Here is a 111,022-nt window from a genome sequence, read left to right as displayed (position 1 = left end):
CGGGGTGATGTACACCGAGCTGGCAGGGAAGCTGCGCTTCCACAGGCCCACAATCAGGGCATCGGGGCAGTGACGTCGCACCGCACCGATATGTTCCGGGCTTTCCAGCCGCACCCCGCGGGCACCATTGCGGAGACTGGCCTCCGCCATGGCCGCGATCACATCGGGGTGGCGCATGGGGGAACCCTCCGGAGCCTGAACCGAAACAATCAGGCCGCTCGGATTGGGCCTAACTTCTGCCACCACTTGGCCTCCCTGGGGAAGATCTACCGCACTAGCCAACCTGACAGCCCCAAGCCTGACAGCCCCCAGCCTGACAGCGCACTGGAAGCACGGGCAGGAATGGGATAACTAGGAGAGCTTGCGATCGAGCAGGGGCCGAATCAACAGAAACAGCCCTGCAGCCAACACTGCCAGAGCCCCCAGACAGGTTGCAGTGGTCACGGTGCCAAAGGGCGCTTCCAACACCACCGCTGAAAGGGAGAGCTCCCCGGCGTAGGCGGCGCGGATCGGTTCGATCGCATAGGTCAGGGGATTGAGTGCCGCCAGCCAGCCGAGCCAGGTGGGCATGAACGACAGCGGAGCCAGGGCAGTGCTCGCAAACAGCAGTGGGAGGTTGGCCACAAAGATCACCGCTATCAGCTCGATGTGCCCAGGCAGGGCAAAGGCCAGGCCCAGGCTCAGGGCAGTGACGGCAAACACGAGCAGCAGCAGGGTAACCAGCACCAGCAGCAGGCCCCCTGCCCCTGGCCAGCCGTAGCCCAGCAGGGCTGCGGTGCCCATGATCGCCAGGCTCTGCACCAGGCTGAGGGATGTGATGTAGAGCACCGAAGCAAACACGATCGAACTGCGGGAGCGCAAGGGCGCCACCAGTAGCCGGTTGAGGAAGCCAAACTCCCGATCAAACATCACCGGCAGGCCGGCATTGAGGGCCGCGCTGAAGGCGGTGAAAACAATCACGCCAGCCCCGAGGAAGCGTCCGTAACTGATGTCGCCGGGCAGTAGACCCGCCGGGGCCTTGGCAAACAGGGCTCCAAACAGCACCAGCCAGATCAGCGGCTGCAACACCCCGGCCACCAGGGTGGAGGGTCGACGTTGCAACTGCACAAACAGGCGGCCGGTGAGGGCGAGGGTTTCCTGGCTGATCTCGGCCGGGGCTGAGGGGGAAGAAGAGGAGGTGACTGGAGAGGAGGAAGGGGAGATCGTCATCACATGCTCGCTTTGCGTTCTGCCTTGGGATCTCGGCTACCAGCTACGGCCAGCTCCGCATCCATCATGGTGCGGCCGGTGGCCTGGAGATAGACATCGTCGAGGCTGGGGCGACTCTGGGCCAGGGCAAACACCGGCAGGTCGGCTGCCGAGAGCTGGCGGCGCAGCTGCTCCACCACACCTTCGTGCTCGATCACCAGGTTGAGGGAATAGCCCTGGGACTGGTTGACCACCACCTGGCGCACGCCGGCACAGGCGCGCAGCAGGGCACGTACCCGCTCGGCCTCTTCGGCATCACTGAACTCCCGCACCCTCAGGGTCACCCGATCCCCACCCAGGGCAGCCTTCAACTCGGCGGGGGCGCCGTGGGCGATCACCCGGCCGGCTTCGATGATGGCCAGCTGATCCGCCAGGGCATCTACTTCTTCGAGGTAGTGGCTGCTGAGCAGCACCGTGGTGCCGCCGTCACGCAGCTGGCGCAGCACCGCCCAGATCACGGCCCGACTCTCAATGTCGAGACCCACGGTGGGCTCATCGAGCACCAGTACCTGGGGCCGATGCAGCAGCCCGGCCGCCAGATCGAGGCGGCGCCGCATACCGCCGGAATAGCTGCCGCAACGGCGGTCGATCCAGTCGGCCATGCCGAGCAACTCGATCAACTCCTCAATTCGCTGGCTGCTTAGCCGCCAAGGCAGGTGGTATAAGTTTCCCTGCAGCCGCATCAGCTCGCGGCCGGTGAGGATCTTGTCGATCGCCACCTCCTGGGCCACGTAGCCCAGCAGACGCCGCACGGCCCGGGGGTCGCTCAGGGCATCCAAGCCTCCCACCCGCACCAGGCCGCTGTCGGGAGCTAGCAGGGTGCAGAGGATGCGCAGGGCGGTGGTCTTGCCGGCGCCATTGGGACCAAGCAAGCCGTAGAGGCAGCCGGCTGGCACCTCCAGGGAGAGCTGATCGAGGGCTACCACCCCCTGACCCCGCCTTCCGCCGCCGTAACGCTTGCAGAGCTGCTGCAGTTCGATCACCGAGCCAGGACGCCCCAATCAGCCAACCAATGTAGGCAGCATGGCCCGCTGGACGTTGAGGAGCTCCGGACCCAGCAGGGCTGCCTGGGGCAGTCGGGCGAGCAGCAGCAGCAGGCAGATGCCAAAGAGGTAGAAAATTGACCAGCGGAACATGGCCTTTGCCCGCTGGGGGTTTTCCGAATCCCGGCGCAGCTGGGAGCTGAGCTGCAACAGGCGGGCGTTGAAGGGCAGCACCATCAGGCCATAGAGCAGACCACCACTGGGCAAGGCCAGCACCCCGAGCAGGCTGAAGGCAACCGTCGCCCAGGCGTAGTGACTGATGGCCCTGGTGGTGACGAGCACCCCCTTCACCACCGGCAGCATCGGAATGCCGACGGAGCGGTAGTCATCCTTGAGCAGCAGGGCTAGGGCCCAGAAGTGGGCTGGCGTCCACAGCATCACCAGACAAAACAGCCACCAGGAGGACCAACCCAGGGCGCCGGTGGCGGCGGCAGCTCCCACCAGGGGAGGGATTGCCCCGGCGACGCCGCCAATCACAATGTTTTGGCTGGTGCGGGGCTTGAGCAGGGCGGTGTACAGCAGCACGTAACTGCAGAGCCCCAGCAGGGAGAGGCTTGCAGCCAGGGGGTTGACGCCGAACACCAGCACCACCACCGAGAGCAGCGTCAGCCCGATGGCCAGGGCGAAGGCCTGGCGCTGGGCCAGGCGGCCAGAGGGCAGGGCGCGACGACTGGTGCGCTGCATGCGGCCGTCCAGGTCTTGCTCCCAGAGGCAGTTGAGAACGCCGGCCGCTGCTGAGGCCAGGCTGCCTCCCACCAGGGTGCAGGCGATGGTGCGGGCTGAAAGGGAGCCGCCGCCACTGAGGGCCATCCCCCCCAGGGTGGTGGCGAGCAGCAGGGGAATCAAGCGGGGCTTGGCCACCTCCAGCCAGGCGGGAAGCTGCACAGAAGGGCGGATCGGGGCCGGCCCTGGGGCAACAACGGTTGCACTAACCATGGATCACCTCCGGCGCCAGCCGGGCAGAGGACAGCGCTTTGCCAGGGCTGCCGAGGCAACGGGCCAGCACGGCTGCCAGCAGGCCCACCAGCAGGGCGGCAGTGAGCTGGTGGCCAATTGTTACCAGTGGTGCCTGGAGCTGGAGCTTCAAGGTCCAGAACCCCAGGGCCACCTGCAACCCCACCAGGCCAGCGGCAGCTAGGGCCAGGGCGGGCAATTGGCCAAGACCAGGCGGCAGCAGTGGGGTCGTAGCTGCAAGGGCCAGCACCGCCAGGGCGGCCGGCATGGCCAGTTGGCGATGGGCCAGTAGCCAGGAGCAGCCATTGCCCTGACTGAGGCATTGGTCAGCTGCCCACTGGCTGGCCATGGAGCCGCCCAGGAGGCATTGGGCCAGCACCAGCCCCATGGCGATTGCCGCCAGAACCAGCCACCACAGGGGGGGGGCAGCCAGATCCCGACCCACAATGGCGAGCCTCTGGTAGAGACCACTGCAGAGAGCCACCAGCAATAGGGCAGTGGCCAGGTGGGCCGTCACCAGGGGCGAGGCCAGCAATTGGCTGACGGTCAGGGCCCCGAGGGCCCCTTGGACAGCTACCAGGAGCAGGGACCCAGCGGCGGCCCAGGGCAGCCAGCCAGGTAGGCGGCGGCGCAACACGTAGCTGGCCGCGGTGAGCACCAGCAGGGCAACGCCAACCACGAAGGCATCGAGCCGATGGAACCACTCCAGAAATACCTGGACGTTCATGTGGCGGCCGGGCAGAAACTGGCCATAGCAAAGGGGCCAATCTGGACAGGCCAGGCCCGCCTCCATCACCCGGGTGGCACCGCCAATGCCCACCAGGGCCACCAGGGCCACTACCAGGTGGGAAGCCAGCAGGCAGAGGCGCTGGAGGAGGACCGGATCTGACCCAGGCCCCAAATCGGATTGAGGATTCGCTGCCATGGCAACGACCGGCCCTTTAGTGGCCACAAGTTAGCCAGGTCGATCAGAGCAAGGGATCAGCAATCCCGCACATCTCGAGAAGCGGGCCCATTGGTTTGGCAACCAATGCAACTTCACCTGCGCAGCCACCGCTTCGGAACCATAGGCTGGAGAAAAGCTTTGCGCCAAGCGTGCAGATCCGCACCACCCTGACTGTGCTGACGGCCGCCACAGCCCTTGTGCTCACAGGGCTTTGTGTAGGCAACAACATCAACATGTTGCCCATCGACGCCAGCAGCAACGCAGCCACCTACGACTCACTCTTTAAGGTTTTATTCAGCATTGGCACCATGCTGTTTGTCGGCATCGTGATCCTGCTGGTTTACAGCCTGTTCAAATTCCGTCGTCGCAGCGGTGATCTGAGCGACGGACTGGCAATCGAAGGAAACCTGCCCCTCGAGATTGTCTGGACAGCAATCCCCGCAGTGGTTGTGCTGTTTGTAGGTATCTACAGCTACGACATCTACGAGCGCATGGGCGGCATGGTGGCCCTCAATGACCACTCGGCCATGGATCATGCGGCCATGGCCCAGCCAGCCATGCAGGCCTCGACATCGTCCAGGGTTTGGGGGGGGATCGGGGCAGCTGGAATGGATGCTCCAAGTATGGGCAAGGTGTTGCCGGTGGAAGTTACCGCCATGCAATTTGCCTTCATCTTTCACTACCCGGATGCCAACATCACCAGTGGTGAATTACATGTGCCGGCCGGCCAATCGGTGGAACTACACATGGAGGCCAAAGATGTGATCCACGCGTTCTGGGTGCCCCAGTTCCGGCTCAAGCAGGACATCATCCCCGGCCAGCCGACCGTGCTCTCCTTCACGGCCACCAGGGCGGGCAGTTACCCAATAGTGTGCGCCGAACTCTGTGGTCCCTACCACGGTGGCATGCGCTCCAATGTCGTGGTGCATGAGCCTGAGGCCTACAGCGCCTGGCTGCAGCAGAACAGCCCGATCAGCACCACCACTACCTGAATAGCCATGACCCTTGCCAATCCAAGTGATTTCAATGGCAGCCTGCAGCCCCAGGGCTGGCTCAAGTATTTCAGTTTCAGCCTCGACCACAAGGTGATTGGTCTGCAATATCTGGTTTGCGGCTTCATCTTCTACCTGATCGGCGGGGCCCTGGCCGGTGTGATCCGCACCGAACTGGCCAGCCCTATCTCCGATTTCGTCAGCCGCGAAACCTACAACGAAGTTCTCACCCTGCACGGCACGGTGATGATTTTCCTCTGGATCGTGCCGGTGGTTAACGGGGCCTTCGGTAACTACCTGATCCCCTTCTACGTGGGCGCCCGGGACATGGCCTTCCCCCGGCTCAATGCGGTGGCTTTCTGGCTGATTCCCCCCGCCGGGATTCTGTTGATCAGTAGTTACTTCATTGCCGGGGCAGCAGCCCAGTCTGGCTGGACCGCCTATCCACCCCTGAGCCTCACCACCCCGGCGGCGGGTCAGGTGGTGTGGATCCTGAGTGTGCTGCTGCTTGGCGGCAGTTCCATATTTGGCGGCATCAACTTCATCGCTACCGTGCTCAAGTTGCGTAGGCCAGGTCTGAAACTGATGCAGCTGCCCATGTACTGCTGGGCCATGCTTGGCACCAGCATCCTGGTGGTGCTCTCAACGCCAGTGCTTGCCGGCACATTGATCCTGCTGAGCTTTGACATCATTGCCCACACAGGCTTCTTCAACCCGGCCCTAGGCGGCAACGTGGTGGTTTATCAGCACCTGTTCTGGTTCTACTCCCACCCGGCGGTCTACATCATGGTGCTGCCAGCCTTCGGCTTGGTGAGTGAGATCTTGCCGGTGCATGCCCGCAAACCGCTATTTGGTTACACCACGATGGTGTATTCGATCATGGCGATTGTCTTCCTGGGCTTGATCGTTTGGGCCCACCACATGTTCACCAGCGGCACTCCCCCCTGGATGCGCCTTTTCTTCACGATCGCCACCTCCTTCATTGCCGTGCCGACCGGCATCAAATTCTTCAACTGGCTTGCCACCCTTTGGGGGGGCAAGATCGCCTTGAACTCGGCAATGCTGTTTTCCTGCGCCTTCATCGTCAATTTTGTCTTTGGTGGTATCACCGGCGTAGCCCTGGCCCAGGTGCCCTTCGACATTCACGTGCATGACACTTACTTCGTGGTGGGCCATTTCCACTACATCGTCTATGGCGGCACCGTGTTCGTCATCTTCGGGTCCCTCTACCACTGGTATCCCAAATTCACCGGCCGCATGCTCAACGAAGATCTGGGCCGGCTCCACTTCCTGCTCACCTTTATCGGTTTCAATCTCTGCTTTGCCCCCCAGCACTGGCTTGGCCTCAACGGCATGCCGCGTCGGGTGGCCGAGTACGACCCGGCCTTCACCACCCTCAACCAGATCAGCAGCGTGGGTGCCCTGTTGATGGCCATCAGCACCCTGCCCCTGCTGATCAACGTCGTGCTCACTGCGATCAACGGCAAAGTGGCAGGCGATAACCCCTGGAACGCCCTTACCCCGGAATGGCTGACCAGCTCGCCGCCGCCGGTTGAAAACTGGCTCGGAGAGGCTCCCCTGGTAACCGAACCCTACGGCTACGGCCAAAAGCAAGAGGTCACCCCATGACCAGCACCGCCCCCCTTCAGGACACCAGCACCAGCCTCCATGGCGACACCCCGGTCGTAGCTGGGGGCCACGGCGATTTCCGCCTGTTTGGCCTGGCCACCTTCCTAGTGGCCGACGGCATGACCTTCGCCGGCTTCTTCGCCGCCTATCTCACTTTCCGGGCCGTGAATCCCCTGCCGGAAGGGGGCAATTACGAACTCGAGCTGCTGCTCCCCACGATCAATACCGTGGTGCTGATCATCAGCAGCTTCACCTTCCACCGGGCCGGCAAGGAATGTAGGGGCGGCAACCTAGGCGCAAGCCGGCTTTGGCTGGCCATCACCGCAGCTCTGGGTGCGGCATTTCTCGCCGGCCAGATGGTGGAGTATTTCAGCCTGCCCTTCAGCCTCACCGACAACCTATTTGCCAGCACCTTCTACGCCCTGACCGGCTTCCACGGCCTTCACGTGACCCTCGGTGTGATCTGTATCACCATCGTGGCCCTGCAGACCAGGGCAGGGGGACGGATCAGCGCCAGTGACCATTTCGGCCTGGAAGCGGCCGAACTTTATTGGCACTTCGTCGATGGGATCTGGGTGGTCCTCTACGGGATTCTGTATCTGCTTTAACAGGATTGCCTGAGCCGATGGTCTTAACACCCTGGCATTAATGGCCATATCCGGCTTAAGTAGACAGAATCATCCCTAGAAACAACCCAGGGCGAGAGTTATCCATGGTGTCAAGGCCAGGAGACAGTCCATTGGAAATGCTGGCGGGCCAGGCCCTGCTGGATCGGGCCCGGGCCCTTAGCAACCAGCCGGAAGATCAGATCGCCCGGGCCTGCGGCTACGTGGGGCCCAGTGGTCGGGTGATGAAAAAGAGCTTTTACCGAGCCCTAGTGGCCGCCAAGGGCTACCAGCTACCCGATGCCCCCAGCGGCGGCGGCCGTGGCACGGGCCAGGGCAAGGGCCGCCAGGCCGAATTCCGAACCCGGGTGCATGGCAACGGCAACCTGCTGATCGGTCATGCCTATACCCGCCGGCTGGGGCTGGAGCCCGGCAAGGAATTCCGGATCGAAATTCACCCGGAAAACGGCTCAATTTCCCTCTCACCCCTGGAGGAATGAGCCTCCAGGGGGGCCTTCAGTCGTCTCTGTGGAAACTGGCGCTGAAGGCCAGCAGGTCAAAGCCACTGAACAGGAAACTGATTCCCACCAGCACCCCGAGCACCCAGAGCAATCCCCAGCCCTGCATGCTGACAATCAGCACGCCGAGCACCAGGGTGACGATGCCGTTGAGCAGGCCCCAGCCCCAGCCCATCACCTCCATATGGCCGAGGGAGACCAGCATCGACACGATCCCCTCCAGGATGAAAACGATGCCGATGGCGAAGGCCAGGCTGGCCACCACCACCCCACCCTCAAGTGGGCCGCCACGAAACTGCTGAATCATCCAGGCCCCGATCACCACAAAGAGGGTGGAGATCACCAGCCGGGAGAAGCAATACCAGCGGCCCAGCTGGCGGGAGCGGGCCAGATTGCTGATCCAGCCAACGATCCCTCCCACCAGAAAGCCAATCGCCACGATTACGGCGATCCAGGCCGAGGCCAGCACCGGGAAGATCAGGGCCAGCACCCCCAGCACCAGCATCAGTACCCCTTCAAACAGGGTGAAGGCCTTGAGGCCAGCACCATTGGGAGAAAGCAAACTTGAGCCCATAGCGCTTTGAGCGTCCACTGCCCAACCGTAGACAGGGCATTCAGATCCAGCCGTGATCTGCCAGCCAGGACGCATTTAACGAACTGTCCATCCCCTGGTGGGCGGGGTCGCTGGATGGCCCCCGAGCCATAAGCAGCCGCTCGGTGTATTTGGCAAGCAGATCGGCCTCCAGATTGACCCCATCGCCCACCGCCAGCTGGCCCAGGGTGGTGGTGAGCCAGGTATGGGGGATGACAGCGATCCAGAAACCAACCCCATCGCTATCGCAGCCAGCCACCGTGAGACTCACCCCGTCCACCGCCACGCTGGCTTTATTGCAGATGTAGCGGCCGTAGGCGGGGTCGCTCCAGGCCAACTCCAGGCGCCAGGAGGCCGGCTGCTGCTCGAGGGCCCGCACTACCCCAAGCCCGTCCACATGGCCGCTCACCAGGTGGCCGCCGAGGCGATCGGCCAGTCGCAGGGCTGGCTCCAGGTTCACCGCCCCACCCCGATCGGCCTTGGCGGCCAGGGTGGTGCGGCCGAGGGTCTCTTCGCTGACATCGGCGCGGAAGCCATCGACAAGCCGCTGGGCCACCGTGAGGCACACCCCATCGACAGCCACACTGTCCCCCAGAGCAAGGCTGTCCCCGAGAGGGAGGCTGTCTCCAAAGGCTGGGCTCTCCGCCTGCCGCCAGTGCACCTCTACCCCCCGCGGGCAGCGGTGAATCACGCCCAAGGCCTGCACCAGTCCGGTGAACATGGGTGATCCAGCCCGGGAGGAACCAATCTGGTCATAATCGTTCAGCGGGTTCTGGGGGGGAAATGATCGAAATGCACGTTGCTGGAATCGGCCTGGATGCGGCCAGCCGCAGCCCGATCGTGCTGCTACGGGATTCCTCCGGCCGGCGCCAGGTGCCGATCTGGATCGACCAGGCCCAGGCCCAGAACATCCTGGCCGGACTCCGTGACGAAGCCCCCTCCCGACCCCTCAGCCACGACCTGATGGTTTCCCTGCTGGAGGCAGGCGGGCTGAGGCTTGACCGGGTGATCATCCACACGATCGAAGCCAGCACCTTTCGGGCCGTGCTCAAACTCAGCCAAGCGGCGGGCGATGGGCCTGCCGAAGCCAGCGCTGGGGAGGCTGGGGCCGGCGAGGCCAAAGCAGCGGCCAAACCAACGGCCAAAGGAGCGACCAGGCTGGAACTGGATGCCCGTCCCAGCGACGCCATCGCCCTGGCCCTGCGCACCGGCAGCAGCATCTGGATGCTGGAGGAGGTGGTGGCCGACGCCTCAATTCCGGTGGATGCCGAAGCCGACGCCGAAGACCAGGACAACTTCCGCCGCTTCCTCGACAGCACCAGCCCCGCCGACCTGGTGCGCCACCTCAAACAATCCCACCCGGAGGGCGAGCAAGGCGGGGAGGAACCAGGCAGTGAGGAACCAGGCAGCGACACTCCGGCCCCATGAGGCTGGAGAGCGCAGCGGGAGCTTGTATGGATGGAAAACCTGCCTGAAAACTCTGGCCTGCGCCCCTTCGGCCCCGCACCGGCAACGGCGGTGTCGCCATTCACCCTGGGCACCATGCGGGCCCTGGACAGCCCCTCCCAGATGGAGTCGGTGCTGCGCTCAGCCATGGCCGCGGGCATCAACCACCTCGATACGGCCCCCGGCTACGGCCCAGCCGAAATCTTCCTGGGCCTGGCCCTGGCGGCCCTGCAGCGGGACAGCCTGGCGCCCCCAGGCGGCTGGCGAATCACCAGCAAGGTGCTGCCCGGCTGCGATCTCGCCCACGGCCAGGAGCAACTGCGGGCGATCCTCGAGCGCCTGGGCGTTGCCCAGCTCACCAACCTGGCGGTGCATGGCCTCAACCTTGCTGAGCACCTGGAATGGGCGCTGCACGGGCCTGGCGCCGAGTTGCTGGAGTGGGCCCTCGGCGAAGGGTTGGTGACCCAGGTGGGCTTCAGCAGCCATGGCAAACCCGAGCTGATCGAGGCCGCCCTGGCCAGCGGTCGCTTCCGTTTCTGCAGCCTGCACCTGCATCTGTTTGACCAGACCCGCTTGCCCCTGGCCCGCGCCGCCCTCGCGGGCGGACTGGGCGTGCAGGCCATCTCACCGGCCGACAAGGGCGGCCGCCTCTATGACCCTCCGGCCGAACTGGTGGCCGACTGCGCCCCGTTCCACCCCCTGGAGCTGGCCTACCGCTTCCTGCTCGATCAGGGGATCTCCACCCTGAGCCTGGGGGCCGAACAGCCCGGCGATCTGGCCTGGGCCGCCGCCCTTGCCGGGCCCTCGGCGCCCAGGGGGGGATCGGGCCAATCCAGCCCGGACGAAGGCTGGCTCAACCCCGAGCAGCGCGCCGCCCTACTGCGCCTGGAGGCCGCCGGCCGGGAGCGCCTGGGGACGGAGCGCTGCGGCCAGTGCCGCGCCTGCCTGCCCTGCCCCAATGGCGTGCCGATCCCCGAACTGCTGCGCCTGCGCAACCTGGCCGTGGGCCACGGCATGGAGACCTTTGCCCAGGAGCGCTACAACCTGATCGGCCGCGCCGGCCACTGGTGGGAGGATCTCAACGCCGAGGCCTGCCAAGCCTGCGGCGCCTGCCTGCCCCGCTGTCCGCTGGAGCTGCCGATCCCCGCGCTGCTGGCCGACACCCACCGGCGCCTGAGCGCTGCCCCCCGCCGCCGGCTCTGGGGCTAGAGCTTGGTGGGGGGGCTTGGTGGGTGGGGCTTGATGGGGCATTGTCTTGCCGGAGAGCGCTGGCTGGGGATCGATCGCTGCGATGGGTTCCTTGTTCAGTACAGACTGTTCGGAAAGCTGACAGTTTCCCGGGCGAACAGTTGCCCGCGACGACAGGGCCCCACAGCCGAATGCCTGGGCTCAGGGCCGGGGGGCGGCGGCATCCCAGAGGTTCTGCTGGGCCAGTTGTTCGGGCAGGCTCAGCGGCGGCAGGCTCCAGCAGCGGCCCAGGAGGGCATCTCCCGGCAGCAGCAAGGCCGCCATCGACGCGGGGAAACGCCGGGCCACTGGCTCCAGCACCGCCTGGGGTAGAGGAGGCACCCAGCCCGTCGCCAGCAGGGGTTCCAGCAGCGGTGGCTCCAGGACCGCCCCGAGCCACTCCAGCGGAGGTGGAGTCGGCTCAAAGTCCTGGGGTGCGGCCGGTCGCAGCAGCAGTTGCCAGCTGAGGGGAGCGCCGCTGTCGGGCCAGATCACCGCTAGGCGCTGGTCACGGCGCAGCAGGGGGATGAGCCGCTGCAACGGCAGCACTGCAACCTCGGCGTTGCCGCTGAGCAACAGGTTGAGGCCGTCGCGGTCGTCGTAGGCCAGGGCCTGGGCCCGCAGCCGCTCCAGCTGGCCAAAGTCGCCCTTGACGATCTCCAAGCTGATGCGGGGGGCCGAGGGCAGCACCAGCCGGCCCCGCAGGCTGGGGTCGAGCAGCAGCGACCAGCCCTGCAGGCGCCGCGCCACCAGATCTGGCCGGCTGCGCAGGGCGATCACCCAGGGGCTGTAGGCCCAGGGGAAGGCCAGCTCACCGGAGCCGGCCGGGCCGAACAGCCCGGAAACGCCGGCGCTGAAGGGGGCCAGACGGGCCCAGAGCCGGGGCGCCCCAAAGGACTGCAGCCGCTCCCGGCCCAAACCACTGGCCCAGCCGTCGCTGAGGGAGACCAAACCAGGCCCCGGCCGGCCCGCCGCAAATCCGGCCCGTTGCACCGCCGCGGGATTCGCCAGGGCCCGGGCACGCCAGGGGCCAGGCAGCTGCTTCAGCCAGGCAGCCGGCAGCTCGCCCTCCACCTGCAACAGCTCGGGACCATCAGCGGGGCGGCAGGCGGCCAAAAGGCCGGCCGCCGCCCCCAATTGCAGCAGCTGGCGGCGGGAGAGCGATCCGAAGACAGGAGCCATGGCAGCGACCCTAGACACCGAGCTCGATCCGGCAAGCCCGGTCGCAGGCGGCCGCCAGGGCCGCCGGATCCCGACCGGCCAATTGCCACAGCAGGGCCAAGCCGCCAGCGCCTACGCCCTCCTTCACATAGCCGCGCTCGTAGTCGCGCAGGGCAGGGCTGGTGCAGCCGTGGAAGCGCAGGGCGGCCACCGCCAGCCGCGGCCGCACCTGCCAGAGCGCGCCAATGCGCTCCAGCAACAGGGCCAGATCACTGCCGGGCTCCTCGGCCACCCAGGCCGTGGTGGCCACCACCAGCCGCTGCGCCAGGGCCGGCCGGGCCGCCGCCGGCGCCAGGGCCAGGGCGAGGGCCAGCACCGCCGCCATCTGGCTGCCGCCGGCCAGCAGCACCGGCGCACCGCTCGCCGCAGCGGCGCCCACCAACCCAGCCGCCAGCGCCTGCATCGGATCGCCCACCGCCGCCAGGACCGCCAGGGGATCGGCACCAGCACCAGCCAGGCCGGCAGCGGCCAGCCCCCGCCGCACCAGGGCCGCCTTGAGGTCGTGGGCGGGCTGGCGCAAGCTGCCACTGACCAGGCCCCCAGCCCCAACTCCCAGGCCCTCCAGCACCGCCAGGGCCGTGCTGGTCCCGCCCGGCACACACTCGGCCAGCAACAGCGGCTCGGCCGGGTTCCAGTCCCGGCCCCAGTCGCGGCCGCGCTGCAGCAGGGCCGCCACCCGATTTGGATCCAGGGCCTGGCCGCTGCTGAGGCAGCGGGCGGGGCCGGCGCTTTCCAACGCGGGGAGGCGCAGGTGGGGCACGGCCGCAGCTATCGGGCAGCCCAGATCCACCACCCGGGTGCGCTCCAGCAAGCCCAGCTCCCGCAACACCACATGGCTGATCAGGGCTGGGCTCACCCCGGCCGGCAGCTGGGGCAGGGCGTGGCTCCGGCCGCTGCCAGGCCCCTGCAGCAGCAGCTCGGCATCGGCCGCCGCCGTGCCGAGTCTGGCCTCGGGGGTGGCGCCGGCGGCCGAGATCCCTGGCACCGCGGCCGTGTCGGTGGCGGCCAGCAGCACCAGGGTGCGGGTGGCCCGCCAGCACTCACGCCAGCGCTGCCGCCAGGCCCCGGTCCATGGGTCGGCGGCCACGGGCCCGCTCAGAGGGGATCGAGGGCCACCAGGGCCCGCAGGGATTCCGGCGGCTCGCTGATCGGCGCCTGCAGGCGCGCAAAGATCCAGTAGGCCACCACGTGCAGGACCAGCACCACAATCAGGTTTTGCACCCACACCAGGGCCAGCGCCCCCAGCTGCACCTGGGCCAGTTCAAGGCCAGTGGCCAGGCCCAGAGCCCCGGCAACCTTCTCCAACAGACCGGCGGCCGCGCTGGTGATCACCACCCAGAGGTTTTCACCGACCATCACCGACAACACCAGCACCCGCACCAGGAAGCCAGCCAAACCGATCAGGCTGCCGACGCTCCAGCTCAGCCACCAGCTGGCGCGCCGCCTCCAACACCAGCCCAGCCAGAGGGCCAGGGAGCCATAGGGAAAAATCACCAGGGGGCCCCGGATCGGGCCCATCAGGGCCACCAGCAGCAGGGCTGTCACCACCAGCCCCTCAACGGCACAGCGCCAGCCATGGCGCAATTGCAGCAGGGCCAGGGGCAGGGGCAGGGCCAGGCGAAACAGGGGGCTGCCAACCGGCAGGTAGTAGAGCGCCACCCAGAGCAGGGCAGTGGCGGCGGCCAGATAGGCGGTGTCCATCAACTGGCGCGCCTGGCGCCTGTTCAGCTGGCGGGAGGGATCCCCCATCAGCGCGGCGCCGGTGCGGGGCTGACCGTGGGCGCGGCGGCGGGAGCGGCGGGGGAACCGATCCGCTCGATCATCTCCACCTCAAAACGCAGTCCGGCCGCCCGCAGGGCTTCTGTCACCGCCTCGGCGGGGGCCGCCGGATCGGCCGCAGGCAGCTGGATCGTGATCCGGTAGGGGGCGGGCTTGCTGGGGGCGGGGTTGGTGGGAGAGGTGTTACTTGGAGAGGTGTTGCTGGGGGAGGGGGCCTGGGGCGCGGCTGGCCTGGCTTTGGGGTCTGGGCCTTTGCTGGCTGGAGTTTTCGTGGCCGTTGCCGGGGGAGGGGGCTTGGGGCTGGAGGGCGCAGGAGTGGGGGCTGGAGCTGGCGGCGCCGAAAAGCTGCCGGCCAACTGGTCCCCAAACGGCGTGCCGCTGCAGCCCGCCAGCAGCAGGAAGCCGGCCACCAGCACCAAGCTTCGGCGGCCGGCTGCTGCCATCAGCGATCGGCCGCCTTGATCACCCGCACGGCACTGGCCCGCAGCCGGCCGGTCTTGGTGGTGGTGGGGGCCTTCTTGGCGGCGGGTGTAGCGGCGGCAGGTTTCTTGGCCGCTGGCTTGCGGCCCTTGGGCTTGCCAGTAGCAGTTTTGCCAGAGGCAGCCTTACCAGAGGCAGCCTTACCAGAGGCAGCCTTGGCGGCCAGCAGCTCCACCGCCTGCTCCAGGCTGATGGTGTCAGCGGTGGTGCCCTCCGGCAGCGAAGCATTCAGCTTGCCCTGCTTCACATAGAGCCCGTAGGGGCCATCGAACAGCTGGATCGCCTCCTCGCCGCCCTCGGGGGTGCCGAGATCCTTGAGGGCCGTGCGGCCACCCCGGCCCTTTTTGGGCATGGCGAGCAGCTCGATGGCGCGGCTGAGGCCTACCAGCAGCACATCATCCTCAGCCTTGAGGGAGCGGTAGTCCTTCTCACCCTTGCCCTTGTGGTGCACCACGAAGGGCCCGAAGCGACCCAGCCCAGCCTCCAGCTTGCCCCCATCGGGGTGCTCCCCGAGGAGGCGCGGCAACCTCAGCAGGGCGATGGCGTCCTCCAGGCTGAGCTCCTCGGGCTTGGCCCCCTTGGGCAGGGAGGCCCGCTTCGGCTTGGGGTTGGCGTCACTCACCTGGCCCCGTTGCACGTAGGGGCCGTACTGGCCAAAGAGCAGATACACCTGCTCCCCGGTTTCCGGATCCTCGCCCAGGGTCTCGGGGCCATCGGCCTTCTGCTTGAGAATCAGCTCCGCCTTGTCGGCATCGAGATCGGCCGGGGTGATCTCCTGGGGCAGGGTGGCCTTGAGCAGCTCCTCGCTGCCGTCCTCTGCTACCCGCTTGGCTTCCAGGTAGGCGCCGAAGCGACCGATGCGCACCACGCAGGGGAGACCCTCGAGCTCCACCGTGCGTGACGCCCCCGGATCAATGTCGCCCTCCCGTTGGGCGACCTGGGTTTCCAGGCCATTTTCGCCCTTGTAGAAGCTCTCCAGGTAGGGCAGCCACTCCACCTTGCCGTGGGAGATCTCATCGAGGCTGTTCTCCATCCGGGCCGTGAAGCTGGTGTCCACCAGGTCCGGAAAATGCTCCTCCAGCAGGGCCGTGACGGCAAAGGCCGTGAAGCTGGGCATCAGGGCATTGTTCTGGAGGGTGGCGTAGCCGCGATCGACGATTGTGCCGATGATCGAGGCATAGGTGGAGGGCCTGCCGATGCCCTCCTTCTCGAGCATCTTCACCAGGGCCGCCTCGCTATAGCGGGCCGGCGGCTGGGTCTGGTGGCCCAGGGCTTCCACCTCCTTGCAGGCGGGGCTATCCCCCACCTTGAGGCTGGGCAGCAGCACCTCCTGGCCTTCGAGGGCAGCGTCGGGATCATCGGAACCCTCCACGTAGGCGCGAAAGAAACCGGCGAAATCAATCCGCTTGCCGGAGGCTCGGAAGCTGGCCAACCCCAGGGCGCCGCAATCCACCTGAAGCTCCACCGCCAGCATGGTGAGCCGGGCTTCGGCCATCTGGCTGGCCACGGTGCGCTTCCAGATCAGCTCATAGAGGGCCAGATCACGGCCATCGAGGCCGGTGGCAGCAGGATCTCGGAAGCTGTCGCCGGCGGGGCGGATCGCTTCGTGGGCCTCCTGGGCATTGCGGGCCTTGGTGGTGAACTGGCGCGCCGCCGGGCTCAGGTATTCCTTGCCGTATTTGGCAGCCACGCAGCTGCGGGCGGCATCGATGGCCTGGTCGCTGAGGTGCACCGAATCGGTGCGCATGTAGGTGATGAAGCCACGCTCGTAGAGCCCCTGGGCGGCTCGCATCGTTTCCCGGGCCGAGAGGCGCAGCTTGCGATTTGCCTCCTGCTGCAGGGTGCTGGTGGTGAAGGGGGCAACCGGTTTGCGCACGCTGGGCTTGGCCTCCACCTCGGCCACCCGCCAGGGGGCTTGCTGCACCGCCTGCTGGAGTTGGCGGGCCTCGGCCTCGGCCAGCAACCGCACCTTGCTGCCGGCCTTGAGGCCACCGGTGGTCTCATCGAAATCGCTACCACCGGCGATCTTGACGCCGCCCAGCTGGCTGAGCTTGGCCTCAAAGCCGCCGCCGGGCTGCTCCAGCCGGGCCTTGAGGTCCCAGTAGCTGCCGCTGCGGAAGGCCCGGCGGGCCCGCTCGCGCTGCACGAGCAGGCGCACCGCCACCGACTGAACCCGGCCGGCGCTCAACCCCCACGCCACCTTTTTCCAGAGCAGGGGCGAGAGGGTGTAGCCCACCAGCCGATCCAGGATCCGCCTGGTTTCCTGGGCGTGCACGAGCTCCATGTCGAGCTCGCGGGTTTGATTCAAAGCCCGGCCAATCGCCTCCTGGGTGATCTCGTGGAAAACCATCCGCTTCACCGGCACCTTGGGGCTGAGCAGCTGCAGCAGGTGCCAACTGATCGATTCTCCCTCCCGGTCTTCGTCCGTGGCCAGCAGCAGCCGGTCGGCACCCTTGAGGGCGTCCTTGAGCTCCTTGACCACCTTTTTTTTGTCCTTCGGCACCACGTAGAGGGGCTCGAAATTTCTGGCGGTGTTCACGCCCAGGTTTGCCCACTTCTCGCCCTTATGGGCCGCCGGAATCTCGCTGGCGTTATTGGGCAGGTCGCGGACATGGCCCATGGAGGCCTCCACCTTGAAGTCCTTCGGAAGGAAGCCGCGAATGGTGCGGGCCTTCGTTGGGCTTTCGACAATCACCAGGGTGTGACCCACAGACCAGCGCACAACCGCATACCTCTTTATCGCATCCACCGACCAGGTCCACCGCCCAGCACGGCTACAGTCCTGTTCGTCAAGGCTTCCAGCTCACCGCCAACACCCTGATGTCTCTGCTCGGCGCCCTCTCCACCGTGGCCGATGCGATCGGCAGTGGTGCCAGCACGGGGGGCTTGAATCTGCAGCTGAATGCCGGCGCCATCGCCCCCGAAGCGGCGGTGTTGATCGCCCTGCTCAGCTGCCTGCTGGTGGATCTGGCCGGCGAAAAGGCCGCCAGCCGCTGGGTGCCCCCGATCTGTTATGCGGGCCTGGGCAGCGCTCTGCTGCTGCTGGCCCTGCAGTGGAACAACCCAAACCTGCAGCCCGCCTTCGTGGGTTCCTTCCTGGCCGACAACCTGGCCATCGCCTTCCGGGCCGTGGTGGCTGCCTCGACCCTGATCTCCCTGCTGCTGAGCTGGCGCTACGTAGAGCGCAGCGGCACGCCGGTGGGGGAATACGCCGGGATCCTGCTGGCCGCCACCCTGGGGGCAATGTTCCTGTGCGGCGCCACCGACCTGGTGAGCATCTTCATATCGCTGGAAACCCTCTCGGTATCTAGCTACCTGCTGGCGGGCTACATGAAGCGCGATGCCCGCAGCTCCGAGGCCGCCCTCAAATACCTGCTGGTGGGCTCCGCCGCTGCGGCCGTTTTCCTCTACGGCGCCTCCCTGCTCTACGGCATCACCGGCGGCGGCACCGGCCTCGATGAGGTGGCCGTGGCCCTGCGCACCAGTGCCTCACCGGTAACGGCCCTGGCCCTGGTGTTTGTGCTGGCCACCGTCGCCTTCAAGATCGCCGCGGTGCCCTTCCACCAGTGGACTCCAGACGTGTATGAGGGCTCGCCTACCCCAGTGGTGGCATTCCTTTCGGTGGGCTCCAAGGCTGCCGGTTTTGCCCTGGCCCTGCGCATCCTGGTGGGCTGCTTTGAGAGTTTCGATGCCCAGTGGAAGCTGCTGTTCACCGTGCTGGCGGTGCTGAGCATGGTGCTGGGCAACGTGGTGGCCCTCGCCCAGACCTCGATGAAGCGGATGCTGGCCTACAGCTCGATCGGCCAGGCCGGCTTCGTGATGATCGGCCTGGTGTGCGGCACCGAAGACGGCTACGCCGCCATGGTGCTCTACATGGCGGCCTACCTGTTCATGAACCTGGGCGCCTTTGCCTGCATCATCCTCTTCTCCCTGCGCACCGGCTCCGACCGCATCGCTGACTACGCGGGTCTCTATCAAAAGGATCCCCTGATCACCCTGGGGCTGAGCCTCTGCCTGCTTTCCCTCGGCGGCATCCCGCCGATGCTGGGCTTCTTCGGCAAGATTTATTTATTTTTCGCCGGTTGGGCCGATCACCAATACCTGCTGGTGGTGGTGGGTCTGGTCACCTCGGTGGTGTCGATCTACTACTACATCTCGGTGATCAAGATGATGGTGGTCAAGGAGCCCCAGGAAGCCTCCGACGTGGTGAAGGCCTACCCGACCATCTCCTGGAGCGTAGCCGGCCTACCGGCCCTACGCACCGCCCTGGTGGGATGTGTGATTGTCACCGCGGTGGGCGGCATTCTCTCCAACCCCCTGTTCACCTGGGCCAGCCAGGCCGTCACCGGCACGCCCATGCTGGTGCAGGCGATCGGTTGAGCCCCATGAGCGCCCCCGTGGCACAGCTCGAGGCCGTAGACAAGGTTTACGGCACTGGCGACACGGCCGTCCACGCCCTCGACAAACTCGATCTCACCGTCAACCGGGGGGACTACCTGGCGGTGATGGGGGCCTCTGGCTCGGGCAAGAGCACCGCCATGAACATTCTGGGCTGCCTGGATCGGCCCAGTAGCGGCAGCTACCTGCTCAATGGCACCCCGGTGGAAGGGCTTAGCGATGACCAGCTGGCCGACCTGCGCAACCGGGATCTGGGCTTCGTGTTTCAGCAGTTCCACCTGCTGCCCCAGCTGAGCGCGCTCGAGAACGTGATGCTGCCGATGGTGTATGCCGGGGTGCCGGCCGCCGCGCGACGGGAGAGGGCCCAGGCGGCCCTGGAGCGGGTGGGGCTGGGCCAGCGGCTTTACAACAAGCCCAACCAGCTCTCCGGAGGCCAGCAGCAACGGGTGGCCATCGCCCGGGCGATCATCAACCAGCCGGCCCTGCTGCTGGCCGATGAACCCACCGGCGCCCTCGATTCCCACACCACCGCCGAGGTGCTGGACATCTTTGATGCCCTGCACCAGGGAGGCATGACAGTGGTGATGGTGACCCACGAAGACGATGTCGCCGCCCGGGCCGAAAAGATCGTGCGCTTCCGCGACGGCCACATCCTGGGCTGAAGGAAATTGGCGACCGACTGGTGCTCTGAGCTCAAAAACAGCGATCTGGCCCGCTGGGGACTGCTCGATCAGGTGGCCCGAGAGCGCTGCATCGATCGACTGCTGAGCAACCGGCCGCTGCCGGCCCCTGAGCTACTGCTGCAGATGCGCCAGGAACTTGAGCAGAAGCTGGGGCTGCTGGATCCGGAGCGGCGCAGCCAATGGCTTCAACAGCACGGCCTCAGCGAAGAGGCGCTGGACCGCATGGCAGCCCGCTCCTGGCAGTGGTTGGGGTGGTGCCGGGAGCGCTGGGGCAGCGGGCTGGAGACAATTTTTCTACGCCGCAAGGCCGAATTCGACCGGGTGAGCTACTCAATGCTGCGTCTACGAGATGCCGAATTGGCCGCCGAGCTCTACCAGCAGATCAAGGAGGGCGAGGCCCTGTTTTCCGACCTGGCGAGCACCTTCTCCGAGGGACCGGAAAAACACAGCGGCGGCCTGCTGGGGCCGGTGCCCCTCAGCCAGCCCCATCCGGCCCTGGCAAAGCTCCTGCAGGTGAGCAAGCCGGGGCAGCTCTGGCCGCCGAAAAGACATGAAGGCTGGTGGGTAATCGTGCGCTTGGAGAAGCTGCTGCCCGCCAGCCTGGATGCGGCCCTGCAGGAAACCCTGCTGCTGGAGGAGGGGGAGCGGGCCCTGCAGCGCCAGCTGCAACAGCTGGCGGCCCTGCAGAAATAATCAGCAATTGCTCAGGCTGAACCGCCCAAATCGGGGCGTTGCAGCCAAAATCCGCGTAAATGATCAACGTCTCCTCAAAGCCGCTAACTTTTCCCAAGGATGAGGGGCTTTGGATTTAGCAATTGCCCTGCGGGTTCTGGCCGGCTGGACGCCCTTCAACCAGCTGCAGCCAAAAGAGCAGGCCCGTCTGGCCGAAACCCTCCAGCCGCTGCAGTTGCGTCCTGGCCAGAAACTTTTTGAGCATGGCAGCCTGCCGCCGGGGGTTGCCTACGTGGTGAAGGGCCAGCTGCGGCTGCTGGCCCAGGACGAAAACGGCGAACCCTTCACGCTCAAGCGCATCGATCCGGGCTCCATGGTGGGCGAACGCAGCCTGCTGCGTGGCACGACTGCCCTGGCACTGCAGGCCGCCCTGCCCACCCAGCTGTGGTTACTGCCGGCAGACGCCTTTTTGGCGGCCATCGAAGAGCTGCCCAAGCCCTGCCCGCCGCTGGCCACCCCCAGCCTGGAGGAGCTCTACGCCGCGCTGGCCGCCAGCCCCCGGCCCAACCTGCCCCCCCCGCCAGGCCCTGCGGGACTGGGCCTCCAACCAACTGCAGGAGCACTTCGGCGACCAGCAGGTGCTGCTGCTGCCCCCAGGTAGCCACAGCCTCCAGGCCGGCGGTGGGGCCTGGCTGGTCAGCTCGGCCAACTTCGAGGGCCTGGAACCGGGCGCCGAGGTAACAGGCCCTGCGGAGCTGTTTGTGCGCGGCAAGCTGCCCGGCCGGCTGGTGGCCCAACCGCCGGGCTGGCCGCCCGATCGCCTACCGGCGGCCATGGTGGTGGACGGGGATCTGGCTCCCGATGCCGAGGTGCTGGAGCCGGAATGGGTGGAGAGCCCCGGCGCGATCGTGGCGGTGGAGCGGCAAACCGATTCGCTCGAGGATTGGTATGGCCGCCTCAGCGACGACGGCAGCTTCCCCCAGGCCCGCGGCGAGGGGCCGATCGATGAACCGATGGCCTGCCTGCGCATGCTGGCGCGGCACTTCGACCTGCCCTTCCGCAAGGACGTGTTGCGCCGGATCCTGGTGGCCCAACACCAGCATCAAGGCGATGCGGGCATCGCTTTGACCCAGCTAGCGGCCGTGTGCGACCTGATGGGCCTGCGGGCCTCGCTGCTGGAGGTGTCGGCGGCCCAGCTGCCGCGGCTGCCGCTGCCGGTGTTGGTGCTGCAGGAGGGCCACCCCCAGCTGCTCTGGGAGATCGGCGCCGGCGATGCCCTGGTGGGCGATCCCCGTGGCAAGCAGGAGTGGCGCGGCCTGGAGGCGTTCACCAGTTCCAACGGGGATGGAACGGTGGCGGTGTTGGCGGTGGAGCGCAGTGCCAGCTCGCCCACGGCCCGTTTTGGCCTGAGCTGGTTTTTGCCGGCGCTCCAACAGCACCGCAGGATTTTGATCCAGGTGCTGATCGCCAGCTTCTTTGTGCAGCTGTTTGGGCTGTTCAATCCGCTGCTGATCCAGCAGATCATCGATGCGGTGATCAGCCAGGGCAACCTCAGCAGCCTCAATGTGCTCGGCACCCTGCTGGTGGGCATGGCGATCGCCCAGGCGGTGCTGGGCGCCCTGCGCACCTATCTGTTCTCCGACACCACCAACCGAATCGACATCACCCTCGGCGCCACGATCATCGACCACCTGCTGCGCCTGCCCCTGGGCTATTTCGCCAGCCGGCCGGTGGGGGAGGTGAGCAGCCGCATCAACGAGCTGGAAAAGATCCGCCGCTTTCTCACCGGCACGGCGCTGACGGTGGTGCTGGACGCGGTGTTTGCCCTGATCTACATCGCCGTGATGTTGCTCTACAGCGTCAGCCTCACCTTCTGGAGCCTGGCGGTGGTGCCATTTTTCGTGGGGCTCACGGCGGCCACGGCGCCGATCATCCGCGCCCAGCTGCGCGACCAGGCCGAGGCCAATGCCCGGGTACAGAGCCACCTGGTGGAAACCCTCAGCGGCATGGAAACGGTGAAGGGCCAGGGGATGGAGCTGCACAGCCGCTGGCGCTGGCAGCAGCTCTACGGCGGCCAGATTCAGGCCGGCTTCCGCAACACCCTCACCAGCACTGCAGCCGGCTCGGCCAGCAAGTTTTTCGAGCAGCTCTCCGGCCTGCTGGTGTTGTGGGTGGGGGCTGGGTTGGTTCTCAAGGGGGAAATGACCCTGGGCCAGCTGATCGCTTTCCGCATCCTGGCCGGCTTTGTCACCAGCCCCCTGCTACGCCTGGCCACCCTCTGGCAGAACTTCCAGGAAACCGCCCTGTCGCTGGAGCGGCTCGCCGACATCATCGACCAGCCCGAGGAGATCGAAATCGCCGGCGAACAGCTGCCGCCCCTGCCGCCGCTGCAGGGGGGCATCAGCTACGAGGGCGTGAACTTCCGCTTTGGCAACCAGGGGCCCCTGCAGCTGGTGAATGTGGGCTTCGAAATCCCCGCCGGTGCCTTCATCGGCATCGTTGGCAGCAGTGGCAGCGGCAAGAGCACCCTGCTCAAGCTGCTCACCCGGCTCTACGACCCGCTTGAGGGCCGGATCCGCATCGATGGCTACGACATCAGCAAGGTGGATCTCTACTCCCTGCGGGCCCAGATCGGCGTGGTGCCCCAGGACAGCCTGCTGTTCGACGGCTCGGTGCTGGCCAACCTGTCGCTGACGCGCCCCGATGCCTCCTTTGAGGAGATCTGCCTGGCGGCCGAGGTGGCCTGTGCCCACGAGTTCATCCAGGCCATGCCAGCTGGCTACAGCAGCTCGGTGGGCGAGCGGGGGGCTGGCTTAAGTGGCGGCCAGCGCCAGCGGATCGCCATTGCCCGCATGGTGCTCAAGCAGCCGCGGTTGCTGATTCTCGATGAGGCCACCAGCGCCCTCGATGGGGAAACCGAGAAGCAGGTAACCCGCAACCTGATGGAGGCCTACCGGGGCCGCACGGTGCTGTTCATCACCCATCGGCTCGGAGCACTGCGTCACGCCGATCAGATCCTGGTGATGGATAAGGGCGCCCTGGTGGAGCAGGGCGCCCACGCTGAGCTGATGGCCCTGGGCGGCCGCTACGCCACGCTCTACAGCCAGCAGGAGGCGGCGCTTGTATGACCAACCTGGGCAAACGCAGCAAGGCCGCGCTGGTGGCCAGGCCCCTGGATTACCAGGAGGTACGTCTCAAAGCTGCACCGGTGTGGAGCCAGGCGGTGGTGTGGACGATCATCGGCACCGCCTCACTCGGGTTTATCTATGCGGTCACCGCCAAGATTGATGAGGTGGTGGTGGCCAACGGCACCATCCAGGCCTTGGGAGCAGCCCGGCCGATCATGAGCCCCGCCCCGGGGGTGGTGAGCCAGATCTTCGTCAAAGAGGGCCAGTCGGTGCGGGCTGGCGAACCGCTGCTGCGCTTTGATCCGGAAGTGAGCCAAACGCGGCGTAACACCCTGCAGCAACAGTTGCGGCTCGAGCGCCAGCGCTTCCAGGAGCAGGAGCGGGCTTTCAGGGCCCGCGAGCAGAGCCTGGGCTCACGCACCGAGAGCCTGGAGGGTTCGGTAGAAACCGAGCGGGTGATCCTCAGCCAGATCGAACCGCTGGCCCGGGAAGGTGGAATTCAGACTGTGCAGGTGCTGCAGCAGAAAAACAAGATCCAGCAACTGCGCTCGGAAATCGCCCAATCGGAAGCGAATTTGCGGGAGGTGCAGGCCGAACTGGTGAAGCTGCGCCAGGAATCGCTGCGTAATCTTTCCGACCTGGAGCGCCAGTTGGTGGAAGTGAACAAGGCCCGGGAATATGAGATGTTGCGCGCACCGCTGGCGGGGATGGTGTTCGAGCTCAAACCATCCAGCCCGGGCTATGCGGCCAGCGCCAACGAAACCCTGCTGAAGGTGGTGCCCAGCGGCACCTTGGAGGCGAAGGTGTTTCTCACCAACCGGGATGTGGGCTTTGCCCGCCCCGGCCAGGAAGCCCAGGTGCGGGTGGACGCCTTTCCCTTCACCCAATTTGGCTCCATCCCCGGCCGGCTAAAGGCGATCGGCACCGATTCGCTGCCGCCCGATCCAGAGAACCCCCTGCCACGCTTTCCGGCCTACGTGGCCCTCGATCGGCTCTACCTGGAGAACAACGGCACCCGCCACCAGGTGAGCTCCGGCCAAACCGTATCGGTGAATCTGGTGGTGCGCGAAAAACGGGTGATCACCCTGCTCACCGATGCGGTGCAGAAGGCGATCGACTCCCTGCGCCGCATCCGCTCCTAACCACCATGACCGCCACTCCCCGCCCCACTGCCGAACGCGTCTCCAGCTTTTTGCAGTGGTTTGAAAGCCTCCAGCCAGACGATCAGCACCACCTGATGGGCCTGGTTTACAGGGAGAAAAAGATCCGCGATGTGGTGCAGGCACTGGCCTCGATGGCCCAGGAGCAGCGCCAGGAGGTGTTCCAGCGGCTAGGCCTGCCCCAGGATGTGCTCTCCCGCATGCCACCTCCAGATCCAGCCGCGATCAGCGATGTAGTTGTGGAGTGGGAAGAATGGAAAGCTCCAGCCAGCTGAGCCCCGGCGGCCCAGTGCCCCGGCGAAGACGACGCAGCCCCCGCCTGCGGTGGCTGGAGAACCTGCGCGATCGCCTGCCCCAGCGCAGCAGCCTGCCCCAGTTGATGTTCGCCCCCTTTGCCGCCCAGCTGCTGCTGGCGATGGCGCTGGTGCTGGGATTGAGCTATCAGATGGCGGGGCGGATCATCACCCAGCTCACCAGTGAGCTGGGTGGCCAGATCGGCGAGCGGGTGCTGCAGGAGCTGAATGCCCAGCTCAGCGCCCCGCGCCAGGTGAACGCCATCAATGCCAGGTTGCTGGGCAGCGGCCTGATCAGCCCGGGGCGGGTGCTGGAGCTGGGGCCACTGCTGCAGACGGAGATGGAGCAGTTCCAGGGCCTGGGCTATGTGCAGCTGGCCCGCCCCGATGGCACCTACATCGCCCTGGAGCGCAACCAGCAAACCGACGAGCTGGAACTGAGCCGCCAGGGGCCGGGATCGGGCTTGCGCCCCATGATCACCGCCCGAGCAGGAGCCGATGGCCAGCCGGGAGAGGCGATCCGCAGCCAGAGCTTTGATGCCCGGCAGATGCTCTGGTATCAGAGAGCCGTGGGCAATCCGGAGGCAATCAGCGGTTTTTCCGTGCCCTTCGGTTCCACCAAAGCTCCCGCTGGCGTGGCCGGCGCCGACATCTGGCCGATCCAGATCACCCGCTTTCTGCAAAACCTCCAGATCGGCAAGGGGGCGGCGGTGCTGGTGGTGGACCAGCAGGGATTTGTGGTGGGCAGCTCCAGTGCCCAGAAGCTCTATGGGATCGAGGGTGGACGCCTGGTGCGCCAACGGGCCACCGAAGCCAGCGACCCGCTGGTTCGCGGCATGGCCCAGCTGGTGAAACCACGCTTTGGCCAGGAACTGGCGGAGCGCCGCAGCATCAATGGCAGCGCCAGCATGGTGGTGACGCGGATGTGGAACGACCCCTCCGGTATCCGCTGGCAGGTGGTGGTGGCCACGCCGGAAGATAACTACCTGGCAGCGGCGAAAAACACCCTCGCCACCAGCCTTGTGCTGGTGTTGATGAGCTTCGGGGTGGTGGTGCTGGTGAGCCGGTTCACGGCCAAGCTGGTGAGCTCACCACTGCAAAAGCTGGCCGGCGCCGCCGATGCGATGGCCAAAGGTGAGCTGGATCAACGGCTGAGCGGCAGCGCCATCGATGAGGTCAACGACCTCACCCTGTCGTTCAACGGCATGGCCGGCCAGCTGCGCCAGAGCTATGGCGATCTGGAGGCCTCCAAGAACTACCAGGAGTCGATCCTCGAAAGCATGCCCAGCGGCGTGATCACCTTCAGCGAGTCTGGGCTGGTGCGCACGGCCAACCAGGCGAGTTGCCGGATCCTCGGCTGCGAACTGGAGCAATTGGTTGACCGGCCCGCCACCGAGCTGTTTGGCGGCCCTAACGGCTGGCTGGCATTGCAACTGCAGGAGGTGCAGCACCGCGGCGAGAGCCGCCAGCTGCTGGATACGGAGCTGGCCCTCACTGAGGGCACCACATCTGTAAATATCACCCTGCAGCCGCTGCAGGACCCCCGCCTCGGCACGATCGGCGTGATCCTGATGCTCGAGGACATCAGCGAGGAGAAACGGATCAGGGGCACGATGGCCCGCTACATGGACCCCCTGATCGCCGAGCAGCTACTGCGCAGCGGCTCCGACACCCTTGGTGGTGTGGAGAGCATGGCCACGGTGTTGTTCAGCGATATCCGCAGCTTCACCAGCATCACCGAAGTGCTGGGCGCCCAGGGCACGGTGCGCTTCCTCAACGACTACTTCACCTTGATGGTGGATTGCCTGCAACGGGAAGGCGGCATGCTCGATAAGTTCATCGGCGACGCCGTGATGGCCGTGTTTGGGCTGCCGGTGGCGGGCGACAGCGACGAAGATCAGGCGATCCGCTCGGCGATCGCCATGCAGGAGGTGTTGGGGAACTTCAACAGCGAACGCCAGACGCGGGGGGAGCAGCCGATAGGGATCGGCATTGGGCTGCACACCGATGCGGTGGTGAGCGGCAATATCGGCTCCCCCAAGCGCATGAACTACACGGTGATCGGCGATGGCGTGAACCTGGCGGCGCGGCTGGAATCGGCCTGCAAGTTTTATGGCGCCAAACTGCTCGTGAGCGATGCCACCCTGCGGCGGGCCAAGGGCCGATATGTGAGCCGGGAAGCAGACCAGGTGGTGGTGAAGGGCAAGAGCGAGCCGGTGCTGGTGCATGAGCTGCTGGATTTCAGCACCGAAGCGAGCTTCCCCAACCGCGATGCGGTGTTCGCCCGCTATGGCACGGGGCTCCAGGCCTACCGCCAACAGCAGTGGGCAGAGGCGATGGGCGAGTTCCAGGCGGCACTGGCACTGCACCCGGGTGACCGGCTGAGTGCGCTCTACCTAGAGCGCTGCGAGCACCTGCAACAAAACAACCCCGGCCCGGACTGGAACGGGGTGTGGGTCATGGAGGGCAAATAGCCAGGGGCGCAAGTAGTCGGGGGTGCCAGGCTCAGGCGAAGCGCTGACCCAGGGCCAGGCTGAGCTCAAGCAGGCTGATAAGTGAGGCCTTGTCGGTATCCATGCGCTGGCGCAATTCACGCTGACGCCTCTCGAGCCGATCGCCCACGGGGTGCTGGCGCAGGTCGGTGCCGGAGGGCCGGTTGATCCAGCTGCGCAGCTCAACAAGCTGGTCGGGCCCAAGCGAGGCGAGGATGCTATCGAGGCTCTGGGGCTGCAACTCGGCCTGCATGCGGCCAAGGCTGTCGTAGATGGGCAGCTCCTGGCGGAGGTGCGGGTCGTAGAGCAGTAGGTCGTGGGTGCCTGTCTGGTTGCTGACCCGCTCCACCAGCTTGCGCAGGTGGGGCTCCAGATCGGCCTGGCTGGGGGCGGCAGCGGCACTGAGGCTCATCGGCAGGGCCTGCTCAGCCAAGATCTCAAGCTTGTCCGCATCTACCTGGGCCGCCACCAGGCAGTGCAGCCCGGCCGGGGAAAGCAGCTTGAACACCACCACGATGCGCTCGGCCGCGGCCACCTGGGGGGCGGCAGGCAGCAGCTTCCGCACCCAGCTGCTGAGCCTGCCGCCGCCAAAGCGGTTGATGGCGTAGAGGCTGGCGCCACCAAGGGCCAGGGCTTGCAGCATGCCGCGGGACAGGCCGGGTTCAATGCCGAGTGCTTGGGACACAAACGCCAGCGTCCGGGACTCGTCTGTGGTTGTGCTCCTGGTGCCGTTGCCGTTGCTGGTGGCAGCGCCTTGGCCATCGACTGGGGGGCTGATCAAGCCGGAGCTGGTGGCCCAGCTCATCAAGTCATCAAAGGCCCGCTCCGCATAGGCCAGCACCAAGGAGTTATCGGGCTTGGTAGAGCCGGATCCAGCATCCGAGCCGGAAGCGGCGCCCGAATCGGCCGGGCCTTCTGCGGCGGCTTCTGCGGCGGCTGTGGTTTCTAGGGTGACTGTTTCCCCTGGGGTGGCGACCGAAGAAGCAAAAGTTCTGTCGGTGGAGCTCACGGAGGCAACTTCGAACACACCGGCTTGGGGGGCTGGTTGATCGGGGGGCGGGGTGACGCCATCCGGGGATTCCGCAGCAACTAGGAGTGTGTCGCTCGTAGCGCCGCCGCTCACGCCATCCAGCGCAGCTCGGCACTTCTTTCTTTACCGTCTTCCTTTGAATTTCGGACGCGGTTCGCTGACTTCTGCTCAGCCGTGGGGGTCTGCCCCCCTATCCCGTTGCCATCGCCTCCTGCAGCCTCTGTTTCTTCAGGTGGCGCCACAGCTTGTTGAGGTTGTGGGTTGTTCCCCAGAGCATCCATTCCCCATTCACCTTGGCCAGCCCGCGCAGCAGGAAGCGCCGCAGCCCTCGCACTTCTTTGGTTTGACCAAACACCGGCTCCACGATCGTTTTGCGCTTGGCGTAGATCTCTCGGCCTTCTTTCTTGCGTAGCTTGCGGGCCATCTTGCCTTTGGCATCCAGCCCCTTGGGGATCGGGCCATAGATCGGTGGTAATGGCTGACCGTGCGGCAGCCTGCCCGTCGCGATGTGGGGGTCGGTGCCTCGCTTTTCGCAGGCAGAAACGTTGTCCTCACTCCAGTAGCCCGCATCAGCAATGAACGTCCTGGGCACCTGGGTGGTGTTGGCCATGGTGCGCTCCAGCATGGGCACCAGGTGCTCTGGATCCGGCGGTTGGTTGCTGACGCCCATCGCCACGATCACCTGGTGATCGCCATCGACGGCCGCTTGGCAGTTGTAGCCCTGCAGCAGGTTGCCGTCGCTTTTCATGATGTGGCTGTCTGGATCCGTGTAGTTCCGCTGCGCAGCGGCTGTGGGGCTGCCATCGGCCCGATGGGCCAGGCCGCGATAAGGCATGGCGTCAGCCGGCTGAGGATCCAATCCTTCCGGCTCAAGGCCTGCCTCCTGGGCCTTCTCGATCGCTAGCTCCTTGGCGGCCTCTGCTTTCTCCTGCGCCTTGGCTGCTTTGCCAGCCAGCTTCTGCTGTTCGCTGGCATCCGCTACTGCGGCATCGGCAGCAGCAGCAGCATCCGCCACCGCAGCTTCTGCCTCTGCTGCCTGCTTGGCGCGATCACGGGCAGCGGCGGCCGCTGCTTCTGCCTCCAACGCTTGTCGGGCATGGCGGATCTTCTTCAGCCGGTCCTCGCGCCGCCGCAGCTCCTTGGGCAGATCACTGCCCAGCTTGCCTTTGCCGTACTTGCCGTCTTCCTGCGCATCAAGGATCTCGGCCCGGCGCATCAGCTCCTTGATCTCCTTCTCGAGCTGCGCCTCGGCTTTGAGCATCCGCTCGTGGCTCATCGCTTTGTGTTTGGAGGCATTGGCCTGCACCTTGGTGCCGTCCAGCGCCACATGGCCCAGGCTGACCATGCCGGCCGCCTGACAGAGGCGCAGGATCTGAACGAACAGCTCGCTCAGGGCCTCAAGGTTGCGGCGCCGGAACTCACTGATCCGGCTGTGGTCCGGCTGCTGGTTGCCGGTAAGCACCCGGAAGGCCAGATCCTCGTAGCAGGCCCGCTCAATCTTCCGGGAGGAGACCGTGCCCACGCAGTAGGCGTAAAGCAGCAATAGCGTCATCATCCTGGGGTCGAAACCCTTCTCGCCACGGGGATCTTTGCTCTGGGCAGGGATCACGATCGCCGACAGATCCAGCTCATCGACCAGATCGAGCAGGAAATACACCTGATGGTCAGCGGTCAGCCAGTCACTCGGTGAGGCCGGCAGCAAGGAGGTCTGCTCCGGCTGCCAGGGACGAAAGGTCTTGCGCTTCTGCATGCCCCATTTTATCGCCCAGATCCACTGCTGTCACTGGGATCAGGGCAGATTTGGATACGTCTGTGGAGTGTCGCTGGGTGATCTACGCGCAACAGCCTCCTAGGGCATACATAATGCCGGGGTCAATGAGCTCGTCAAGATCTAAATCAACGTCGCCAAATGCATTATCAGTCAAAGATATAATGAGGGTCAGATTGCCGTCCACAACAGCGAACCGAGCTCCATCCCCAGAGTAGACTCTCGCGCCATTTTCGTCTTCTACCGATTGTTGCATGAATGGATACCAGCCTCCCGTCGTAATTGACTCGCCATCGAGGCCCAGCAGACTTCCATAATTGAACATGTATTCATCAATAGCAGCCTGAGTGTAGTACTTAGCATAGACGAGTTCGTCAAGCGGTATGCCTTCAAGCCCTTCCTGATTAGACAAGTCAACGCTGATAACCACCTGGGTACCAGGCCGTTGGTCAGCGTCAGCTGTAATTTCTACAGCGAACAGAAATGGATCCCCGAGCAATACAAGACCATCTGAAGGATCAATCCCTAATTCCTCCACGGCAGGAACCGTAATCACAACCGGCGCGTCACCAACTATCAATATAAATCCGCTAATAGCGCCTTCCGCATCTACAACGGGCTCCGCCTGGATGACGTCCTGTATCACACCGCCAGACATGGTGAAGTCGTCTTCGTTAATGTCGACTTCGACCACTGTCACCGGCTGAGTGTTGTCGGGGATGACGGCGGCGGTAGCAATGACGATGTAAAAGGAGTCGCTAACAGAAGCGCTGCCGTCGGTAGCGGTGACAAGGACGCTGATCGTGCCGACATCGCCGATGGTGGGAGTGCCGCTGAAGGTGTATGTCTCAGCGTTGAAGCTCAGCCAGCTCGGCAGAGCTGCACCACCGGCGAGGGTGGCGCTGAGGCTGAGCGTGACGCCGGCATCAGCATCAGCGAAGGTGTCGGCCGGAACGGTGAAGAAGAAGGGTGAATTTTCTGTGGCGCTCTGATTGACCAGGGGGGAAGCAACCGTCGGCGCGTCATTGACGGCGGCGACGGAAGGATCAACCGCAACGGGTGTGCCGTTGATGCTGCCGTCATTGGGTGTGAGCGTGAAGGGAGGCAGCTCAGTGCCGGCATTGACCAGGGCCAGACCGGCGGCGGTGAGTAGAACCTTGCCGGCATTTTCGCCGGTGCCAAGGATGTAATTGGTGGTATCGGAAAGGGTGACGGTGACAGGGTTGCCTTCTGCATCGGCGGTGGAGAAGGTGGCAACAACCGATCCCTCCGCATTGCCGGCGGCATCTTCTGTGAAGGCGGTGGTGCTGATCAGCGTCAGCGTCGGCGCGTCATTGACGGCGGCGACGGAAGGATCAACCGCAACGGGTGTGCCGTTGATGCTGCCGTCATTGGGTGTGAGCGTGAAGGGAGGCAGCTCAGTGCCGGCATTGACCAGGGCCAGACCGGCGGCGGTGAGTAGAACCTTGCCGGCATTTTCGCCGGTGCCAAGGATGTAATTGGTGGTATCGGAAAGGCTGACGGTGACAGGGTTGCCTTCTGCATCGGCGGTGGAGAAGGTGGCAACAACCGATCCCTCCGCATTGCCGGCGGCGTCTTCTGTGACGTCGCCGGTGCTGGTGCCGCTGATGAAAGCAGAGTCGCCGGCGCCTGTGATCGTGACGGTGATGGTTTCGCTGGCGCTGAGATCAACGGATTGGACGGTGAGGCTGTCTGTGACCGTTTCTCCAGCCGTGAGCTCCTGAACAGGAGCGCTTGCGTTATCGAGGCGATAGGTCCAAGCACCGGATTCGAAGGTGAAGGATCCGTAGGTGCCAATGAGAGCTGCGGGATCTACCGGTGCAAAGCCCGATTCACCGCTGTCGTCATCGCTGACGGAAAGGCTGCCGCTGGTGAACTCGCCCTCGCCGCCGTCTTCTGTGACGTCGCCGGTGCTGGTGCCGCTGATGACGGCGGGATAGTTTTCAGCGTTATATTGGAGTCTCGTCACCAGCACGGTGTCGAGATACGGCACATCCCATGGTGATTGAAAGAAGAGGGAAGGAAATGTAGTATTACCTAAGAGATGGGTTTCGATGCTCAGGGTCATGACCACCGGTTCATTTGACCCATTCACAAGTAACGGCTTCCACTGAGGTGTCGTGCCTGTCGGGTCCCACCATGACGGCTCTGCTTCAACCTCGTCCTCGCCAGTCAATCGAATCCGCAATCGAAATTTTGCTATCGTGTCAGCGTCTGGAAACATTGTGCGGGAGGCAGTATATATATCTGGGTCATTAATCTTCTGCCAACCTGGGTCGACATTCAAATTTGCCTCCGCGTTTGAACGCACCCGCATCCCGATCCGTGCAGGTTCGGGAGGCTCCGTCTCCGTATCGGGCACGTCGGTAAAATTAAGATACATGTTCAATGTGGCTTTCTCAGCGCCTTCCGAGGGATCGGCCCGGAAGCTCCAATAGACGATGATTTCTTCCTCCGTGACATCAAGCGGCTCAGCGAAAAAGTATTTAGCCTCAGACCACCCTTCGCCGGGTTCAGCGGAAATACCAAAGCCCGTTTCGTCGCTGCCCACACGTTGCATCCGATCAAGCAGGAACCGTGACCCATTACTAAACGACTCGGCGAAGACCGGACGCTCGAGAATATTGATTTCAAACTCCTCACGCGCCTCGGGATCTACAGGGTGACTGTTATGATTAGCGGCAACTTGGCCAGCAGAAGTGGCGACAGATTCAAGGTGTCCTCCGCCATCGGTGTAGGAGACAAGTAATCTTAGCTCCTTACCTTGATCGCCCGGGAGAATGGTGTAGGAGGGACTATCGGTGCCGACGTTGTACCAGGTGTTGCCATCGATGTGGGTGTCGGATAAGGCCTGCCAGGTGTAGGAGAAGGGGCCATTGCCATCAGGGTCATCTGTTGCAACAGCGGCGGTAAGGGTCTGACCTACAGCGAGGGTGCCGCTGATGGAGAAAACCGCATCACCGTTATCAGCAGGTGCAAAGTAGCTCTCTAATATCCGGCCAAGAATCTGTTTCCCGTAATCATTAGTATGCACCCAGTCGCGCATCCAGTAGCTGTAAGGGTCACCAGCCGTGCTTGTTGTTGCTCCAATGCCTGCTTCAGTGGCGGGCCCGAAAATAAATTCTGCGACAATGCCAGTCATGTCGAGATATTCAACATCGTTGTCTGCAGCGAAGTTCAGCAGGGCAACGCGGAAATCATCTGTCGAGAGATCGTGGTTGCCGAGGTCATCTAACTGGTCCAGCTCCCTCATGTCTTGCCGCAGAAAGAAGTAGGGGGGGGGGGGGTAAAAAATACCGCTTGGACTCCATGCGCGCGTCTGTAGAATAATTTCTGTAGTGTGACCATTTTCTAAGTCATGGGCGCGGACTTTATCGATGAGGCTTTGGTAAGCATCAAGGTTATCTCCGTTACTGATTCCACCAATCATCAACAGATCAGGGCTATATCTGGTTACATATTCCTCCACGTGATCTTGGTAAAAGCTAACTCCAGTCCCGCCTCGCGTGGACCCAATTAATTCCACTTGGCTGTTGGGGTAGGCGCGCTGGAGAAAGGCTTCAAATGGAGAATTGGCCGTGTCCTGCTGAACACTGTCGCCAAGCATCACAATTCTTAGTGGTTCCCCGTTTTGAAGCTTATTGATCGTCTCAGGAATTCGATCCCACCGACTGTTGTTGGGGTCGTAATCCAACTTGGCAGGCATGTGATCATAAAATGTATCTGCCCATTGGGCTACCTCATCGAGGGTTGTTTCCCGTAGAACCACATCATCGATGTAAAATGGTTGCGACCCAATTGGCACAAATCGAATCTGCATGCTGACGGGCAAAAATGTCCCTTCGGCGCCGATCCTGTGCTTGGCCCGAATGCGTACATTATTGCTAGACCAGTCATCAGATTGGAAGACACTTGAATATATGTCGTCAATCAGATTGCCGTTACTGTCGAAGAAAATGGCAGCCCAGTAGCCGTAGCCGCTGCTGCCGATATTGTTGACGACTTAGGGAGCTTTTGTTTTGAAGGAGAGATTATACCACTGGTTCAACGTTGTCTCTATCAGTGGCGATGCCCAGTAATTGTCCTCGACACGCAGTGAATAAATTCCCGCCGCTGCATCTGAGCTCGTCCACGACGCACCCTCGCCTTCGGTCGTCCATCCCAAATTAAATGGGTTGCTTTCAAAATCTGAGCTAATAATGATTCTGTCTGGGGCTACTTCAGACGTTTGAACAGCCACCTGAACGCCATCCAGCGCCATGATTTGATGATCAGCATCTACACTGATCCGCACAAGTTGGCCTTCGCTCAACGATTGACCCAGCAGCAGAGCTGCAAACAATTCGCCCTCATCACCCGGGCTGTCCAGCTCGGCATTGAGGCGCTGATCAATGGCATGGCCGGTTTCCTCCAGCAACACCTGGCTGATTTCGGCGGCGCCAGGACCGGAGGCCAGCCAATCGGCATTCACGTAGATGCGTTCAGTGCCGGTGTGGCCTTGGGCCGCGTAGGCCGCCGCCGCGCCATTGAGTTCCTCAGCGCTGCGCAATTCCACCGTGATCTGCAGGCCGCTGCTGTTGAGCGTTTCGGCCAGCGTGGCCTCGTTGCCCCTAAATGCAGTGGGATCGGTGCCGGCATTGCCGAAGGCTTCCTGCAGCACGTCGCCGTAGTCGCCCCGCTCAGGTAGATCGCTGAGAATCTGGTTGACGTCGCTAAGGGCCTGCTGCCATGTGTTCAGGGCCGCAGCATCGCTAAGGCGCTCTTCGCAAAGGGCGGTGAGGTGCTGTGTTGGGTGGGGGTGGTGACCGCAACCACCGCGTCTTCCTGAGCCAGCTCCGCACTGCCAACCTGCTCCTCAGAGCTGAACTCTGAGCCAATCTCCAATGCTATTTCTGCCGTGGCTTCGGCGGGCGCCTCAGCACCAGGTTCGGCAATCTGTTCAGCAACGGGCTCCGCACTGCTGGCGGCCTCCTGCTCCTCCTCCATTGCCGGTGCATCCAGCACCATGCCCAGCTCATCAATGCTCTGCTCCAGCCAGGCCAGGCTGGTTTCGACCAATCCGGTCTGCTCCTCCAGCAGCAGGTTGCCGCCCTGCTCGGTGGCACCGGTGCGGTCGCGGCTGGCGGCCACGTTCGTGCCGGTGAGGCTGGCCAGTTCCTGCACGAAGCTCACGCCCGCAGCGCTGGCGGCCACATTCGAGCCGAACAGCAGCAGGTCGGCGCCGCTGGTCAGACTGTCGGCCCAGGTGCGCAGCTGATCGCCGTAACTGCTGAGGTTGGCGGCTTCCAGTGTGCCGTTGCCCAGCTGCAGCAGGCCGTCAGCCCCCTCACTCACTATCTCCAGGCTGCTGTAGCTGCCCTGGCCGTCGAGTCGCTGCTGCAGCAGATAGTCGGAAATCTGTGCCACGCCATCGCTGGCCTGATCGAGCACCAGCAGCTCGGCATCCGCCGGGGCGCTCACCGCCAGCTCACGCCAGTCGTCCAGCGACTGATCCAGCACCACCAGGCTGAGCGCCAGGGGGGGAGGAGCTACCTCCGAAAGCAGCGGATCATCGCTGGCGCCGCCCAGGTCGCCATAGCTGTCACCCTGCACCAGGGCATCCACCGCGCCCCCCTCCAGGCCCTGCTCCTGCAGCAGCTCATTGAGGGCCACCGCCTCCTGGCTGCGCTGCAGGTCGCCGTCTAAGCCACTCTGTTGGGGGTTGGTCCAGTCGCAGCCGCCGGGCTCGCTTGAGTTGGAACCGATATCGCCGCCGCTATTCAGCCCCGTGCTGCTGGCGTCGAGATCACTCTTGAAGAGCTCTTCCAAGGCGGGGCAGATCAGCAGCTGATTTCAGCTTCGCTGGTGCCAGCTCCTGCACCCATGACTCCTGGGCCCAGCCCGCGTTTTTGGAGCCTTTGATCGCGCTTTTGACCCTTCGATGGTCGGGCGCGGCTGACAGGCAGGCAGATTTCCTTAAACTTACTTCTTGTCTCTGGTGCAGACGTGGCGGGAGCTGCCCCAGCCAAGCCCCTATCCCGCGCCGAACTCAGCCAGCGTCTGGGCGCCGAACTGGAGTTTGAACATCAGGCACCCGACCACCCCCGCCTGGGGCCGGTGCCTGCCTTGCGGGCCCGCTTGCTCAGCGAAGCCGATTTGCTGCTCAGCGAGGAGTTCTACCTGCGCCGTCAGGGGCTGCGGCAGCGTTTCAGCGAAGCCCGCTCCTGGTTGCTGCTGGTGCTGCGGGGGCGGCTGGCGCTCGATCTGGGCGATCGCAGCAATCCCCTGCTGCTCTGAGCCAATGGGACCAACCTCTGCCTTACCCGCACCACCCTGCAGGAATTCACCCTGCTGTCGGCACCGGTGCAGCTGGTGCGGCTCGCGCTGCCGCCGGGCTTGGGGTGGGCGCCGGCCGAATGGCATGGCTGCCAGCCCCTGCCCTTGCTGCAGCCGATGCTGCAACTCCTCGAGCAAGCCCAGCTCGAGCACGGCGACGAGGCCACCCGCACCCGCCTGGTCCAGGCCCTGCAGGGCTACTGCACTAGCACGCTCGAGGCCCAGAGCATCCGACTGGCCGCCAACAGTGATGACCCGCTGCAAACCCTGATCGACTGGCTCAAACCCCGCCTCGATCAACAGCTCAGCGCCGCCGATCTGGCGGCGGCCGCCTGCCTCAGCAGCCGCCGCCTGCAGGAGCTCTGCCAGCAGCGCCTGACACTCACACCGATGGAGCTGCTGCGCCAGCTGCGCCTGGAAGCCCTGCACCGCGAGCTGCTGGATCCCTGCCATCACCACCTGGGCATCAGGGCGCTCTACAAGCGCTGGCAACTGAGCGACAGCCCCAGCACCGGCCGGGCGTTCAAGGTTCGCTACGGCACAACCCCCGCCGCCTTGCGCAAGCAGCTCAGCCCCTGACGCCTGGTGTTCCTGCAGGCGGCCGCTCGAGCCTCTGCAACAGCTGCCCCATCAACAGGGCGATGGCATCGCTGCCGGCAGCTCCCTTGCCGGGATCAAGATCGCCGGGATCCACCGCCACCCAGCCACCCTCGCCGGGCAGGCGCAGCTCGAAATGGAGGTGGGGCCCGGTGCTCAGGCCCGTGCTGCCCACCCGGCCGATCACCTCGCCCTGGCGCACCCGGTCGCCCTCCTTCACATACAGCTCGCTGAGGTGGCCGTAGAGGGTGCGGCGCCGGGGACGGTCGTGCTCCACCTCAATCGCCAGGCCGTAGCCCCCCGCCAGGCCACTGCTCACCACCCGGCCGCCCAGGGCCGCCACCACCGGCGTGCCCTCCGGCGCCGCCAGATCGCGGCCGGCATGCATCAGCCAGCTGCCCAGCAGAGGATGGAGCCGGTAGCCGAAATTGCTGCTGGTTACGGCCGAGCCGATCAGGGGGAACAGCAGCTGGCGATTGCCGTTGCCGCCGATCGGCGCCGGCCGGGGCGTCACGCCAAACACATCGGCGAGCCGAAACGTGCCCCCAGCCCCCGCCAGCAGGGCTGAAACCGGCACGGTCAGGGGGGGCAGGGGGCTGGCAAAGCCGCCCGGCACCTCGCCGGCGACCAGGCCGCTGCCTCCGTTGAGGCGACCTCGCCAGCGCACCACCACGCCGCTGCTGCATTCCTGCTGGGAGAGGGCACCGCTGCGGCAGGCCTGCTGGTGGGCCGGCACATTGAAGGGGGTCATGCCGGAGCCGCTGCGAATCCGGGCCCGCTCCGCCGGGGACACCACCCCATCGCGCACAAGCGAATCGAGGGAGGCATCAAAGCGGGTGGGGGGGCGGCTCGGCAGCACCGCCGGATCGGGCCGCAGCGGTGCCGCCCTGGGGGGAAGCGCTTGCTGCTGGGCTGGCTCCTCAACTGGCTGCTCAGCTATGGGCGGCTCAACTGGAGGTGGCGGAAGCTGGGCCATGGCCCGGCCAACCATCGCCGCCACTGCTAGTGCGATCGCCACAGCTGGCAAACGCTGGACCATCTCAGGCAAGCAAAAAACTCGGCTCCCAAGGGTAGGCACCGGCACCGCCAAAGCTGGCCGGCGGGCTGGAGATGCTCAGAAATGGCGCTGCAGGGCCACCTGGCGGTTGCCCAGAGCCAGGCGCAGGCGACCGCTGCCATCCAAACCCACCACCTGCCAGCTATCACCCCCGTGGGGCCAGCCAGCCACCGGCCGCCACAGCCTGGCCTCGGCGGCGCTGCGCACCAGCTCGGGCTCGTTGGCGTGGGCGGAGGCCCAGTCGCAGGCGGCTAGGAGCCTGATCAGCAACCTCTGGGGACGGGCCTGGGGATGGCAGCGCCGGGCACCCAGGGCCTGGGCAAGGGAGATCGCGGCGGCGGGCACCCGGTTGCAACCGTTCAAGCCCAGGCCTACCTGGGCCCAGCGGATAGAGCCACCCCGCAGCCGTAGCCGCGGCAGCAGGCCCGCCAGCTTGCGGTTGTGCACCAGCAGGTCGTTGGGCCACTTCAACTGCACCGGCACCCCCAGCTGCTCCAACTGCTGGGCCAGCCCCACCGCCACCGCCAGCCCCAGGGCCGCCGAGCTAGGCAAAGCCCCGGCCCAGGGGAAGGCCGCACTGAGCCAGAGTCCACCGGCCGGTGACTGCCAGGGGCGTCCCTGCTGGCCGTGGCCGAAGCGCTGGCGCCCAGCCTGCACAGCAAGCTTGGCCAGCGGCAAGCCAAGGCCCTGGCGCTGGGCCAGCCAGCGATCCAGCTCCAGTTCCGTGCTGGCACACACCGGCAAACGGCGCAGCTGCCAGCTCAAAGACCAGCCAGCCAGACGCCGATGCGGGCGGCAGCGGCCTCCAGCTCTGCCAGCGGCTGCACCAGGGCCAGCCGCAGCCAGCCCTCCCCACCGGGGCCGAAGCCATTGCCGGGCGTCAGCGCCACGCCCGTGGCCTCGAGCAGGGCGGCGCAAAAGGCCTCCGAGCCCATGCCGGCGGCCTGGGGCGGCACCTGAAGCCAGAGGTAGAGCGCCATCGATGGCAGCTGCACCGGCCAGCCCACGGCCTCCAGGGCGGCCGCCATCCCATCGCGGCGCTGAAGGTAGGTCGTGCGCAGCTGCTCGGGGCAGTGGGGCGCCTGCTGCAGGGCAGCGATCGCCCCGGCCTGCAGGGCCAGCGACTGGTTGAAATCCACCACCCCCTTGAGTTGGCGCAGGGCGGTGATCAACCACTCAGCCCCAATCGCAAAGGCAAGGCGATAACCACCCAGGCACCAGCCCTTCGAGAGGGAGAAAAATTCGATCCCGCAGCCACGCCAGTGGGGGGAGCGCAGCAGCGCCGGCGCCTCGCCATCGAGGGCCAGGTCTACGTAGGGGTTGTCATGGGCGAACACAACGCCGTGGCGCAGGGCCAGCTCGGCGGCCCGATCAACCCAGGCCTGCTCGCCGGTGGTAGCGGTGGGGTTGTGGGGAAAACCGAGCACCATCAACTTCAGGACATCCCACTCGGTGGCGCCAAGAGCGTCGAAATCGGGCCGCCACCCCGCCGCCCCATCCAGCCGCAGCAACACCGGCTCGGCCGATGCCAAATGCAGACCGCCCATGTGGGAGGGGTAGTAGGGATCGAGCAGCAGGGCCCGATCGCCCGGATTCAGCACCGCCAGCGGCAGGTGGGCCGTGCCCTCCTGGGATCCCACCAGCAGCAGCACCTCCGTTTCCGGATCCACCGCCACCCCAAAACGCTGCTGGGCCCAGGCGGCCACGGCCAGGCGGAAGGGGAGAGTGGCCCCATGGAGGCAGTAGGCTGAGCTTGCCGGCGCTGCCAACTGGGCAGCCATCGCCTCGATCGCCACGGCAGGGGGTTGCAGGTCGGTGGAGCCGAGCGAGAGATCCACCAGCTCTGGCATCCCTAGCTCCAAAGCCCTGGCCACGTAGGCGGACTTGCGCTGGTCGTTGCGGGCAAAGACGCCGCTGCCCAGCCGAGAGAGCCGCTCAGAGATGGGCATCCACAAATGCCTGGAGCTGGGGCTTGGCCATGGCACCCTCGTGGCGAGCCAGCTCTTGGCCGCCCTTGAACAGAATCAGGGTCGGCAGACCCTGGATCTGCAGGGAATCGCGGATGGTGGGGTTGCCATCGGCCTCCAGCTTGCCCACCGCAAGGCGGCCGGTGTATTCGGCGTCCAGCCAATTCATCATCGGCGCCATCAGCCTGCAGGGACCACACCACTGGGCCCAAACATCAACCAGCACTGGGCCAGCAGCATCCAGCACCTCGGTTTGAAAATTGGCGTCGGTGAGCTGAACAACGGACACGGCAAGGCCCCGCAAACAACTGGTAGAACCCCGATTGTATGGAGAGGGAAGCCCCAGTTGGATGGCCAGGGGCCTCAGAGCTTGTCGATCGAGCGCTTCAGCTGCTCGAGCTCGGGATCGAGCTCACTCACCTTGACGGGCTCCAGCTGGGGGGCCGCCACTCCGCCGGCCAGGCGGTTCTTCAGCGCCGCAAGTTCATCGTCCACCTCGGGCGCCCCCTCCAGGGCCGCAAACTGGCTTTCCAGATCTGCACCGGCCAGCTCGGCGGCCGCTTGGCTGCGAGCCTCCAGCGTCTGCACCTTTTCCTCCATCCGCTCGAAGGCCGCCATTGAGCTGTTGGTGCCAAGGCTGCCGACGGCGCTCTGCAGCTGCTCCTGGGCCTGGGCCGCCTGGGCGCGGGCCTTGAGCATGTCCTTTTTGGTCTTGGCCTCGGCGATCCTGCTCTCGAGGGTGATCAAGCTCTTTTTGAGCTGCTCCACCTGGCCTGCCTGGCTCTGCAGCTGGGTGTTCAGGGCCGTGGCGGTGTCCTGGCAGGTCTTGCGACGGCCGAGGGCCTCACGGGCCAGGTCTTCCTCACCCTTTTTGAGCGCCAGCTCGGCTCGCTCATACCAGGTGGCTGCCTGGGATTCGGCCTGCTCTGCCTGGTTCTGGATGCGCTTCTGGCTGGCGATAGCCGTGGCCACCGCCTGGCGCAACTTGATCAGGTCCGACTGCATGTCGGCCACCGATTGGTCGAGGATCTTGGCCGGATCCTCCATGGATCCCACCGCCGCATTGGCGTTGGCCCGAATCAGGCGGCTGAGGCGATCAAAGAAGCCCATCGAAGCTGGCGGGGGGCGATGCTTGAGGGTAGCCAGAGTTTGGCGCGGTTTACCAGCGGGATTGCCGCACCCCCGATAACGTCAGCCCATGGCCAAGGCCTCCCGCCAGCAAACCCGCCAGATCGGCAACCTCAGCCTGCTGGTTCCTGCTCCGCGCCCACCCCCCAGCGGCCTGGCCAGCTGCCTGCGGGAGCTGGAGCAACGCTGGCAGCAGGGCGGGCACTTGGCGGCCCTCTGGCAGGCCTGGCCCCGCATCGCCGGCGCCCAGCTCGCCCCCCACTGCAGGCCCCTGCGCCTGCACAGCGGCCTGCTCACCGTGGGGGCGGCCCCGGGCCCCTGGCTCCAGGCCCTCCAATACAACCGGCACCAGCTGCTGGGGGCCCTGCGCGCCAATGGCTTCAGCGTGCGCGATCTGCGCCTGGAACAACACCACCCCGCGGCGGCCGCCCCCCCTGGCGGTCTGCAGGAAGGGGAGGTGTGGGCAGCCCACCCCAGCCGGGTGGATGTCCACGGCATGGCCACCTGTCCCCGCTGCAGCAGTCCGGCCCCGGCCGGGGAGATGGCCCGCTGGGGCCACTGCAGCTTCTGCCGCCAGAAGCAGCTGGCCCTGGCAGCCCGCCCCACCGGCTAACTCAATAGCGCTCTGGGCGCGGCAGCCGCCAGTCGGCGGCGACCCCCTGCCGCTGCAGCTGGGCTGCCCGCCCCTCTAGCCGGCGGCGATCCAGGCGCCAGAGGCCATAGATGCCCAGGCGATCCAGCAGCTGGGGCTCGAGGCCCTGCCAGAAGGGCAGGGCGGCGGTGCCGGTATCGATCACCATCAGCAGGGTGGGCTGCTCGCCCGGGGTGCTGGCTGGCTGGCCGGGGCGGGTCTCGGTCCGAAGCCGGTCGGCCAGGTTGACCAGGTTGTGGGGCTCGGCCCCCTCGTAGATCACCACCCGGCGGCCGTAATAGTGCAGGGAGGGCTTGAGCATCCCCACCATCGCCACCGGTTCGGAGGGGCGGGCCTGCCGAACCAGCGCCGAGGCCATCTGCCGCACCGGCAGACCCCGCAGCCGATCACCTAGCTGCCAGGCAGGTTGGAGCACCAAGGGCACAAAGGCAAGCAGGGGAAGCTGCAGCGCCAGCAGGGCGGCGGCGCCACCGCTCCGCCCCTGAGCCAAGCCCAGAACCACGGCGAGGGCGTAGAGCCCCCCGCCCAGCAACAGCCAGCCGCCGGCCAGCAGCTCCGGCGCCAGGCCCGGGATCTCCGGCGCCACGATCAGCGGCACCCAGAGGGGAGAAGCCAGCCAACCGGCCGCCAGCACGGCCGTAAGGGCAAGGCTGAGTCGCCAGGCCCAGCCTTGCCCCCGCTGGGCTGCCAGGGCAATCAGCAGGGCCGCCGCCGGCGTGGCCGGCAGCCAGTAACTGGGCAACTTGGTTGCCGCGGCGGTGAAAAACAGCAGTACCGCCAGCAACCAGCAGGCCGCGAAACGCTGCAGCGAGAGTTCCGGCGCCAGGGGCTTCGCCGGCAGCCAGCTCCAGCGAAGGGGGCCCACCCCCTGGGCCAGGCCCAGCAACAGCAGGGGCGTGGCCGGCAGGCTGGCGATCACCAGTACCGGCACGAAGAACCACCAGGGCTGCAGGTGGTTGTTCACCACCACCGTGAAGCGCTGCAGGTTGTGGTAGCCAAAAAAGCTGCGCCAGAAGGGTTCCCCTGCCACCACCAGGGCGGCCCCGTACCAGGGAAGCGCCACCAGAGCCGTGATCGCCAGCCCAGGCAGGGGCCTCAGGCGCCGCCAGAGCCCGGCCATATCCGCCTGCAACCAGCCAAACAGCAGCAGGGTCAGGCCCAGCAAAACCACTGCCACCGGCCCCTTGGCCAGCACCGCCAGGCCCAGCAGCAACCAGCAACGCCACCAGCCCTGGCCCCGGGCATAGGTCTGCCAACCCAGCAGCAGGCTGAGGGCCAGGAGCCCTGAAAACAGGGCATCACTGACGGCGATGCGGCCCCAGAGCAGCACCAGGGGGGAAAGGCCAAAGGCAAAGGCAGCCGTCAGGGCGACCAGGGCCGGCCGGCCGGGCCGCTGGGGCCAGCGCAGCAGGGTGTCTGCCAGGGCCAGCATCACGGCGCCGCAAGCCAGGGCCGAGGGCAGCCGCGCCGCCCAAGTGCCCAGGGGGTTCCAGAGCTCCTGGCCGGGGAGGGCATAGAGCATCCCCATCGCCCAGTACACCAGCGGCGGCTTATCGAAGCGAGGCAGGCCGTTCACCCGGGGGATCAACCAGTCACCGGTTTCGGCCATGGCCCGGGCCGAGGCGGCAAACAGGGGAGCGGTCTCGTCCACCAGGCCGGAGCTGCCCAGCTGCCACCCAAATAGCACCAGGGCCACCGCCGCCGTGATCAACAGCACCTGGCGGCGCTGGAGCGAAGCGACGGGCGGCGGGGCCATCCGGCCAGGGCGGAAGCTTTGAACCTATCCCGGCCAGATCTACGGGCAGCCGGCGATGGCATTGGGCACCATGGCAGCAGCTGCCAGCTGCCCTTGATGGCCGGATCACCAGCGTCGCCCGCGTGGGATGGCATGGCCCAGCAACTCTGGGAGCAGGGGCAGCAGCAGGCGGCAATCGATCGACTCCTGCTGCCCATCAACGCCGCCAAGCCGGCAATCCCGCGGCAGCTGGGCCTGCAGCTGGTTTATTAGATCTTTCAGCTGGGAGATCTGCCCGGGGCAGAGCTTTTTCTGCGCCGGCTGCTGCAGGTGCATCCGGATGATCTGGAGATCCTCGAGAACCTGGCGGTGATGCTCGGCCGTCAGGGGAAGGCGGCCGAGGCGGCGCCCTGTTTCGAGCAGGTGGTGGCCCGCTCGCCCGGCAACGTCAATGCTTGGGATGGGCTCGCAGCCAGCCTTGCCCGGCTTGAACGTTTTGCGGAGGCGCGTGCAGCCGGCGAGCGCTCCCTGGCCCTGAAAACCAAGGCAGCCCTGCCCCTGCAAGGCTGGCAGCCGCCGGCCGGCAGCCCCCAGCAGCACCTTGAGCGGCCCGGGCGCCAGCAGCTGCGTGATGTGATCGCGTTCTCGATCTGGGGCAGCAACCCCCGCTATCTGCGGGGTGCCCTACGCAATGCCCTGCTGATCCCCGACCTCTATCCCGGTTGGCAGGCCCGCTTCCACCTGGACACCACGGTGCCCTTGGAGTTCAGGGAGCTGCTGCAAAGCCTTGGCGCTGAGCTCCGGCTGATGCCCGCGGGCCAGAGCATGCGCCAGAAGCTCTGCTGGCGATTCCTGGTGGCCAACGATCCGGCCGTGGGGCGCTTCCTGGTGCGCGATTGCGATTCGGTGGTGAACCAGCGGGAGGTGGCGGCGGTGCAGCAGTGGCTCGCCTCCGAGCGCTGGTTCCATGTAATGCGCGACTGGTGGAGCCACACCGATCCAATCCTGGCGGGCATGTGGGGCGGGGTGGCCGGCGTGCTGCCGGATCTGACGGCGCTGCTGAGCGCCTACAGGCCACCCGCCAAGGAAACCGCCAATGTGGACCAGTGGTTCCTGCGCGATCTGCTCTGGGGCAGCATCAGGCCGCTGGCCCTGGTGCACGACCGCTGTTTCCGCAGCGAGGGGAGTGTGCCCTGGCCCGACCCCGAACCGGTCGGCAACCGGCACGTCGGCCAGAACGAATTTGGGGCCCAGCGGGAGGGGCAGTCCCTCTGGCTGGCGGGTTGGTTGCAGCGTTATCCGTGCCTGCAAGTGGAGGGAGAGGATCCGTTTGCACTCATCCCAACTAGCCAAGAGCCACCTGAAGACTTGGTGCTAGTCCGATGGCATAAGCCGCTGGTTGTTGACCCCAAGCCGGCAATGCCCCAGACCATAACTGGTTGGATTATGAATCTCGATCGGGCAACGCATAGATGGGCATGTATGGCACATCAACTTGAGACACTCGGATGGGTCTCGACCCATCAGCGATTTGCAGCCAAAGAGGCCACCATGGATGAAGCGAAGGCGGTTGGATTACCAAGTGCGGGCTATCTAGGCCTGTGGCGCACGACAATAAGCCTGCTAGAGGAATGGCTTGCTGATCAGGCATCTTTAAATAACTTCCTTCACCTCGTTGAGGATGATGCCGTTCTCAATCCATCGCTTCCATTGGCAATCGAGCCCCTGAAGAGCCATCAAGGCATGATCGATATTGTATTTACAGAGTCATTTCTTACAGTTCCTCTCTATCAACGCTTCCGCAGTCTTGACAAGCAAAGGCAGCATGCAAATGGAGGAATTATGGGCACCTCGAAAAATACGACCAGCCCTTGCGTTGAGGCGACAATAGCTTATAATTTGGATAGTTAATTGCATGCCTGGTATGGGCCAGAGAGGCTTCTGGGACGAGCAGCAGAGGGTTGAAAAGCTCAAAACTAAAAAACCTGTTCTTGAGCGACTTTCCCAGTCGATTCCTTGGGAATCATTTCGCCCACTGCTCGAAAGAGGTTATGCGCAAGAGCGGAAAAGCAATGCTGGTCGGCGGAGAATTGATCCTCTGATCCTCTTCAAAATGCTGGTGCTCCAACCGCTTTTCAATTTGAGCGATGATGACACTGAGTTCCAGGTAAATGATCGCCGTTCTTTTGAAGAGTTTGTTGGCTTAGGCGTAATGAACGATATTCCCGATGCTACTACTATCGCCTTTTTTAGAGAAAGGCTTCGTAAGGCTGGGGTAATCGAAGAGCTGTTTGAAAAGTTTGAGGCCTATCTCCGGTCCCAAGGCCTCGAAGCCCGTGGCGGGCAGATAATTGATGCAACGTTGGTTCCAGTGCCACGGCAGCGGAATAGCAGAGAAGACAACAAGGAGATTAAAGAGAATCGCATGCCTGAAGGATGGGACGAAATCTCAAATCTATTGCAGCAAAAGGACTTAGATGCGCGATGGGTTAAAAAGAACGGCATCAATCACTATGGCTACAAGAACAGTATCTGTATCGACGTTGAACATGGATTTATCAGACGCTATGCCGTGACACCGGCCAATATCCATGACAGTCAGATGCTGCCGATGCTCCTCGATCCTGAGAACACAGATGATTATGTTTGGGCAGATTCTGCCTTTGCAGGCGAGCGCTTTGAAGACCTACTGGATCTTGGCGGTTTTGAAAGTTGCATTCACGAAAAAGGCAGCCGCAATCACCCGCTAAGCGACGCAGCCAAAGAGCGTAACCGTATTAAATCAGCAATTAGAGCTTGTGTGGAACATGTTTTTGGCTGCATGAGCATGTCTATGGGTGGCAAGATGACTAGAAAGATTGGGCTTGAGAAAAACAAAGCATGGTGGGGTCTCAAGAATCTGACATTTAACTTCTTGCGATATCTTCTAAGAGCAAATCGTGCATTTGCACTCGAATGAGTAATAATTTTCATGAGGCTGCCTGATTCAATTTAGTCGTTTTGTTGTGCAAATCATTAGATCGTTTGGCGCCGCAAGGCGTTTTTTTTGCAAGCGGCTGTAGGTGTGAAATTCTTGATTTTTCGAGGTCCCCTTATGTTCATGAACGGAGGGCAGTATCTTGCATGCGCCTCTTCTTTTATTTTAACAAGGCGCGGGGCTAAACGCCTCTTGGAAGCAATGCGCGGCATTGAACTAAGCGGCAGGGTGCCGATCAATGATATGTTTTACAGACAACTCATCCGTGAAGGCAAGCTTTCTGCTGCCATCACACTTCCATTTTTAAGCACAATTGCACCCCTCAAAGACAGCGCAATTCAGACCTTTCGAGATCCCCGAGTCTCATTAAGTATGCACGTGGATCTAACCTTAAGAAGGCTGCATTATTTCCAAGCTTGGGAGCCACAAAAGTGCAGCGGAGTATTAAATCAACTAGCCGAACTACTAAGTGTAGCTCTTGCATCTGACGATCTAGAGACGCAAATTCTCGAGTTAATTAAAGCGGCAAGATCAAGGGGGTGGCTTAAGTCGTATTAGGGAGACTCCTGTGAGCGCAACGATCCACACTCCACTCAGCAAATGCAAATAACACAGATATATATATCAGACAACAACGAGCCACCGGTCGGCCCAATAAGGAGTTACATGAACTCCATCAAAGACGCAGCCGCTGGGCACGAATACAAATGTTACAGCGACAGCATGATTGCGCTCTTCTTGCGCGATAACTTTGGAGTGGACGTATTGGCTGCATATAGGCAGCTGAGGCCCTACTCCTTTAAGGCGGACATGGCGAGATATTGTATACTTTATAGATTTGGCGGCTGGTATATTGATGCGGGCATGCAATGGTGCCTGCCATCATTTGATGTCAACAGTCAAGTTGAATTGATAGCGTTCAGGGATATGCAGGAGTTTTTGGGAAACTCGTGGGCATGCGCACCCAGCATAATATATGCAAAGCCAAAGCATCCAGCACTGAAACTTGTATTAGAAAGAGTAATGTCAAATATTCGCAATAGGTACTACGGCCTCACCCCCCTTTGCCCTACTGGGCCAATTCCTTGGGGTGCCGCATTGGCGCAGACAGGATTAAGCAAGGGTTTAGTAATGGGCGATTTCAAGCATACTACACCTTCATATCAGCATAAGAACACATGCTGTCTTTTGCCCAGCGGCCAGATAGTCGCCCGCTGGAAGCCACTACTTCCCGCAGGAGGCAGGCTAAGCGATACCGCAAACAAGGGGTTGAATAACTACATGTCTCTTTGGAAAGATAAAAATGTCTATTGTGATGAAGATGATGATTAACTAAAATTTTACTCAGATTTGTCAAAGCAATTTCAGGTGAGGGGAGCCCCCCCCCGAAAGCCCTCCAGCAATGGAAGCCAGCCTGATCACCCCATCACCTCTGATAAGAACTGGAGCAGCAAAGGGGGTCACGCCAGTGGGACCACACAACTAACGGATCGACATAATGTTCGCCACACTGAGCAGCAGACACTCGATCCACATTAACTGAAGCAGGCCGTGGATCTACGGCCCCAGCGCTGCACATTCCGCCGCAACGCCAAGCCCCTCAAGGCGTCTCTATCAAACGTCGGAAGCTTGATGAATGCCCTTGGCCTGTTTTCGAACAGGTCGGCAACCGGATTACCGGGGAGCGCCCTCAAGCAGGGCTCGACGCAGCACGGCCGGCTCCACCCGAAAATCGGGCCGCCCCAGCGCCTGCTTGATCACCAGCTCCCACAGGCTGGCCACACTGAACACCGGCGTATCGAGCAGCAAGCGCATCGCTGGCCTCAGGCGCCTTCAAACAAATCGGCGATCTCGGCGGCGGCCAGCTGATCAAAGTCATCGGGCACCTGGCACTGGCCTCCTTTCACTTGGGCCACGCCCTCCACCATTGCAGCCCCTGCACCCTGAGAACATCGCCGCGCGCATTCGCTTTGGCGAGTACTGGCGTACTATGCTGAAAGCGGCGAGGGCTCGGCTTGGGTAGGGTTTTGGTCTTCGACATCCAGGGCTGGATCACCCTCGTCATCGGCGGCCTGCTGGCGCTGATCACTCTCTTCTCGTCCTACAGCAATGCATCCCTCCCCTTCGCCGGCACCGTCGCCCTTGATCAGCAAGTCGGAGTACTACTCCTCGTTGCCTTGGTTCCGGCGTTGGTTGGCGATGTTGAACTGGCGACCCGTCGTCGACTACGAGCTGAGAGAGATCGAGTTCGATCGGAGGGAGATCGAGTACAAGCAGAAAATGCAGCAGCTGCAGAAAGAGAGCGAGCAGCTGAAGATCGAAGACGAGCAGCGCTCGATCGCGCACGAGCAGAAGATGAGGCAGCTCGACGAGCTCGACTCCAAGTTAGATGCACTCTTGTGCAGCTCCAGCACCAGCTCGACCCCACCCCAGAGCACACCCGACAACTCCGGGGCTTGATCGCCTTCCTTCTCGAGTACCGGCCGTTCGCCTGAGGGGTGCGGTTCGCGAGGGTGCCTTCGGATTTTCCTTCCATGAGGCAATGACGAGCCCAATCACCCCGATCAACCGGGCCGATCCGTCGGTTCAGAGAGGAGCAGTTGCTCGCTCAGGCTTGCCTTCAACTGGTAGCAGGCCCGCCGCCGGGCGAGCCGGCGCTGCCAAGTAGCCCTCGTGCATGTTCAGCTGCCACAGGACCGTTGCAAGACCCACCCGTTCATCCTGGTCAACGGCCCAAAGAGAAGGGCGTGACTTCTCTGGCGGACAGCGCCGGACCAAACTACGTTTAAGAGTTTGCTGAAAAACCAAGCCTGCGCGAAAATGGATTAACCGCCCAGCCCAGATGCGAGGTCACCGGGAGCGCAGCGGCTCCCTGTTCTCCTACGTGTCGATTGAGGAGCGGATCCCGGCCAGTCATCCGCTGCGGCGGATCCGGAAACTGGCGGATCAGGCCCTCGATCGGCTCAATCCCACCTTTTGCGCGCTCTACGCCGCAGAAGGCCGGCCCTCGGTGCCGCCAGAACAGCTGCTGCTGGCCTCGTTGCTGCAGGCGTTCTACGGGATTCGCTCGGAGCGGCTGTTGCTGGAGCAGCTCCACTACAACCTGCTGTACCGCTGGTTTGTGGGCCTGAGCCCGGATGATCCGATCTGGCACCCCACCACATTCACCAAAAATCGGGAGCGGTTGCTGAACGAGCAGGTCATGGGGCGCTTCCTGGAGAAGCTGATGGGTGCTCCGGAGGTCAAGCCGCTACTCAGCGACGAACACTTCTCAGTGGATGGCACCCTGCTGCAGGCCTGGGCGTCCCATGCCTCACTGGAGCGGACCGATGGTCAGCAGGACCCACCGCCACCGTCGTCAGGCCCTGGCGAGGGCTTTGGCGCTCCAAAGCCCGGTAAGAAGCGGGCCAAGGGTGACTTCCGCGGCATCAAGCTCAGCAACAAGACCCACCGCTCCAGCGTCGATCCAGACGCCTTGCTGGCCCGCAAGTCCAATTCCCACCCGGCCCAACCCAGCTACCGAGGCCACGTGCTCATGGACAACCGCCATGCCCTGATCGTCGATTGCCGCGTTACCCAAGCAGTGGGTACCGGGGATGTCAGCCGCCAAAGCGATGGCGGCTGACATCCCCGGTGCCCACCAAAAAACCATCGGTGCCGACAAGAACTACGACACCAAGGGCTTTGTCGCCGAGATGCGTCGCATCGCCGTGACGCCGCACGTCGCTCAGAACACCGCCCGCTCTGGTGGCTCCGCCATTGATGGCCGCACCACGCGCCACGAGGGCTACGCCAAGTCGATCAATGCCCGCCGCGGTATCGAGAAGGTGTTTGGTTGGATCAAACAGTGGGGCGGTCTGCGCCAATTCAAACTGCGCGGCACCGACAAGGTGAGTGCGGTGTTTGGCCTGCACGTGATCGCCTACAACCTGATCCGGCTGGGCAACCTGCTCAAACCGGCGATGGCGGCGGCATGAACAGGTGGTTGCCCAGAGGTGTGCCAATGAGGCGGCCTCCAGGAAGCCCCAACGGGGCAAAACGCCTGAAATCGGGCGTTCTGAACCGCTGAAACGCATCATTTCAGCCCGAACGGAGCACAATCAGCTCTCTGGAGGGAAAAACGCGGCCTTTCAGGCAGTTTTTCCGCAAACTCTTAAACAGGAGATTAGAACTGGGACGGCCGGAATGGCGACAGGAGGAGTGTCGATAGGAGGAGTGCCGGCGGCTGGCCCATCTCGCCAGGCCTTGCGGCGCTGGGGTAACAGCCTGGGTGTACGGCTACCGGTGGCTATCGCCCGCGCAGCCCATCTCCAGGAAGACCAGGACATCGAGCTGAGTGTTGTGGAGGACGGGGTGCTGATCCGGCCCATCCAGCCCCGGCTGTCGCTGGAGCAGCGCTTGGCGGCGTACGTACCGATGCCGCCTGAGCCGGTCGAAGCCATGGCCTGGGAGCCGCTCGGCGCTGAAGCGACTTAATGACACCACGGCGCTTGCGTGGCACCTGGATTCCCGAGCGCGGCGAGCTGATCTGGATCGATCACAACCCTCTGGCCGGAAGGGAGTTGAGGGACCATCATCCGTTTCTGGTGCTCTCGAGCGCTACGTTTAACTCCGCCGTGGGCCTGGTGGTGGGATGCGCCATGACATCAGCGCCCTACAACCAGGGCTCTTCCATGGCCGTGGATCTTGGTCCGATTCCGGATCGGCCGGATGCCCACAGCTACGTGCTGTGCCATCAGCTGAAATCCTCCGACTGGAAGGTTCGCGGCGCCAGGCCCCATCCCATGGGGGTGGTGCCGGCTGAACAGCTCCAACAGGTGCAGGAGATCGTGGCTCAAATTCTCGGCTTCTGCCCCTGAGAAATCAAACTGGAATCAGCGATATCTTGATCTAACTGACGGTCAAGCACGAGATCATTGCCCCAAGCTGGGGAGACTCATTCAGCCCATCCCGCCCATCAGCCGCACCGGCCCCGGGTAGGCCGCCAGTTGCTGATCGGCCGTAATCAGCAACAGGCCATCGGCGCTGGCCTGGGCCAGCAACAGCCGATCAAAGGGATCGCGATGCAGGGGCGGCAGTGCGTCCACAGCCAGGGCGTGATGGGCCTGGATCGGCAGTTCCTGCCAGCCGCCATCAAGCAGGACTCGGCGCAGCACGGCCGGCTCCACCCGGAAATCGGGCCGCCCTAGCGCCTGTTTGATCACCAGCTCCCACAGGCTGGCCACACTGAACACCGGGGTGTTGGCGTGATCCTGCAGCATCGCCGCCAGGGCCGCAGGCAGCCGCTCAGGTGTGCCCTGCGCCCACACCAGCAAGTGCGTATCGAGCAGCAGGCGCATCGCTGGCTCAGGCGCCTTCAAACAGATCGGCGATCTCGGCGGCGGCCAGCTGATCAAAGTCGTCGGGCACCTGGCACTGGCCGGCCAGCAGGCCCAGGCGCCGCAGCGGCGCCGCAGCAGCGCCTGCTTCGTTGAGGGGGGTGACGCGCACCATGGGTCGGCCGGCCTTGCAGATCACAAACGATTCCCCTGCTGCTGCCTCCTCCACCAGCCGCGAGAGGTGGGTTTTGGCCTCGTGCATGTTCACCTGGCGCATGGCCGTGATCCACCTTCCTAATTCGACCAGCTTAGTCGACTAAGCATCAACATTGGGGTCCCAGGATGGGTTGAACAAACCGTTTCACAAACCCAGCCCAGCCAATACCCACGCCTCAACCCGCTCTGCCAGCACCTCTCGGGAGGCGTTGGCCTGGGCCCACTGGCGGCAGGCGCGTCGATCGATTGCCCCCACCTGGGCCACAGCCGCCACCAGGCCCCCCACATCATCGGGCTCCACCAGCAGCCCCGTGAGACCCGGCTGCACCAGCTCGCCCGGACCGCCGCGGCGGTAGGCCACCACCGGCACGCCGCAGGCCAGCGCCTCCACCACCACGTTGCCGTAGGCCTCGTTCCACTTGGGGGTGTTCAGCAGAGCCCGGCAGCGACCCAGCTGCTCCTGCAGCTGATCGGTGGGCAGGAAGCCTCGCCACTGCAGGGTGCCGGCCGGCACAGAGGCCTCCACCGCCGCCGCATAGGCCCGGTCCTCAACCAGGCCCCACACCGCCAGGGGCAAGCCCAGCTGGGCCGCCGCGGCCGCCGCATCCTCCAGCCCCTTTTCCGGCGCCACCCGCCCGGCCCAGCCCAGTAGCGGCTCCGGCTCGGCGCAAAACCCATAGGCCGCCAGATCAAAGCCATTGCCCAACACCACCGGCGGCTGGGGCAGATTGAAATCCGCTGCCTGAACGGCGCTGTGGAAGGCCAGCCGCCGCTGGTCCCAGCGGGCCACGTCGGCGATCACCCCATCCATGGCATCCCCCACCGAGCCCATGCTGACCAGATGGAAGATCGGCAGCGGCGCTGTGGGGGTCAACCAGAAGGGCAGCCAGTCGTAGGCCAGGTTGAGCACCAGCTCAAAGCCCGCCGCCGGGCCCTCCAGCAGCACCCGCCGCCAAAAGCGCGGCAGCAGCCCATCGGCCAGCATCGTGATCGGGGCGCTGCGCTCCTGGTGCTGGGCACTGGGCTGGGATTGGCCAGTGCAGGTCCAGAGGGTTGCGGCGGCGCAGGCGGGCGGCAGCACCGACCCCCCAGCCGCCAGCACGGTTACCGCGTGCCCCCGCTCCAGCAGGCCCGCCACCAGGGTGGTGGCCGTCAGTTCCACCCCACCGCCACAGCCACTGCCCAGGGCCCCCAAGGGGGTGCTCACCACCAGAATCCGCATCAGGCCTGCTGCTCCAGGAAACCGCCCTGCCAGAGCTGCTTGCGGCGGCTGATCAGCAGCACCGATACCAGGGCCAGCAGCGCCCCAAGCCACTGCAGCGGCCGCAACTGCTCATCGAGCCACCACACGCCACAGAGCAGGGCAAACACCGGCGTTAAAAAAGTGAGCGCCGTGAAACCGGTGAGGTCGCCGCTGTTGGCAAACCAGAAGAAGAGCCCGTAGGCCAGGGCACTGCCGAACACGGTGGCGTAGGCCATCAGGCCCCACTCCGCCGGGCTCCAGGCGGGCAGGGGGGAGCCGGCCAGGCCAACGCCGCCCAACAGGGGCAGTCCGCCAATCAGCATGTGCCAGCCGGTGATCGCCACCGGATCACTCTGGCGGCTGGCGTAGCGGCTCAGCACCGTGCCGATGGCCATCGCCGCCGCCGCCGCCAACATCCACAGTTCCCCGTGGCTCCACGCTTGCTCCCCCAGGGCGGCTGGACCCTCCAGCCACCAATGACGCAGCACCGGCGCCGGCAGACCCAAACAGAGGATGCCGAGCAACCCGAGCAGCAGACCCACCCAGCCCACCGGATTGATCGCCTCGCCAAACAGACTGCGGGCCAGCAGGGCCACCAGCAGGGGCTGGGAGTCGATCAAAACCGAGCCCAAACCGGCCCCGGTCTGGCCCAGGCCCCTGGCCAGCAGGCCCTGAAACAGGCTGCCATCGACCAGGGCGAAGAGCAGCAGCCAGGGCCAATCGCTGGCGGCAACCCGCAGGGAGCGGCCCAGCAGCATTGCCCCCACCAGCACCAGGCCACCTGCGGGCAGCAACCTCAAACTGGCCACCTGCAGGGGAGTGCCCCCCTCCAGCAGGGGCCGCATTGCCGCCATCGCCGTGCCCCAGAGGGCAAAGGGCAGCAACATCAGGGGCCATCGCAGGGCCTGGGGCATGGCGCTTGCTGGCCGGTGGGGGCATTCTTTTTAAGATCCAACCACTTCACCGCACCCCAATGCCCTGGCCCTGGCGTCGCAAGACCCGTCGCACCCTGGCGCGCATCGCCATCGAAGGGCCCATCGCCGGCGCCACCCGCACCCGGGTGCTCAAGGCCATCCACCAGGTGGAGCAGCGCGAATGCCCCGCCCTGCTGCTGCGCATCGACAGCCCGGGCGGCACCGTGGGCGACAGCCAGGAAATTCACAGCTCCCTGCTGCGCCTGCGGGAGAAGGGATGCAGGGTTGTCGCCAGCTTCGGCAATATCTCCGCATCCGGCGGGGTCTACATCGGCGTCGCGGCCGAGAAGATCATCGCCAACCCGGGCACGATCACCGGCTCCATCGGCGTGATCCTGCGCGGCAACAACCTCTCCAAGTTGCTCAAACGTGTGGGGGTGAGCTTTGAAACCGTCAAAAGCGGCCTTTACAAGGACATCCTCTCCCCCGATCGCGCCCTCACCGAAGGGGAAAGGGAGCTGTTGCAAGGCCTGATCGACTCAAGCTACGACCAGTTCGTCGAGGCGGTGGCCACGGGTCGGGGGCTGGACCAGAAGCTGGTGCGGGCCTTCGCCGATGGCCGGGTGTTCAGCGGTGCCCAGGCCAAGGAACATGGCCTTGTCGATGGCCTGGGCGATGAGGAGACGGCCCGGCGGCTGGCCGCCGAGCTGGCCGACCTCGACCCAGCAAAAACCCGAACGATCACCTTTGGCAGCCCGCCGAAACGCTTCGCCGGGCTCCTGCCCGGCCGCAGTCAGCTGCGGGGACTGGGCCAGGCCCTCAGCCTCGAACTCGCCTGGAACGGCCAACCGCTGTGGCTCTACCGGCCATGAGCCAGTCCCCTGTGCTGCGCGCCCTGCGCGGGGCCACCACCGCCGACGCCAACACCGCCGAGGCGATCGAGGCTGCCGTGGCCGAACTGGTGCAGGCCCTGGTGGCGCGCAATGGCCTGGGGGCGGAGCAGCTGGTGTCGGTCACCTTTTCGGTGACTGGCGATCTCGATGCCTGCTTCCCGGCCGCCATCGCCCGACGCCAGCCCGGCTGGGGCCAGGTGGCCCTGCTCGATTGCCAGCAGATGGCCGTAGTGGGTGATCTGCCCCGCTGTATCCGGCTCCTGGCCCATGCCTGGCTCCCCCCCCAGCAGGCGCCGCTCCATCCCTACCTGCGGGCAGCGGCCCAGCTCAGGCCCGACCGGGTCGATCCCTGATCCGGCCGCCACCTGCAGGGCCGACCACCGAGACCAGCGGGCCAGGCCCTGGCTGATGAGAATCGAATTCCTCACCGGTATCTCCCTGATGGGCTTCCCTTCCCTGAGTCGCCTTGCGGCACCCCTGCCTGCCCTGGTGACAGCCGCAGCCCTGGCCGGGCTGGGAGCCCTGGCCCCTGGCGCGCTGGAGCAACCAGCCCGGGCCCAGGGCACCCCGAGCCTGATGGAGTTCCGCTGGGACAACACCAAGGATTACCGCAAGCTCTACTACTTCATGACCGAGACCCAGCGTCTCAAGCGTTCGGAGTACTACCTGATTCTCAGACCTAAAGACCGCAAAACAGCAATTCTGAAGCTGAGCATCAGCATCCCCAGCTATTTCGATGCCAAGATCGATCCCAAACGGGTAAAGCTCTGCAAGATGAGCGAAGGCGGCATGATGTCACGCACCAAGTGCCAGGAGACGATCCCGGCCACGATCGAAATCGCTGAAAACGGCAGCGCCATTGAGATCTTCCCCGACACCCCCATTCCGGATACGGGCACGATTGGGGTTTACATGAATATCTTCAACCCGTTCAACATCGGCATGTATCAGTTCAACGCCCTGGCCCAGGCCCCGGGCGATGTGCCGATTGCCGGCTATCTGGGCAGCTGGCTGATTCAGATCGATCCGCCCAGCAACTGATAGGTTGGCCCTAACGCCCAATACCGACGCGACGAGCGCAGCAACAAGCCAGCCATGACCAAGCGCACCCTGGAAGGAACAAGCCGTAAGCGCAAGCGCGTCTCCGGTTTTCGGGTGCGCATGCGCAGCCACACCGGCCGCCGGGTAATCCGCACCCGGCGGCGCCGCGGCCGCGCCCGGCTGGCTGTTTAGGACCCTTCCCTTGGCCCTGCCCCAGCGTCACCGGCTCAAGGGGCAGCGCGTGTTTGACCAGGTGTACCAGAGGGGAAGTAGGCACCAAGGTCCCGCCATGGTGCTGCGCATCCTCGATGCCCAGCCCGGCCTGCTCCCCCTTGAGCAACAGCTCCACCCCCCAAGCCCCTGGCGCTGTGGGGTGGTGGTGAGCAGCAAGGTTCACAAGCGGGCCGTGCGGCGTAATCGACTGCGGCGCCTGCTCCACGGCCACCTGCTGGCCCAGTCGATCGGAGCAGGTGGGCGCTCCCTCTGGCTGCTGCTTAGCCTCAAACCGGGCAGTGCCGATCTCCCCAGCCTGGCCCTGCTGGGAGAATGCAACCAACTTCTGCACCAGGCAGGCCTGACGCCATGAGCCAAGACAGCAGCACGAGCCAAGAAAGCAAGAGCATCCAGGAGACCGTTTATTACGAGGGTGGGCCGGCCAAGGGGGATCTGGTGTTCAACCTGCTCCTGGGATTGACGCTGATCGGCATTCCCTTTGCCGTCGGAGCGATCGTGCGGGCCCTGTGGCTGCGCTTCCGCATCACCAGTCGCCGGATCGAAGTGAACGGCGGCTGGCTGGGCCGCGATCGCACCCAGGTGGTGTACAGCCAGATCCGGGAGGTGCGCAGCGTGCCCCGGGGCTTCGGCCTGTGGGGCGACATGGTGCTGGTGCTGAACGATGGCTCCAAGCTGGAGATGCGCTCGGTGCCTGGCTTCCGCGAGCTGGAGACCTACATCGAGGAACGCCGCCAGGCCAAGAGCTCCACACCGAAGGGCATGGCCGCCTAGACCATCAGTCACACTGAGCCCACGCTCCCCCCTACCCCCAGAGCCCCTCTGCCGTGATCGGGTACATCTCCGACAATCTGCTGCTGCCGATCCTCGATTTCTTTTACGGATTGGTGCCCAGCTACGGGCTGGCGATCATTGCCCTGACGGTGGTGATCCGGCTGGCGCTGTTCCCCCTGAGCGCCGGTTCGATCCGCAATGCCCGGCGCATGCGCATTGCCCAGCCCGCCATGCAGAAGCGGCAGGCCGAGATCAAGGCTAAGTACGCCTCCAACCCCCAGAAACAGCAGGAAGAACTGGGCCAGCTGATGAAGGAGTTCGGCAGCCCCCTGGCCGGCTGCCTGCCCCTGGTGGTGCAGATGCCGATCCTGTTTGCCCTGTTCGCCACCCTGCGGGGCTCACCGTTTGCCGATGTGCCCTACACCCTCAACCTCAAGGTGCTGCCCGCTGAGCAGATCGCCGCGGTGGAGCCGAAACCTTTTAACAGCGCCAGCCACTCGATCTTCATCACCGAAACCAGCCACGTGCCCGTCATTGCCAGCCTGGAGGGCGGCACCAAGCTGGGCGTGGGTGATTCGGCCCAGGTGAAGCTGCACACCAAAGAGGGCGACAGCTTCGCTTCCGTGCTGCAGGGCATTGACGGCGGCGACGCCTTTGCCCCCACCTGGAGCGTCACCAAGGGCGACGGGGTGGTCAGCGTGGCAGCGGATGGCACCATCACCGCCCTCGGCACCGGCGATGCCACCGTGGAGGCCAAGATCCCCGGCCTGGCGGCCCGCAGCGGCTTCCTGTTCATCAAGGCCCTGGGTCAGGTGGGCTTCATGACCGACGGAGCCGTCAACTGGGACATCGCGATCCTGGTGGCCGGATTCGGCGCCAGCCTGTTTGCCTCCCAGATCCTTTCGGGCATGGGCATGCCGGCCAACCCCCAGCAGTCCACGGCCAACAAGATCACGCCGGTGATGATCACGGGCATGTTCCTATTTTTTCCCCTGCCGGCCGGGGTGCTGCTCTACATGGTGGTGGCCAACATCTTCCAGGCCCTGCAGACCTTCCTGCTCAGCCGCGAGGCCCTGCCGGACAACCTGCAGGCGATCCTCGACCAGCAGATGGCCCAGCAACCGGTCACGGTCAGCGCCAGTGGCAGCCGCATGCCCTTCGAGCCCAAGGGCAAGAAATAACCCACCCTCCTGAGCCCTTGCCCGTCCAATCCGAGCCCGTTCCCCTGCGCCCGCTTCCCCTTCAGGAGCTGCAGTACCTGGATGGGGGCCGCCACTGGCAGATCGGCCAGCCGATCGCCGGGCTGGCCACGCTCACGCCGGTGCGGGGCGAACTGCAGGCCACCCACCTGGGCAATGTGCTGGAGGTCAAGGGCAGGGCCGAAGCGATCGTGACCCTCTGCTGCGACCGCTGCCTTCAGCACTTCAACATGACCCTGAGCGCCGCCAGCACGGAGCTGATCTTGATCGGCGCGGCAGAGAGCGATGACAGCCAGCTGGTGGAAAGGCTCGATCCGAGGGGCAGCTTCGATCCGGAGCACTGGATCTTCGAGCAGCTGAGCTTGCAACTGCCGATCGTCAATCACTGCGGCAGCCACTGCCCGGGCCCTGCCACCTGGAGCAGCGCCAGCTCCGGCATCGACCCCCGCTGGCAGGCACTGCAGAACCTGACCCCCTAGGCGAGCCGCCGTGACCGACAGCTGGGGCGACCAACTCGATCTCCTGATCCGCGCCCGCACGCCGATTCTCTGGATTCGCAGCCTGGAGGAGGAGCGGGTTGAAGCCCTGCTGGAGCAGGCAGCCCAACGGCTGGGCGGCCGCACCCTGCTGCGCTGGGACTTCATCGAGGGTCTCGGCGGCGCCCCCAACCGCAGCGGTGAGGCCGCCCGCAACCCGATGGCTGCCCTGGCCTGCCTCGATCCGCTGCCGCCCGAGCAGGCGGCCATGTTGGTGCTGCGCGATTTTCACCGCTACTGCGAAGATGCGGGCGTCTGCAGGCGTCTGCGCAACCTGGCGGCCAGCCTGCGCCAGGCGCCCCGCACCCTGGTGATCACCGCCCCCGACTGGTCGATCCCAAGGGAGCTCGAAGACAGCATCACCCTGCTGGATCTGCCCCTCCCTGCTGCGGAGGAGATCCGAACCCTGCTGAGCACAATTGCCAATGCCAGTGGCCATCCCCTCAGCCCCGGGGTGGCCGAACAGCTCACCGCCGCCTGCCACGGCCTCAGTGAGCAGCGGGTGCGCCAGCTGGCCGCCCGGGCACTGGCCCGGCGCGGCCAACTCGGGGAGGAGGATCTGGCCGAGGTGCTGGAGGAGAAACGTCAGGCGATCGCCAAGAGCGAGCTGCTGGAGTACTGCCCCAGCGAGGCCAGCCCCGCCGACATCGGTGGGCTCGAGGCCCTCAAGCACTGGCTGGAGCAGCGCCACATGGCCTTCAGCGAAGAGGCGATGCGCTACGGCCTGCCCCTGCCCCGCGGCGTGCTGCTGGTGGGTCCCCAGGGCACGGGCAAATCGCTCACGGCCAAGGCGATCGCCCACAGCTGGAGCATGCCCCTGCTGCGCCTGGATGTGGGCCGGCTATTTGCCGGCTTGGTGGGGGCTTCCGAGGCCCGCACCCGCGACATGATCCAGCGGGCAGAGGCCATGGCGCCCTGCGTGCTCTGGATCGATGAGATCGATAAGGGGTTTGGGGGCGACTCCCGCAGCGATGGCGGCACCAGCCAGCGGGTGCTGGGCACGGTGCTCACCTGGATGGCAGAGAAAACCAGCGCCGTCTTCGTGGTGGCCACGGCCAACGGGGTCGACAAGCTGCCGGCCGAGCTGCTGCGCAAGGGCCGCTTCGACGAGATCTTCCTGCTGGACCTACCCAGCGCCGAGGAGCGCCGGGCGATCCTCGATCTGCAGCTGGGGCGACGGCGACCCAGCCACACCATCCCGCTGGATGTGCTGGTGGACCGCACGGGCGGATTTTCCGGCGCCGAACTCGAGCAGACGGTGATCGAGGCCATGCACCTGGCCTTCGCCGAGCAGCGGGAATTCGGCGAGGCCGACCTGATCGCCGCTGCCAGCCAGGTGGTGCCGCTCTCGCGCACCGCCCGGGAACAGCTTGAGGCCCTGCAGAGTTGGGCCAGGGGCGGCCGGGCCAGGCTGGCCAGCGCCCGAGTTGATTTCGGGGAGTAACGAACTTAGACGGCAGGTAACAAGGCTTGCCCCCAGGCCTACTCAGCCCAAGTCCCTACCCCTACGGTCGGGTCCATACGCCCCCTACGCCATGACCCCGACCCCCCACAGCCGTCCGGAAATGGTCAACCAGCTGGCCGTTGCCTGCCTGGGCGCCGGGGTTGTGACCACGGTGGCGGTGGCCCAGGGGCAGAACCCCCTGACCGCCCTAGCCATCACTCTGTTTTCCGCCCTGGCCGCCGTGATGGTCGGCCAGGTGCTCTGATCAGATCAGATGCGATTAGCAGATCAGTTGGCTGAGGGATCGGCCATCGCCACGGGGATCCTGGGAACCGGGAAACCGTTGCTGCAAAGCACATCGACAATCATGCGGTTGGTGTCGAAATACACCTGCCAGTAGTTGTCGGTGTGGGTGTAAGGACGGACCGCCAGCCGGGGCCCCCGTTCGCTGAATTCCAGCACCTCCACATCGCCCCCCATGCCCTCAAATTGATTGGGCAACCAGTTCAACTCGGCGGTAGCCGTGGACCGAATAGTTCTGAATGGTGTCGCCGAACAATTTGCCGTTGGGCACGATGTTGCGCACGTTGTCGGGTGCCAGCAGCGAGGTGACGAACATGCCGATTTCCTCCACCGTGCCTGTAATGCCGGCAGCGGTGATGAAGTCGCCCACACTGAAGGGCCGGAAAACCTGCAGGAAAACCCCGGCGGCGAAATTGCCGAGCATGCCGCTCCAGGCCGCCCCAAGCGCCACACCGGCGCCGGCGAGCAGGGCCGCGAAGCTGGCTGTCTGGATGCCGAAGAAGCCCAGAATGGCCACCACTAGGATCACTCGTAGCACGGCTCCGAGGATGTTGATCAGATAGGCGACGACAGTGGCATCAAGGGCTCTTTGGCGCAAACTTTTGCGCATAATGCGCATTGCCATCTGAATCAGCCAGCCACCGGCAATCCAGAGGGCAACGGCCCATACCAGCTTGAGCACAAAGGGCACAATCGTGCTCGCCAGAAGCAAGGAGAAATCTGGGATCGGCATAGCCTCGGACCAAGTAAAAACCAAACCTAGATAGCTTCCACCCGGCCGTCAATGCGACACCAGAATTTGCAAAGCAAGGATTCAGAAGGCCAGGATATAAACGCAGGCCCCGAACTGCCAGCTGATTTCCGCGCCCAGCTACCCGCCCTGGCAAACAAGACCTACTTCAACTACGGCGGCCAGGGCCCCCTGCCGAGCTCCTCCCTCGAGGCCATCACGGCCGCCTGGCGCACCATCCAGGAGCTGGGCCCATTTTCCGGCGCCGTCTGGCCGTTTGTGGAACAAACCACCAGCCAGCTGCGCCAGCACCTGGCCGACTGGTTTGGCGTGCCGGCGCACCGGCTGGCCTTCAGCGAAAACGTAACCAGTGGCTGCGTACTGCCGCTCTGGGGCCTGCCCTGGCAGGCCGGCGACGAACTCCTGATCAGCGACTGCGAGCACCCGGGGGTGGTGGCCGCCTGCCGCGAACTGGCCCACCGCCAGGGACTGACGATTTCGACCCTGGCGGTGGCGGATCTGCGCGGCACTGTCGCTGACACCAACAAGCAGGTGCTGCGGCGATTGGATCGCCAGCTCAGCCCCGCCACCCGATTGGTTGTGCTTTCACACCTGCTCTGGAATACGGGCCAGGTGATGCCGATTGCAGCGGTAGCCGGCCAGCTCAGCTCACACCCCAAGCATCCCTGGCTGCTGGTGGACGGGGCCCAATCCCTTGGGGCCATTCCCATCGAAGCAGCCGCAGCTGCCGACATCTACGGCTGCACCGGCCACAAATGGTGTTGCGGACCCGAGGGACTGGGAGCAGTAGCCCTATCCGAGCGGGTGGTGCGCGAGGCCAGGCCCACCCTGATCGGCTGGCGCAGCCTGAGCCACGCAGCCACCGGCCAGAGCGAATTTCACACCGACAGCCGGCGCTTTGAAGTGGCAACCTCCTGCATACCCCTTTGCGCTGGGCTGGAGCAATCCCTGCACCTGCTGGAGGAGCAAGGCACTGCCGAAGAGCGCCTGGCCCTGATTCAGCGCCGCAGCGGCTATCTCTGGCAAGGACTGCAGGCCAACCCGCGGGCCCGCACCCTGCTGGAGCTGCCGCCACCAGCGGGGCTGGTGAGCTTTGAGCTCAGCGGCGAAGATCCGCAAAGGGTGGTGAAGCTCCTGGGTGAACAGGGCATCTGGCTGCGCAGCCTCGACGATCCCCACTGCCTGCGGGCCTGCACCCACATCTTCAGCACCGAAGCTGAGATTGACCAGCTGCTTGAAGCTTTGCAAACGGTCTGAGTCGCTCCCAACTCCAAACAAAAAAGAGGCTTACGCCCCTTATCTAGATCCAGCCTGCCTAGATCTAATTGGGATCAGGAAGCCTGGTCGCTGAACACATTGCGATAAACCCAGCCAGCCAGCAGGGCCCCCACAATCGGCGCCAGCCAGAACAACCAGAGCTGACCCATCGCTTCCACTCCGGCCCAAACAGCCACTGCAGTGCTCCGGGCAGGGTTCACTGATGTGTTGGTCACCGGAATACTGATCATGTGAATCAGCGCCAAGGTGAGGCCGATAGCAAGGCCAGCAAAACCAGAGGGTGCCAGACGATCGGTGGCCCCAATAATCACCAACAGGAAGAAGAAAGTGAGCACCAGCTCCACGATCAAGGCCGCCCAAAAGCCATAGCCACCCGGCGAATGGCTGCCCCACCCATTTGTTGCAAGCGGGTTGCTGCCAGACATTACTAAATCAAACGCCGGTCCACCGGCCACCACCAGCTTGATGAAACCTCCCGCCAGCACACCCCCAATCACCTGAGCCACGATGTAAGGAAGCAGCTCCGAACCCTTCATTCGGCCGCTGGCCCAAAGGCCGAAGCTCACCGCCGGATTGAGGTGACATCCAGAGATGTGGCCAATTGCATAGGCCATGGTCACCACCGTGAGACCAAAGGCCAGCGACACGCCCAGAAAGCCCAGGCCAAAGGGATTGCCCGGGGCAATATCAGATCCAGTGATGTAAGGGAAATTAGCTGCGATTGCGGCACTGCCGCACCCTCCCAACACCAGCCAAAAAGTACCGAAGCCTTCGGCAAGAAGCTTCCTGCCTATTGGAATAGAGGTTGTCACAAAGATGGTTGATACAACAATATAAATATATCCAGACCACCTGGCACCAACAAGACACCGGGCACATTCCGAAGCATTCAGCCCTAAGTGGTCCGCCGGCGGCGCAGGGCTTTCTCCGCCTCTTCCCGATCGTCGAAAGGAACCTTGGTGGTGCCGAGAATCTGGTAGTCCTCGTGGCCCTTGCCGGCGATCAGCACCAGATCCCCAGGTGCGGCCGTGGCGATGGCGGCGGCGATGGCTGCCGCCCGGTCGGCCTCCACCTGCATGGATCCTCCAGGAGGAATGCCTGCCACCACGTCGGCCAGGATCTGCTGGGGATCTTCGGTGCGGGGGTTGTCGGAGGTCACATAGAGCTGGTCGGCCAGCCGCGCTGCGATCGCACCCATCTGGGGGCGCTTGCTGCGGTCGCGGTCACCGCCGCAGCCAAACACGCAGATCAGACGCCCCGCCGTGAAGGGCCGGCAGGCCGCCAGGGCGTTTTCCAGGCCATCGGGAGTGTGGGCGTAATCCACCAGCACCGCCGGAGCCCCCTGGCCATCCCCCACCACCACCCGCTCCATCCGGCCGGGCACGCCGCCGAAGCTGGCCAGCCCCTCGAGCAACCGGGGCAGGGGGACTCCCTGCTGTACCAAGGCTCCAACCGCCTGCAGCAGGTTCATCAGGTTGAAGCGCCCCACCAGCGGCGAGTGGAATGACCCTTCCCCCGCCGGCGTCCGCAGCACCCCGCGCACGCCAGCTGCGCCGAGCTGCAGCTCAGCGATGAACAGCTCGGCGCTGGGGTCTTCCAGGGAACTGCGCCAGCAGCTCGCGCCCAACCGTGCCGCCAGCTGGGCTCCCCAGGGGTCATCAGCATTCACCACCGCCCCGCCCGCCAGCAACGGCTCGGCAAACAACCGCGCCTTGGCCTCGAAGTAGGCCTGCATAGATGGGTGGTAGTCGAGATGGTCTTGACTGAGATTGGTGAACACGGCCCCGGCGAACCGACATCCCGCCACCCGCTGCTGATCCAGGGCATGGGAGCTCACCTCCATGGCACCGATCTGGGCACCGGCCTCGACGGCCTGGGCCAGCTGGGCCTGGAGCAGATCGGCGAAGGCGGTGGTGTGCTGGGCGGTGACGCTCTGGCCGGGCCAGCGGTTCACCAGGGTGCCGAAGAGGGCCGCCGGCCGGCCGGCAGCGGCGGCCAGATGCTCAATCAGGTGGGTGGTGGTGGTTTTGCCATTGGTGCCGGTGACCCCGATCAAGGTGAGCCGCTGGCTGGGCTGGTCCCAAAACTCTGCCGCCAGCAAACCCGCCCAGCGGGCCAGGGGATCGGCTGCCACCAGCACCCCATCCCCTGGGCCAGGCGGGTGGGCCGCGGCCGCCGCAGGGCTGATCACGGCCGCCAGGGCCCCGGCCCGAAGTGCCTGGGGCCAGAAGCAACCCCCATCCACCTGGGTGCCTGGCAACCCCACAAACAGGGAGCCGGGGCCTACCCGGCGGGAATCGCAACTGATGCCGGCCAGCTCCCCGTCCGGCAAGTCCGCCGGCACCTCCAGACCCACCTGCCGCAGGACCGAATGGAGCAGCTGGGTCATGGCACCAGTTGGCTGAATGGGGACTTTCTAAGCCTCCTGGCCGAAAAAACCCTGCTTCTGCAACCAAACCTGCAAGCCGGCCCCGGTCAGCCGCGGCGGCACCCGAGGCAACTCCCGATCCCCAGCCGATGAGCGCAGCAGCAACACGGGCACCTCCAGCCCGTAGCGATGCTGCAGGGCCGGGTCAGTGTCCACATCGATCACCACCACTGCCGGCGCAGGGGCCAGGGCGGCCAGCTTCTGGCCAAGGCCCTCACACAGGCAGCAGCCCTTGCGGGTTATCAGAATCAGCGAATTCATCTAATCGGGTACGGGATCACAGCCGCAGGGGGTGAACGGATGGCAGCGCAGTAGCCGCCCCAGGGTGAGCCAGCTGCCGCGCCAGGGGCCATGGCGACTGATCGCCTCGAGGCCATAGGCGCTGCAGCTGGGGATGAAGCGGCAGCGGGGGCCCAGCAGGGGCGAGAGCCAGCGGCGGTAGAAGCCAATCAAGCCAAGCAACAGAGCCGCCACCAGCCCCGCCAGCCCCCCGGGCCCAGCGGCTGCGAGCGACGCCAGCGTCGGCTCGGGCTGCAGCTCAAGGTCGCGCGGCCCAACCGATAGGATCGATCGTTGGCGCATCAAGGTGCGAGCAGGCGGGTTCCCCCAGCATGCTCGAAGCCACGGCGCCATGGGGGCCTGTCGCTTCCCTCGTCCTTTGAATACCTCTTCATGTCTCGCTACCGCGGCCCTCGTCTGAGGATCACGCGGCGCTTGGGAGACCTTCCCGGTCTCACCCGTAAGTCCGCCAAGCGGTCTTATCCCCCCGGTCAGCACGGCCAAGCCCGTCGCAAGCGCTCCGAATACGCCATCCGCCTCGAAGAGAAGCAAAAGCTTCGCTTCAACTACGGCATCTCCGAGCGCCAGCTCGTGCGCTACGTCAAGAAGGCGCGCGCCCAGGAGGGTTCCACCGGAACCAACCTGCTGAAGCTGCTCGAGAGCCGCCTCGACAATGTGTGCTTCCGCCTGGGGTTTGGCCCCACCGTGCCCGGTGCCCGCCAGCTGGTGAACCATGGCCACGTGACCGTCAACAATCGTGTTGTGGACATCCCCAGCTACCAGTGCAAGGCCGGCGACGTGATCGTCATCCGCGAGCGCAAACAGAGCAAGAAGCTGGCTGAGAGCAACCTGGAATTCCCCGGCCTGGCCAACATCCCACCCCACCTTGAGCTCGACAAGAACAAGCTCACAGCCAAGGTGATCAGCAAGTGCGAGCGCGAGTGGGTCGCCCTCGAAATAAACGAACTTCTGGTGGTGGAGTTCTATAGCCGCAAGGTTTGATCCCAGCGGCCCAGGTCAGTTCAAACCCCTTTCCCCGGCTGGTTGCGTTCAACCGTCCGGGGCTTTTTGTTGGCGCCAGCCGATCCCCACCACCTCCCCCAACAGCCCGCTAGCGATGCGCCGCAGCGAGCGGCGGCCCAGGCCCCGGAAGTTCAGCTCGCCCCCCAGAAGCCGCACCGCCAATGGCGTAGCCCGCGGCTGGGCGATGCCGTAGCGGTAGGTGAGGCCGCTCAGGCCGTAAAAGAGCCGCCCCAATCGCCGCGCCGCCTCAAAATCATCGGCGAGCAGGCCATGCACCCGGGCGGTGTGGCTGCAGGGCTGGCCTGCCAGTAGCGCCTCGGCCGCCAGCCGGCCGCTGCGGATGGCATGGAACAGGCCGTCGCCGAAGAGGGGATTGATCAGGCCGGCCGCATCGCCCACCAGCAGCACCCGGCCATCGGCGCTGTGCAGCGGTTCCGGCCCGTCCCAGATGGGCAGGGGATGGCCGTGGCCCCGCAGGCCGCGCAGGCGAGCGGGGTCCACCCCCAGGGCGGCGGCATATGCCCCTATCGCCGCCATGATGCGGGAACGGGCGCGGGGGTCGCGGCGCAGGTCCCGCTGGCGGCCGTAGAAGAGGCCAGCGCCGATGTTGAGGTGGTCGGCCTTCGGGAACACCCAGGCGTAGCCGCGGCGCAGGGCGCCGTATTCCAGATGCAGCAGATCCGGGCGCAGCAGCGGATCGGCCGGATCCCAGCGGTGCGGCACCTCCAGCTCGAGGGCCAGGGCGATCCGCGCTGAGCGGCGCAGCCCCACGGCGGCGGCCACCCCTCCGGCGGCCCCATCGGCACCGATCACGGCATCGGCCAGCAGCGAGCCCGCCGCGGCTTCCTGGCCCGCCACGGCCCGCCGCCGCACCTGCAGAGTCACGCCGCCAGCAACGCGCTCGAGGCCCGCAAAGGCATGGCCCTCCAGCAGCTCAACGCCGGCGGCCTGGGCCTGGCACACCAGGGCATGGTCGAAGCGCGGCCGCTGCACCATCAGCAGCCCGCGCGATTGCTCCGGCGGCGTGCCGGGCGGATCAATCGGCGCCTCCACCGCCCGGCCGAAACACCAGCTGTGGCGCATGTAGCGCACCCGCGTATCCACCAGCGCCTCGGGGGCCAGGTCGAGCAGCTCCCGCTGCACCGGCACCGGCATGCCGCCGCCACAGGGCTTGTGGCGGGGCAAGGGCTGCTTCTCCAGCAGGGCCACCCGCAGCCCACCTCTGGCCGCCACCGCCGCCGCCGTGGCGCCGGCCGGCCCGGCCCCCACCACCACCAGGTCGTATCGGGGCCGCTGCTCGTGGGCTGGCGGTGCCATCCCCGTCAAACTCCGATCAGGGTTTCCAGGGCCGCCGTCACATCCGCCTGGCGCATCAGCGCTTCGCCCACCAGTACCGCATCGGCGCCAGCGCTCTGCACCCGGTCGAGGTCGGCGCGGCTGGTCAGCCCCGATTCGCTCACCAGTAGGCAGCCCTTGGCTCGGATCTGCTCGCCATAGCTGGCAGTGAGCTGCTCGGTGGTGGCCAGATCGGTTTCAAATGTGGCCAGGTTGCGGTTGTTGATGCCGATCAGCTGCACGCCCTCAAGGGCCAGCACCCGCTCCATCTCTGTGGCGTCATGCACCTCCACCAGGAGGGTGAGGCCGAGGGCCCTGGCCACCTTGAGCAGGTAGGCCATGTCCTGATCGCTCAAGATCGCCGCGATCAGCAGGGCCGCATCGGCACCGGCGGCCCGGGCCTGAAATAGCTGGTAGGGGCTGAGGATGAAATCCTTGCAGAGCAGGGGCAGGTCGACCACCTGGCGCACCTGCACCAGCACCTCAAAGCCGCCCTGGAAAAACTGCCTATCGGTGAGCACCGACAGGCAGCTGGCCCCACCGGCCGCATAGGCCCGGGCGATGGCCTCGGGGTCAAAATCCTCGCGGATCACCCCCTTGCTGGGGCTGGCCTTCTTGATCTCGGCGATCACCGCCGGCTTGCGACAGGCCGCCCGCAGGGCCGCTGAAAAATCCCGGGGCGCGGGCAGATCGGCCACCTGCTGCTTGAGTTTCTCCAGGGGCACCCGCTCCCTGGCCGCGGCCACTTCACGGTCCTTCTCCCAGACGATTTTCTCGAGGATGTGGCGCGGTTCGCTCTCCTTGTGGCGGATGGCGTACTCCAGATGGAGCACCTTGACCTTGGGGTTGGGGGGGCGGCGACGGAACTCCATCTCAGACCCCCACCAGGGCAGGGGCAATGGTGGCCGCCGCCTGCTTGTAGCCCGCCTCCACCACCTCGCTGAGGGTGGGATGGGTGTGCACCTCAGTGGCCAGTTGCACCACGCTCTGGCGGCGGGCCACGGCGTTGGCAATCTCCTGGATCAGGTCGGCCGCATGTAGGCCGTAGATGTGGGCACCGAGCACCTCGCCGCTGCTCTTGCTGAACAGCAGCTTCATCAGGCCGTCGCTCTCCAGCTCGGCCAGGGCCTTGGAATTGGCCTTGAAATAGCTGCGCACAGTTCCCAGCTCAAAACCCTCCTTGGCCGCCAGGGCCTTGGCATCGACCTCGCTCAGGCCCACCGAGCTGATCTCCGGGTGGGTGAAGGTGGCCGCCGGAATTGAGCGGTAATCGATCGCTCGGGCGTGGCCGAGGATGTTGTCGATCGCCACGGTGCCCTGGGCGGCTGCGGTGTGGGCCAGCATCATCTTGCCGGTCACATCGCCCACGGCCCAGAGGTGGGGCAAGGGTTCGCCGCCCACCAGCACCCGCATGTGGTCGTCAACCGGGATGAAGCCGCGCTCGGTCTCGACCCCCAGCGCCGCCAGGTTCAGCTCAGCGCTGGTCGGCACCCGGCCGGTGGCCACCAGCACCGCATCCACCTCCAGGGTCTCCACCAGCTCCTTGCTGCCCATGTCGGCCAGCTCGATCGTCACCGGGCAGCCGGGCGTCACCTTGCGGGCCAGCAGGCCGGCGCGGGCGTCGATGTCGCGGCCGTCGATCAACTTGCGGGCGGCCAGCTTGGCGATGTCGGGATCGAAGGTGGGCATCACCCGATCCAGGGCCTCGACCATCGTGACCTCGCAGCCCAGGGCCGTGTACACATCGGCAAATTCCAGGCCGATGTAGCCGCTGCCGATGATCGCCAGCCAGCGGGGCAGCCACTCCAGGCTCACCGCCTCGTCGCTGGTAAAGACGGTGCGGCCGTCGGTCTCGATGCCACGGGGCACAAAAGGCTCGGAGCCGGTGGCGATGATCACGTCTCGGGCGGCATAGGTGCGCTCCACGCCGCTGCCGCTCTCCCGCACCGTCACCCGCTGGTGAGCGGCCAGGCGCCCCTTGCCCAACAGAATTGACACTCCGGCCCGCTCGAGGGTCTTGGTGAGGTTGGTGCGGATCGTCGCCACCAGCTGGTTGGCGTGGTCGGCGATCTTCTGGCGCTCGAAGCGCACCGGTGCGGCATAGATGCCGAAGCCGGCCAGGTGCTTGGCATCGGCCAGCTCCCGCACCCGGCCGCTGGCAGCCAGCAGGGCCTTGGAGGGCACACAGCCCCGGTTAACGCAGGTGCCGCCAAGGTCACGGGATTCGACGATGGCGACCCGTAGACCATGGTCAGCGGCGTGCTTGGCCGCATCGAAGCCGCCGTAACCGGCCCCGATCACGATCACGTCGTAATCGAAACCTGATCCGGGGGAGGGGGCGTTGCTCACCGGGCAGCACTGCGGTTGTAGGGGGCATTCTCCCCCTTCAGGCTCCGGCCTGCTGCCGCAGACGTTCGAGCAGCAGGGGGGCCGCCGCCACCGCCACATTCAGGGATTCCACCGCCCCGCTGTGGGGAATGGTGACCCGCTGACTGGCCAGGGCCTCCAGGTCCGCGGACACGCCGGCCCCCTCATTGCCGAGCAGCAGCATGGTGGGCAGCCGCCAGTCGAGCTGCCAGTAGGGCAGCGGCTCGGGCGGTCCAGCCCCGGGGCGAACCGCCACCACCAGCTGCAGCCCCGCGGCCCGCGCCGCCGCCAGCCGCTCCCCCAGGGCTGCCCGGGGCTCGCGCCGCAGCGGCAGGGCCAGGGCCGCCCCCGCCGAAGCGCGCAACACCTTGGGTTGGAGGGGATCGGCCCCATCAGCCAGCCACAGGGCCTCAACGCCGCTGGCCAGGGCGGTGCGCATCAAGGTGCCGAGATTGCCGGGATCCTGCAGGCCATCTAGGGCCAGAACCAGAGACGGCCAGGGGCCGGAGCTGGCCTCCGGCGGGGGCGGAAGGGTCAGCACCACCCCATCGGGATGGCGGGTTGTGGCAATGGCCGCCAACACCTCTTCACTGACCAAGTGGCAAATGCAGGCCTCCGGCAGGGCGGCAGCCAACCTGCTCTGGCGGGCCCACCAGGGCGGCGTTGCCAGCAACTCGAGCGGCTGCAGCCCCAGCCGAAGCACCTCCTCGAGCAGGTGGGTTCCCTCCAAAAGCAGCAGACCCTCCTGGATCCGACCCCTGGCGTGGTGGAGCAGCCGCAGCCTCTTTACCAAAGGATTGCGCCGGCTGGTGATCGGTTCTGCGCTGTTCAGCCTGGCGCTGGTCACCAGCTCAGAAGGTCTGGTGCCTGCGCACGTGCATCTGGTTCTGGAGCACCAGCTCCTTGCCTGCCAGGTCGAGGCCCCGCACCGCGGCCACTTCGCCCTTGAGACCCTCGGCCTGAAGGTTCTGGACGAGCTTTTTAAGAACCACGTCCTCGATGGTTGTCTGGTCGAGGCTTTCGGGGGTGAGGCTCTCCAGAAACTTGCCCACCTTCGAGGCCATCAACTCGGAGGCATTCGAAATCTTGAGGACGATCATAAAAAAATGCGGATGGGGAGACTTGAACTCCCACGACATTGCTGCCACTAGTACCTGAAACTAGCGCGTCTACCAATTCCGCCACATCCGCGTGGCCGTCGCCGGAACGACTCAGAAAAGATAGGACATCAGGGGAGACCCGTCAGCACAAGGTCAGCTCAAGATCAATGGCCAGGGGGGCTCTTGAGATCAAGCCCAATGCCTTGAGATCAAGCCAGTTCCGCCAGCGTCCGCCTAGACGGACCCAACTTTTGTTGTCAATATGCCCCAGCAGTAGGTGGACAGCCCTTCCATGAGCTTGAACGCTGTTCAGCCCCGCTCGATTCCCCAAATCATTCTTAACCCCCAGCTGGAGATCAGTGGTGGCCGCAGCCTCAGCGGCGAGCTCCACGTGAGCGGGGCCAAGAATTCGGCGTTGGTCCTGATGGCCACCTGCCTGCTCACCCGCGATCCGGTTCGACTGCGCAACGTGCCGCCCCTCACCGACATCTCGGCCATGGCCGAGATGCTTACCAGCCTCGGTGGCCGGGTGCGGCGCCAGGGTGACTGCCTGGAACTCAGCGGCGAAACGGTCAATAATTCCACGGCCCCCTACGAGCTGGTGAACAGCCTGCGGGCCAGCTTCTTCTGCATCGGTCCGCTGCTCGCCCGGATGGGCATGGCCAAGGTGCCCCTGCCGGGCGGCTGCCAGATCGGCACCCGGCCCGTGGTGGAACACGTCAAGGGGCTAAAGGCCCTGGGAGCCCAGGTGACCATTGAGCATGGGATCGTCACAGCAGTCGTCCCCGGCCGGGGCCATCGGCTCACCGGCGGCCGCATCCACATGGACTGCCCCAGCGTGGGGGCAACCGAGACCCTGATGATGGCTGCCGCCCTCGCCGATGGCGAGACTGTGATCGACAACGCTGCCCTCGAGCCCGAGGTACTGGATCTGGCCGGCCTGCTGATCGCCATGGGCGCCAGGATCCGCGGCGCGGGCACCCCCACGATCACGATCGTCGGCGTGGAGCGTCTCCACGGCGCCGACTACGCGGTCATCCCCGACCGCATTGAAGCCGGCACCTTTCTGCTGGCTGCGGCCATCACCCGCTCCCAGCTGCGGGTGTCGCCGGTGATTCCCGAACATCTCGGTGCCGTGATCACCAAACTCGAGGAGGCCGGCTGCAGCATCGAGCACGACGGCATCGGCCTCACGATCAAGGCCGACCAGATCAATGCCGTTGACCTGCGCACCCAGCCGTTCCCCGGCTTCCCCACCGATCTGCAGGCCCCTTTCATGAGCCTGCTGGCCACGGCTAGGGGCACCAGCGTGATCACGGAAAATATCTTTGAAAACCGGCTGCAACACGTCGCAGAACTGCAGCGCATGGGAGCCGATATCCGCATGCAGGGCAACACCGCCTTCGTCGAGGGGGTTGCCCGCCTCAGCGGCGCGCCGGTGCGGGGCACCGATCTGCGGGCCTCGGCCGCCATGGTGCTGGCCGGTCTCGGCGCCGAGGGCATCACCACCGTGCGGGGGCTGGAATTCCTCGATCGCGGCTACGCCAACCTGGAGGGCAAGCTCAACGCCGCCGGCGCCCGCATCCAGCGGGTCAGTGGCCATGGCAGCGGCGCGGGCATCGCCGCCTAAGCTCTGTATCGCGGGAGCGTGCCGGAATTGGTAGACGGACTCGACTCAAAATCGAGCGCCTTCGGGTTTGTGGGTTCGAGTCCCACCGCTCCCATCTCGCCGGTGTCCACATCAGCAGTGATGGGAACCTATGCCCGCTTCCCGATCAGCCTCACCCGGGGGCGGGGGGTGTGGGTCTGGGACAGCAAGGGAAAGCGCTACCTCGACTGCGTAGCTGGCATCGCCGTGTGCACCCTGGGCCACAGCGACGGGCGGATGAAACGGGCCCTCGGCCGGCAACTGGGCAAGCTTCAGCACGTTTCAAACCTCTATCGGATTCCGGAGCAGGAAGAGCTGGCCGAGCTAATCCGGGCCCGCAGCTGCCTGGATAGGGTCTTTTTCTGCAACTCCGGCGCCGAGGCCAATGAGGCAGCCATCAAGCTGGCCCGCAAGCACGCCAACCTGCGGGGGACCAGCGGCGGCCGCGGCGATGACCAAGGCCCCCTGATCCTCACCGCCCAGGCCAGCTTCCACGGCCGCACCCTGGCCGCCGTCACCGCCACGGGCCAGCCGAAATACCACCAGGGCTTTGAGCCGATGGTGCAGGGTTTCCGCTACTTCCCCTACAACGACACCGCCGCCTTCGAAGCCCTTCTGGCCAGCTGCCAGGCCGGGAGGCCGCGGGTGGCGGCAGTGCTGCTGGAGCCGATCCAGGGCGAGGGCGGGGTCCATCCCGGCAACCGCAGCTTTTTCCAGCGGGTGCGCGAACTCTGCGACGCCCACAAGATCCTGCTGATCTTCGACGAGGTGCAGATCGGCATCGGCCGCAGCGGCCAGCTCTGGGGCTACCAGCAGCTGGGGGTGGAGCCCGATGCGATCACCCTGGCCAAGGGGCTGGGCGGCGGCATCCCGATCGGGGCCCTGGCGGTCAAGGCCAAGGTGGACCACTTCTGCCCCGGCGACCACGCCAGCACCTTCGGCGGCAATCCCTTCGCCTGCCGGGCCGGCCTGACGGTGTTGGCCGAACTGGAGCGCCGCGACCTGCTCAACCACGTCCAGCGGATGGGGGCGCTGCTGCAGGAGCTGCTGGCCGCCCTGGTCAGTCGTCACCCCACCCTGCTGGAGGGGGTCCGGGGCTGGGGCCTGCTGCAGGGGCTGGTGCTGCGCGAGGAGGCCCCCAACGCCCCCGCGATCGTCACAGCTGCGATCGAGCAGGGCCTGTTGCTGGTGCCCGCCGGCCCCCGGGTGGTGCGCTTCGTGCCGCCGCTGGTGATCCAGCCCCGCCACCTGCGCCTGGCCGTCGACCGCCTCGAGCGCGCCCTGGTGAGCCTTGCCTGAACCGCCCGCCAGTGGCGATCCCTTTGCCGACCTGATCGAACCCTTCAGCCGCCGCGGCGTTGATCTGGGCCTGGGGAGGCTAGGGGCTGCCCTGGCCGAGCTGGGCCATCCCGAGCGCCGCTTCGCCGCCGTGCAGGTGGCGGGAACCAATGGCAAGGGTTCGATCTGCACCCTGGTGCACCGGGCCCTGCTGGCCTCTGGCCTGCGCGCCGGCCTCTACACCTCGCCCCACCTGGTGTGCTGGAGCGAGCGGATCCTGATCGGGGCCGGGCCGATCAGCGTCGCCAACCTGCGCCACCAGCTGGAGAGGGCCACGCCGGCCGCCCGCCGCCACCTGCTGACGCCGTTTGAACTGGTTACTGCGGCCGCCTTCCTGGCCTTCGCCGCAGCGGAACTGGAGCTGGTGGTGCTGGAGGTGGGTCTGGGGGGCCGGCTCGATGCCACCACCTGCCATCCCGACCGCAGCGTGATCGGCTTTGCCTCGATCGGTCTCGACCACACCGAGATTCTGGGGCCGGATTCAGCCACGATTGCCGCCGAGAAGGCTGGCGTGCTCCAGCCAGGAGTCAGCGCCTTCAGCGCCCCCCAGGACCCTGCTGTGGCGGCGGTTCTCACCGCCCAGGCCGGGGCGGTGGGGGCCGAGCTGCACTGGGTGGAGCCCTTGGATCTGAACGCCTGGCACCTGGGGTTGCCGGGAGCCGTGCAGGCGAGCAACGGCGCCGTAGCCCTGGGGATGCTTAGGGCCCTGGCGGAGCGGGGCTGGCCGATCGACGCGGCAGGTATCCGCCGCGGCTTCGCCGGCGCCCGCTGGCCCGGCAGGCTGCAGCAGGTGCGTTGGCGCGGTTGCCCCCTGCTGCTCGATGGGGCCCACAACCTGCCCGCCGCCATCGCCCTGCGGGCCGAACTCGACACCGAGCCAGCCCGCCATGGCCTGAAGCCAGGTCCCCGCGCCTGGGTGCTGGGCATCCTGGCCAACAAGCAGGGGCCAGAGATCGTCACGGCTCTGCTGGCCCCGGGCGATCGGGCCACGATTGTGCCGGTGCCGGGCCACCCCAGCTGGAGCCAGCCAGCCCTGGCGACCGCCTGCCCCCAGCTCGCCCCCCAGCTCAATACCGCCCCAGATCTGGCTACAGCCCTAGGGCAGCACGGAGCCAGCACGGCACCATTGATCGTGGCCGGCTCCCTCTATCTGGTCGGGGAGCTTCTCAGAGGTGCTCTCCTGGATGGCCCACTCCTGGATGGTCCACTCCTGGATGGTCCACTCCTGGACAGGAAAGGTCCAGAGTGAAAGGCCCGACCCCCCTCGCCATGGCCCATCCCCTGGGCAAAATCCTGCGCAATGCGCTGGCCCCGGTGCTTGCCTTGAATCTGGCTCTGGCTTTGAATCTGGTCCTGGCTATGGCCCTGGCCCTGGTGCCAGCGATGCCGGCGGCCGCCGAGTTCAGCGGGGTTGACTACACCCTGACAAACCAGAACGGCCAGGATTTCAGCGGCCAGAACCTGGCCAACACCTCCTTCGCCGGCGCCACCGGACGGCAGGCCAATTTCAGCGGCGCCGACCTGCACGGCGCGATCCTCACCCAGGCGGCCTTCCCGGAGGCCAATTTTGCCGGCGCCGATCTGAGCGGCACCCTGATGGACAAGGTGGACTTCTCCGGCGTTGATCTGACCGGGGCCAATCTGACTGGGGCGATTGCCTCGGGCAGCAGCTTCTATGGCGCCACCGTCACCAATGCCGACTTCAGTGACGCCCTGATCGACCGTCTCGACCAGCGCTCCCTCTGCCGCGACGCCGAGGGCACCCACCCGGGCACCGGCGTTGACACCCGGCTCAGCCTGGGCTGCTGAGCCAGCCGCCCAGCTTGCCGGGGTTGAGCAAACCGGCCGGGTCATGGGCGGCCTTGGCCGCCACCTGGTCGGCATCCACCACCCCCAGGCCCCCATCCTCGACGCTGATCACGTGGGGGTTGAAGATCACGGCGCCCGCTTGGCGGCAGTCAGCCATCAACCGCTCCAGGGCCTCCTCGCCCCGCCAGCGCAGCAGCGGCAGGGCGGCCAGACGCGCGCCCCCCTGCTGCCTGACGGCCTCCAGGTGCCAGAGCAGGTCATCGCCCCACCGCTCCCTCAGCAGGTCCAGGCAGGGGGCCTCCGGCTGGGGCAGCAGCATCTGCAGGTAGGTCCAATCCGGATTGCGGGCGCGCCAGTGCAGGGTGGTGTGGTTCCAGCTGAGTTCGCGCAGCGGCAGGCCCCGGCTGCCGCCCTGGGGCGCCTGCCAGTGGATCTGGCCGCCCAAGGCCGCCAGCCAGGCCGGCAGCACCTCGAGGGCATCCGGTGCGGCCAGCAGCAACAGGCGCTGTTCCGCCGCCAGGGGCGCTGGGCAGCCCCCCGGCCAGGGCAGCTGCTGGGCGATCGGCGCTGCCAGCAGGGTCAGGGCCTGGAGCTGGAAGGCGGTGCCCAGCAGGGCCTGGGCTGCCGCCAGGGCCCTATCCCAGCTGTCAAAACCCACCACCAGCTGCTGCCACGCCACCAACTCGGTGGTGGGCAGGCGCAGGGCGGTGAGGATGCCGTTGGTGCCATAGGCATGGTTGAGCGGGGTGCTGGCAGCCGCATCGAGCCGCAGCAGCCGGGGCTCGGGTTCGACGGTCACCACCTCCAGGCCCAGCAGGTTGCCCGGATCGCGCAGAAAGCCCCAGCGCAGTGAACCAATACCCCCGGAGCCGCCGGCGATGAAGCCGCCGATGGTGGCGCTGCGGGCGGTACTGGGCACCAGGCGCAGGGCCCGGCCCAGGGGCTCGAGCTGCTGGTTGAGGCCACCCATCAAGCTGCCGGCCTCCACCTCGATCACCCCCGTGGCGGCATCGACGTGGCGCAGCCGGTCAAGGCCGCACAGATCGAGCACCAGCCCCCCCTGCAGCGGCACGCACTGGCCGTAATTGCCGGTGCCGGCCCCTCGCACCGTCAGAGCAATGCCGTGGCGGGCACAGGCCCCCGCCACCAGCCGCACCTGCTCAAGGCTGGAGGCCGATGCCACCAGCTGGGCCCGGCAGCCCCGCAACCGCTCCACCAGCACAGGTGAGTAGTCGGAGTAGTCGCGCGAGAGGCGCTCCAATTCGGCCGGTGCCTCCGCACCCAGCAGCGGCATGGACGGATCCAGCCGGCCCAGCTCCGCCGCCAGGGCTGCGATCCGGGCCTCTGGATATCTAAAAAAGCCGGAATAGTCGGGCTGTAACTCAGCCATGGGAGACGGGGGCGGGGGTGAATAGGAGAGGGGAGGGCAGCTCCTGCTCGGGAGGGGGCAGCCACTGGCCGCCGCGCAGCACCCGCCGCTGGGGCGGCCGGGCCAGCAACTCGCCCCAGGAGCCTGCCCCCAACAGCACCAGGTCGGCGGGGGCACCCACCCGCACCACCCCGTCCCAGGCCAGTTGGAGCACCGCGGCGGCGGCGGTGCTGAAGGGGGCCAGGCCAAGGCGCTGCCAGGGCATCAGCTGACACAGCGGCGCCGCTAGGCGCAGCAGCTCGATCGGATCAAAATCCCCGCCGGGATACCAGGGATCCTGCACGTTGTCGCCGCCGATGGCCAGCCGCACCCCGGCCCGCTGCAGGCTGCGGATCGGCGCCAGCGGGCGGCGCCAGGGGGTGCGTTCCGGCCGGCGCCCCAGCAGCCAAAAATTAGTCGTCGGCAGGGCCACAACGGCGATCTCCGCCTCGGCCAGCCGGTCGGCCAGCCGGTCGCAGGCCCGCGCTGAGAGCAGGCCCATGCTGCTGGCGTGGCTGCAGGTGATCGCCACGGCCCGGCGCTGCTCCAGGGCCAGCCCAGCCACCAGATCAACCCCGACGCCGGGATAGGCGTCGGATTCATCGACGTGGAGGTCCACGCCACAGCCACAGCGCTCGGCCAGCTCAAGCAGGGCCAGCAGCGCCTCCCGATCGGCGATGCGGCGGGCCAGCCCCTGGCCATAGGGGGGGCCGATCACCCCACCCAGCAGCCCCTGGCCGTCCGCCACCCTGCGGGCCAGGGGAACGCCGTCGGGGCTGAGCCAGTGCTCCACAGGTGCCATCGCCACCAGCTGCAGCTCCACCCGGCCAAGCCAGCGCTGGCGGGCTTCCAGCAGGGCATCCCAGCTGGGCTGGGCCGCCGGCCCCAGGCTGTCAACGTGGCTGCGGATGGCCCGCAGACCATTGCGCCAGGCCCGATCCAGGGCCCGCTCGGCCCGCTCGGCCACCTGCTCGGCCGTGCGCTCGCCGTGTTCGCACTGGTTGGCCGCCATGGCCGCGGCCATGGTGCCCTGGCGGTTGGGAAAGGCGACGGCGCTGAAGGCCTTATCGAGGTGGGCATGGGGCTCCACCAGGGGCGTGAGCGCCAACGGCAGCCCGGCGGCCGTGGGGGGCGCCGCGGCCGGCAGGGGTTCGATCGCCGTGATCTGGCCAGCTGCTACCCGGAGCCTTAGCCACACCAGACCATCGGCATCGGCCCCAAAGCCCACCGCCAGCCGTGGATCCAGCAGGCCGCGGGGCAGGCGCACCAGCAGCGAGCTGGGCCCAGCAGCAGGGTTCACGGCCCCTCCTGGGAGTTGTCGCTGCTGGCCGCGATCAGCACAAACTGGCCGGCCACTGCCAGCACGGTGGAGCGGAAGCGCGGCACCTGCCAAGCCAGCACGGTCTGGCCACCCACCTCACTGCGGTAGAGGCTCGCCACCACCAGGTTGGTGCGGCGGGTGTGGCTGGCCACAACGCCAGCCAAGGCCTGGCGCTGGGCCTCCACCAGCTCCTGGCAGTTGGGTATCGCCATCCGCAACAACACGGGCAGCCCGCCCTTGACGCAGAGCTCATCGCTGATCTCATCGACCAACCGGTCGGTAGCAAAAGCCTCGAAGTCGGCCGAGGCTGGGTTGGTGAGTGCCAGGCCGGAGCCGGCCAGCGCCAGCAGCAGCAGGCCTGAGCGCCAGGGGGCACGGGCGGGGAGGTCCGGACGGCCGGGCAAACGAGGCGTGGCTGAATGGCTTTCCAGGTTGGCACTAAATCGGTCCAGGAAATGGAAACCCCCCTGGCCGGGAGGCTTGGTACATTTGGGTAGTTTGAGGCGGGCGTCGCCAAGCGGTTAAGGCAGCGGCTTGTGGTGCCGCCATCCGGGGGTTCGAATCCCCTCGCTCGCCCTTGTTTCCCAGCCGTTTCCACCCAGGTGGGGACGGTTTTTTTATTCAGCCAGCGGCCAGCAGAGCATCCAGCAGCTGGCCAGCGCCCTGCCGCACCGGATCGACGCAGGCCAGGCCCGTCTCGGCGGCGGTGGCCGCCAGGGCTGCGTCTGCTTCAGCGCCGGCGAGCCGGGCGGTGTTGAGCGCCACGGCCCGCACCCGGGGCCGCAGGCCATCGGGCCGGCCCAGGGCCGCCAGCGCCTCCACGGCGGCGATCAGCTCCGGGAGGGGGGGAATGGCCACTGGGGCGGCCCCGGGCCTGGTGCGCACCTGGCTCTGGCCAGCACGATGCACCAGCAGCAGATCGGTGGGCTGGCTGCCGCGCAGCAGCGGCAGGGTGGCGGATGATCCCGGGTGGCAGAGGGAACCCTGTCCCTCGACAAGCACCAGCGCTGCTGGCCCAGCCCCGGCGGCCGCCTGCAGCACCGCCCCTTCCACCGCCCCGGCGGCGTAGTCCACCCGCACCGCATCGAGGGCCACCCCGGTGCCGGCAATCAGGATCCCCGCCTGGCCCGTGCCCACAAAGCGGGCATCGAGCCCCCGGCGCAGGCCTTCCGCCTGCAGCTCCAGGCAGGCACTCATCTTGCCGACGGCCATGTCGGAACCCACCGCCAGCAGTCGCCGGCAGGGCAGGGCGGCCGCTCGCGCCGTGGCCACCGCCAGGGCTGGGGGCTCCTGGCGCAGGTCCCAGATCCACTGGCCGGGCCGGGTGCAGGCCCCTGCCAGCTCGGGATCGTCGCCCAGGCGGCTGTGCAGACCACTGGCCAGGTTGAGCCCCGCCTGGAGCCCCACCAGCACATCGGCGCGCATCAGCTCCGGCAGCCGCCCACCGGAGGGGGCCAGGCCCACCACCGCCGCCGCGGGCCCGTAGGCCAGGGCGGCGGCCATGTCGGCCACCACCGGCACGGCCCGGGGGATGCCGGTGATGGCCCGCAGGTCGGCGCCGGCGAAGGCCGGATCGATCACGGCGACGATCGGGCCGGAGCGGTAGCGCAGCATGGCCAGGCCGGTCTTGCCCGAGAGGTCGTCGAGGCCGCCGTGCTGCAGCAGCACGATCGGGGCGGAGGCGCTCAACATGGCTCCTGCCTCAGGCTGATGCCCAGCCCGGCCCCCGAAGGGGGCACCAGCACATCGGCGTCCAGGTGCAGGCCGCTGAAGGGGTCGTCCACCAGGTTCAGGTGGCTGTCAAGGTCGGGCCAATTCACCAGCGGCAGCAGTTGGGCGGCGGCGCCGTTGAGCAGGGCGGCATCGGAATAGCAGCCCATCATCACCCCCAACCCCAGCCGCCGGGCCGTACGGGCCATCAGTAGGGCTTCGGCCAGGCCGCCGCTCTTAAGCAGCTTGATGTTGATGCCGTCCACGTGGGGGGCCTGCCGCAGCAGGTCGGCCAGGTCCCAGCAGCTCTCATCCGCCACCAGCGGCAGCGGGCAAAGCGGATGGAGCGCCGCAAAGCCGGCCGTGTCGGCCTCGGCATCGGCCTGGGGCGCCAGCGGCTGCTCCAGCAGCACCACGCCGGCCCGCGCCAGGGGCTCCAGCATCGCCCTGGCGGCATCGAGCGTCCAGCCACCGTTGGCATCCACCTGCAGCTCGCACGCCACGCCAGTGGCCCGGCGCCGCTGCTCCAGGGCTGCCGCCACGGTCTCCAACAGGGCCAGATCGTGGGCGAGACCATCGGGGCTGCCCAGCTTGAGCTTGATGCGGGTGGCGGGCAGCTGCTGCCACCAGCGCTCGAGCCGCGCCAGCACCGCCGCGGGCTCCCCCAGCCCGAGGGTGACGCTGGTGGCGACACACGCTCCCGGATCCAGGCTCCAGAGCCGGTGCAGCGGCTGGCCCAACCGCTGGCCCCACCAGTCGTGAAGCGCCAGATCCAGGCCGCAGCGCGCCGGCGGGCTGAGCCCCGCCAGCAGCGGTTCAAGGGCCTGCAGGGGCTCGGGCGCCATGGGCACCAGGCACGGGGCGAGAGCCTCCAGCTCCGCCGCGATGGCGGTGGTCTCGTAGGCGCGGTGGCCAGTGTCGAAGCCGCCGGTCTCGCCGCAGCCCGTGATCCCGTCGTGCTCCAGCACCACCAGCAGGTGCTCCACGGCGCTGGTGCTGCCGCGGCTGATCGCCAGCGGCACGGCCTTGGTGAGCGGAAAGCGGCGCAGGCGCAGGCGCATCGGGGCTGGGGCGCTGCCGTCAAGCTGGCACGGCCCGGGGCCGGCGTCAGCGTTGGCGGCGCCCGCCCCTGCAGGGCAAGGGGAGCGGGACGGATGGCGCACTATGTCTTTGCGCTCGCTTCGGTCGCATCGGCGACAGTTCGCCAGGTTGGGCTCAGGCCAGGTTCCAATCCCGACCGTGTGCCTGCATGGCCCCCGCAACCCAGTCGACGGTGATCCTCGGGTTGCTTCAGGAGCTCCACGACCGGCTGTCCCAATGCCAGGAGGGTGCCGTTGCGGATTACATCCCGGAGCTGGCCAAGGCGGTCCCCCGGGACTTCGGCATCGTGGTGGCGATGGCCGATGGCCGGATCTATGCGGTGGGCGAGACGGAGAAGCCGTTCACCATCCAGTCGATCTCCAAGCCCTTCGCCTATGGCCTGGCGCTGCAACAGCTCTCGGTGGAGCACATGCAGCGCAAGGTGGGGGTGGAACCGTCGGGGGAAGCCTTCAATGCCATCAGCCTCGATCCGGAAACGGGCCGACCGCGCAACCCGATGATCAACGCGGGGGCGATCGCCACCTCAGCCCAACTGCAACAGCTGGCCGGTGCCGGGGCCGAGGCGCTGCTGCTCCACTTCTTCTCCCAGCTGGCTGGGCGGGAGCTCAGCATCGACCTGGAGGTCTACGCCTCGGAACGGGACACCGGCCACCGCAACCGGGCCATCAGCCACCTGCTGCGCAATGTGTCGGTGATCGAGGGGGATGTGGAACCCGGCCTCGACCTCTATTTCCGCCAGTGTGCGATCAGCGTCACCTGCCGCGATCTCGGTGTGATGGCGGCCACCCTCGCCTGCCAGGGACGCAACCCGCTCACCGGCGAACGCCCCCTGGATGCCCCCACCACCGTTCAGATGCTGAGCCTGATGGGCACCTGCGGCATGTACGACGCCGCCGGCCAATGGCTGCACGATGTCGGCATGCCCGCCAAGAGCGGGGTGGCCGGCGGCGTCCTGGCCGTGGTGCCCGGCCAGTTCGGCATCGCCGTCTACTCCCCGCCGCTCGACAGCTACGGCAACAGCGTGCGCGGGGTGGCCGCCTGCAAAGAGCTCTCCGAGCGCCTCAGCCTGCACCTCTACGACCAGAACCCCCTGGGCCGCTCGGCCATCCGCCGCAGCTACACCGGCAACCACATTCAGTCGCGCCGCTGGCGCACCAACACGGAACTGGTGCACCTGCGCGATCAGGGCCAGTCCCTGCGCATTCTTCACGCCCAGGGGGTTCTGGATTTCTACGGAACGGAGCAGTTGCTGGCCAACCTGGAGGGCATGGCGCGCAGCGCCAGGGTGATCGTGCTGGACATGCACCACGTGCAGGAACTCCTGCCCAATTCCCTGGAGATGCTGATCCAGACGCTGGGTGAACTCGACCGCCAGGGAATCCGGGTGGTGATCTCCCGGGCCCAAGGACTGATCGAGTCGCCCCGATGGGCCGACCTCCTGGCCCAGACGGGCATTGAGCGGGTGGATGAACTGGACATCGCCCTCGAGCTCGGCGAAAAGCTGTTGCTGCAGGCCCGCGAGGCGCGGCCCGACCGACCATCACCGGAACGTCCGTCGCTGCTCCTGCAACTGGATCCGCCCCAGCGACAGGAACTGGAAAGCCTGCTGGTGCCGCGCACGGTGAAGACCGGCGAACGGGTCATCCGCCGAGGCGACGATGGCGACAGCCTCTTCCTGATTGTCGCGGGGCACTTCACCACCGGGGTCCACGTGCAGTTCGGCAGCGGGGACAGCCGTCACTCACGCCTGGCGACCTTCACCAGCGGCATGTGCTTCGGCGAGATCAGCTTTCTCAGCGGCAAGCCCCGCAGCGCTGACGTGGTGGCCGATGAACCTGGGGATCTGCTGGTGCTCAGCCGCGACGACTTCGAGCGCCTGCGGCTGCGTTCCCCGGAAACAGCGATCCAGTTGCTGCTGGCCCTCTCCGCCGAACTGGGTGGGCGGCTGGGGCGCACCAGCTATCAGCTCTCGGTGATGGACCACCTCTGAGCGGGGCGTCGCGGCGGGGCCATCGATCGCGACAATCAGCCATGGTCGACACTGGTTGGATGATCGCGACCCTTTCCCAGCCCAGCGCCAGCGCAGCCCCGGCAACAGGACCGGCGCCCGGCCAACGCGGCAGCTACTGGATCACCACCTTCGGCTGCCAGATGAACAAGGCGGATTCCGAGCGCATGGCCGGAATCCTGGAGTCGATGGGCTATCGGGAGGCCGAGGCGGAGCTGGAGGCCGATCTGGTGCTCTACAACACCTGCACGATCCGCGACAACGCGGAACAGAAGGTGTACAGCTACCTGGGCCGCCAGGCCCAGCGCAAACGCACCAACCCCAACCTCACCCTGGTGGTGGCGGGCTGCGTCGCCCAGCAGGAGGGGGAATCGCTGTTGCGGCGCGTGCCCGAGCTGGATCTGGTGATGGGCCCCCAGCACGCCAACCGGCTCGATGTGCTGCTGGCCCAGGTGGAGCAGGGCCAGCAGGTGGTGGCCACCGGCGAGCACCACATCCTTGAAGACATCACCACCGCCCGCCGCGACAGCAGCGTCTGCGGCTGGGTGAATGTGATCTACGGCTGCAACGAGCGCTGCACCTATTGCGTGGTGCCCTCGGTGCGGGGCCAGGAGCAGTCACGCCTACCGGGCGCCATCAAGCTGGAGATGGAGGGCCTGGCCGCCCGCGGCTTCAAGGAGATCACCCTGCTGGGCCAGAACATCGATGCCTACGGCCGCGACCTGCCGGGCATCACCCCCGAGGGCCGCCGCAGCCACACCCTCACCGACCTGCTCCACCACGTGCACGACGTGGCCGGAATTGAGCGGATCCGCTTCGCCACCAGCCATCCCCGCTACTTCACCGAGCGACTGATCGATGCCTGCGCCGAGCTGCCGAAAGTGTGCGAGCACTTCCACATCCCCTTCCAAAGCGGCGACGATGAGGTGCTCAAGGCCATGGCCCGGGGCTACACGGTGGATCGCTACCGCCGCATCGTCGAGCGCATCCGCGAGCGCATGAGCGATGCCGCCATCAGTGCCGATGTGATCGTGGCCTTTCCGGGCGAAACCGACGCCCAGTTCCGGCGCACCCTGGCCCTGGTCGAAGAGATCGGCTTCGACCAGGTGAATACCGCCGCCTACTCGCCGCGGCCCCACACCCCTGCCGCCGACTGGCCAGACCAGCTGGGCGAAGCGGTGAAGGTGGAGCGGCTGCAGGAGCTCAACGCCCTGGTAGAGCTCACGGCCCGCCGGCGCAGCGAGCGCTATCTCGGCCGGCTCGAGGAGGTGCTGGTGGAGGGCAGCAACCCCAAGAAACCAGAGCAGGTCGTGGGTCGCACCCGCACCAACCGGCCCACCTTCTTCCCCGGCCAGCGCCCCGATGGCACAGCGATCCACCCCGGCGAGCTGGTGACGGTCCAAATCGAAGAGGTGCGCCCCTTCTCCCTCAGCGGCAAACTGGCCTGAGTTTTGGCCCCGTGGGCACCAGCCGATCGGCATGAACAGCTTCCCCACCGCCGTTGGTCTGATCCTGGGGGGAGCCTCCGGTGAGCACGAGGTCTCGATTCGCTCCGCCGCCACCGTGGCCGCCGCCCTGCGCCATCCCTCCAACGCGGCTCGCTACGCGCTGCACTGTTTCTACATCGATCCCCAGGGGCGCTGGTGGGGCCCCGAACTGGCCGACGCGGTGCTGGCCCAGGGCAGCCCAGCCAGCGCCGAGCAACTGGAGGCGGCGGCGCGGCAGAGCGGCCACTCCCTGGCGCGCGGCGGCTTCCGTGGCTTCCCAGCTGCAGCCCTGGAGATCGAGGTGTGGTTTCCGGTGCTGCATGGCCCCAACGGCGAAGACGGCACCATCCAGGGACTATTCACCCTGATGCAGGTGCCTTTCGTGGGTTCGGGGGTACTGGGCTCGGCCGTGGGCATGGACAAACAGGCTATGAAAGCCGCCTTCGCCGCCACCGGCCTGCCCCAGGTGGCCTATGCCTGCGTCAGTGCCAGCCAGGTGGCGTCAGATCCCGAAGCCCTGATGGGGAAGCTCGAAACCCAGCTCGGCTACCCCTGTTTCGTCAAGCCGGCCAATCTGGGCTCCTCGGTGGGGATCAGCAAGGCCACCGACCGGGCCAGCCTGCTGAACGGCCTGCGCACCGCCGCGGCCCTCGACCCGCGCCTGGTGGTGGAGCAGGGCGTGGCCGCCCGGGAGCTGGAATGCGCAGTGAAAGGAGGCGGCGGCGCACCCCTGCAGGCCTCGGTGCTGGGGGAGATCTGTTTCGATGCCGACTGGTACGACTACGACACGAAATACAGCGAGGGCAAGAGTCACACCGTGATCCCGGCGAAGGTGCCCGAAGCGATCACCGAGCGGGCCCGCGCCATGGCCATCGAGGCCTGTGGGGCCGTTGGGGCGATGGGCCTGGCCCGGGTGGATTTCTTCTACAGCGAAGCCAGCGGCGAGCTGTGGCTCAACGAGATCAACACCATGCCCGGTTTCACCAGCCAGAGCATGTACCCGATGCTTTGGGCCTCCAGTGGCATTCCCCTGCCGCAACTGGTGTGCGAATTGATCGAGGGGGCCCGAGAATGGCACCAGCCATCCCTGGGAGTGCCAACGCCATGACAGAAGGTCTGCTCTGGCTTCCCCTGCTGCTGGTCTTTGTGCTGGTCACGGCCCTGGGCTGGTTGGAACGACGGCGCCAGCGGCTGTTCCGCGAATGGGCTGAGGGCTCGGAACTGGCCAAGCTCGACAGCTGCGGCGGCGCCCGACTGGTGGATGGGGTGCTCAGTTGGTGCCGCTTTGAAGCCGGCCAGATCCAGGAAGAGGGCTCCTTTGTCATCAAAAACCTGGAACTGGTGGAGCTCCTTTCCCTGCACTCCGGCGAAGCCCCCCTCACCGATGAGAGCCAGGGGGCCTGCCGGCTGCGGCTGGTGGGGGGAGGGGCGCGCAAAGATCTGCCCTTCGCCGATGCCGAGAGGGCGCGGCGCTGGATCGAGGAGCTGATGTCTCGCTCCCGCTGCGAACTTTGAGCCAGTTGCGGGGCTTTTTGAGGTGAGCACCCCTTCGCCGCCCGGGTCGGAACGCCGGCGCCAGCTGCGTCAGCAGCGGATCAGGGAGCGGCTACGCAACTCCTGGCGGCTGGTGGTGCTGCTCGCCCTCTCCGGCGGCCTGGGCTATGGCCTGCTGCGGCAGGGCTGGATGTTGAGCGGGCCCAGCCAGGTGGAGGTCATCGGCAGTGAGCTGGTGAGGCCAAAGCACGTGGTGCAGGCTGCCCAGCTGACCTTTCCCCAGCCCCTGCTGGCACTGGAGCCCAAGCGGATCGCCACCGCAGTGGTGAATGCCCTGCCGGTGGAGCAGGTGCAGGTGCGCCGGCTGATGGCGCCGCCCCGGCTGCGCATCGAGCTGGTGGATCGCCAGGCGGTGGCCCGGGCCCAGCGCCGCACCGCCAAGGGAATTGAACAGGGCTACGTCGACCGATTCGGCCACTGGCTGAGCATTCGCCAGAGCAGGGCGCTGGCCACCAAGGGCAGCAAGGGATTTCTGGTTTTGGGCTGGCAGCCCAGCTATCGCCCAGTTCTTGCCCTGGTGCTGGCCCAGCGGGAGCGCCTTGAGCTGGGCTCCGATCTCCGCCAGATTCGCTTCGATCCCGGGGGCAACATCTGGCTGGAGAGCGCCAGCCTGGGCCAGGTGCGTCTGGGCCCGGCAGACGGCCAACTGGCCCGGCGGCTGGAGGTGCTCGGCCACCTGCAGAAGCAATTGCCAGCGCAGATAAAGGCCCGCCGGCTTCCATCAATCGACCTCAGCGATCCGGAGCAGCCGGAACTCGGCCTGCCCGGCCCGGCGGCAGCGCCGCCCCAGCCCCCTTCATGAGCATTCGAGCAGCGGTTGCGCCGCTGCCTCTGCAAAGGTGGGACACTGCCCAAATCCAGGGACATCAATCACGGTCATAATGCAGCCGCCAGTTCCAAGCTCCGCCTTCTCCGATGCCGTTATGACCGAAAGCCCAATCCCCACCAATGGAACCCAGCCCTCGGGCGGGATCGTACCGAGCCAAACGGCCAGGATTGAAGTGATTGGGGTTGGCGGCGGCGGCAGCAATGCGGTGAATCGAATGATCGCCTCCGATCTCCAGGGGGTGGGCTATCGGGTACTCAACACCGACGCCCAGGCCCTGTTGCAGTCGGCTTCGCAGAAACGCATCCAGCTGGGGATGAAGCTGACCCGGGGCCTGGGGGCTGGGGGCAATCCGGTGATCGGCCAGAAGGCTGCTGAGGAGTCCAGGGCCGAGCTGCAGGAGTCGCTCCAAGGCACCGATCTGGTGTTCATTGCCGTCGGCATGGGCGGAGGAACCGGCACCGGCGCTGCGCCGATCCTGGCGGAGGTGGCCAAGGAAGTGGGCGCACTCACTGTGGGCATCGTCACCAAGCCCTTCAGCTTCGAGGGCCGTAAGCGGATGCGTCAGGCCGAAGAAGGCATCGCCCGTCTGGCCGAGAGCGTGGACACCCTGATCGTCATCCCCAACGACCGCCTGCGGGATGCGATCGCCGGAGCCCCCCTGCAGGAGGCCTTCCGCACCGCCGACGACGTGCTGCGCATGGGCGTCAAGGGAATCAGCGACATCATCACCAAGCCGGGGCTGGTCAACGTTGACTTCGCCGATGTGCGCTCGGTGATGGCCGACGCCGGCACGGCCCTGCTGGGCATCGGCGTGGGCTCCGGTCGCTCCCGCGCCATCGAAGCAGCCCAGGCGGCGATCAGCAGTCCCCTGCTGGAGTCGGCCCGCATTGACGGCGCCAAGGGCTGCGTGATCAACATCAGCGGCGGTAAGGACATGACCCTCGAGGACATGACCACCGCCTCGGAGGTGATCTACGAGGTGGTGGATCCCGACGCCAACATCATCGTGGGCGCCGTTGTGGACGAGCGGCTAGAGGGGGAGATCCACGTGACCGTGATCGCCACCGGCTTCGAGAGCGGCGCCTTCTACATGAGTGAGCGCAGCACCTCGAGCTTCAGTGCCAACAAGCTATACAACAACAGCCAGGAGGAGAGGGGCGCCAAGATCCCGCCCTTTCTGCTCAACCGCCAGAACCAGGCCAACCTCTAGGTCCGGCTGGTTTGCCCCAATTAGGGGTTCCTCAAATGGGGTGACCCGGAGTCCACGCCTGCCCTGAGCATCCCGTGTGGCTGCTGCCTTCCGGTTCTGACCAGGTTTGGGCGTCGGAGCCGCATGGGTCCGAGTCGTTTGGATGTTAGCAATGGCATCCCCCCGCACCGATGCCCGTGCCCCTGCGCCCCGCAGACCTGGCGAGCCGCAAACTGGCCGGACTGCCGATCACGGTGTTGACGGCCTGGGATTCCCTCTCGGGAGCGCTGGTGGCCGAAGCCGGTGCCGATGCGGTGCTCGTGGGCGATTCGCTGGCGATGACGGTGCTGGGCCACGCCACCACCCTGCCGGTGACCCTCGAGGAGATGTTGCACCACACCAGGGCCACCGGCAGGGGCCTGGCCAGCGTCTGCTCGCCCGGCCAGGAGCCGCTGCTGATCTGTGATCTGCCCTTCCTCAGCTACCAGTGCAGCGCCGACGCGGCCGTTGCGGCCGCTGGTCGGGTTCTGAAGGAAACCCCCGCCGCCGCCGTCAAGCTCGAGGGCGCCGAACCGGAAACCCTGGCGGTGATCGACCGGCTGGTGCGCAGCGGCATTCCGGTGATGGGCCACATCGGCCTGACGCCCCAGTCGGTGCACCAGCTCGGCTACCGCCGCCAGGGCAACGACGATGTCAGCCGGGAGAAACTGCGGCGCCAGGCGCTGGCCCTGCAGGTGGCTGGTTGCTTTGCCCTGGTGCTGGAACACGTGCCCCCGGAGCTCGGCGCTGACCTGCAGCGGGCCCTGGCGTTGCCGGTAATCGGCATCGGCGCCGGCGAGGCTTGCGACGGCCAGGTGCGCGTCACCGCCGACCTGCTGGGCCTCACCAGCCGCCAGCCGCCCTTCAGTCCAGCGCTGCTGCCAGGCCGGGCCCTGGCGCTGGAGGCGCTGCGCAGCTGGATTGGCTCCTGGCCCCAGCCAGCTCAAGCCCCTCCTGCTGCTCCTGCCACCAGGCCAGCAACTCCCGCAGCACCCCATTGCTGAGGGCCAAGCCGGCTGGATCGGTGAGTCGCCAGCGGGGCCCCTCAATGCGCAACAGGCCGGCCTCAAGCCAGGGCTGCAGCCGCTGCCGCAGCGCCCCAACCCCAACCTGGGCCAGCAGCAGGGGCAGGTGCACCCCTTCGCGGCGGCGCAAACCCACCAGCAGTCGCTCGTCCACGGGCACACCGGAGCCGCCCTCCCGCACGGGCTCGGCCAGCCAGGCGACATAGCCATCGCGGCTGCGGGGCCGGGCCAGCCGCTCGCCCCAGGGGGCCGAGGTAGCGCCCATGCCGAAGCCCCACCAGCCCGCACCGCTCCAGTAGACGCGGTTGTGGCGGCAGGCATGGCCGGGCAGGGCGTAATTGGAGATCTCGTAGTGGCCGTAGCCCGCGGCGCTGAGCTCGGCCCAGGTGAGCTCCATCAGGTCGGCGCCCAGATCGGCATCGGGAAGCTCCAGCTGGCCCCGGCCATGGCGGCGGGCAAAAACAGTGCCAGGTTCCAGGCTGAGGTCGTAGATGGAGAGATGGGGCGGCGCCAGGGCGATCGCCTGGCCCAACTGCTGGCGCCAGCTGGCGAGGGCCTGGCCAGGCACGGTCTGCCCGGGCAGCCCCTGGATGAGATCCAGGCTCCAGCTGGCCAGCGCCCCCTGGCGCTGGGCCGCGGCCAGCCAGCCGGCGGCCTCCCGCAGGTCGGCGCCGCGGTGGCGACGACCCAGACCCGCCAGCACCCCATCGTCAAAGCTCTGGCCGCCCAGGCTGACCCGGTTCACCCCCGACTGCAGGTAGGCCGCCAGGCGGGTTTGATCAAAGCTGGCCGGATCGAGCTCCAGGCTGATCTCGGCACCGGGAACCAGGCCGAAACGCTGCCGCAGGGCGGCCAGCAGGGCCCCCACCTGGGCGGGCAGCAGCAGGGATGGGGTGCCGCCGCCGAGATACACGGTGGATAGGGGCGGGCCAGGGGGGGCAGCGGCGATCTCCCCGAGCAGCAGGGTCAGATAGGCCGCGATCGAAGCGGCACCCGGCGCTCCGGGCTCGGCGCTGGCCCTGTCGCCCAGCGGCACCACGGGAAAATCGCAGTAGAAGCAGCGCCGGTGGCAGAAGGGAATATGCAGGTAGGCGCTGCGGGGGGGGAACACGGGGCGAAGACATCATTAAGGGCGGGAACCACCCTGGGGCCAAAGGTCCCGTAATCGGGCATGCTGCGCACCTGAACGACAGGGTTCCAGGCGAGACAGGAATGGTGGACACCCTCATCCTGATCCTGTTTGTTGTCTCCGGCACGGCCGCTGGCTGGCTGGGGGTGGACCTGCTGCCGGAACCGCTGCTGCTGCAGGTGGACAAACCGGAGGGCCTACGCACGGTCCTGGGGGGCTTCGGGGCCTTCTTCGGCCTGCTGGCGGGCTTCTTCTTCGGCCAGCTGCGCCGCCGGCTGATGGCCCAGGTGCGCTCGATGCCCACCGACCTGCTGGTGAGCCGCGCCGTCGGCCTGATCCTGGGCCTGCTGGTGGCCAACCTGCTGCTGGCGCCGATCCTGCTGCTGCCCCTGCCCTGGGAGGTGGTGTTCGTCAAACCGCTGGCGGCGGTGCTCAGCAATGTTTTCTTTGGGGTGTCGGGCTGCAACCTGGCCGAAGTTCACGGCCGCACCCTGCTGCGCCTGTTCAACCCCAGCAGCACCGAGGCCCTGCTGGTGGCCGAAGGGGTGCTGCAGCCGGCCAGCGCCAAGATCCTCGACACCAGCGTGATCATTGATGGCCGCATCCGCGGCCTGCTGGATTCGGGCCTGCTGGAGGGCCAGGTGATCGTCGCCCAGAGCGTGATCGATGAGCTCCAGGCCCTGGCCGATTCGGCCAATGGCGAGAAGCGCGGCCGGGGCCGGCGCGGCCTCAAGCTGCTCAGCGAGCTGCGGGAGATCTATGGCCGGCGCCTGGTTGTGAACAGCACCCGCTACGAGGGCAAGGGGGTCGACGACAAGCTGCTGCTGCTCACCGCCGATACCGGCGGCACCCTGTTGACCGCCGACTACAACCTGGCCAAGGTGGCCGAGGTGAAGGCTCTCAAGGTGCTCAACCTCAGTGAGCTGGTCATCGCCCTGCGCCCCGAGGTGCGGCCCGGCGATGAGCTGCTGCTCAAGATTGCCCGCGACGGCAAGGAAGCAGACCAGGGCGTCGGCTACCTCGACGACGGGACCATGGTGGTGGTGGAAGGGGCCCGGGGCCGGATCGGCGAGCGGCTCGAGGTGGTCGTCACCGGCGCCCTGCAGAACCCCACCGGCCGGATTGTCTTTGCCCGCACCGATGGCCCGCTGGCAGAGCCCAATGCCGAAGCCGGCCCGAAGCGCAAACAACGGGCTGAGCGCAACAGGTCGAGCCCTGCCAATTCGGGCTCCAGCGATCCGCAGGCCGGTAGCCCCCGCTAGGCTCCGCAAACGTGCTTTCGGTCAACCGCGGATGCCGGTGTCAGCCTCGATGTCAGCCTCTGTGTCAGCCCCCTACTACGGCGATTCCGCGGTCATGCGCACCCCGCCGCCAGACCTGCCGAGCCTGCTGCTGAAGGAGCGGATCGTCTACCTGGGCCTGCCTCTGTTCAGCGACGGCGATGCCAAACGCCAGATGGGCATCGACGTCACCGAGCTGATCATTGCCCAGCTGCTGTATCTGGAATTTGACAACCCGGAGAAGCCGATCTTTTTCTACATCAACTCCACCGGCACCTCCTGGTTCACCGGAGATGCCATCGGCTTTGAAACCGAAGCCTTCGCCATCGCCGACACGATCCGCTATGTAAAGCCGCCGGTGCACACAATCTGCATCGGCCAGGCCATGGGAACCGCGGCCATGATCCTCAGCGCCGGCACCAAGGGCCAGCGGGCCGCTTTGCCCCATGCCTCGATCGTGCTGCACCAGCCCCGCAGCGGTGCCCGCGGCCAGGCCACCGATATCCAGATTCGGGCCCAGGAGGTGCTGCACAACAAACGCACCCTGCTGGAGATGCTTTCGCTGAATACGGGCAAGTCGGTGGAGCAGCTCTCCCGCGACTCAGACCGGATGACCTACCTCACCGCCGAGGAGGCCAAGGAGTACGGCCTAATCGACCGGGTGCTCACCAGCCTCAAGGGCCTGCCCACTCCCCCCCCAACCGCGGCAGCCCTGGGCTGAACCTGCACCTCTGAGTTTCAGCACCGAACCCTCGCGCCCCCTCTCCACCCCAGACCCATGCCCATCGGCACCCCCAGCGTTCCCTACCGCCTGCCCGGCAGCCAGTACGAGCGCTGGGTTGACATCTACACCCGGCTGGGCGTGGAGCGGATCCTGTTCATGGGCTCGGAGGTCAATGACGCCGTGGCCAATGCCCTGGTGGCCCAGATGCTCTACCTCGACTCGGACGACAACTCCAAGCCGATCTACCTCTACATCAACTCCCCGGGGGGGTCGGTGACCGCCGGTCTGGCGATCTACGACACCATGCAATACGTCAAGAGTGACGTGGTGACCATCTGCGTCGGCCTGGCGGCCTCAATGGGTGCCTTCCTGCTGGCGGCAGGCACAAAAGGCAAACGGCTGGCCCTGCCCCACAGCCGGATCATGATTCACCAGCCCTTGGGCGGCACCAGCCAGCGCCAGGCCAGTGACATCGAAATCGAAGCGCGCGAAATTCTGCGCATCAAGGACATGCTCAACCACAGCATGGCCGACATGACCGGCCAGCCCTTCGAGAAGATTGAGAAGGACACCGACCGCGACTACTTCCTCAGCGCCACAGAAGCCAAGGAATACGGCCTGATCGACCGGGTGATCGCCCACCCCGGAGAGGCCTGAAGAGCCCAGGCCTGCCGCTGGCTGCCTCTTCTCTGACTGCCTAGCCGCTGACCCTCGCCATGCCCAACACCCTCTCCGAGGCTGCCGACCTTTTTTACGCCGCGGGCAACAAGATGCTTGCAGGCGATTGCGACCCCTATGCGGAGATCTGGTCTGAGGGTGACGACATCAGCCACCTCGGCCCCACCGGCAATCTCTGCACTGGACGCAAGGCGGTGTTTGAGCAGTTCACCAGGGAGTCTGGGATGGGCTTCGATGGCACCTTGGTGGCAGACGATCGTCGCTTCGTTGAAAGCTCAGATATGGGCTACATGGTGTGCATGGAGCGCACCAGCGGCATGACCCGGGCCGGTGAGGCGCTCCGGATCGACATCCGGGCCACCACGATCTTCCGCAAGGAGGCTGGCCACTGGCGTGTGGTGCATCACCACACCGATCGCTTCTAGGGCCCAGGCCCTCTCAAGACCAAATTTCTAAACTCAGCCCTTGCCGGTGGCGGCCAGCAGGCGTGAGGCGGTGTCGATCCCGATCGGCAGCCCGGATGGATCCAGCAAGCCCAGCTGAACCAGCAGCCCGGCCTGGTCCCAGTAGATGTGCTCGTAGGCCACCTTGCCTTCGCGCACCCCCACGATCACCACCAGGGCCATCTCGACCCGCCGGCCGGTGGGGGCCACACCCGGCAGCAGATGGCCGATGGCTTTGGTGTGGGTGAAGCGGATCACCAGCTCATCCACCAGCCGCTCACCATCCACCGTGCGTGAAATCGAGATGAACTCCACGTCGGGGGGAAAGAACTGGCCGATCAGCTGGGTGGCGTAGAACTCACGCACTCCTTCAGCGCCCTGCCCCCCGGTGCCGGAGGCCAGGTTGATCAGATGGGGGTCCTCCACCATCGTGGCCATGGTGGCGTCAAGATCGCCGTTGAGCTCGGCCTGCATGTGGGCCTCGAACAGGGCGGCGGCCGTTGTTGAAGTGGTGGCTTGGGCGACGACCATGGCGTTTGGGGCAGAGTGCAGATCGTAGGGATGGCCTCGGCCCCTGTCAGCCGGAAGGGGCGCACCGCAGGCGCTTGCGTAAGCTCAGCCCCTGCCCTGTCCAGACCCGAAGCCTCGATGGCCCAGCTCTATTACGACACCGACGCCGACCTGTCCCTGCTGAACGGCAAGACGGTGGCCATCATTGGCTACGGCTCCCAGGGCCACGCCCACGCCCTGAACCTCAAAGACAGCGGCGTCAACGTGGTGGTGGGTCTCTACGAGGGCAGCCGCTCGGCCGAGAAGGCCAAGGCCGATGGCCTCGAGGTGCTGAGCGTGGCCGACGCCTGCGCCAAGGCTGACTGGATCATGGTGCTGCTGCCCGATGAATTCCAGAAGGCTGTCTACGACAAGGAGATCGCGCCCCATCTCAGCGCCGGCAAGGTGCTGAGCTTCGCCCACGGCTTCAACATCCGCTTCGAGCTGATCAAGCCCCCGGCCGATGTGGATGTGGTGATGATCGCCCCCAAGGGTCCCGGCCACACCGTGCGCTGGGAGTATCAGAACGGCATGGGCGTGCCGGCCCTATTCGCCATCCAGCAAGACGCCAGCGGCCACGCCCGCGAGCTGGCCATGGCCTACGCCAAAGGGATCGGCGGCACCAGAGCCGGCATCCTGGAAACCAACTTCAAGGAAGAGACCGAAACCGACCTCTTCGGTGAGCAGGCCGTGCTGTGCGGCGGTCTTTCCGAGCTGGTCAAGGCAGGCTTCGAGACCCTGGTCGATGCAGGCTATCAGCCCGAGCTGGCCTACTTCGAGTGCCTGCACGAGGTGAAGCTGATCGTCGATCTGATGGTGAAGGGCGGCTTGACGGCCATGCGCGATTCGATCTCCAACACCGCCGAATACGGCGACTACGTGAGCGGCCCGCGCCTGATCACCGCCGAAACCAAGGCCGAGATGAGGCGCATCCTTGCCGACATCCAGGACGGCACCTTTGCCCGCAATTTCGTGGCCGAGTGTGACGCCGGCAAGCCGGAGATGACCAAAATCCGCGAGCGCGATGCGGCCCATCCGATTGAGCAGGTGGGCAAGGGCCTGCGCTCGATGTTCAGCTGGCTGAAGGCGGCCTGATCCAGCCCCTGCTGAGCAACCCCCTGCTGCTGGTCTCCCTCGCCTGCGGCCTCGATCGCCTGGTGGGGGACCCGCGCTGGTGCCCCCATCCGGTGGTGGTGATGGGCTGGTGGATCACCCTGCTGCGCCGCGGCGCTGAGGCCTGGGCTGGCACCAGAGCCTGGAAGCTGCGGCTGGCAGGGGGCTTGATCACGCTGGTGCTGGTGGGCGGCAGTGGCCTGGCGGGCTGGGTCGTGGAGCGGCTGGCCCCCACACTCCTGCTGGTGGTGGCCCTGGCCAGCGCCCTGGCCGGCCGCAGCCTCGAGCAGGCGGTATTGCAGGTGCTGGAGGCCCTCCCCAATTCCGTACAAGCTTTACAGAACCAGGCAAACGTCGCTGGCGATAACCCCAGGTTGGCGGCCCTTCAGCCTGCCCGCCAGGCCCTGGCCTGGATAGTGGGCCGCGACACGGCCGATCTCGACGCCCCGGAGATCCTGCGGGCAGCCGCCGAAACCGCCAGCGAGAACGGGGTGGACGGCCTGTTTGCGCCGCTGTTCTGGATGCTGGTGGGGGCCGGAATCTGGAGCCTGAACCCCGCCCTGCCGGGCCCGCTGGCGCTGGCCTGGGGCTTCAAGGCGGCCAGCACCCTCGATTCGATGCTGGGCTACCGGCGCGGCCGGTTGCGCTGGCTGGGCACGGCCGGCGCCCGTCTCGACGACCTGCTGGTGTGGCTGCCCTGCCGCCTGGTGGCCCTGGGCCTGCCCCTGGCGGCCGGGCAACCGGGGCACTGCTTCTCCCTGCTGGCCGCTGCCCTGAGGGACGGGGCCGCCGACCCTTCCCCCAATGCGGGGGTATCCCAGGCCGCCTATGCCCATGCTGCCGGGGTGCAACTGGGCGGCTGCAACCGCTATGGCGGCCAACTAACCAGCAAACCCGTGCTGGCAAAAGGGCTACCTGCCCCCGATGGGACCGCCGTGCGCCACATGCTCGAGCTGAGCAGGCGCCTGGAGCTGGTATGGCTGGCTATGGCGGCCATGCTGGCATTCATCACAAAAACTCTCAGCTGATTGCCCGGCCGCCAGCGCCTGCCGATGCTGCAGGCAGGTTGATGGGCCCATGGCAATTCGCGAGCTGTTGGAAGATGCCCTGCTGGAGCCGGAAATCGGCCAAACGCCCTGCTTCCGCTGGCATGCCACGCCGGTGGGGATAGCTGCCCTCTGGCAAGCGGGCGCTGCTCCCACCGCCCCGCCCTTTGATGACGCCCTCAAGGAAGGGCTGCAGGTGGGGCTGGACCTGAGCCGGGAAGAGCGGGAATTTCACCAGCTCAAGGCGGGGCTGGTGTTGCTTTTTCACAGCTGATTTTCACAGCTGATCATCTGGCTGCGGGAAGACCACGGCCCATTCATGCAGGCACCAGCTGACGCAACCCTCCTGAATCAGGGGATCGGTTTGCACTAGGGCTTCGGCTGCAGCCCAGTTGGGGGCAAAAAAGAGCAACATGCCGCCAGCGCCATCACCGCTGCGACCCACCCGCTCAGCCCAGTAGCCGCTGCGGGGCCGATGACCCAACCGCTCCAGCTCCGCCAGCCAGGCCAGATGGGCAGGGATCACCGCATCAAATTGTGCCTTACCAACCAGACCGGTCTCGAGCTTGACAAACCAGGGCATGACCAACGATGGGGGCCTAAGAGTTTGCGGAAAAACTGCCTGAAAGGCCGCGTTTTTCCCTCCAGAGAGCTGATTGTGCTCCGTTCGGGCTGAAATGATGCGTTTCAGCGGTTCAGAACGCCCGATTTCAGGCGTTTTGCCCCGTTGGGGCTTCCTGGAGGCCGCCTCATTGGCACACCTCTGGGCAACCACCTGTTCATGCCGCCGCCATCGCCGGTTTGAGCAGGTTGCCCAGCCGGATCAGGTTGTAGGCGATCACGTGCAGGCCAAACACCGCACTCACCTAACTAAAGTAGGGGCCACGGGTCTCGGTGACTTTCAGGAAAGTTGTCACTCCTTGGCTGCCATTCAGGCGGCCTTGATTAAGGGTAGCGCCAGGACCGGATCGGGCTCTTCTGTTGGCTTGTTTATCCACACTTCTGCCGGTTGACTCCAGCAGCGGGTGGCACCGCTCCAGCGCGTTGGATTGGCACGGCGGGCGGCCTCGTAGACATCAGTGCGCTGCTGGCAAATGGCCTTGGCAGCTCCACTGTGGCGCTGGTGGGGCGTCACGAATTTGATCGCGCTGTGGTGGTGCCGGTGGTTGTACCAATCCACAAATGCTGCCACCCATTCACAGGCCTCCTCTTTGTTGGCGAATGGCCGGCTGGGGTAGTCGGGGCGGTATTTGACCGTACGGAAAAGGGATTCCGAGTATGGGTTGTCGTTTGAGACCCTTGGCCGGGAGAAGGATCTGAGCACGCCCATCTCCTCGAGCCGTGATTCCAGCGTCGCCCCGCGCATTGCATTGCCGTTGTCGGCGTGGAGGATTAGTGGCTGCTGCTGGCACTGGCGGCGGCCAAAGCCGTTGGGGCGGTGGTAGCGCTCCTTGAGGCAGGCCCGCTGCACCAGATCCGCGGCGATCTGAGCCGACTCCACCTCGGCCACATCCCAGGCCACCACTTTGCGGCTCCAGACGTCGATCACCAGGTAGAGGTAGAGCCACACACCCCGCACCGTGGTCGGCAGGAAGCTGATGTCCCAGCTCCAAACCTGGTTCGGGCCATCCGCCCTGAGGCGCGGCACCGAGCGCGGTTCTTGAGGCAGCCTGGCCCTCCCCCGGCGGTGGCACTGACCCGCCTGGTGCAGCACCCGATAGAAGCTGCTCTCTGAACCAATAAAGAGCTTTTGATCGGACAGTGCCGGCACGATCTGCCCTGGCGGCAGCGCGGCGTACTCCGGCTGGTTGCACGTCAGCAGGATTCGCTGGCGCTCTTCCTCGCTCAGGCGGTGACCCACCAGCCGAGCACTGCCTTTACGGCGATCCACGCCGTCCCCATCACCCAGGAAGGCCTTCCGCCAGCGTTTGAGGGTGCGCAGGCAGATGCCGATCACACCACAGGCCCTCACCAGGCCGGCGCCCGCAGCATTGGCCTCCCCGATCAGCTCGATCACCTTCCGCCGGTGCACGGCGCTGGTCAGCCTTCCTCTTCCTCCGAACAGAAGGCATCCCACTTTTTTTGCAGCACCAGCAAAGCCGCCATCTCCGCCATGGCCTTCTCCTTGCGCTGCAGCTCCTTTCTGAGGGCTTTGATCTCCCGCTGGTCCTGGGCGCGGAGCTTCTCGAGCTCCTTCTGTTCGGCCATCGTCAGCACCGGCTTGGCGTTGGCATCCTGGGCCGCCTGCCGCCAACGGCTCACCTGCTCAGGGAACAGGCCCCGCTCGCGGCAGTAGGCGCTGAGTTCGGTGGCATTGAGCCCGGCGCTTTCCAGCACCACCGTGAACTTGTCGGCGGCGTTCCAGCCCTCTGGTTCCTTCTCGGATGCCGGCACCACCTCTCCCTGCAACCGCCAGGCCTTCCTCCATTTGTAGAGGGTCATCACGTGAATGCCCAGCTCCTCTGAAATCCGGGCCACGCTCTGCCTGTGGGGCGGGTGCATCCGTCTCCTCACATCAGCCTTAACGGCCTCGCTGTATCGGCGCATTGGTCATGTCCTCAAGCCCCCGGATGGATGGATCAAAGGGGTGACATCTTTCCTGAAACCGGGGGTCTCTGGGAGCAAAGCAAAGGTCGAGGATGGGGTGATCGAACACCCATCGGAAACCATGACAGAGCAAGGATCTGCAAAACTGTGGGGCCGTTCCCTGCTGCTCATAATCGCCTGGCAAGGGATAGGGATGGGTATAGGGATAGATAGGGCCCAGGCCCAGTGGTCGCCAAACTGCCAGCGAAACGGCAAGAGCGACTATTGCGCCATTACGCCGCTGGCGGGGGCAACTACTGAAAAGCAGGCTTTTGACATCCTCACCTTTGCAGACCACTCCGTATACGAACTACTCAGAAATGAGCTGTCCTGCAAAAAAGTGTCCGAACGCATCCGCACCTGCAATGCAAAAATCATCACCCCTCCTGGCAATAGCAAAGCGATTAACGCTTACTACAGGGGCACAAGCTACGAAGGTGGATACAAGCATGAATACGTGGGCAAGGGCATTCACCTGACATTTTTCTATCTAGATTGAAGACCCCTAGCCCAGAACGATTGGCTAAACAATTCCAAGAACGCCAATCTCAACCATCGCCTACCACGCGCACCTCTGGGAATCGATCCGCCAGAATAACCGCCTTGCCATTCAGGTGGGCGAGCAACTCCAGCAAGCGCAAATGCTTGACATAGGCCCGAGGCACAACCAGGGTGTCACCCGTTTCCAAGGGAATATCGATAGGCAAAACGACGTGGGGCGCAGAGAAAAGGTGCATGGTGAAGGAATTGGCATAACCAACCCTTAAATCCTGCGTCATCAAGCCCTCCCACTTATCGCTGCTGTAACGCCGGACTGGCATGGGCAGATTCCAAAGACCCAACTCCTGCAGAATCTTCTGAACTTTAGGGAAAGCATTGTCGGGCAAAGCAACTGATGGGTAGCGCCTGACATCCTCGAGAGTTATGTGATCTCCCAAACACAGCAGCGGGTGATCCACTGCCACAACCAGATGGCTTGGCAATCGAGTCAGATGAAAGCAAGCCAACTCGGAGTCATCTTCGTCAGGCACGTCGGGGTAGCATCCAATCCAGGCATCAATCACGCCGTTGCGAAGCAGCCTCAACGGTGTGTGAATTTCCATGAAATCAAAATTGCCAGGAGTCCATCCATCAGGGACGGGATCACAGAACAATGGCCCTGAGTAGTATTGGGCCTCTATTCTTAAAACCCTATCATGAATCCAGCGATATCGCTGGTGCACCAATCGCTCAAGATTAAGTATAGTTTGATCACCAAGCGTCTCCCATTCTCCATTTGGCTTGAAAAAACGAAGATTCAGCAATTCAGCCAAATGATTAACACGTCTACTGATCGTTGACTGGGAAACGCCTAACCGGGCGGCGGCAACTGCACCGGAACGCAACCAAATCAAAGTGTCAAGACAGGCTAGTTCCTCAATCGAGACGACCACATTGCCTGTTTCAACGAGAGCATTTTACACAGGATCCTGTAAACGTCCCTATGCAGACAGTGCATTGCGGTGGCCTAAACTATGCAGATTCCGCATAGTTTAGATTTGGTTCCGTATCGAAACTAACTTCTTGGCGAATCTTGTCAGCGCGAAAAAGCGCCCAAATCGTTCTCGCACGACTCAACCAGGGCGATCAGTCCCTGCAACAAGCACCTCAGCCGTGGGGATTGCTCTGGCCGGCCTGCAGCGATCAGAGCCAGCATGGTGACGCCGGAATTTACCTGCTCTAGGGCCAGCAGGCTGTCACGCAACACCTCCAGGGGCAAGGCGCTGGTGGTGATGGCGGCAGAGGGGAACAAAGTCATGTTGGTAGGGGGAGCTCCTAACAGTGTTCCCACCCCTGGTCAGCCGCCAGCCAACCAGAAAGTTACGCTCAGACGTCTTGGCCGAGGCCTGGTAGAGCGGGGGAGGCAACCCTCAGCCCTTCAAAGAGGTCACAAAGCACCCTGTTCATCACCGGAGGCATCGAGAGGCGGCCGTCGGACTTCACGGCCAAAACCATCAATGCACAGGCCTCTGCAACTGAAGCAGCTTCAGCATCATTGAGCACGAGGAGGTGGTCACCGCCAGAATGAACAACCCTCATGGCAAAGCGGGAAAGAAAAGCAGAAATGTTCCTACGCCAACCTGGCATCCAAAATCAAGCCCGAAACCAAGAGAAAACATAAAGAATTCAGGGGCCTCGCAAACTTATTTTCAATGGGGCCCAGGCGACATCGAAAAGGGTTTTCGGTGATAGCGAGGGAACGGCAATGCGCAGGGCGCTCAAGAGTTCTTTGCAGCTCCGGCAAGGGTTTAAAGTGGCTGGTCCCTGTAATGCAGCAATTTTGGGCGTTGGTGCTGAAGGTCATCGCTCATGATGGGTTGGGAACCGGCCCACCATTAGCAACCGCTTGCACGGCTCGAAGATGATTTCACAGTTTGCCCAAGACACCGGCTGGATCGAAGTGATCTGCGGTTCGATGTACTCGGGCAAAACAGAAGAGCTGATCCGCCGGCTGAAGCGGGCGCTGTACGGCCAGCAGAGGGTGCAGGTTTTCAAGCCGCAGATCGACAACCGCTACGACGAACTGGCGGTGGTCAGTCACTCACAGCTAAAGATCTCTGCCACATCTGTGCAGCACGCCTTGCAGATTCTCCAAGCGGTGGAGGCCGACACCAAAGTGGTGGGCATTGACGAGGTGCAATTCTTCGGCATGGAGCTGGTGTCAGTGGTGCAGGTCCTAGCCAGCCGCGGGTTACGCGTGATCTGCGCCGGGCTGGACCAGGACTACCAGGGCAAGCCGTTCGAACCGATGCCCCAGCTGCTGGCTATCGCTGAGCTCATCACCAAGGAGCTGGCGATCTGCGTGGTGTGTGGCAACCCCGCAAACCGCAGCCAGCGATTGACTCACTCGGAGGAGAGGGTGGTGGTCGGTGCCGCCGGCGCCTACGAGGCCAGGTGCCGTAAGTGCCATGTGGCAACGCCTGTCGTCGCGACACCTGGAAAAGAAATCGACCTTTTCGACCACTGACACCCGGGGGCAAAATCGATTAAAAAAGTTCATCAGAATCTTTTTCATAATCTCTTAACCCCCGAAAACCCCAATAAAAGGGCACAGGGCGGGCTGGGCGGTTAGGTTTTCAGGACAAATACACCAACCTCGTGCGAAGGGAGTTAATGCTCTTCGTCATGGATTCATCGCTTCTCTTTTCCCTAAACTGGAATTCTATTGGCGAGCTAAGCGGCGAAGATCTCGAATACGTGCTGATCGCAATGTCTAGCGCCATGGAATCAGGCAATGATGAATTAACGCTGCTCCTCAACAAGAAATCCTCCTACCCATAGCCACACCAATCGGGGCTAGCGAAGCTTCCTAGGTCGGGCTGGGGGCTTAAGAGTTTGCGGAAAAACCGCCTGACCAGCCGCGTTTTTTCCTCCGGAGAGCTGATTGCGCTCCGTTCGGGATGGTTTTCATTGTTTCAGCCGTTCAGAACGCCTGATTTCAGGCGTTCTGCCCCGGCGGAGCTGCCTGATCGCTGCCGTCTGGCCACACCTCTGGGCAACCGCCTGTTCATGCCGCCGCCATTGCCGGCCTGAGCAGGTTGCCCAGCCGGATCAGGTTGTAGGCGATTACGTGCAGGCCAAACACCGCACTCACCTTGTCGGTGCCGCGCAGTTTGAATTGGCGCAGACCGCCCCACTGTTTGATCCAACCAAACACCTTCTCGATACCGCGGCGGGCATTGATCGACTTGGCGTAGCCCTCGTGGCGCGTGGTGCGGCCATCAATGGCGGACCCACCAGAGCGGGCGGTGTTCTGAGCGACGTGCGGCGTCACGGCGATGCGACGCATCTCGGCGACAAAGCCCTTGGTGTCGTAGTTCTTGTCGGCACCGATGGTTTTTTGGTGGGCACCGGGGATGTCAGCCGCCATCGCTTTGGCGGCATCCCGCTCCCCGGTACCCACTGCTTGGGTGACGCGGCAGTCCACGATCAGCGCATGGCGGTTGTCCATGAGCACGTGGCCCCGGTAGCTGGGTTGAGCCGGGTGGGCATTGGACTTGCGGGCCAGCAAGGCGTCTGGATCGACGCTGGAGCGGTGGGTCTTGTTGCTGAGCTTGATGCCGCGGAAGTCACCCTTGGCCCGCTTCTTACCGGGCTTTGGAGCGCCAAAGCCCTCGCCAGGGCCTGACGGCGGGGGCGGTGGGTCCTCTTCTCCATCGATCCGCTCCAGTGAGGCATGGGACGCCCAGGCCTGCAGCAGGGTGCCATCCACTGAGAAGTGTTCGTCGCTGAGCAGCGGCTTGACTTCCGGGGCAGCCATCAGTTTCTCCAGGAAGCGGCCCATGACGTCGTCATTGAGCAGCCGTTCGCGGTTCTTGGTGAACGTGGTGGGGTGCCAGATCGGATCATCCGGGCTGAGCCCTACAAACCAGCGGTAGAGCAGGTTGTAGTGGAGCTGCTCCAGCAACAGCCGCTCGGAGCGGATCCCATAGAAAGCCTGCAGCAACGAGGCCAGCAGCAGCTGTTCTGGCGGCACCGAGGGCCGACCTTCTGCGGCGTAGAGCTCACAGAAGGTGGGATTGAGACGATCGAGGGCCTGATCGGCCAGTTTCCGAATACGCCGCAGCGGATGGCTGGCCGGGATCCGCTCCTCGATCGACACGTAGGAGAACAGGGAGCCGCTGCGCTCCCGGTGACCTCGCATCTGGACTGGGCGGTTAATCCATTTTCGCGCAGGCTTGGTTTTTCAGCAAACTCTTAAGCCGGGGAGCCCCCCATGCGGCCAACGGGCAGACAAGGAATTCACACTTTAGCTCGAATATTCGTCATTAATACCAGTTAGCTATTGCCAGCGAAAGCACCCTGCTTAGCCAGGATCCTTCCATTAGAAGCAATGCCACTAGCAGAAGTGAACCAGCACCAGTGCCGCAAAGGATTCAGGGATTTGTGATTGGGGGTTATAAGATTAAAAGAAGCCAAGCATGGCGATCAGATCTAAAAAATTATATAATTCAGCACATATCCGGCAATATGCTTATCAAGCTTGGGCTGGCATGGGCGCTTCTTTTTACTACTACACCCAATGCCAATGCGAAGGAGAAAAAACCGGTGGCAAAGCCTGCAGCCACTGGTTTTTATACGTCTGTGGGGATATCGGTAGGAAGCGAAGGTTCAGTACCAATAAACGACCCCAGTAATTCGGCCTTCTCAAACGAGTCTTTCAGACCGATCCTACAATCGCTCCCATTGTGGCAATTGGTTACAGCTTTCCAGGGGCATGGAGGGCGGAGCTGGAATATGTTGGCTACTTCGGTGAATCGTCTAACCAATTTACCCTCGGTGGAATTGACTACAGCGTTGGCGGAGGCAAGGTGGACACAAACGCTGTGCAGATTAACATATTAAAAGACATACCTACAAACTCAAAGGCAACTCCTTACATTGGCGGAGGAGTTGGCTTTGCCAGCAGTCGATATAGCGTTCCAGAGGGCTCACAGACAGGCACAACATTTGCTGGGCAAGCGAAAGTAGGAATTAGTTACGCGGCAAGCCCAAATACAGAGATTTATTTTGGCTACCGGCTTCTAAGCATTGCCGGCGGCACTAGCCTTGACTTTTGGAGTGACAAGCCAACCACAAAAACACGAATTCAGCACAGCCTGGACCTTGGGATTCGCTATAGATTTTAATTCATATTGCGAATAAATAGGGCCCCATCCGACCGCGTCCCTTTGCGTGGTGTAAAACCCGAGGCCCGAATGCCCTGATCAGAGGGTGAACAGGGTGGAATGACGGGCTGTCATTCCGGAGGCGCAGATGCACCTCGTTTTTTCACCTTGAATCAAGGGCGATTGACTTGTCAAGTCTTTCGCCCGATCGCGGATGTGTTGTGTTCTGGAGTGGCTGGCACCAGCCACAGGTTGTTGCCCCGGCCCCCGGGCGGCGATCAAGACCGCTGCGCCCTGTAGAGGCGCTGCAGCCTCGATCACCTGGGGCCTGTTTCCTGCAGCTCTCAGGCGCCGGCGGCCTGGAGGGTAGGGGTGTCGCCCAGTTCGGGGATGGTCGCCATGCTCTCGGCGGAGAACATGCGGCGGCCCTCCAGCTGCCAGTGCTCGTGTTGCTCCAGCAACACCGCCCCGACTAGGCGGATGATCGCAGGGTCGTTGGGTGGGAAAAATGCCCACGACCCTGGTGCGGCGCTTGATCTCCTCGTTCACCCGCTCCAGCAGGTTGGTGCTCCAGATCTTGCGCCAGTGGTCCTTGGGGAAGTGGCGGAAAGCCAGCACGTCCTCCTTGGCCTCGTGCATGAGCGCAGCGGCCTTGGGGAAGCGCTCCGCCAGCGAGGCCGCCAGATCATCCCAGCGCGACTCGATCTCCTCAGCGGTTTCTTGGGCGAACACGCTGCGCAGGGCAGCGGTGACCATGCCTTGGTGAGCCCTGGGAACACACTGCAGCAGGTTGCGTGTCCCGCGTCAACCCCCTTGGCCGATTGGCGTCAATCAAGTTGGCCGGTGAGGGGAACTGATCGCCCCCCAGTTGTCGCCGGCGACAACTGGGGGGCGATGACGCTGGAGGCGACACGAAAACTGAGCCACACATCAGTCCGAGCCATTGCCAGCACTGACTTCCTCTGATCGGCACCAGGCGACAACCACGTTGGCCGGTTAGGCGCCGAGACCTCTGCTGAGCCTTGCCCTGGAGCGCACGAGCCGGCGGACCGCACAGTCCGCCGGCAGCGCGGAGCTCCCCGCCGGGGTTGCGGGCAAAATGCACCCGGCAGCGCTGCCAGACGCAGCCCTGCAATTGCCTGCGGATCGCCTTGGTGAGGCCGCTGTGGGCGTCAGAGATCACCAGCTTGACGCCACCCAGACCCCGCTCTTTGAGGTGGGAGATGAACTCCGCCCAGAAGGGCTCGCTCTCACTGTTACCCACCTTGAGGCCCAGCAACTCCCGGCGCCCGTCCTCGTTGACCCCCATGGCGACGACGACAGCGCGGGAGCAGACCTGCTGGGCCTTGCCCAGGCGCCCCTTGAGGTAGGTGGCATCCAGGTAGACGTAGGCGTAGCTGCTGCTCTCCAGCGGCCGGCCCAGGAACGCCTGCACCTGCTGGTCGATGTCCTGACAGATGCGGCTCACCTGCGACTTGGAGATGCCGCTCTGGGAACCCAGCGCCGCCACTAGGGAATCCACCTTGCGGGTCGAGACGCCACTGATGTAGGGACTCCTGAAAAAAGAACCGCAACCTGGATCCGATCGCAGCCAAATAGCAGGGCGTAGGCAGCCCAAACGCACGGTTATCCAGTGGCCAGTGATTGGTTTGTTTCAAGCTGCCAAATGTTCCTGAGCCCCATCCAGAGACTACCTGGCCATTTCCAGGTACATAACCAGGCAAAAATAGTGATAAAAAAGAGGCGGAGGAGCCTCCGGATCTTCTCTGCGCACATCACCACAAAGGCCATGGAGATGGAGTTCTCTGCACCTTTGCTCAGCCGAGCCATAATCAAGTCCAGTGAATACTTCCTCTTCCCTGATCCAAAGCATCCCTCCACTTCATTTCGCCTCCGCTGGTCAGCGCTTAGCTGCTGCTTGTGAGCAGCACTGATCTCTGGATTCTTCGGCGGCCTCCCCAATCGCTTACCAGAGAGCCGTATATCGTTCCGAGTGCAGAAGTTTCGGTTCTTGGTATTGATGTAGATTCGATCAGCGCAGATTCGCTCGGGGTAGCAGCCATGCTCTTGCTTGTATTTCATGGCCTGTGGAATTAAGTCTTCGGATTCGTTGTATGGATCCCAGCTGATCCTGTGCAGGAAGGCAAAGCCATTTCGCACAGAAACACTAATTTTGGCGCCAAACTCAACAGCAGCTCTCGTTTTACCACGAACCATGGGCCGAACGTGTCGCTGAACCAAGTTCACGATACGATCGGGCATGCTGCGCGTTTTCGAGTACAGCAGGATGCTTTGCTGGCGGTGCAGCTCGCTGATCACGAGGAGCTTCTGCCACCAATGGGTCTTCAAGCCCGAAAGCATTGCCCCGGAGTGGATCAGGGCATCAATAGCATCAAGATTCCGCTGCAGATAGTCCAGCTGGCGTCGTATCGTGGCTTTGATTTTGCGGCGACGCGGCTTTTTCTGCTTAGCAACCCTGAGGAAATTGGCACGCGCCTTGCCACGGTCATATCGGGGACTGTGTTTCCGTAGGTCTGAATTCTGTTCGCAGAGATCGTCGATGATCCGTTCGGTCGACTCCCTCGCTTCGTTGAGCAACTTCAAATCAGTTGGATAGGTAATGTCGGCTGGTGTGCACGAGGCGTCAATGCTGAGTGTTCCCCAATTCTTGCCTTCTGGCCAATCGGCCGGCTTCACAAAGTCGTCAAGTGAGAGCTGGTTGTCAGCATAGGCACTTGGATCGTTAGTGTCGTCGTCATCTTGTTGTGACGCCACAACCTCCATCAGCATGGCCTTGCCCCGCTCGGCAATGAGTTCATTGATCCGGGTGAGTTCCTCTTCGGAGAAACGCTTGCGGAAATGAACCATCATTGATGGGTCGAATGGTGCCTTGCTGGAATAGCCGGCATAGCCAAGGAAATACTGCATGTAAGCGTTTTCTCGGATCTGCTCAACGGTCTCCTCGTCGGTCAGACCAAGCCGCTGCTTGATGAACAGCGCACCAAATGCCAGCCGTACAGGCTTTGCTGGGGCGCCAGTGGTGGGATTGAACTGAGGTGCATATGATTCCTCCAACTCTTCCCATGGCATCAGGGAGGAGAAGATTACCCAGCGATTGTCCGTGTCCAACGTGCCGCCAAAAGGCAGATGGAAATCCTCGATTGAGAGCTGCCCGTTATGGCGTTTCTGGTACATCTGCAGTGCTCAGCAGTTGTAGCAATCGTCAATTGCCCTGAACGAGCCCAGTTTATCAAATTTAGATCGCTGAAACAAGCTGCGCTGCAGTCGATTTGGCTTTTTCAGGAGTCCCGATGTAGGCCTCCATGATCACCGCGTACAGGGCCTGATCGACCCTGCGGCGGGGCTCGAGGATCGTGGGCAGGAAGCTGCCGGCTCGCAGTTTGGGGATCTGCAGGGCGAGATCCCCCACCTGGGTGGTCAGGGTGCGAGGCCGGTAGCCATTGCGTTGGTTGACCCGCTCCTCGCTGCGCTCATGGCGATCGGCACCGACCACAGCGGAGGCCTCCAGTTCGATCAGCTGCTGCAGGCCGTAGCGGGCCAGCTCGGGGATCAGCTCACCGGCGCTGCTGCCATCGAGTAGCGCCGCCAGTTCAGGCACGGCAGCATGGTGCTTGGGCATGGTTCGTCTGGTTGAGGTGGTACTCGAACCAGGGAAACGGGCCTGCCCACCCGGGGTCCCCACGAATCCAGCGCCCGAGGCGCTGAATTCGCGGGGTGCCCCGCCCCTTGCAACGCCAGCCGCTGAGCCGATCGCTTGAGGTGCGGACGCTCAGCCCCGGCTACGCCGGGGCTGAGGCCCAGGGGAATTACACCACTGCGGGGGACGCAGGCCCCCATCCTCACGGCAACACCATTCCCACGGCAACAGCCCACTCAATTAAATGTCTGTTTGAGAAATGGACCAGTTGAATTGGGGATATATCCAACTTGGACTGGTCGCCTTGATGTTTGGCGGCCTGCAGGTGTGGTGGTTCAGCAGCGTGTTTAGGAGTTTGCTGAAAAACCAAGCCTGCGCGAAAATGGATTAACCGCCCAGCCCAGATGCGAGGTCACCGGGAGCGCAGCGGCTCCCTGTTCTCCTACGTGTCGATTGAGGAGCGGATCCCGGCCAGTCATCCGCTGCGGCGGATCCGGAAACTGGCGGATCAGGCCCTCGATCGGCTCAATCCCACCTTTTGCGCGCTCTACGCCGCAGAAGGCCGGCCCTCGGTGCCGCCAGAACAGCTGCTGCTGGCCTCGTTGCTGCAGGCGTTCTACGGGATTCGCTCGGAGCGGCTGTTGCTGGAGCAGCTGCACTACAACCTGCTGTACCGCTGGTTTGTGGGCCTGAGCCCGGATGATCCGATCTGGCACCCCACCACATTCACCAAAAATCGGGAGCGGTTGCTGAACGAGCAGGTCATGGGGCGCTTCCTGGAGAAGCTGATGGGTGCTCCGGAGGTCAAGCCGCTACTCAGCGACGAACACTTCTCAGTGGATGGCACCCTGCTGCAGGCCTGGGCGTCCCATGCCTCACTGGAGCGGACCGATGGTCAGCAGGACCCACCGCCACCGTCGTCAGGCCCTGGCGAGGGCTTTGGCGCTCCAAAGCCCGGTAAGAAGCGGGCCAAGGGTGACTTCCGCGGCATCAAGCTCAGCAACAAGACCCACCGCTCCAGCGTCGATCCAGACGCCTTGCTGGCCCGCAAGTCCAATTCCCACCCGGCCCAACCCAGCTACCGAGGCCACGTGCTCATGGACAACCGCCATGCCCTGATCGTCGATTGCCGCGTTACCCAAGCAGTGGGTACCGGGGAGCGGGATGCCGCCAAAGCGATGGCGGCTGACATCCCCGGTGCCCACCAAAAAACCATCGGTGCCGACAAGAACTACGACACCAAGGGCTTTGTCGCCGAGATGCGTCGCATCGCCGTGACGCCGCACGTCGCTCAGAACACCGCCCGCTCTGGTGGCTCCGCCATTGATGGCCGCACCACGCGCCACGAGGGCTACGCCAAGTCGATCAATGCCCGCCGCGGTATCGAGAAGGTGTTTGGTTGGATCAAACAGTGGGGCGGTCTGCGCCAATTCAAACTGCGCGGCACCGACAAGGTGAGTGCGGTGTTTGGCCTGCACGTGATCGCCTACAACCTGATCCGGCTGGGCAACCTGCTCTTGGCGCAGCCTTCTCCGAAGGAGTGACCGGCGATGGCGGCGGCATGAACAGGTGGTTGCCCAGAGGTGTGCCAATGAGGCGGCCTCCAGGAAGCCCCAACGGGGCAAAACGCCTGAAATCGGGCGTTCTGAACCGCTGAAACGCATCATTTCAGCCCGAACGGAGCACAATCAGCTCTCTGGAGGGAAAAACGCGGCCTTTCAGGCAGTTTTTCCGCAAACTCTTAGAAGACGTGACCTGGCGCGGCCCCAAAGTGCTGGAGAGTTCCGCAAAACCCTGGAAAAGATCTGGGGGAAGGAACAGGGGCGGCGTTAGAGCCGCATAGCAGGCGTCGATACTGCCCAGGGGCAACTAGCTACGAACTGCATTCCAGATCCACCAAGCAACCACTGCCAACAGAACCCAAGGCACCAGTGATCGAAAGACCAGCCATACCAGCAGAACCAACAGGGCCGAAATCCCAGTGCGCTTTGTGAGCGCCTTGGCCTCATCGGTCATGAAGCGCCAGCGAGGGATCAGGGCCATCGTCTTCAAAAAGCGAACTTCAGCACCGCCTGAACCAAAACAAACCCCACCAAGGCCGCAAAGGCAAGCAAGGAGGGAGAACCAGACAAATCCATAAGGCGGCCCCACATGGATCCATTTCTAAAGCAAATCCCAAAGGATGCCGTAGCGATACATACATCAGTGCGAAAAAGCACATTCAGGATTTTTGCCGACATTCCAGGCCGCCAAGCGGCGGGGGCTGGACGCCTGGA

Annotated in this window: 111 protein-coding genes, 3 tRNA genes, 1 other RNA gene and 7 pseudogenes (2 of these 122 running past the window's edge); 63 read left to right on the top strand and 59 right to left on the bottom strand. The window is 65.1% G+C overall.

Annotation, left to right across the window (positions count from 1 at the left end; translation table 11 throughout):
• The 5 genes from H8F27_RS12470 to H8F27_RS12450 all read right to left on the bottom strand — a co-directional run.
• Positions 1–243 carry the 5' end (the start) of an N-acetylmannosamine-6-phosphate 2-epimerase gene (locus tag H8F27_RS12470; protein ID WP_370594515.1) on the bottom strand. The gene continues 438 nt to the left of window position 1, outside the view, so 243 of the gene's 681 nt are visible here — the first part of the coding sequence; its start codon is at positions 241–243; its stop codon lies beyond the left edge, outside the window.
• Positions 244–351: 108 nt separating this feature from the next.
• Complete coding sequence (locus H8F27_RS12465) at positions 352–1,209, bottom strand: ABC transporter permease (RefSeq protein ID WP_197148394.1); 858 nt, start codon at positions 1,207–1,209, stop codon at positions 352–354.
• Positions 1,209–2,231, bottom strand: a complete 1,023-nt coding sequence (locus H8F27_RS12460) for an ATP-binding cassette domain-containing protein (protein ID WP_197153554.1) — start codon at positions 2,229–2,231, stop codon at positions 1,209–1,211. The genes H8F27_RS12465 and H8F27_RS12460 overlap by 1 nt, the downstream gene beginning before the upstream one ends.
• An 18-nt stretch (positions 2,232–2,249) precedes the next feature.
• Entirely contained in the window at positions 2,250–3,227 is a 978-nt protein-coding gene (locus tag H8F27_RS12455; RefSeq protein WP_197148393.1) for a heme o synthase, read from the bottom strand.
• Positions 3,220–4,170 (bottom strand): heme A synthase, encoded by a 951-nt coding sequence (locus H8F27_RS12450; protein ID WP_197148391.1) that lies wholly within the window; start codon positions 4,168–4,170, stop codon positions 3,220–3,222. Before H8F27_RS12450 ends, H8F27_RS12455 begins: the two co-directional genes overlap by 8 nt.
• A gap of 170 nt (positions 4,171–4,340) precedes the next feature.
• Here H8F27_RS12450 and H8F27_RS12445 point away from each other — a divergent pair, with 170 nt between their 5' ends.
• The 4 genes from H8F27_RS12445 to H8F27_RS12430 all read left to right on the top strand — a co-directional run bounded on the left by H8F27_RS12445 (position 4,341) and on the right by H8F27_RS12430 (position 7,917).
• Positions 4,341–5,183, top strand: a complete 843-nt coding sequence (locus H8F27_RS12445) for a cytochrome c oxidase subunit II (protein WP_370594414.1) — start codon at positions 4,341–4,343, stop codon at positions 5,181–5,183.
• Positions 5,184–5,189: 6 nt separating this feature from the next.
• Positions 5,190–6,812 (top strand): cytochrome c oxidase subunit I, encoded by a 1,623-nt coding sequence (gene ctaD, locus H8F27_RS12440; protein ID WP_197148389.1) that lies wholly within the window; start codon positions 5,190–5,192, stop codon positions 6,810–6,812.
• Entirely contained in the window at positions 6,809–7,420 is a 612-nt protein-coding gene (locus H8F27_RS12435) for a cytochrome c oxidase subunit 3 (RefSeq protein ID WP_197148386.1), read from the top strand. The genes ctaD and H8F27_RS12435 overlap by 4 nt, the downstream gene beginning before the upstream one ends.
• Positions 7,421–7,557: 137 nt before the next feature.
• Positions 7,558–7,917 carry an AbrB family transcriptional regulator gene (locus H8F27_RS12430; RefSeq protein WP_197153552.1) on the top strand — a complete coding sequence of 120 codons (360 nt, stop codon included), beginning with the start codon at positions 7,558–7,560 and terminating at the stop codon, positions 7,915–7,917.
• Between the two features lie 16 nt (positions 7,918–7,933).
• Here the strand turns inward: H8F27_RS12430 and H8F27_RS12425 are convergent, their stop codons facing one another.
• On the bottom strand, positions 7,934–8,440 hold the full coding sequence (locus H8F27_RS12425) for an HdeD family acid-resistance protein (RefSeq protein ID WP_231596673.1): 507 nt from the start codon (positions 8,438–8,440) through the stop codon (positions 7,934–7,936).
• Between the two features lie 109 nt (positions 8,441–8,549).
• Entirely contained in the window at positions 8,550–9,248 is a 699-nt protein-coding gene (locus H8F27_RS12420) for a riboflavin synthase (RefSeq protein ID WP_197148382.1), read from the bottom strand.
• 62 nt (positions 9,249–9,310) lie between these two features.
• On the opposite strand from H8F27_RS12420, the gene H8F27_RS12415 reads away from it, so the two are divergent.
• Positions 9,311–9,955 carry a bifunctional nuclease family protein gene (locus tag H8F27_RS12415; protein ID WP_197148380.1) on the top strand — a complete coding sequence of 215 codons (645 nt, stop codon included), beginning with the start codon at positions 9,311–9,313 and terminating at the stop codon, positions 9,953–9,955.
• Between the two features lie 30 nt (positions 9,956–9,985).
• Complete coding sequence (locus H8F27_RS12410; protein WP_370594413.1) at positions 9,986–11,182, top strand: aldo/keto reductase; 1,197 nt, start codon at positions 9,986–9,988, stop codon at positions 11,180–11,182.
• A 180-nt stretch (positions 11,183–11,362) separates the two neighbouring features.
• On the opposite strand, the gene H8F27_RS12405 is transcribed toward H8F27_RS12410, so the two are convergent.
• Genes H8F27_RS12405 through topA form a run of 5 tightly spaced genes read right to left on the bottom strand, consistent with a single transcriptional unit; the run spans position 11,363 to position 17,390 of the window.
• The gene (locus H8F27_RS12405; protein WP_197148378.1) at positions 11,363–12,382 is read right to left on the bottom strand and encodes a twin-arginine translocation pathway signal; all 1,020 of its coding nucleotides are present in this window, start codon (positions 12,380–12,382) and stop codon (positions 11,363–11,365) included.
• Positions 12,383–12,392: 10 nt separating this feature from the next.
• Positions 12,393–13,508, bottom strand: a complete 1,116-nt coding sequence (locus H8F27_RS12400) for a nicotinate-nucleotide--dimethylbenzimidazole phosphoribosyltransferase (protein ID WP_231596256.1) — start codon at positions 13,506–13,508, stop codon at positions 12,393–12,395.
• A gap of 8 nt (positions 13,509–13,516) precedes the next feature.
• On the bottom strand, positions 13,517–14,170 hold the full coding sequence (locus tag H8F27_RS12395; protein ID WP_197148376.1) for a DUF2232 domain-containing protein: 654 nt from the start codon (positions 14,168–14,170) through the stop codon (positions 13,517–13,519).
• Entirely contained in the window at positions 14,170–14,643 is a 474-nt protein-coding gene (locus H8F27_RS12390) for a hypothetical protein (RefSeq protein ID WP_197148374.1), read from the bottom strand. The genes H8F27_RS12395 and H8F27_RS12390 overlap by 1 nt, the downstream gene beginning before the upstream one ends.
• Positions 14,643–17,390, bottom strand: a complete 2,748-nt coding sequence (gene topA, locus H8F27_RS12385) for a type I DNA topoisomerase (protein WP_197153549.1) — start codon at positions 17,388–17,390, stop codon at positions 14,643–14,645. Before topA ends, H8F27_RS12390 begins: the two co-directional genes overlap by 1 nt.
• A gap of 110 nt (positions 17,391–17,500) precedes the next feature.
• Between topA and H8F27_RS12380 the strand changes: the two genes are divergently transcribed.
• From H8F27_RS12380 to H8F27_RS12350, 8 genes are all read left to right on the top strand, one after another.
• Complete coding sequence (locus H8F27_RS12380) at positions 17,501–19,060, top strand: NAD(P)H-quinone oxidoreductase subunit N (protein ID WP_231596255.1); 1,560 nt, start codon at positions 17,501–17,503, stop codon at positions 19,058–19,060.
• 5 nt (positions 19,061–19,065) lie between these two features.
• Positions 19,066–19,740, top strand: coding sequence for an ABC transporter ATP-binding protein (locus H8F27_RS12375; RefSeq protein ID WP_197148372.1), 675 nt, complete (start codon positions 19,066–19,068; stop codon positions 19,738–19,740).
• A gap of 6 nt (positions 19,741–19,746) precedes the next feature.
• Entirely contained in the window at positions 19,747–20,454 is a 708-nt protein-coding gene (locus H8F27_RS12370; RefSeq protein ID WP_197148371.1) for a peptidylprolyl isomerase, read from the top strand.
• Between the two features lie 109 nt (positions 20,455–20,563).
• Positions 20,564–21,094 carry a Crp/Fnr family transcriptional regulator gene (locus H8F27_RS17675; RefSeq protein ID WP_231596254.1) on the top strand — a complete coding sequence of 177 codons (531 nt, stop codon included), beginning with the start codon at positions 20,564–20,566 and terminating at the stop codon, positions 21,092–21,094.
• Positions 21,072–23,561 (top strand): peptidase domain-containing ABC transporter, encoded by a 2,490-nt coding sequence (locus H8F27_RS12365; protein WP_231596253.1) that lies wholly within the window; start codon positions 21,072–21,074, stop codon positions 23,559–23,561. The genes H8F27_RS17675 and H8F27_RS12365 overlap by 23 nt, the downstream gene beginning before the upstream one ends.
• Entirely contained in the window at positions 23,558–24,703 is a 1,146-nt protein-coding gene (locus H8F27_RS12360) for an HlyD family efflux transporter periplasmic adaptor subunit (protein ID WP_197148369.1), read from the top strand. Before H8F27_RS12365 ends, H8F27_RS12360 begins: the two co-directional genes overlap by 4 nt.
• 5 nt (positions 24,704–24,708) lie before the next feature.
• On the top strand, positions 24,709–24,996 hold the full coding sequence (locus tag H8F27_RS12355) for a hypothetical protein (protein WP_197148367.1): 288 nt from the start codon (positions 24,709–24,711) through the stop codon (positions 24,994–24,996).
• On the top strand, positions 24,975–27,488 hold the full coding sequence (locus H8F27_RS12350) for an adenylate/guanylate cyclase domain-containing protein (RefSeq protein ID WP_197148365.1): 2,514 nt from the start codon (positions 24,975–24,977) through the stop codon (positions 27,486–27,488). Before H8F27_RS12355 ends, H8F27_RS12350 begins: the two co-directional genes overlap by 22 nt.
• A 31-nt stretch (positions 27,489–27,519) precedes the next feature.
• Here H8F27_RS12350 and H8F27_RS12345 read toward each other — a convergent pair whose 3' ends face one another.
• The 5 genes from H8F27_RS12345 to H8F27_RS12325 all read right to left on the bottom strand — a co-directional run bounded on the left by H8F27_RS12345 (position 27,520) and on the right by H8F27_RS12325 (position 36,133).
• Complete coding sequence (locus H8F27_RS12345) at positions 27,520–28,629, bottom strand: hypothetical protein (RefSeq protein ID WP_197148364.1); 1,110 nt, start codon at positions 28,627–28,629, stop codon at positions 27,520–27,522.
• A 97-nt stretch (positions 28,630–28,726) separates the two neighbouring features.
• Positions 28,727–30,286: an IS1182 family transposase gene (locus tag H8F27_RS12340; RefSeq protein ID WP_197148363.1), complete on the bottom strand. Its 1,560-nt coding sequence runs from the start codon at positions 30,284–30,286 to the stop codon at positions 28,727–28,729.
• 82 nt (positions 30,287–30,368) lie between these two features.
• The gene (locus tag H8F27_RS12335) at positions 30,369–34,145 is read right to left on the bottom strand and encodes a VCBS domain-containing protein (RefSeq protein ID WP_197148362.1); all 3,777 of its coding nucleotides are present in this window, start codon (positions 34,143–34,145) and stop codon (positions 30,369–30,371) included.
• Between the two features lie 183 nt (positions 34,146–34,328).
• On the bottom strand, positions 34,329–34,985 hold the full coding sequence (locus tag H8F27_RS12330; protein ID WP_197148360.1) for a hypothetical protein: 657 nt from the start codon (positions 34,983–34,985) through the stop codon (positions 34,329–34,331).
• Positions 34,986–35,059: 74 nt separating this feature from the next.
• On the bottom strand, positions 35,060–36,133 hold the full coding sequence (locus H8F27_RS12325) for a DUF4347 domain-containing protein (protein WP_197148359.1): 1,074 nt from the start codon (positions 36,131–36,133) through the stop codon (positions 35,060–35,062).
• Positions 36,134–36,310: 177 nt separating this feature from the next.
• Here H8F27_RS12325 and H8F27_RS12320 point away from each other — a divergent pair, with 177 nt between their 5' ends.
• Together H8F27_RS12320 and H8F27_RS12315 are read left to right on the top strand one after the other, a co-directional pair.
• Entirely contained in the window at positions 36,311–36,601 is a 291-nt protein-coding gene (locus H8F27_RS12320; RefSeq protein ID WP_197148358.1) for a hypothetical protein, read from the top strand.
• Positions 36,602–36,676: 75 nt separating this feature from the next.
• Positions 36,677–37,219: a helix-turn-helix domain-containing protein gene (locus H8F27_RS12315; protein WP_197148357.1), complete on the top strand. Its 543-nt coding sequence runs from the start codon at positions 36,677–36,679 to the stop codon at positions 37,217–37,219.
• Here the strand turns inward: H8F27_RS12315 and H8F27_RS12310 are convergent.
• The 5 genes from H8F27_RS12310 to H8F27_RS12290 all read right to left on the bottom strand — a co-directional run bounded on the left by H8F27_RS12310 (position 37,209) and on the right by H8F27_RS12290 (position 41,371).
• Complete coding sequence (locus H8F27_RS12310) at positions 37,209–38,213, bottom strand: M23 family metallopeptidase (RefSeq protein ID WP_197153547.1); 1,005 nt, start codon at positions 38,211–38,213, stop codon at positions 37,209–37,211. The two genes, H8F27_RS12315 and H8F27_RS12310, sit on opposite strands and share 11 nt — an antisense overlap.
• Positions 38,214–38,351: 138 nt before the next feature.
• Positions 38,352–39,059, bottom strand: coding sequence for a biotin--[acetyl-CoA-carboxylase] ligase (locus H8F27_RS12305; RefSeq protein ID WP_231596251.1), 708 nt, complete (start codon positions 39,057–39,059; stop codon positions 38,352–38,354).
• Positions 39,056–40,243 carry an aminotransferase class I/II-fold pyridoxal phosphate-dependent enzyme gene (locus H8F27_RS12300; protein ID WP_197148354.1) on the bottom strand — a complete coding sequence of 396 codons (1,188 nt, stop codon included), beginning with the start codon at positions 40,241–40,243 and terminating at the stop codon, positions 39,056–39,058. The genes H8F27_RS12305 and H8F27_RS12300 overlap by 4 nt, the downstream gene beginning before the upstream one ends.
• Positions 40,230–40,550 (bottom strand): thioredoxin, encoded by a 321-nt coding sequence (gene trxA / locus H8F27_RS12295; RefSeq protein ID WP_197148352.1) that lies wholly within the window; start codon positions 40,548–40,550, stop codon positions 40,230–40,232. Before trxA ends, H8F27_RS12300 begins: the two co-directional genes overlap by 14 nt.
• Positions 40,551–40,624: 74 nt before the next feature.
• Entirely contained in the window at positions 40,625–41,371 is a 747-nt protein-coding gene (locus H8F27_RS12290) for a PspA/IM30 family protein (protein ID WP_197148351.1), read from the bottom strand.
• 88 nt (positions 41,372–41,459) lie between these two features.
• Here H8F27_RS12290 and H8F27_RS12285 point away from each other — a divergent pair, with 88 nt between their 5' ends.
• The gene (locus tag H8F27_RS12285; RefSeq protein ID WP_197148349.1) at positions 41,460–42,002 is read left to right on the top strand and encodes a DUF721 domain-containing protein; all 543 of its coding nucleotides are present in this window, start codon (positions 41,460–41,462) and stop codon (positions 42,000–42,002) included.
• Between the two features lies 1 nt (position 42,003).
• Here the strand turns inward: H8F27_RS12285 and H8F27_RS12280 are convergent, their stop codons facing one another.
• The gene (locus H8F27_RS12280; protein ID WP_197148347.1) at positions 42,004–43,797 is read right to left on the bottom strand and encodes a glycosyltransferase family 39 protein; all 1,794 of its coding nucleotides are present in this window, start codon (positions 43,795–43,797) and stop codon (positions 42,004–42,006) included.
• Between the two features lie 105 nt (positions 43,798–43,902).
• Entirely contained in the window at positions 43,903–44,112 is a 210-nt protein-coding gene (locus tag H8F27_RS18315) for a hypothetical protein (RefSeq protein WP_197148346.1), read from the bottom strand.
• Positions 44,113–44,148: 36 nt separating this feature from the next.
• Between H8F27_RS18315 and H8F27_RS18310 the strand changes: the two are divergent.
• The 5 genes and pseudogenes from H8F27_RS18310 to H8F27_RS12255 form a co-directional block, all read left to right on the top strand.
• Positions 44,149–44,256 (top strand): annotated as a pseudogene (locus H8F27_RS18310) (hypothetical protein); the annotation flags it as partial.
• Positions 44,257–44,409: 153 nt separating this feature from the next.
• Positions 44,410–45,687, top strand: coding sequence for a hypothetical protein (locus H8F27_RS12270; protein ID WP_231596249.1), 1,278 nt, complete (start codon positions 44,410–44,412; stop codon positions 45,685–45,687).
• Positions 45,688–45,700: 13 nt separating this feature from the next.
• Complete coding sequence (locus H8F27_RS12265; RefSeq protein WP_197148341.1) at positions 45,701–46,735, top strand: IS5 family transposase; 1,035 nt, start codon at positions 45,701–45,703, stop codon at positions 46,733–46,735.
• A 141-nt stretch (positions 46,736–46,876) separates the two neighbouring features.
• The gene (locus H8F27_RS12260) at positions 46,877–47,311 is read left to right on the top strand and encodes a hypothetical protein (protein ID WP_197148339.1); all 435 of its coding nucleotides are present in this window, start codon (positions 46,877–46,879) and stop codon (positions 47,309–47,311) included.
• Positions 47,312–47,419: 108 nt separating this feature from the next.
• Entirely contained in the window at positions 47,420–48,085 is a 666-nt protein-coding gene (locus H8F27_RS12255; protein ID WP_231596248.1) for a glycosyltransferase family 32 protein, read from the top strand.
• 342 nt (positions 48,086–48,427) lie between these two features.
• On the opposite strand, the gene H8F27_RS12250 is transcribed toward H8F27_RS12255, so the two are convergent.
• On the bottom strand, positions 48,428–48,568 hold the full coding sequence (locus H8F27_RS12250) for a hypothetical protein (protein WP_197148336.1): 141 nt from the start codon (positions 48,566–48,568) through the stop codon (positions 48,428–48,430).
• 294 nt (positions 48,569–48,862) lie between these two features.
• Between H8F27_RS12250 and H8F27_RS12245 the strand changes: the two genes are divergently transcribed.
• The 4 genes and pseudogenes from H8F27_RS12245 (at position 48,863) to H8F27_RS12230 (ending at position 51,612) form a co-directional block, all read left to right on the top strand.
• Positions 48,863–49,213 (top strand): hypothetical protein, encoded by a 351-nt coding sequence (locus H8F27_RS12245; protein WP_197148335.1) that lies wholly within the window; start codon positions 48,863–48,865, stop codon positions 49,211–49,213.
• Positions 49,214–49,595: 382 nt separating this feature from the next.
• Positions 49,596–50,730 (top strand): annotated as a pseudogene (locus tag H8F27_RS12240) (IS5 family transposase).
• A 223-nt stretch (positions 50,731–50,953) separates the two neighbouring features.
• On the top strand, positions 50,954–51,229 hold the full coding sequence (locus H8F27_RS12235; protein ID WP_231596247.1) for an AbrB/MazE/SpoVT family DNA-binding domain-containing protein: 276 nt from the start codon (positions 50,954–50,956) through the stop codon (positions 51,227–51,229).
• Complete coding sequence (locus H8F27_RS12230) at positions 51,229–51,612, top strand: type II toxin-antitoxin system PemK/MazF family toxin (protein ID WP_197148325.1); 384 nt, start codon at positions 51,229–51,231, stop codon at positions 51,610–51,612. The genes H8F27_RS12235 and H8F27_RS12230 overlap by 1 nt, the downstream gene beginning before the upstream one ends.
• 81 nt (positions 51,613–51,693) lie before the next feature.
• On the opposite strand, the gene H8F27_RS12225 is transcribed toward H8F27_RS12230, so the two are convergent.
• The 4 genes from H8F27_RS12225 to H8F27_RS12210 form a co-directional block, all read right to left on the bottom strand.
• Complete coding sequence (locus H8F27_RS12225; RefSeq protein WP_197148321.1) at positions 51,694–52,092, bottom strand: type II toxin-antitoxin system VapC family toxin; 399 nt, start codon at positions 52,090–52,092, stop codon at positions 51,694–51,696.
• Positions 52,093–52,099: 7 nt separating this feature from the next.
• The gene (locus H8F27_RS12220) at positions 52,100–52,348 is read right to left on the bottom strand and encodes a type II toxin-antitoxin system Phd/YefM family antitoxin (protein WP_197148320.1); all 249 of its coding nucleotides are present in this window, start codon (positions 52,346–52,348) and stop codon (positions 52,100–52,102) included.
• Between the two features lie 84 nt (positions 52,349–52,432).
• Positions 52,433–53,509 carry a glycosyltransferase family 4 protein gene (locus H8F27_RS12215; RefSeq protein ID WP_197148318.1) on the bottom strand — a complete coding sequence of 359 codons (1,077 nt, stop codon included), beginning with the start codon at positions 53,507–53,509 and terminating at the stop codon, positions 52,433–52,435.
• Positions 53,509–54,444, bottom strand: a complete 936-nt coding sequence (locus H8F27_RS12210) for a DMT family transporter (protein WP_197148316.1) — start codon at positions 54,442–54,444, stop codon at positions 53,509–53,511. The genes H8F27_RS12215 and H8F27_RS12210 overlap by 1 nt, the downstream gene beginning before the upstream one ends.
• Before the next feature lie 59 nt (positions 54,445–54,503).
• Between H8F27_RS12210 and sppA the strand changes: the two genes are divergently transcribed.
• The 10 genes from sppA to H8F27_RS12160 all read left to right on the top strand — a co-directional run bounded on the left by sppA (position 54,504) and on the right by H8F27_RS12160 (position 60,827).
• Positions 54,504–55,316: a signal peptide peptidase SppA gene (gene sppA, locus H8F27_RS12205; protein ID WP_197148315.1), complete on the top strand. Its 813-nt coding sequence runs from the start codon at positions 54,504–54,506 to the stop codon at positions 55,314–55,316.
• The gene (aroH, locus tag H8F27_RS12200; RefSeq protein ID WP_197148313.1) at positions 55,313–55,690 is read left to right on the top strand and encodes a chorismate mutase; all 378 of its coding nucleotides are present in this window, start codon (positions 55,313–55,315) and stop codon (positions 55,688–55,690) included. The genes sppA and aroH overlap by 4 nt, the downstream gene beginning before the upstream one ends.
• Positions 55,691–55,745: 55 nt before the next feature.
• Positions 55,746–56,378: a DUF2808 domain-containing protein gene (locus H8F27_RS12195; RefSeq protein WP_231596246.1), complete on the top strand. Its 633-nt coding sequence runs from the start codon at positions 55,746–55,748 to the stop codon at positions 56,376–56,378.
• A 54-nt stretch (positions 56,379–56,432) separates the two neighbouring features.
• The gene (gene rpmH / locus H8F27_RS12190) at positions 56,433–56,570 is read left to right on the top strand and encodes a 50S ribosomal protein L34 (RefSeq protein WP_006170261.1); all 138 of its coding nucleotides are present in this window, start codon (positions 56,433–56,435) and stop codon (positions 56,568–56,570) included.
• A gap of 10 nt (positions 56,571–56,580) precedes the next feature.
• Positions 56,581–56,964 (top strand): ribonuclease P protein component, encoded by a 384-nt coding sequence (gene rnpA / locus H8F27_RS12185; protein ID WP_197148312.1) that lies wholly within the window; start codon positions 56,581–56,583, stop codon positions 56,962–56,964.
• On the top strand, positions 56,961–57,383 hold the full coding sequence (locus tag H8F27_RS12180; RefSeq protein ID WP_197148310.1) for a PH domain-containing protein: 423 nt from the start codon (positions 56,961–56,963) through the stop codon (positions 57,381–57,383). The genes rnpA and H8F27_RS12180 overlap by 4 nt, the downstream gene beginning before the upstream one ends.
• Positions 57,384–57,436: 53 nt before the next feature.
• The gene (gene yidC / locus H8F27_RS12175; RefSeq protein ID WP_197148308.1) at positions 57,437–58,564 is read left to right on the top strand and encodes a membrane protein insertase YidC; all 1,128 of its coding nucleotides are present in this window, start codon (positions 57,437–57,439) and stop codon (positions 58,562–58,564) included.
• 17 nt (positions 58,565–58,581) lie between these two features.
• Positions 58,582–59,061: a DUF177 domain-containing protein gene (locus H8F27_RS12170; protein ID WP_197148307.1), complete on the top strand. Its 480-nt coding sequence runs from the start codon at positions 58,582–58,584 to the stop codon at positions 59,059–59,061.
• Positions 59,062–59,071: 10 nt separating this feature from the next.
• Complete coding sequence (locus tag H8F27_RS12165; protein WP_197148306.1) at positions 59,072–60,562, top strand: AAA family ATPase; 1,491 nt, start codon at positions 59,072–59,074, stop codon at positions 60,560–60,562.
• A gap of 91 nt (positions 60,563–60,653) precedes the next feature.
• Entirely contained in the window at positions 60,654–60,827 is a 174-nt protein-coding gene (locus tag H8F27_RS12160) for a hypothetical protein (RefSeq protein ID WP_197148305.1), read from the top strand.
• A gap of 23 nt (positions 60,828–60,850) precedes the next feature.
• On the opposite strand, the gene H8F27_RS17665 is transcribed toward H8F27_RS12160, so the two are convergent.
• Both H8F27_RS17665 and H8F27_RS12155 read right to left on the bottom strand, forming a co-directional pair.
• On the bottom strand, positions 60,851–61,063 hold the full coding sequence (locus H8F27_RS17665) for a hypothetical protein (RefSeq protein ID WP_231596245.1): 213 nt from the start codon (positions 61,061–61,063) through the stop codon (positions 60,851–60,853).
• Positions 61,047–61,598 (bottom strand): mechanosensitive ion channel family protein, encoded by a 552-nt coding sequence (locus H8F27_RS12155; RefSeq protein ID WP_231596244.1) that lies wholly within the window; start codon positions 61,596–61,598, stop codon positions 61,047–61,049. Before H8F27_RS12155 ends, H8F27_RS17665 begins: the two co-directional genes overlap by 17 nt.
• A gap of 51 nt (positions 61,599–61,649) precedes the next feature.
• Here H8F27_RS12155 and H8F27_RS12150 point away from each other — a divergent pair, with 51 nt between their 5' ends.
• Positions 61,650–62,873, top strand: coding sequence for an aminotransferase class V-fold PLP-dependent enzyme (locus tag H8F27_RS12150; protein WP_197148304.1), 1,224 nt, complete (start codon positions 61,650–61,652; stop codon positions 62,871–62,873).
• 74 nt (positions 62,874–62,947) lie between these two features.
• On the opposite strand, the gene aqpZ is transcribed toward H8F27_RS12150, so the two are convergent.
• The 4 genes from aqpZ to yidD all read right to left on the bottom strand — a co-directional run bounded on the left by aqpZ (position 62,948) and on the right by yidD (position 65,904).
• A complete protein-coding gene (gene aqpZ / locus H8F27_RS12145) occupies positions 62,948–63,694 on the bottom strand; it encodes an aquaporin Z (protein WP_197153544.1) in 747 nt (248 codons plus the stop codon).
• Positions 63,695–63,789: 95 nt separating this feature from the next.
• Positions 63,790–65,283, bottom strand: coding sequence for a UDP-N-acetylmuramoyl-L-alanyl-D-glutamate--2,6-diaminopimelate ligase (locus tag H8F27_RS12140; protein ID WP_197148303.1), 1,494 nt, complete (start codon positions 65,281–65,283; stop codon positions 63,790–63,792).
• A 27-nt stretch (positions 65,284–65,310) separates the two neighbouring features.
• Positions 65,311–65,583 carry a glutaredoxin family protein gene (locus tag H8F27_RS12135; RefSeq protein WP_197148302.1) on the bottom strand — a complete coding sequence of 91 codons (273 nt, stop codon included), beginning with the start codon at positions 65,581–65,583 and terminating at the stop codon, positions 65,311–65,313.
• Positions 65,584–65,904 (bottom strand): membrane protein insertion efficiency factor YidD, encoded by a 321-nt coding sequence (yidD, locus tag H8F27_RS12130; protein WP_231596243.1) that lies wholly within the window; start codon positions 65,902–65,904, stop codon positions 65,584–65,586.
• A 90-nt stretch (positions 65,905–65,994) separates the two neighbouring features.
• On the opposite strand from yidD, the gene rpsD reads away from it, so the two are divergent.
• Positions 65,995–66,603 carry a 30S ribosomal protein S4 gene (gene rpsD / locus H8F27_RS12125; RefSeq protein WP_197148301.1) on the top strand — a complete coding sequence of 203 codons (609 nt, stop codon included), beginning with the start codon at positions 65,995–65,997 and terminating at the stop codon, positions 66,601–66,603.
• 48 nt (positions 66,604–66,651) lie between these two features.
• Here the strand turns inward: rpsD and H8F27_RS12120 are convergent, their stop codons facing one another.
• The 6 genes from H8F27_RS12120 to H8F27_RS12095 all read right to left on the bottom strand — a co-directional run bounded on the left by H8F27_RS12120 (position 66,652) and on the right by H8F27_RS12095 (position 71,517).
• Positions 66,652–67,941 (bottom strand): geranylgeranyl reductase family protein, encoded by a 1,290-nt coding sequence (locus H8F27_RS12120; protein ID WP_197148300.1) that lies wholly within the window; start codon positions 67,939–67,941, stop codon positions 66,652–66,654.
• A gap of 5 nt (positions 67,942–67,946) precedes the next feature.
• Positions 67,947–68,831 carry an indole-3-glycerol phosphate synthase TrpC gene (gene trpC, locus H8F27_RS12115; RefSeq protein ID WP_197148299.1) on the bottom strand — a complete coding sequence of 295 codons (885 nt, stop codon included), beginning with the start codon at positions 68,829–68,831 and terminating at the stop codon, positions 67,947–67,949.
• Position 68,832: 1 nt separating this feature from the next.
• The gene (locus H8F27_RS12110; protein WP_197148298.1) at positions 68,833–70,308 is read right to left on the bottom strand and encodes a dihydrolipoyl dehydrogenase; all 1,476 of its coding nucleotides are present in this window, start codon (positions 70,306–70,308) and stop codon (positions 68,833–68,835) included.
• Positions 70,309–70,345: 37 nt separating this feature from the next.
• Positions 70,346–71,173 (bottom strand): RNA methyltransferase, encoded by an 828-nt coding sequence (locus H8F27_RS12105; protein WP_231596242.1) that lies wholly within the window; start codon positions 71,171–71,173, stop codon positions 70,346–70,348.
• 4 nt (positions 71,174–71,177) lie between these two features.
• Positions 71,178–71,426, bottom strand: coding sequence for a hypothetical protein (locus H8F27_RS12100; protein WP_197148297.1), 249 nt, complete (start codon positions 71,424–71,426; stop codon positions 71,178–71,180).
• A gap of 7 nt (positions 71,427–71,433) precedes the next feature.
• Positions 71,434–71,517, bottom strand: a tRNA-Leu gene (locus H8F27_RS12095).
• Between the two features lie 201 nt (positions 71,518–71,718).
• On the opposite strand from H8F27_RS12095, the gene murA reads away from it, so the two are divergent.
• From murA to H8F27_RS12070, 5 genes are all read left to right on the top strand, one after another.
• Positions 71,719–73,056, top strand: a complete 1,338-nt coding sequence (gene murA, locus H8F27_RS12090; RefSeq protein ID WP_197148296.1) for a UDP-N-acetylglucosamine 1-carboxyvinyltransferase — start codon at positions 71,719–71,721, stop codon at positions 73,054–73,056.
• A 12-nt stretch (positions 73,057–73,068) separates the two neighbouring features.
• Positions 73,069–73,150, top strand: a tRNA-Leu gene (locus tag H8F27_RS12085).
• Complete coding sequence (locus H8F27_RS12080) at positions 73,126–74,373, top strand: aspartate aminotransferase family protein (RefSeq protein WP_370594412.1); 1,248 nt, start codon at positions 73,126–73,128, stop codon at positions 74,371–74,373. The genes H8F27_RS12085 and H8F27_RS12080 overlap by 25 nt, the downstream gene beginning before the upstream one ends.
• Positions 74,366–75,661: a folylpolyglutamate synthase/dihydrofolate synthase family protein gene (locus H8F27_RS12075; RefSeq protein ID WP_197148294.1), complete on the top strand. Its 1,296-nt coding sequence runs from the start codon at positions 74,366–74,368 to the stop codon at positions 75,659–75,661. Before H8F27_RS12080 ends, H8F27_RS12075 begins: the two co-directional genes overlap by 8 nt.
• 110 nt (positions 75,662–75,771) lie before the next feature.
• Entirely contained in the window at positions 75,772–76,221 is a 450-nt protein-coding gene (locus H8F27_RS12070) for a pentapeptide repeat-containing protein (RefSeq protein ID WP_370594513.1), read from the top strand.
• Here the strand turns inward: H8F27_RS12070 and H8F27_RS12065 are convergent.
• Genes H8F27_RS12065 through H8F27_RS12055 form a run of 3 tightly spaced genes read right to left on the bottom strand, consistent with a single transcriptional unit; the run spans position 76,205 to position 79,354 of the window.
• Positions 76,205–77,611 (bottom strand): FAD-binding oxidoreductase, encoded by a 1,407-nt coding sequence (locus H8F27_RS12065; RefSeq protein WP_197148293.1) that lies wholly within the window; start codon positions 77,609–77,611, stop codon positions 76,205–76,207. The two genes, H8F27_RS12070 and H8F27_RS12065, sit on opposite strands and share 17 nt — an antisense overlap.
• Positions 77,604–78,929: an amidohydrolase family protein gene (locus tag H8F27_RS12060; RefSeq protein ID WP_197148292.1), complete on the bottom strand. Its 1,326-nt coding sequence runs from the start codon at positions 78,927–78,929 to the stop codon at positions 77,604–77,606. The genes H8F27_RS12065 and H8F27_RS12060 overlap by 8 nt, the downstream gene beginning before the upstream one ends.
• Positions 78,926–79,354 carry a DUF4359 domain-containing protein gene (locus tag H8F27_RS12055; protein WP_197148291.1) on the bottom strand — a complete coding sequence of 143 codons (429 nt, stop codon included), beginning with the start codon at positions 79,352–79,354 and terminating at the stop codon, positions 78,926–78,928. Before H8F27_RS12055 ends, H8F27_RS12060 begins: the two co-directional genes overlap by 4 nt.
• Before the next feature lie 99 nt (positions 79,355–79,453).
• On the opposite strand from H8F27_RS12055, the gene H8F27_RS12050 reads away from it, so the two are divergent.
• Positions 79,454–79,526 (top strand) — tRNA-His (locus H8F27_RS12050).
• A 45-nt stretch (positions 79,527–79,571) separates the two neighbouring features.
• Here H8F27_RS12050 and H8F27_RS12045 read toward each other — a convergent pair.
• Together H8F27_RS12045 and H8F27_RS12040 are read right to left on the bottom strand one after the other, a co-directional pair.
• The gene (locus tag H8F27_RS12045; protein WP_197148290.1) at positions 79,572–80,642 is read right to left on the bottom strand and encodes a DUF1611 domain-containing protein; all 1,071 of its coding nucleotides are present in this window, start codon (positions 80,640–80,642) and stop codon (positions 79,572–79,574) included.
• On the bottom strand, positions 80,636–81,721 hold the full coding sequence (locus tag H8F27_RS12040) for an enolase C-terminal domain-like protein (protein ID WP_197148289.1): 1,086 nt from the start codon (positions 81,719–81,721) through the stop codon (positions 80,636–80,638). Before H8F27_RS12040 ends, H8F27_RS12045 begins: the two co-directional genes overlap by 7 nt.
• A 188-nt stretch (positions 81,722–81,909) precedes the next feature.
• Between H8F27_RS12040 and glsA the strand changes: the two genes are divergently transcribed.
• The 6 genes from glsA (at position 81,910) to ftsZ (ending at position 88,849) form a co-directional block, all read left to right on the top strand.
• On the top strand, positions 81,910–83,751 hold the full coding sequence (gene glsA / locus H8F27_RS12035) for a glutaminase A (RefSeq protein ID WP_197148288.1): 1,842 nt from the start codon (positions 81,910–81,912) through the stop codon (positions 83,749–83,751).
• A 59-nt stretch (positions 83,752–83,810) separates the two neighbouring features.
• Complete coding sequence (gene miaB / locus H8F27_RS12030) at positions 83,811–85,217, top strand: tRNA (N6-isopentenyl adenosine(37)-C2)-methylthiotransferase MiaB (protein WP_197148287.1); 1,407 nt, start codon at positions 83,811–83,813, stop codon at positions 85,215–85,217.
• Between the two features lie 31 nt (positions 85,218–85,248).
• Positions 85,249–86,364, top strand: coding sequence for a D-alanine--D-alanine ligase family protein (locus H8F27_RS12025; RefSeq protein WP_197148286.1), 1,116 nt, complete (start codon positions 85,249–85,251; stop codon positions 86,362–86,364).
• Entirely contained in the window at positions 86,361–86,771 is a 411-nt protein-coding gene (locus tag H8F27_RS12020; protein WP_197148285.1) for a hypothetical protein, read from the top strand. Before H8F27_RS12025 ends, H8F27_RS12020 begins: the two co-directional genes overlap by 4 nt.
• Before the next feature lie 22 nt (positions 86,772–86,793).
• Entirely contained in the window at positions 86,794–87,612 is an 819-nt protein-coding gene (locus H8F27_RS12015; RefSeq protein ID WP_197148284.1) for a cell division protein FtsQ/DivIB, read from the top strand.
• A 121-nt stretch (positions 87,613–87,733) separates the two neighbouring features.
• Complete coding sequence (gene ftsZ / locus H8F27_RS12010; protein ID WP_231596241.1) at positions 87,734–88,849, top strand: cell division protein FtsZ; 1,116 nt, start codon at positions 87,734–87,736, stop codon at positions 88,847–88,849.
• Between the two features lie 39 nt (positions 88,850–88,888).
• Here the strand turns inward: ftsZ and ffs are convergent.
• Positions 88,889–88,985: signal recognition particle sRNA small type (gene ffs, locus H8F27_RS12005), an RNA gene on the bottom strand.
• Positions 88,986–89,031: 46 nt separating this feature from the next.
• Here ffs and panB point away from each other — a divergent pair.
• Positions 89,032–89,871 (top strand): 3-methyl-2-oxobutanoate hydroxymethyltransferase, encoded by an 840-nt coding sequence (gene panB, locus H8F27_RS12000; protein ID WP_197153540.1) that lies wholly within the window; start codon positions 89,032–89,034, stop codon positions 89,869–89,871.
• Here panB and H8F27_RS11995 read toward each other — a convergent pair.
• Positions 89,753–91,003: pseudogene (locus tag H8F27_RS11995) on the bottom strand (coproporphyrinogen-III oxidase family protein); the annotation flags it as partial. The gene panB and the pseudogene H8F27_RS11995 sit on opposite strands and share 119 nt — an antisense overlap.
• Positions 91,004–91,104: 101 nt before the next feature.
• On the opposite strand from H8F27_RS11995, the gene H8F27_RS11990 reads away from it, so the two are divergent.
• Genes H8F27_RS11990 through H8F27_RS11975 form a run of 4 tightly spaced genes read left to right on the top strand, consistent with a single transcriptional unit; the run spans position 91,105 to position 94,128 of the window.
• Positions 91,105–92,283 (top strand): PIN/TRAM domain-containing protein, encoded by a 1,179-nt coding sequence (locus H8F27_RS11990; protein WP_231596239.1) that lies wholly within the window; start codon positions 91,105–91,107, stop codon positions 92,281–92,283.
• A 49-nt stretch (positions 92,284–92,332) separates the two neighbouring features.
• Positions 92,333–93,022, top strand: a complete 690-nt coding sequence (locus tag H8F27_RS11985) for an ATP-dependent Clp protease proteolytic subunit (RefSeq protein ID WP_197148282.1) — start codon at positions 92,333–92,335, stop codon at positions 93,020–93,022.
• 57 nt (positions 93,023–93,079) lie between these two features.
• Entirely contained in the window at positions 93,080–93,682 is a 603-nt protein-coding gene (locus H8F27_RS11980; protein WP_197148281.1) for an ATP-dependent Clp protease proteolytic subunit, read from the top strand.
• A 59-nt stretch (positions 93,683–93,741) separates the two neighbouring features.
• The gene (locus H8F27_RS11975; RefSeq protein ID WP_197148280.1) at positions 93,742–94,128 is read left to right on the top strand and encodes a nuclear transport factor 2 family protein; all 387 of its coding nucleotides are present in this window, start codon (positions 93,742–93,744) and stop codon (positions 94,126–94,128) included.
• A 33-nt stretch (positions 94,129–94,161) separates the two neighbouring features.
• Here H8F27_RS11975 and H8F27_RS11970 read toward each other — a convergent pair whose 3' ends face one another.
• Entirely contained in the window at positions 94,162–94,677 is a 516-nt protein-coding gene (locus H8F27_RS11970) for an ester cyclase (protein ID WP_197148279.1), read from the bottom strand.
• A gap of 117 nt (positions 94,678–94,794) precedes the next feature.
• Here H8F27_RS11970 and ilvC point away from each other — a divergent pair, with 117 nt between their 5' ends.
• The 3 genes from ilvC to H8F27_RS11955 are packed head-to-tail and all read left to right on the top strand — an operon-like array spanning position 94,795 to position 97,128.
• Complete coding sequence (gene ilvC / locus H8F27_RS11965; RefSeq protein WP_197148278.1) at positions 94,795–95,790, top strand: ketol-acid reductoisomerase; 996 nt, start codon at positions 94,795–94,797, stop codon at positions 95,788–95,790.
• A complete protein-coding gene (gene cbiB / locus H8F27_RS11960) occupies positions 95,787–96,836 on the top strand; it encodes an adenosylcobinamide-phosphate synthase CbiB (protein WP_197153539.1) in 1,050 nt (349 codons plus the stop codon). Before ilvC ends, cbiB begins: the two co-directional genes overlap by 4 nt.
• A 49-nt stretch (positions 96,837–96,885) precedes the next feature.
• Positions 96,886–97,128, top strand: a complete 243-nt coding sequence (locus tag H8F27_RS11955) for a hypothetical protein (protein ID WP_197148277.1) — start codon at positions 96,886–96,888, stop codon at positions 97,126–97,128.
• Between the two features lie 3 nt (positions 97,129–97,131).
• On the opposite strand, the gene H8F27_RS11950 is transcribed toward H8F27_RS11955, so the two are convergent.
• Together H8F27_RS11950 and H8F27_RS11945 are read right to left on the bottom strand one after the other, a co-directional pair.
• Positions 97,132–97,437, bottom strand: coding sequence for a YciI family protein (locus H8F27_RS11950; RefSeq protein ID WP_197148276.1), 306 nt, complete (start codon positions 97,435–97,437; stop codon positions 97,132–97,134).
• 348 nt (positions 97,438–97,785) lie between these two features.
• Positions 97,786–99,401 (bottom strand): annotated as a pseudogene (locus H8F27_RS11945) (IS3 family transposase).
• A 40-nt stretch (positions 99,402–99,441) separates the two neighbouring features.
• Here H8F27_RS11945 and H8F27_RS11940 point away from each other — a divergent pair.
• Entirely contained in the window at positions 99,442–99,939 is a 498-nt protein-coding gene (locus H8F27_RS11940) for a hypothetical protein (protein ID WP_197148275.1), read from the top strand.
• Positions 99,940–99,988: 49 nt separating this feature from the next.
• On the opposite strand, the gene H8F27_RS11935 is transcribed toward H8F27_RS11940, so the two are convergent.
• Together H8F27_RS11935 and H8F27_RS11930 are read right to left on the bottom strand one after the other, a co-directional pair.
• A complete protein-coding gene (locus H8F27_RS11935; protein ID WP_197148274.1) occupies positions 99,989–100,873 on the bottom strand; it encodes a LysR substrate-binding domain-containing protein in 885 nt (294 codons plus the stop codon).
• 143 nt (positions 100,874–101,016) lie between these two features.
• The gene (locus tag H8F27_RS11930; protein WP_197148273.1) at positions 101,017–101,238 is read right to left on the bottom strand and encodes a hypothetical protein; all 222 of its coding nucleotides are present in this window, start codon (positions 101,236–101,238) and stop codon (positions 101,017–101,019) included.
• Between the two features lie 603 nt (positions 101,239–101,841).
• Here H8F27_RS11930 and H8F27_RS11925 point away from each other — a divergent pair.
• Positions 101,842–102,447 (top strand): thymidine kinase, encoded by a 606-nt coding sequence (locus H8F27_RS11925; RefSeq protein WP_197148272.1) that lies wholly within the window; start codon positions 101,842–101,844, stop codon positions 102,445–102,447.
• Positions 102,448–102,987: 540 nt separating this feature from the next.
• Here the strand turns inward: H8F27_RS11925 and H8F27_RS11920 are convergent.
• Positions 102,988–104,124: an IS5 family transposase gene (locus tag H8F27_RS11920; RefSeq protein ID WP_197148271.1), complete on the bottom strand. Its 1,137-nt coding sequence runs from the start codon at positions 104,122–104,124 to the stop codon at positions 102,988–102,990.
• Positions 104,125–104,668: 544 nt separating this feature from the next.
• On the opposite strand from H8F27_RS11920, the gene H8F27_RS18305 reads away from it, so the two are divergent.
• Entirely contained in the window at positions 104,669–105,109 is a 441-nt protein-coding gene (locus tag H8F27_RS18305; protein ID WP_197148270.1) for an outer membrane protein, read from the top strand.
• Between the two features lie 323 nt (positions 105,110–105,432).
• Here H8F27_RS18305 and H8F27_RS11910 read toward each other — a convergent pair.
• The 4 genes and pseudogenes from H8F27_RS11910 to H8F27_RS11895 form a co-directional block, all read right to left on the bottom strand.
• Positions 105,433–105,856, bottom strand: a pseudogene (locus H8F27_RS11910) (transposase); the annotation flags it as partial.
• Between the two features lie 328 nt (positions 105,857–106,184).
• A pseudogene (locus H8F27_RS11905) lies at positions 106,185–106,637 on the bottom strand (transposase); the annotation flags it as partial.
• A 77-nt stretch (positions 106,638–106,714) separates the two neighbouring features.
• The gene (locus H8F27_RS11900; RefSeq protein ID WP_197148269.1) at positions 106,715–108,283 is read right to left on the bottom strand and encodes an IS5 family transposase; all 1,569 of its coding nucleotides are present in this window, start codon (positions 108,281–108,283) and stop codon (positions 106,715–106,717) included.
• Between the two features lie 115 nt (positions 108,284–108,398).
• Positions 108,399–108,728, bottom strand: a pseudogene (locus H8F27_RS11895) (transposase); the annotation flags it as partial.
• 422 nt (positions 108,729–109,150) lie between these two features.
• On the opposite strand from H8F27_RS11895, the gene H8F27_RS11890 reads away from it, so the two are divergent.
• Positions 109,151–110,290 (top strand): IS5 family transposase, encoded by a 1,140-nt coding sequence (locus H8F27_RS11890; RefSeq protein ID WP_197148268.1) that lies wholly within the window; start codon positions 109,151–109,153, stop codon positions 110,288–110,290.
• Between the two features lie 325 nt (positions 110,291–110,615).
• Here H8F27_RS11890 and H8F27_RS11885 read toward each other — a convergent pair whose 3' ends face one another.
• Complete coding sequence (locus H8F27_RS11885; protein ID WP_197148267.1) at positions 110,616–110,789, bottom strand: hypothetical protein; 174 nt, start codon at positions 110,787–110,789, stop codon at positions 110,616–110,618.
• Positions 110,790–110,976: 187 nt separating this feature from the next.
• Here H8F27_RS11885 and H8F27_RS18050 point away from each other — a divergent pair, with 187 nt between their 5' ends.
• Positions 110,977–111,022, top strand: the beginning of a protein-coding gene (locus H8F27_RS18050; RefSeq protein WP_255517695.1) for a hypothetical protein. It continues 77 nt past the right edge of the window; 46 of the gene's 123 nt are visible here — the first part of the coding sequence; the start codon lies at positions 110,977–110,979; its stop codon lies off the right edge, out of view.

The sequence above is a fragment of the Synechococcus sp. CBW1108 genome (genome assembly GCF_015840335.1).
Taxonomy (GTDB): Bacteria; Cyanobacteriota; Cyanobacteriia; order PCC-6307; family Cyanobiaceae; genus Cyanobium_A.
Note: the sequence above shows the minus strand (reverse complement) of the source record. Positions and strands in the feature narration are given on the sequence as shown.

Coding starts and splice junctions, on each gene's coding strand:
- H8F27_RS12465 (WP_197148394.1), bottom strand. CDS start 1,209: ATGACGATCTCCCCTTCCTCCTCTCCAGTCACCTCCTCTTCTTCCCCC.
- H8F27_RS12455 (WP_197148393.1), bottom strand. CDS start 3,227: ATGGTTAGTGCAACCGTTGTTGCCCCAGGGCCGGCCCCGATCCGCCCT.
- H8F27_RS12450 (WP_197148391.1), bottom strand. CDS start 4,170: ATGGCAGCGAATCCTCAATCCGATTTGGGGCCTGGGTCAGATCCGGTC.
- ctaD (WP_197148389.1), top strand. CDS start 5,190: ATGACCCTTGCCAATCCAAGTGATTTCAATGGCAGCCTGCAGCCCCAG.
- H8F27_RS12435 (WP_197148386.1), top strand. CDS start 6,809: ATGACCAGCACCGCCCCCCTTCAGGACACCAGCACCAGCCTCCATGGC.
- H8F27_RS12430 (WP_197153552.1), top strand. CDS start 7,558: ATGCTGGCGGGCCAGGCCCTGCTGGATCGGGCCCGGGCCCTTAGCAAC.
- H8F27_RS12425 (WP_231596673.1), bottom strand. CDS start 8,440: ATGCTGGTGCTGGGGGTGCTGGCCCTGATCTTCCCGGTGCTGGCCTCG.
- H8F27_RS12420 (WP_197148382.1), bottom strand. CDS start 9,248: ATGTTCACCGGACTGGTGCAGGCCTTGGGCGTGATTCACCGCTGCCCG.
- H8F27_RS12415 (WP_197148380.1), top strand. CDS start 9,311: ATGATCGAAATGCACGTTGCTGGAATCGGCCTGGATGCGGCCAGCCGC.
- H8F27_RS12410 (WP_370594413.1), top strand. CDS start 9,986: ATGGAAAACCTGCCTGAAAACTCTGGCCTGCGCCCCTTCGGCCCCGCA.
- H8F27_RS12405 (WP_197148378.1), bottom strand. CDS start 12,382: ATGGCTCCTGTCTTCGGATCGCTCTCCCGCCGCCAGCTGCTGCAATTG.
- H8F27_RS12395 (WP_197148376.1), bottom strand. CDS start 14,170: ATGGGGGATCCCTCCCGCCAGCTGAACAGGCGCCAGGCGCGCCAGTTG.
- H8F27_RS12390 (WP_197148374.1), bottom strand. CDS start 14,643: ATGGCAGCAGCCGGCCGCCGAAGCTTGGTGCTGGTGGCCGGCTTCCTG.
- H8F27_RS12380 (WP_231596255.1), top strand. CDS start 17,501: ATGTCTCTGCTCGGCGCCCTCTCCACCGTGGCCGATGCGATCGGCAGT.
- H8F27_RS12375 (WP_197148372.1), top strand. CDS start 19,066: ATGAGCGCCCCCGTGGCACAGCTCGAGGCCGTAGACAAGGTTTACGGC.
- H8F27_RS12360 (WP_197148369.1), top strand. CDS start 23,558: ATGACCAACCTGGGCAAACGCAGCAAGGCCGCGCTGGTGGCCAGGCCC.
- H8F27_RS12355 (WP_197148367.1), top strand. CDS start 24,709: ATGACCGCCACTCCCCGCCCCACTGCCGAACGCGTCTCCAGCTTTTTG.
- H8F27_RS12350 (WP_197148365.1), top strand. CDS start 24,975: ATGGAAAGCTCCAGCCAGCTGAGCCCCGGCGGCCCAGTGCCCCGGCGA.
- H8F27_RS12340 (WP_197148363.1), bottom strand. CDS start 30,286: ATGCAGAAGCGCAAGACCTTTCGTCCCTGGCAGCCGGAGCAGACCTCC.
- H8F27_RS12335 (WP_197148362.1), bottom strand. CDS start 34,145: ATGCAGATTCGATTTGTGCCAATTGGGTCGCAACCATTTTACATCGAT.
- H8F27_RS12310 (WP_197153547.1), bottom strand. CDS start 38,213: ATGGCCCAGCTTCCGCCACCTCCAGTTGAGCCGCCCATAGCTGAGCAG.
- H8F27_RS12300 (WP_197148354.1), bottom strand. CDS start 40,243: ATGCCCATCTCTGAGCGGCTCTCTCGGCTGGGCAGCGGCGTCTTTGCC.
- H8F27_RS12290 (WP_197148351.1), bottom strand. CDS start 41,371: ATGGGCTTCTTTGATCGCCTCAGCCGCCTGATTCGGGCCAACGCCAAT.
- H8F27_RS12285 (WP_197148349.1), top strand. CDS start 41,460: ATGGCCAAGGCCTCCCGCCAGCAAACCCGCCAGATCGGCAACCTCAGC.
- H8F27_RS12280 (WP_197148347.1), bottom strand. CDS start 43,797: ATGGCCCCGCCGCCCGTCGCTTCGCTCCAGCGCCGCCAGGTGCTGTTG.
- H8F27_RS18315 (WP_197148346.1), bottom strand. CDS start 44,112: ATGCACCTGCAGCAGCCGGCGCAGAAAAAGCTCTGCCCCGGGCAGATC.
- H8F27_RS12265 (WP_197148341.1), top strand. CDS start 45,701: ATGGGCCAGAGAGGCTTCTGGGACGAGCAGCAGAGGGTTGAAAAGCTC.
- H8F27_RS12260 (WP_197148339.1), top strand. CDS start 46,877: ATGAACGGAGGGCAGTATCTTGCATGCGCCTCTTCTTTTATTTTAACA.
- H8F27_RS12255 (WP_231596248.1), top strand. CDS start 47,420: ATGAACTCCATCAAAGACGCAGCCGCTGGGCACGAATACAAATGTTAC.
- H8F27_RS12250 (WP_197148336.1), bottom strand. CDS start 48,568: ATGCGCTTGCTGCTCGATACGCCGGTGTTCAGTGTGGCCAGCCTGTGG.
- H8F27_RS12245 (WP_197148335.1), top strand. CDS start 48,863: ATGCATCCCTCCCCTTCGCCGGCACCGTCGCCCTTGATCAGCAAGTCG.
- H8F27_RS12230 (WP_197148325.1), top strand. CDS start 51,229: ATGACACCACGGCGCTTGCGTGGCACCTGGATTCCCGAGCGCGGCGAG.
- H8F27_RS12225 (WP_197148321.1), bottom strand. CDS start 52,092: ATGCGCCTGCTGCTCGATACGCACTTGCTGGTGTGGGCGCAGGGCACA.
- H8F27_RS12220 (WP_197148320.1), bottom strand. CDS start 52,348: ATGCGCCAGGTGAACATGCACGAGGCCAAAACCCACCTCTCGCGGCTG.
- H8F27_RS12215 (WP_197148318.1), bottom strand. CDS start 53,509: ATGCGGATTCTGGTGGTGAGCACCCCCTTGGGGGCCCTGGGCAGTGGC.
- H8F27_RS12210 (WP_197148316.1), bottom strand. CDS start 54,444: ATGCCCCAGGCCCTGCGATGGCCCCTGATGTTGCTGCCCTTTGCCCTC.
- sppA (WP_197148315.1), top strand. CDS start 54,504: ATGCCCTGGCCCTGGCGTCGCAAGACCCGTCGCACCCTGGCGCGCATC.
- aroH (WP_197148313.1), top strand. CDS start 55,313: ATGAGCCAGTCCCCTGTGCTGCGCGCCCTGCGCGGGGCCACCACCGCC.
- H8F27_RS12195 (WP_231596246.1), top strand. CDS start 55,746: ATGAGAATCGAATTCCTCACCGGTATCTCCCTGATGGGCTTCCCTTCC.
- rpmH (WP_006170261.1), top strand. CDS start 56,433: ATGACCAAGCGCACCCTGGAAGGAACAAGCCGTAAGCGCAAGCGCGTC.
- H8F27_RS12180 (WP_197148310.1), top strand. CDS start 56,961: ATGAGCCAAGACAGCAGCACGAGCCAAGAAAGCAAGAGCATCCAGGAG.
- H8F27_RS12160 (WP_197148305.1), top strand. CDS start 60,654: ATGACCCCGACCCCCCACAGCCGTCCGGAAATGGTCAACCAGCTGGCC.
- H8F27_RS12155 (WP_231596244.1), bottom strand. CDS start 61,598: ATGCCGATCCCAGATTTCTCCTTGCTTCTGGCGAGCACGATTGTGCCC.
- H8F27_RS12150 (WP_197148304.1), top strand. CDS start 61,650: ATGCGACACCAGAATTTGCAAAGCAAGGATTCAGAAGGCCAGGATATA.
- H8F27_RS12140 (WP_197148303.1), bottom strand. CDS start 65,283: ATGACCCAGCTGCTCCATTCGGTCCTGCGGCAGGTGGGTCTGGAGGTG.
- H8F27_RS12135 (WP_197148302.1), bottom strand. CDS start 65,583: ATGAATTCGCTGATTCTGATAACCCGCAAGGGCTGCTGCCTGTGTGAG.
- yidD (WP_231596243.1), bottom strand. CDS start 65,904: ATGCGCCAACGATCGATCCTATCGGTTGGGCCGCGCGACCTTGAGCTG.
- rpsD (WP_197148301.1), top strand. CDS start 65,995: ATGTCTCGCTACCGCGGCCCTCGTCTGAGGATCACGCGGCGCTTGGGA.
- H8F27_RS12120 (WP_197148300.1), bottom strand. CDS start 67,941: ATGGCACCGCCAGCCCACGAGCAGCGGCCCCGATACGACCTGGTGGTG.
- trpC (WP_197148299.1), bottom strand. CDS start 68,831: ATGGAGTTCCGTCGCCGCCCCCCCAACCCCAAGGTCAAGGTGCTCCAT.
- H8F27_RS12100 (WP_197148297.1), bottom strand. CDS start 71,426: ATGATCGTCCTCAAGATTTCGAATGCCTCCGAGTTGATGGCCTCGAAG.
- murA (WP_197148296.1), top strand. CDS start 71,719: ATGAGCTTGAACGCTGTTCAGCCCCGCTCGATTCCCCAAATCATTCTT.
- H8F27_RS12070 (WP_370594513.1), top strand. CDS start 75,772: ATGGCCCTGGCCCTGGTGCCAGCGATGCCGGCGGCCGCCGAGTTCAGC.
- H8F27_RS12065 (WP_197148293.1), bottom strand. CDS start 77,611: ATGGCTGAGTTACAGCCCGACTATTCCGGCTTTTTTAGATATCCAGAG.
- H8F27_RS12045 (WP_197148290.1), bottom strand. CDS start 80,642: ATGTTGAGCGCCTCCGCCCCGATCGTGCTGCTGCAGCACGGCGGCCTC.
- H8F27_RS12040 (WP_197148289.1), bottom strand. CDS start 81,721: ATGCGCCTGCGCCTGCGCCGCTTTCCGCTCACCAAGGCCGTGCCGCTG.
- glsA (WP_197148288.1), top strand. CDS start 81,910: ATGGCCCCCGCAACCCAGTCGACGGTGATCCTCGGGTTGCTTCAGGAG.
- miaB (WP_197148287.1), top strand. CDS start 83,811: ATGATCGCGACCCTTTCCCAGCCCAGCGCCAGCGCAGCCCCGGCAACA.
- H8F27_RS12025 (WP_197148286.1), top strand. CDS start 85,249: ATGAACAGCTTCCCCACCGCCGTTGGTCTGATCCTGGGGGGAGCCTCC.
- H8F27_RS12020 (WP_197148285.1), top strand. CDS start 86,361: ATGACAGAAGGTCTGCTCTGGCTTCCCCTGCTGCTGGTCTTTGTGCTG.
- ftsZ (WP_231596241.1), top strand. CDS start 87,734: ATGACCGAAAGCCCAATCCCCACCAATGGAACCCAGCCCTCGGGCGGG.
- H8F27_RS11990 (WP_231596239.1), top strand. CDS start 91,105: ATGGTGGACACCCTCATCCTGATCCTGTTTGTTGTCTCCGGCACGGCC.
- H8F27_RS11985 (WP_197148282.1), top strand. CDS start 92,333: ATGTCAGCCTCTGTGTCAGCCCCCTACTACGGCGATTCCGCGGTCATG.
- H8F27_RS11980 (WP_197148281.1), top strand. CDS start 93,080: ATGCCCATCGGCACCCCCAGCGTTCCCTACCGCCTGCCCGGCAGCCAG.
- H8F27_RS11975 (WP_197148280.1), top strand. CDS start 93,742: ATGCCCAACACCCTCTCCGAGGCTGCCGACCTTTTTTACGCCGCGGGC.
- H8F27_RS11970 (WP_197148279.1), bottom strand. CDS start 94,677: ATGGTCGTCGCCCAAGCCACCACTTCAACAACGGCCGCCGCCCTGTTC.
- ilvC (WP_197148278.1), top strand. CDS start 94,795: ATGGCCCAGCTCTATTACGACACCGACGCCGACCTGTCCCTGCTGAAC.
- H8F27_RS11955 (WP_197148277.1), top strand. CDS start 96,886: ATGGCAATTCGCGAGCTGTTGGAAGATGCCCTGCTGGAGCCGGAAATC.
- H8F27_RS11950 (WP_197148276.1), bottom strand. CDS start 97,437: ATGCCCTGGTTTGTCAAGCTCGAGACCGGTCTGGTTGGTAAGGCACAA.
- H8F27_RS11930 (WP_197148273.1), bottom strand. CDS start 101,238: ATGACTTTGTTCCCCTCTGCCGCCATCACCACCAGCGCCTTGCCCCTG.
- H8F27_RS11925 (WP_197148272.1), top strand. CDS start 101,842: ATGATTTCACAGTTTGCCCAAGACACCGGCTGGATCGAAGTGATCTGC.
- H8F27_RS11920 (WP_197148271.1), bottom strand. CDS start 104,124: ATGCGAGGTCACCGGGAGCGCAGCGGCTCCCTGTTCTCCTACGTGTCG.
- H8F27_RS11900 (WP_197148269.1), bottom strand. CDS start 108,283: ATGTACCAGAAACGCCATAACGGGCAGCTCTCAATCGAGGATTTCCAT.
- H8F27_RS11890 (WP_197148268.1), top strand. CDS start 109,151: ATGCGAGGTCACCGGGAGCGCAGCGGCTCCCTGTTCTCCTACGTGTCG.
- H8F27_RS11885 (WP_197148267.1), bottom strand. CDS start 110,789: ATGGCCCTGATCCCTCGCTGGCGCTTCATGACCGATGAGGCCAAGGCG.